This is a genomic window from Corynebacterium epidermidicanis (assembly GCF_001021025.1).
Lineage (GTDB): Bacteria > Actinomycetota > Actinomycetes > Mycobacteriales > Mycobacteriaceae > Corynebacterium > Corynebacterium epidermidicanis.
Window position 1 is genome coordinate 402210 of the sequence record NZ_CP011541.1, and the last position, 115343, is coordinate 517552.

The following is a 115343-nucleotide window of genomic DNA, read 5'->3' on the forward strand; positions in this document are numbered from 1 at the left end:
TGTCCGCAGCGTTGTTTTCGATGGTGTGCATCAACTCGGCTTGCCACTCGCGGACCAGTTGTGCGGCAGCTTCGGAGATTTCCGGGCTGGCGGCTGCCAAGTCTGGGCTCAGCGTTGCCCTTAAGTCGGGGGCCATCGAGCCGAGATGGGACCAGGACCGTGCCGCCGCGGTTTGGGCGGAATCGACCACAACGGCGTGCAAACCAGTCTCGATTTCGGCTTTGACCTCTCGCACTGGGGCCGGCTTGCCGGTGAAGAAACTACCGACGCGATCGATCGCCGTGGAATACCACTTCTCGACCGTTCGAAAGGCATCGGAGGTACCTACAAAATCCTGCCAGCGTTGCAGCACTTCGTTGCGCAAGAGATTTCCATCGCTCGTAGCAGCGATGACCTGCTCGCGAGCCCGGTCATAGTTCGCGTCGAACGCGGTGGACAGCTGCAGCCCAAACTCTTCCTCGCCTTCGCGGACGTCCGCGAGGGCGTTCACCCGGGTCTGCACGCTACCGAGCGCTCCGAGCACGGTCTTGGCAGCCATAGCGCGCCGGGCTGCGGAATCCGCAGCCAATGCCGCCAGGTGTTCGCGGATGGGGAGGACGAGGTCTTGGGGCAGTTGGCCGTCGATATGCCCGGCGTCTGGCACAGTGAAAAGGTTGACGTCAGTGAGACCCGCCTCTCGCATCATGCGGCGTAAGTCCTCGGGCACGGTGGTCATCGCATCCGTATCGACGCGGTTCAAGATGACCACAACTTCGATGTCCCGGCTGGCTGCGTCGTTGAGGAAATTCCACACCAATTGATCGGCGTAGCGCGCCGGGGTGGTGACGAACACCCAGAGGTCAGCTGCCGCAAGGAGCTGCGAGGCTAGGGCCCGGTTGCGGTCGTCGATGGAGTCGAAGTCGGGGGCGTCGAGAAGTGCGAGCCCAGGTGGGAGTGCGTCGCAGGCGACTGTGCGTAGGGATGTCGCTTGCGGGTTAGCGCCAGCTTCGCCTTGTTCGCGGGCAAGGCCAGGTAGCACCCGATCCGAGTTGAACCAGGCGGAATCCTCGGGATGAGCCACCAACACCGGTTGTCGGGTGGTGGGGCGGATGACGCCCGGCTGGGTCACTTTTTGGCCGACTATTGCATTGACCAGGGTGGATTTACCACTGCCCGTAGATCCGCCGACGACGGCCAGCAGCGGCGCGTCGATATTTTCGAGGCGGGGGAGGATGTAATCCTCCAGCTGGGAAGCCAGTGCTAGTGCCTCCGCGCGGGCGTTGTCGTGCGCTGCAAAGGTCGCATTGTCTAGGGCCACGCGCAGGGCGTGCACGGATGCTAAGGAAGAAGTCACGAACTCCATTGTTGCAGCTATCGCGATCGACCGAGGGATCTATGATGAATTCCTATGAAGGATCCCACGCGTATTCCGCAGCTCACCGCAGAAATCGAACGCCTGTGGAGTGCGTTGCCCAATCATTGCCTTGGGGATCTCATTGGGCTCATCGGGTACGAGCACCTTGGTGAAGAGGAGCTCCCAGCCAGACTCACCGAACTGCGCCGACAGTTCCCTGCCCGGGTGTCTGAATGCGAAGGCCCATGCGTGGTACGAACCGACTCGCATGACATCGCCATCCACGGCTCCACCGCGATCCTCCGGGAAGTCGGCCCCCGCCCCGGCCGTCCAAGTATTTGGGAGCTGTCCGAAGTTGGCGCGGCTCAGGTCTCCTGGCCGTTGCGCCTTATCGACGCCACCGGCTCCGCTCACACCTATGGCATTGTTCGCTCGATCACCCCTCTCAACCCGGAAGTGCCGACGAAACTTGACACGGCCGACCGGGGATTTCGGATCTTTGTCGCAGAGCTTTCCGACGGCACGCGCCTATTGATCAGCAAGAAACTATTTGCCTACGTGCAACAACGCCGGGAGCTTGATGTTAAGGAGTGGTCTTGGCGCAAGCTGGAGGGCCTGACACGCGGCCAGCAATTGCGCATGATCACCACCGGAGGCGAAGTGGAGGAACTGGGGACGGTGGACCGAGTGTGGGTCGTTGGCTAGCTGGTGCTCGCGCGCCGCGCCGCACTGATGAACCACCAGTTACTCAGGGCCATGGTCCGGCTCAAGCATTGGGGCTGTCCTGGCAGCCTTGGTCTTGACGTACTGACGGTAATCGAAGTATCCCGCGACCACTGCCGACCCGATTCCGACTAGGTAAAAGACCGTCCCTACTAGAAAGCTGACAATACTCAAGAGGAAGCTGCCTCCGGAGGCTTGAGCCCACCTTTTCCCGGGGAGAGTGTCAGCCATTGTGGAGGCCACGCCTAACTGCACGATCGCTGCCATGAGCCCGAGAAACTCGGGCCCCCACATGTACCACCCTTCCAAATCCCATTGACTCACCCGGCTAAGAGTCCACATATTTAGGGCGAATAGAGCAACTTGGATGACGGCGAAAATCGGCGCCCAGGAGTAAGTCAACGACTTTGGGAGCCGGTCCATAACCGCAGCGAGCAGCAAACACGCGCAAAAGATTGGTATTCCCACCATGGCTAGCAGTCCGGTGACATTAATGACTGGGTCTCCGGGGCCTGCAGTAAACCCCACGAATACCCAGCTGGCGGCACCTACCACGGTGATGAGAGCGCCAGTAACAACTGGCCAGCGCAGAGTAGCTTTGACTGGTAGCCGGATTTCGTTGATGGCCAGCGCCAAGGACACGATGGCAACGATGCCCCAGAGGACCACCATGCGGGTTTTCCACGGCAAGGGAAAAGATGCCGTTAGGGAGCACAGTAGGGCGACACAAGCGCATGCATAACTGATATTCCGGCTCATGTCCTCAAGCCTAGGGGAGTGGGGCAGGGTGGCGTCGGAAAAGCGGGTCCGGCCAGGTATTTTGTTGCTGGTCGGGGGCGTGTTATTCTTTACCGGTTGTCTATGAGTTTTCATGGGCACGTTTGACCGCGTGCGCTCGGGACGGAAATCCGGCGCACATTTTACGATTCAACCAGGTCAGGAGACCCAAGTGATTCAGCAAGAATCGCGTCTGAAGGTTGCCGACAACACCGGTGCACGTGAAATCCTGTGCATCCGCGTTCTCGGTGGCTCTACTCGACGCTTTGCTGGCATTGGCGACGTCATCGTCGCTACTGTCAAGGAAGCTACCCCAGGTGGCAATGTTAAGAAGGGTGACATCGTTAAGGCTGTCATCGTTCGCGCTAAGAAGGAAACCCGTCGTGCAGACGGTTCCTACATCGCTTTTGATGAGAACGCTGCCGTTATCATCAAGAACGACAACGAACCACGTGGCACCCGTATTTTCGGCCCAGTTGCCCGTGAGCTTCGTGACAAGAAGTTCATGAAGATCGTTTCTCTCGCACCGGAGGTGATCTAACTTATGAAGATTCATAAGGGCGATACTGTTCTCGTCATCTCCGGCCCAGACAAGGGCGCTAAGGGCAAGGTCATCCAGGCTTTCCCTAAGACCAACAAGGTCATCGTTGAGGGTGTGCACCGCATCAAGAAGCACGTCGCTAACTCTGCTCCAGAGCGCGGCGCTGAGTCCGGCGGAATCGTTACCCAGGAAGCTCCGATCCACGTTTCTAACGTTATGGTTTTGGATTCCGACGGCAACCCGACCCGCGTTGGCTACCGCGTAGACGAGAACGGCAAGCGTGTCCGTATTTCTCGTAAGAACGGGAAGGACATCTAAAATGAGCGAAAACTACACCCCACGTCTCAAGACGCGTTACCGCGAAGAGATCCGCACCAAGCTTAACGACGAGTTCTCCTACGACAACGTTATGCAGATCCCAGGCTTGACCAAGATCGTGGTCAACATGGGCGTCGGCGACGCTGCTCGTGACTCCAAGCTGATCAACGGCGCACTCGAAGACCTCACCCTGATCACCGGTCAGAAGCCAGAGCTTCGTCGTGCGAAGAAGTCCATCGCAAACTTCAAGCTCCGTGAAGGCATGCCGATCGGCGCTCGCGTTACCCTGCGTGGCGACCGCATGTGGGAATTCCTTGACCGTCTCCTGACTGTCGCCCTCCCACGTATTCGTGACTTCCGCGGCCTGTCTGACCAGCAGTTCGACGGACACGGCAACTACACCTTCGGCCTGACCGAGCAGACCATGTTCTACGAAATCGATGTCGACAAGGTCGATCGTCCTCGTGGTATGGACATCACCCTGGTCACCACGGCTACCAACAATGAGGAAGGCCGCGCGCTGCTGCGCGAGCTGGGCTTCCCATTCAAGAAGGCTGGCGACTCCGAGCAGTAAATCGCTCTTGCTATTGTGAAACCCGTCACCCCGCTGGGGTGGCGGGTTTTGCTTGTGTCTAAGGGTGCTGGCTTGGTGGCTAGGTTTCGGTGGTGTCGCGGCAGGTTAGTGGGGCAGGTCGGCGTGTCGCCGGCCGTGCGGGTTTGCTGCATAAGTGCTATGTCGTCGCTTCGGCGTAGTCCGACTACGTAGAGCAGCGTTTTTTAATGAATATAATCCCATAGCGGTAGTCCGACTACACCGAAGTGACGACATCGAGCGGGTTTCGGCTGCCAGACAACAGTAAATACTGGCTTCAGGCCCACAACACTGCGGAAAACACGCATCAGAGACACACTTTTCTATACTTAACCCTTGGTTTCGGGGGTGTCGCGGCAGGTTAGTGGGGCTGGTTTATTTGGAGCTAGTTTATTTCGGGCTGCACACCGGCTAGGTCGTACTTCCGTAGTAGTACTCCTACGCAGCAGCTTAGATTTCGGCGATTTTTCGATCTTCTAGGTAGTCGCACTACCTTGGGGGTACTGACTAGCACATGTGAAGTCATCCTGTCCCTGCGAGTCCGGCGCTCGCGCACACACTTGCATCCGATAGCGTGGGTTTCATCAAGAGGCGTTGCAGAGCTTTGGTGCTGAAACTCCGTAAGAAATGCTGGTGCAATGCCAACAATGTCCTGGAAGACTAGAGGGAAAGGGAGCACCTTGTTTGGTTTGCTGCTGGTCTCAGTGATCCCGTGCCTGCAATTGGTGCTCGTCAGCGTGGCGATGCGTCGTCGCCCCAAACATACAGTGCGCCTCTTTCCAGACGATGATATTGAGGCCATCGCCTCGCTCGCCGGCGACGCGAAGCGTTTGGTGCTCGCGGATGTTGTGTACTTTGTGGATCAGGGATTCGTTCGGCCCAGTGGTGACATGCTGTACGTAACCCGTCTTAGGCCCAAGAGCGCTACTTCTTTGCAACGCTCCATTCTGGGCGCATTAAGTCGAGGCAGTCTTGATCTCGGTGAAACTCCGGCGCGCGTGAGGCAGCAGCGGCGAGACGAGCTAATCGAACTTGACCCGATCCACCGGCGCCTAGGCCGTCTTGCAGTTGGACTTATTGGGCTCTCGGTGATCACAGGTTTCGCAGGCGCAGCGATGGCGGAACAAATCTTGTTGTTGCCGGTCAGCATTGTCAGTTCCGGGATACTCGGTCTTGTTGTGCTGCAGCGGACTCGTGGCGGAACAAGTAGCCAGGCTTTCGACGTCGATAAGCCTGCGACCTCCCGGGCCCACCTCGCTGCATTGAACGGGGAGGCTGACCCATTGGTGATGCGAGCGAGCTGGGAATTGCTTGCGGGAGTAAGACTCGACACGTCTGAAAGTTCGACCACTGTCGAATCGTATGCGTAACAAAGGTCTCTCGCCGTGCGAGGACATCTCAGGCAGGTCACCTAGCGAATCGAGTAGCGCTCTAAGTTTCGACTGGGTTCGTCATCGCTGAATAAACTGAGCGCAACATTCCGATGCGGGTCTCGATGTCGGCATCTTTGGGTACTTGGATTTTGATGCCATGATAGACGGCCGCACCTGCTGTAGCCGCGCAGAATTCGGCTACTTTGTCCGGCGTCATCCAGCTTGAGGGCTCATCCGTGCTGAGTGGTAGATGGGCATCTGCCCAGGCGGGGCCGTATTGGGTGGCCGCCGGCCCGGCACCGGAGCACATAATGCCACCCAGCAGCCCGGCTTCCTTCAGCTGTTTTACCTGCTTTGCCGGCTTGTCGACGTCGTGGGATTCCACTACGCTGCGTCCCCAATTGATCGTGATCGGGGTGTTGGTGTCGGCGCAGGCGGTGATTTCCTCATCGAGGGTGAGGAATTCCTTTTCCCCAGGTCCGACTCCATCGTATGCATCGCAGTGCTCGATGATGAGCGCGATACCGTAACTATCTGCAACCGGGACGAGCTCAGCCAGCGATTCGCGCAAGGCATCAACGCGGGCAGTTCGGCTCGGGGCCGAATGTACCGCCACGCGGGAGATTGTCTCTTCACCAGTTACGTCGTTGAGCTGGGCCGTATTTCTTAAGACCTGGGTGATGAAGGCTATTCCTGCGGCCCGGCCAGCCGAATCGGTGGATCCAATTCCGAAATCTGGATTGTGCGCCAGCGTCTTCATGGTGCCGGGGATCGCGGTGACAACTCCTCCGCGAAAGCGGCCAGACAGTTGCCCAGCGAGCCGACGCCAGTCCGGATCATCCGCAGATGCGGTCCCAAGCCACGGAACTTCGATGCCGGTGACAAATCCCGATTGTGAGAGTGCGGTATAGAACTTTTCGCTTTCAGCCTGTGTCGTTGGCATCGCGGCATAGGCGCCCACGATGCATTCAGAAAACCTGGTCATACCACTCAAGCTTAGTTAACGAGAAGTCAAAATCCCTGGTGTGTGGCCTGAAGAACAACCATCCGCAGGCGCGCTGGATCACAGACAGCGAATGCGGAATCGCTCGCGCTCAAGCGCCGGAGCTCGTTGGCGCCCGGACCCCGCAAACTCCACTGGGGGTAAACGTCATTCAACGCTCCAAATGTGACCCGGGACAAACTATGGTGTGTTCCAAGACACATTCAAGAGCGTGGAAGGAATCCCAATGACCTACACAGTTCCGCATTTCGTGGGCGGCCAAAAGATCTCCGGTGGCGAGCGTACGTCGGAGGTGCTGAACCCGTCGACAGGCAAGGTGCAGGGCGCAGTTCCGCTAGCGAGCGCGCAGGAAGTTGACGAGGCAATCGCCAATGCTGCTGAGGCGCAGCTCGGCTGGGCCAAGACCAACCCGCAGAAGCGCATCCGCGTCATCATGAAGTGGATTCAGTTGATCAACGAGAACATCGACGACATCGCCACCACTCTTTCCTTGGAGCATGGCAAGACGTTTGAGGATGCCAAGGGCGACATCATCCGTGGTATCGACGTCCTCGAGTTCTCGCTTGGCGCACCGCACCTGCTCAAGGGTGAATACACCACCTCGGCAGGCACCGGCATTGATGTGTACTCCATGCGTCAGCCGCTCGGCGTGGTCGCCGGTATCACCCCGTTCAACTTCCCGGCGATGATCCCGCTGTGGAAGGCTGGCCCTGCGCTGGCCTGTGGTAACGCGTTCGTGCTCAAGCCATCCGAGCGTGACCCATCGGTGCCTGTACGTCTTGCTGAGCTGTTCATCGAAGCTGGCGGACCTGCAGGTGTGTTCAACGTGGTGCATGGCGACAAGACCGCGGTGGATGCGATTCTCGACTCTGACACCATCCAGGCAGTAGGCTTCGTGGGTTCCACCCCGATCGCGCAGTACATCTACGAGCGTTGTGCGGCCACCGGTAAGCGCGCCCAGTGCTTCGGCGGCGCCAAGAACCACGCGCTGATCCTCCCCGATGCGGACATGGATCAGGTCGTAGACGCCCTCATCGGTGCAGCGTATGGCTCGGCAGGCGAGCGCTGCATGGCCATCTCTGTCGCAGTCCCAGTGGGGGAGGAGACCGCGAACGAGCTGCGCAAGAAGCTCGAAGAGCGCATTCCAGAGCTCAAGGTTGGCCACTCCCTCGATCCACAGGCTTCGTACGGTCCGGTCGTCGCAAAGTCCGCCCTGGAACGCATTCACAGCCTGATCGGTGAAGGTGAGCAGGCAGGTGCGGAGCTGGTCATCGACGGCCGTAGCGCAGGTGCTACCGATGAAGAGTTTAACGGTGAGTCGTTGAAGGACGGCTTCTTCATCGCCCCAACTCTCTTCGACCACGTCACGCCAGAGATGTCCATCTACACTGAGGAAATCTTCGGCCCAGTACTTACCATCGTGCGCGCCGAGACTTTCGAAGATGCAATCAAGCTCCCTACTGAGCATGCGTACGGCAATGGTGTCGCGATCTTCACCCGCAACGGCGGTGCAGCGCGTGAGTTCGCCGAGCGCGTCCAGGTGGGCATGGTGGGCATCAATGTGCCAATCCCAGTGCCAATCGCCTACCACACCTTCGGTGGCTGGAAGGCCTCCGGCTTTGGTGACCTCAACCAGCACGGCCCGGATTCCTTCCGCTTCTACACCAAGACCAAGACCGTAACCTCGCGCTGGCCGTCTGGTGATGCCACCGGCGCTGACTTCGCAATGCCACAGATGGACTAAGGAGAAGACGAACATGAGCACGATCGCATTTATTGGCCTCGGCAACATGGGCGGCCACATGGCGCACAACCTCGTCAAGAATGGGCACACCGTGCAGGGTTTCGACGTTGTCGCGGAGGCAAAGCAGCGGGCCACGGAAAACGGGGTTGATGTCCGGGAATCTGCAGCCGAAGCGGCCAAGGGCGCAGATATTGTGATCACGATGCTGCCGAACGGCGGGCTGGTCAATCAAGTGGTACAGGAAATTCTTGACACTGACTCCGGTGAAAAGCTTTTCATCGACTCGTCCACCATCGCAGTAGAGGAGGCCCGTGACATCGCGGAACTCCTCCGCAGCCGAGGGCACCGATTCATCGATGCCCCGGTGTCCGGTGGCATGGTAGGTGCGGAAGCTGGCACCCTCGCCTTCATGGTCGGCGCAGCCGAGGAGGATTTCGCCTCGGCTCAACCACTCTTTGAGGCGATGGGCAAGACCGCTACCCACTGCGGTGAAGTTGGCGCGGGCCAGGCCGCCAAGGTCTGCAACAACATGATCCTCGGCGTACAGCAGATTGCAGTTTCGGAAGCCTTGGTACTCGGCGAGAAGCTAGGTCTTAGCCACCAGGCATTCTTCGACGTGGTATCCAACTCCACCGGTGCCTGTTGGGCCCTGACCTCCAACTGCCCAGTGCCGGGACCAGTGCCGACCTCCCCGGCGAACAACGATTTCCGGCCAGGATTCGCCTCGGCTCTGATGTCTAAAGATCTCAACCTGGCAGCCCAGGCCCTCCAAGCTACCGGGACCAAGGCTGAGTTTGGCCAAGCAGCCTGCGACTTCTACCAAAAGACCGTCGACGATGGCTTTGGCGATAAGGATTGCTCCTTCGTCATCGAGCGCATCCGCGAAGCGAGCAACTAAGGAGATCTAGTCCAGTTAGTTGTCGGGGGTGGGACGGCCGTCGATAATGCGCTGGACTAGGCCACCGTAATAGGTGGTCAATTCTTCTTGGCTGTAGTGCTCAAACTCGGTGTCTCCCACGCGGCGCATCAGTGAGAGACCAGTGAGCAGCGCCATTGCCGCCTGCGCCCGCAGTTCGGGGGCGGGATAGGGCAGTGGAGCTTCTTGCTCGATTCGGGTCGCAAGCACGTTCAGGATGTCACGTTTGATGCGGGCGCCGATTGCGTTCAGGGATCGTTCGGAGCCATCGGTGATCGTCATCGTGCGGATGATCGAGTAAGACGCGGTCGTCGGCGCGGTAAGCGTTTCCGTGGCCGCCGTTATGCCCAGTTGCTCGAAGGGCCCTTTGAACAGGCTTTGGGCGCTGACGGTGAAGTCGACGGTCTGCTCAAAAAGGTTCTCCTTACTCTGAAAATGCTTGATGATCAGCGGCGCGCTCACCCCCGCCGCCTCCGCGATGTCTTTCAGAGACACCTGTGCGAAACTGCGTTCGCTAAACAGCGTGCGAGAGCAATCCAAGATGCGCTGCTTGGAGTCCTTGGGCGGGTTTGCCGCTTGTCGACGCACCGTCGAAGAGTGCCGTTGTTCCATAACTGAATTACTCCTCATTGTTCATTTCCTCTACAAGCTTAAGGAGTTCCTGCCGTGGTAGTTCCCATGATCGGCATTTTCCTTTCCCTCGTGGTCCTCATTGTGTTGGCATACCGCGGTCATTCGGTGGTGATTGCGGCTCCGATCGCTGCGTTGCTCGCTACCTTGCTTTCCGGGGCTCCGCTGCTTGCTACCTACACCCAGATCTTCATGCCCGCGCTGGGGAAGTTCATCACCAACTTCTTCCCGCTGTTCTTAACCGGAGCGGTGTTTGGCCGCCTCATGACGGTTTCCGGGCTTGCACATGACCTGGCGGTGGGGATCTCTAAACTCTTCGGCCCGAAGCGCGCGCTCTTATCGACGGTGTTGGCGACGGCACTGCTGACCTACGGTGGGGTCAGCGCATGGGTGGTCGCCTTCACGATCGTGCCGATTGCCACAGCTCTTTTCCAAGAAGCGGAAATCCCGAAGCGCCTGATGCCGGCTGCGATTGCGTTCGGCACGATCACCTTCGCGATCGCCGCTTTGCCTGGCAGTCCGCAGGTGCACAACGTGATTCCGACCAAGTATTTTGGTACTACCTCCTATGCCGCTCCGCTCATCGGTCTATCCGGCACAGCATTGATGCTGGTCCTGGGCATGCTTTGGCTCGAGTACCGAGTCCGGGCTCTGCATCGCGCCGGGGAGCGTTACATGCCTCTGGACGGGGTACACGCCGATGCTACGGCAGCGCTGTCGGCGTTGGAGGAAGAGGAAGGCGGACACTCCGAAGTGCCGGCGCACCGGACAGCTGGAAATACTGCTGTACGCGGGTTACTCGGCCTGTTACCCATTGTCGTCGTGGTAGTGATGAACTACTCGTTTATTTATTTAATCTCCAAGCGCCTCGACTTTTCCTACCTCGCGGAAGAAAAGTTCGGCAAGGTCTCCCTGGATTCTGTCGTCGGTACGTGGTCGGTGACCGTCGCCCTCGCGACCGCCATCCTGGTGATCTTCGCCATGCGACCGGGCATGTTCGGTGCATTTGTACAGGCGCTTTCCGACGGCGCGAAGACTGCCATCCTCCCGGTGTTCACCACCGCCAGCGAGGTGGGTTACGGTGCAGTGATCGCCTCGTTGGCCGCTTTCACAATGATCCGCAACGGTGTCTTCTCGATCTCTGACAACGCGCTGGTAGTGGCGGTAGTGTCCACTGGTGTTATTTCAGGTATCACGGGATCTTCTGCGGGCGGGTTGTCGATGACCTTGCAGACCTTCGGCTCCGATCTCGCCCGCATGGCGACCGAACAGGGAATTTCTTTGGAAGCCATGCACCGGATCACCGCGATGGCCTCGGTATCCTTTGACTCCTTGCCACACAACGGGGCAGTGCTGACGATGCTGTTGGTGTGTGGGATGACGCATAAGCAGTCGTACAAGGATGTGGCAGTGTGTACGGTTGTTGTGCCGATAATCGTGGTGTCCATACTGCTCGCTGCGGTGAGCATCGTTTAGGTCTGCCTAGGTAATTGCTAGAGTGCCCGGCCAGTTAGTTTCTGGTCGGGCACTTTTGAGTTTTCGCAGCGCGCTAGGCGGCGTTTGCTAGGCGGCGTTTGCTAGGTGGCTGGCTCTAGGCAGCGATGAAGAGGAACGTGAAGACCACGTTGAGGATCGTGGCGACGATCATCGGCACCGCAGTGCGTTTGACCAGGCGAATGGGGTTAACGTTGATCGCGCCAGAGACGATCAGCACCGCGGCGTTAACCGGGGAAACCTGACGCATCAGGTTGGAAGTGCCCCAGATGGCGTTGAGCATTTGCACTGGCTGGATTCCAGTTTCGGCGGCGAGCTTGGGCACCACTTCCGCGAAGGCGAAGTAAGGGGCAGTGCCGGAACCCGTCAACGTTGCCATGATCGCGGTGGCTGCCACGAAGATCAGCACGACGATAACGGCCGCACCGGACGACCCTTCGGTGGCGCGGATGAGCATGTCGATGATCCCCAGCTGTGTGATGCCTTCGATCAGGACGGCGGCGGCGACCAGCAAGGCCACCACGCCTGCTGCGCCTTCGCCCATGCCGGTGAAGAAGGATTTGGTGGAATCAATCGTCTTCACGACATCCCGGTGGCGGATCACTTCGATGATCAGGGTAATCAGCATGGATGCCACAGTTACTGGTAGGATCTCGGCCTCGAATGGAATGACATGCAAGTTCTTCAAAATCGCCGACAGCACGATGAGTAGGAGAGGAAGTAGCGGAAGAATGGCATAGAATCCGGGCAGTCCTTTGGCTCGCTGCAGTGCTTCTTCGACGCTGGCGTGCGTTTCAATAACCGCGCTGTCTCCGGCGGTAGCGACTGACCGGGCGGCATCAACTTTGTCGCAGTGGTGCTGCCACCACATATGGACGAACGCGGTGATAACCAAGGTGGGCACCGTGGCACGGGCAACGTGGCCAAAGACGAATTCGGAAATAGGCAATCCGGTGAGCTTCGCACCTTGGATGAGGCCAGCTTCTAGTGGCGTCGGGATGATTGTCGAGGAGGTCACCACTATAGCGCCTACTGTCAAAGGTGTGAGGCCAGCGGCGATAAGCGCGGGAAGCAGTGTCGCAATCAGCAGCAGGGACAGCGCGGAGGCGGAAGGGACCACCAGGGACAACAGACTACCGATCAGGTATCCGATGGGAACCATCCAATAGGAGCCTTCGAAGTGCTGCAAAGGCTTGGACAGGACGACCACTGCTTTGGCATCGGCACCGATGTGGCGCATGTAGGCAACGAAACCGAACAGCACCATGATCGCCATGCCGATGCCGGAGAAGCGGGACTTGAACAGGGCTTCCACCACGAGAAGTTCGTCGTAGAAGCTATTGCCGGAAGGGGTAATTTTGACTGACGGCTGCGCTTTGCCGAGCATCGCGGCCACCATGAGGAGGATGACACCGACGAAGAAAATCGACGCCGCAGCATTAACTTTCTTCACGATCAGATAAATAACCGCGGCCACAGCAAGGCCGGCTATCAATAAGTACAGCATCGCTAAGGTGCTCACTTTCTCTACTGGGGTCAGCAAAGTAGCGCCACAAACACTCAGCCCATCGATGCGCCACTTGGCTACGACGTATTCAATTGCTGCTATCTATTTTCGCATGCGAATGCACTTATTGAATAGGGGTATGCGGGATAAGTGGGTAACATCACCGCCACCTTGCTTATCGACGGCCGTTGGTCTTAAGAAGCCGTGCAGTGGCCTGCGTTGCCGGAGGTAGCCACCCTGGCCGAACGGGCGTCGATAAGCAATCTAAGAGGTACTTGGCAAAAGTGGGCAATTGCGGTAGGGTAGCCCGTTGGACTTGAATGACTCGAGTGCCACAAGTACATATTCCACCTACTTTGTTGTAGGCCCCCCGCCCAATGCGTCCAGTGAAATTTCAAGGCAGCGAGCTTCCTGACTATTTAGCTAGGTGAGCGGCAGTGGCCGGTTGTTAACTGATAACGCCGGGTGGGTAAGGGAACCGCAACGAGAAAGGCTCAAGGTCACAGTAATATGACCATGACTGATCCAATTGCAGACATGTTGTCTCGCGTGCGCAATGCAAACCATGCGTACCATGACTCCGTGTCTATGCCATCTTCCAAGTTGAAGGTGAACATCGCTACGATCCTCAAGCAAGAGGGCTACATCGCTGATTTCTCTGTTTCGGAGGAAAAAGTTGGTAAGACCCTGAAGCTGGATCTGAAGTACGGCCCGTCTCGCGAGCGCTCCATCTCTGGTGTTCGTCGCGTTTCTAAGCCAGGCTTGCGCGTATACGCAAAGTCCACCAACCTGCCAGAGGTTCTGGGTGGCCTGGGCGTGGCTATTATTTCCACGTCCCAGGGTCTCCTGACCGATCGCCAGGCTACCGAGAAGGGTGTAGGCGGAGAAGTTCTCGCCTACGTCTGGTAAGGGAGGATTTGTAAAATGTCGCGTATTGGTAAGAACCCTATCGCTATCCCATCCGGTGTTGACGTTAAGCTCGACGGCCAGCACGTAGAGGTCAAGGGCCCTAAGGGTACCCTGTCTCTCGACGTTCCAGCTCCGATCAACGTCGCCGTTGAGGGCAACGAGATCCTCGTTACCCGTCCAGACGATCACCGCAAGAACCGCGCCCTGCACGGCCTGTCCCGCTCTTTGGTGAACAACCTCGTTGAGGGTGTTACCAAGGGCTACACCATCAAGATGGAAATCTTCGGTGTCGGCTACCGTGTCCAGCTCAAGGGCACTGCTCTCGAGTTCTCCCTGGGCTACTCTCACCCAGTTCTGATCGAAGCTCCAGAAGGCATCAAGTTTGCTGTTGATGGCAACACCAAGCTTTCGATCGAGGGTATTGACAAGCAAAAGGTCGGACAGATCGCTGCTATCATCCGTCGTCTGCGTAAGGATGATCCTTACAAGGGCAAGGGCATCCGCTACGAGGGTGAGCAGGTCCGTCGCAAGGTCGGAAAGACGGGTAAGTAATGAGCAACGAGAACACTTCAAACAAGCGCCTGCCAGTAGGCAAGGACATCTCCACTCGCCGTCGCGAGGCTCGTGCACGTCGCCACTTCCGCATCCGCAAGAACCTGCGGGGTACTGCCGAGATGCCACGTCTCGTCGTACACCGTACCTCTCGCCACATGCACGTTCAGATCATCGACGACCTCGCAGGTCACACGCTTGCTGCAGCTTCCACCATGGAAGAAGCAGTACGCGCACTCGATGGTGATAAGAAGGCACGTGGTGCCCAGGTTGGCAAGCTCATTGCTGAGCGCGCCAAGGCTGCTGGTATTGAAGCTGTGGTCTTTGACCGCGGTGGCTACCAGTACCACGGTCGCGTCGCCGCTCTGGCTGACGCCGCACGTGAAGGTGGTCTGAAGTTCTAATGATCACCGCAACCATGAACATCAACGGAAGGATCGCGTAATGCCGGGACGTGAACGGCGTAACGGCGGACGCTCCGCCGACGAGAACAACAACAACGAGCGCAACGAGCGCCGCGGTCGCGGCCGTGATCGTGACGATCGCCGCAACCAGCAGCAGGACGAGCGCTCCCAGTACATTGAGCGCGTTGTAACCATCAACCGCGTGTCCAAGGTCGTGAAGGGTGGTCGTCGCTTCAGCTTCACCGCTCTCGTCATCGTTGGCGACGGCCAGGGCATGGTCGGCGTTGGCTACGGCAAGGCCAAGGAAGTTCCAGCAGCAATCCAGAAGGGTGCAGAAGAGGCTCGCAAGAACTTCTTCCGCGTCCCAATGGTTGGCGGAACCATCACCCACCCAGTCCAGGGTGAAGCTGCGGCCGGCATCGTGATGCTGCGCCCTGCAGCTCCAGGTACCGGTGTTATCGCCGGTGGCGCTGCGCGTCCAGTTCTGGAATGTGCAGGCGTTCAGGACGTTCTGTCCAAGTCCCTGGGCTCCGACAATGCTATCAACGTCGTCCACGCAACCGTGGCTGGCTTGAAGCAGCTGGTTCGTCCTGAAGAGGTCGCTGCCCGTCGTGGCAAGACCGTCGAAGAGGTCACTCCAGCACGTATCCTGCGCGCTCGCGCAGCACAGGAGGCTTAAACCATGGCCCTGAAGATCACTCAAACCAAGGGCACCGTTGGTGCTAAGCAGAACCAGAAGGAATCGCTGCGTTCCCTCGGCCTGAAGCGCATCCACCACAGCGTCGTGCGCGAAGACACTCCAGTGACTCGCGGCATGATCAACGTGGTGCGCCACATGGTCGTCGTCGAAGAAGTAGCGGGGGAGTAAACAATGAGCGAACCAATCAAGCTCCACGACCTGCGCCCGGCTCCGGGCTCAAACAAGGCTAAGACCCGCGTTGGTCGCGGTGAAGCATCCAAGGGTAAGACCGCTGGTCGCGGTACCAAGGGTACCAAGGCTCGCAAGCAGGTTTCTGCTGCATTCGAAGGTGGCCAAATGCCACTTCACATGCGTCTGCCTAAGCTCAAGGGCTTCAAGAACCCTAACCGCGTGGTTTTCCAAGTGGTTAATGTTGCTGACCTTGAGAAGCACTTCGCCCAGGGTGGCGACGTCACCGTCGCAGACCTCGTTGCAGCTGGCCTCGTTCGCAAGAACCAGCCAGTAAAGGTGCTCGGTAACGGCGACATCAGCGTCAAGCTGAACGTCACCGCAACCAAGTTCTCCGGCTCTGCCAAGGAGAAGATCGAGGCCGCTGGCGGCACGGTCACCGAGGCTTAAACCTTTTAAGTCTTAAGCGTTAAGGGCTCTCCCGATTGGGAAGGGCCCTTTTTGCATGCCTGCGCGCATGTTTTTCGACGTGTATGATCGTCTTGTCGCTCGCATGAATCCTAATAGTTTGGCAATTAAATGATGAAAAATTACTAATTTGATACCCCCTTTTGGGTGGGCAACATTCGAAAATTGGATTTTCCTGTGGACAGGCGGGGGGTGTCCCTATGTTTTTGTCAAGTGTGAGGTTGTCGCTGACGAATACAGATGTGGGGGTAGCTTTTAGGCGTGCTTAGGAACCGGCCAGCGTGTGCTGGTCGGTTTTCGTCTTTAGACATTAAGCGGCGACTGGGCGTGGTGGGATTTCTCGGAAGAACTCTTTGTTTTTCAGCATTGCGTAGATGACGTTGCATCTGCGTCGTGCCAGGCAGATAACTGCCGCGTTGTGGCGTTTACCTTCGGCGCGTTTACGTTCGTAGTACTGTCGTGACGGTTCGTGGCTGCGGATAGCGGCAAATGCGGAGTAGAACAAAGCGTTTTTCAGCCGCTTATTGCCTGATCGTGCTGGGAATTCGCCTCTGATTGATGATCCTGATCGTCGTGTCACTGGTGCGATGCCTGCGTAAGCGGCCAGGTGGCCAGCACTGTCGAAGTCTTTAGCCGTCACCGATCGCCAGGAGGATCTGTGCTGCGGTCTTGATGCCGACTCCGGGCATGCTCATCAAGACCTCACAAAGAGGGAAATCATCAAGCATTCTCTCAACCTGTTCAGTAATGGTGTCGCGCTGCTCTTTTAACGCCTTGATGTTTGCAGCTAGTTGGGGAATGACGAGCTCGGCGGCATCGCTTCCAGGCACAATAACTGTTTGCGCTTTCAGTGCTGCAAAAATCTCGTCTACCAGTGGGGTGGGGTCTTTTCGTGTGTGCTTGATCATCCAGTTCAGCACTCGTTGATACCCGGCTCGTTTCAGCCCCTGGGGCCCCTTGTAATGGATCAGCATGTCCAGGATTGGGGTGCGAGTTAGGGTGCTGCCAGCAAAAACTCGTTCCAGGCTTGGGCAGATCTGGGTGAGGATGCTACGTAGTCGGTTGACGGTGCGGGTGCAGTCGCGGGCGATGTCGTCATCGAAGCCGGAGAGCATTTTCAATGCTGACAGAACTTCGTTGTTTCGGTCGACGGCACGCAGCGTGTGAGGCATTGTTCGGGCGGTATCAGCGATTATGAAGGCGTCGCGTTTGTCTGTTTTCGCACGGCCTGGATAGAGATCTGCAGCTTTGCGCATGGCTAGGCCTGGTAGGTATCCGACTTCGCATCCGCAGGCACGGGCTACAGCAATCGGTAGTGCGCCGATGGTATTGGGTTGATCGACGACCACAAGAACAGAGCCACGCTCTTGAAGCTGATGGAAAACGCTTGCTAGATCGGACTCGAGTTGAGGCAATGGTTTGTCGAAGACCTTGTTGCCGTCGCGGTCGAGAGCGCAGGCGTGGTGTTCAGACTTACCTACGTCTAGGCCGAGGAATATGTCGATGGAGTGTTCCTGCGACATGGTGAGCTCCTAGAAAACGAGTTGAATATGTCGTTGTTCCAGTCGCTGGCGTCATGACATTCGTTGCGAGCACCCACGTTACAAAGAGACCTGGATATATAGATTCCGGCCGTGTCCCTATCAGCTGTCATCGAACGTCCTGGCACCCGGTGGCAACACCCCCCGGATCATGGAAACTACAGGGCAAGTAAGCCATACCGGGACCAGCGACTATCCCCATTATCGGGGATACTCACAAGGTAACGGGGGGAGTTAGTCTCTAGCTAGTTTCCAGTTCTGACCAGTTTGTAACAATTTGATCAAAGAGGAGCCGCTAGATGCGTCTTTCCCATCTCAAAAAGGTAACAGTTGCCACGGGCATGGCGGCTGTGATGGTGCTCGGAGGGGTGCAGCCGGTGCAGGCTGCGTCTAATACCTACTACCCGGCCGATGACACGTGTGAGATTCGCTTTACGAATCGGGATAATATTCTGGGCGAAAACTATGCATTTGTATGGGATGGGGTGCGAGCAGCGCTCAATCGGATTTCTGACAAGAAATCTTTTGTGAGTGACGTCAAAAGGTATCGAGAACTCTCAATCAAATACAACGAACTTAGTAAGCAATATCAGGGGAAAATCCCTGAAGAACTTTCTTCGTCCTTGTTGGCGGAAACGATTGAGATAAACGGCCGATTGGTAGCTGCTTTCGAGGCAGCCGGGTATAACCAAGAAGGCGCTAGGGTGATCGCACTTTCGACCGTTACGCTGTACGGTCGCTATCAAGCCATGCTGCAAGCAGGTGTCGAGCTCGATGCGCCTGCCCGTCTGGATGAAACTGAAATTTATCCCGATCCAATCGTGGCGAAATTTGCGGAGTCCCGTTTTCCGCGGCAGGAACTCGAGGACTACCTTGCTAAGGAAGGGGTTGACCCAGGGCAGGTTATTGACGACTACTTGTCCGATATACGTTCCAGGGTTGTTTCCGAGAACCCAGCGATCCAGGCTGAGTGGGAAGCAGCAGTCCGTACTTTCTATGGCGCTGATCGCGGCTCGGCTTTCGAAATTGACGTCTTTAGGGCTTGCCTAAATCGGCAATCCCTAACGGTCGATACTTCCAAGATGGACCCCTCCGAATACCTGCCTGGATTCGACTTGGCTCCGATCGGCGCATCCCGCCCAACCGTAACGTCGAAGCCATCAACGACTCCGAGTGTTTCTACTTCGACCTCTCGGCCTGTTGTGTCTACTTCGGAGGTGCCAAAGCCTACTTCTGCGACGCAATCTCCGTCTGCAACTTCAACCGAAACTGCGAAGCCTACGGCTACTGCTACGCCTACCAAGACGGCGGAGCCAACAGTTAAACCTGGCGAAACTCCGAAGAAGAAGTCCAACGCCGGCGCGATTGTGGGGGCCCTGGTTGGTGTCCTCGGTCTGTTCGGACTTTTTGGCGCTATCGCTATGCAGTTCAAGCACCTGCTCCCACCGGCGATCGCTCGTTTTCTTCCCTAACTACCCGAGACTCTCAGAAAGAAAAGTGAAATGCCTCCAATTCCAAATCTTCAAGACCTCGCTAAGCAGCTGCCCGCAATCGCGGCAGCCCTGGCCACCATCATCGGTCTCATCACTGGCCTAGCAACTCAGGCTCCGCAGCTTTCGAGCGGCAGCGATAAGCCGGGTGTTGTGAACACTGGAACGGTAACCGGAAAGCCAGTTCCTGGACGAACCGCATCTTGGTTTGATTTTAGCGGGTGCTGCGGCGGTGAAGGAACCCGGGGAACCGGAAAGCTGAATGGCAAAATTTACGCCAATTCTATCGCTGTGCATGGCCGGGGAGAGCGCGACAAGGTTGATACCAATCAGCAGTACAAGACGTTGACTGCAACGGTTGGCATGGCTGATGCAACGAAGTCGAAGTATCCCAATGCGACTTTCTCCGTCATAGTTACAGCTGACGGCAAGACTGTGTTCAAGGATGATGCGGTGGTCGGACAGTTGCTCAATGTGAAGGCCGATGTTAATTATGCGAAAAAGGTAGAAATTCAAATCGATCTTTTGTCGAAGACTGGCGATCAATTGTTTATCGATAAAAACACGCTCTTTGTGGGAACTCCAACATTCCATAGCTAGAAACTCGGTCGAAGGGCCTTCACTATTTCGTTTTTCGGAAAGTGGAGGCCTTTCGCGTATCGGCTGCGAAATCTTCGCTAAGCAAGAATGAAGAATACCCCAAATTTGTTGAAATAGGGTGGTGACCTAGCCGTACCAGTGGACAAGAGGTGGGGGCGCTATTTTCAAAAGTAGTTTTATGCAGCTTCGATGAAATGACGATACTTTCTCTATTGGAATGACTTTTGAAATGTCCCCAATTTCAAATCTGAAGGCCTCGCTAAGCAGCTGCCAGCTATCGTGGCAGCCTTGGTGGCCACCTCCGGTCTCATCACTGGCCGAGCAACTCAGACTCCGTAATTGTCTAGTAACACTTGATCTTCGAGCGCTGCAAAGCTGGTTGATACGGATTCGCAACCCCCACATGTTGCTCCGACATTGCTCGTAAACTTCAAAAGTGCTTGGACAAATTCATATACCCATAATGTACAGGCTGTCCTAGGCTGGAATACTTATCCAAACTCCTATGTTTCCAATTGCTACGGTCGAGTGAACTACGTTGACGTATAAGGATGCGTACGCCATTGGTTGCAAAAATTTTGACGCGACTCTCGGGTTCGATCCAAACTATTCAAAGGGTTACTACTTTGCTTGACGCTGCCATGGAAACATATGTTGACGGCAAAGTAGCTGAAAGAACCGGCGTTCGTCGCGAAGACGTTCTGAAATATCATATTGCAATCCCGGCAGAGTCTAAGACCATTTCGTTCCGGTTGAATTTCTATCGAGATGATCATTCCTGAGTCTCCGATGATTTGGTTTCGACATTGGCACGCCAAAACTGAGCTAATGCTAGAACGCTTCAGATGCCCGTTCGATACCTTTCGAGCGGGCATTTCGGTTCCCAACCAAACACTTATCCACACCCTCCGCAACGAATACTGGTTATCCACAGGCCCATTCGGCCCGCCCGTCGAAAAGCGGTGACGTTTTGATATGACTAGAGCGCAATATCAGCGACCTAGATCAGGAGAAACAATGTTTAAGGTGAAGGAACGGATCCGTAAGTTGCTCGCGCAGGCGGCTGACCAGGAGGGCACGCCCGAGGGGGAGGTGTTCTATCGGAAGGCGTTCGAGCTGATGGCTCGGTATGGGCTCGAGCAGTCGGATGTGCCGAGCGACCCGCATTCAAAACGGACCACATCTGCGGAATATCACTTTGATGGTTCGTACACCGATTTGCAGGCGCGCCTGCTATTGACCATCGCAAATGCGCTCCACTGCGTGGGTGTTCAGGACGTAGTTCATAGATCAACTCGGGTCAGCGCCGTCAAAGTGTTCGGTTTGACTAGCCATCTCGAGCGGGTGGATATGCTGTACTCGATACTCAACCTCAATATGATCGCTGGCGCCTATGGCATCGTCGGTCGGAAGGGCATTAGACGCGCACGTAGGTCATATATGCTCGGGTTTTGTCTCGCGGTAGGGCAGCGACTTGCTGACGCCGAGCGAAAGGTTGCCTCCGAACATCAGCCACGAACGCTGGCGCTTATCGACGACCGAACGAAAGCAAAAGAGGCGCTGGATGCATACCTCTCGGAGCAAGGCATGAGGGTGTTTACGCGAAAGTCTCGCTCCGAACTAGATCCCGCCGCCTACGGCGCAGGAGCAGCAGCGGGAGCGCGAAGCGACATCGGGCAGGCCCGAGTTTCGTCGCGTCGTGCGATAGCGGGCTAAGTATTCAGATCCACGTCTTCATACGAGCTGAATGGATCCGTGATCCAGGCCAACGCGCGATGTCGTTCGAGGCAAATTGATGCTGCGATCTCATCCAGGGAGCCGTGGCTAATGTGATGCCAACGCAGACAGCGGATCCATTCGTGCAAGTCGCAGATCTCATCTGGGTCGCGCAACTGCGCTTCCTCCGGGATCGTTCGCACGGTCTCGTAAATTTCCTGGGGATTGACGCTTTCCAAGTCGGTGGGCTCCCCGGGGCTGGCCTCTAAGCACCAAGCGAGGGTATCGGCAGCGATGATGCTCCATTGATATTGAGTAGCTTCGTCTTGGATGTCGTCGTATCTAGCTGCCTCGTAAGCCTCAACGAATTCGGACTCCTGCTCTTCAAAAGACAATTCGTATCCAGCAAATTCACGGGCCAGTGCTTCGAAAGGCATTGGCTCGCCCTGTATTAGAGTGCCGGCGGCTTTGGATAGTACAGCTAAAGAAGCAATGCGATTCCGGACATCTTCTGGCGTTTGCGAAAAGATCTCTTCTGCAGCCCGCACGGGAGGAAGGGTGTCGGCTATGGTCAGTCCATCTTCGGCAAGTGATGCGCGAATCTCTCGTGCACGGATAGCTGCAGAGGGATGACGAGGAACAGCTGGCCCGTTTTCATTGAGGAGGTCTATGCCGTGGGCGTTGTAAACAGAATCGTAGCCCTGAATGAAGAAAATCGAATTGGAGGACTGCGACCAATCAGTAAACTCAGTCAGATCCGTCGGAGAGTAAGTATCGGGGCGCTCGAAAACATACTGATTTAAAGTGTGATTAATATGATCGATGGTGTCAAAGGTTTGTGCTGTCATCGTGCCGAATCGAGCCATGCCCAATTGGTCCACGTATCCAGCGAAGTCGTAAAGATGTTGTTGGATTTCCTCTATGGCTTCAGCTGATTCGGCGGTGGCAAAACCGCGGTGTGAAACTTCGTCTCCCTTAGGAGAGGCATCTCGGACCGTGCTGTAGGCGTTTACAAAGATCGACATAGCCTCGAGGATAGTTTTCCTTTACAGCCCGCGCTTGGCCAGCAATTGTTCGGAGCCAAACGCCCCGGGTAACCTAAATTGCCGAACCTAAGAATTTTCAACCGGGCTAATAGCTGGTAAAGTTGTCGTGTTGAATGTCTGCCGTGTGCCTAAGGGCGCACTAACACTAAATAGAAAACTTCTCTCCCGCGTATGACCTGCGCAAACTTGGGGAGAGCCAGGAGGATATGTGTCCGCCCTTATCTCAGCTTTTAAGGACGTAGATCTTCGTAAGAAGATCTTGTTCACCATCGCGATGATCATTTTGTACCGGATCGGTGCGCAAATTCCGTCGCCTGGTGTGGATTACGCTGCGATCGCCGGCCGTTTGCGCCAGTTGACCGACGGCACGAACAACGTGTACTCGCTCATCAACCTTTTCTCGGGTGGGGCGCTGCTACAGCTGTCGATCTTCGCCATCGGCATCATGCCTTACATCACGGCGTCGATTATTGTCCAGCTCCTCACTGTGGTTATTCCACACTTCGAAGAACTGAAGAAGGAAGGCCAATCAGGGCAAACCAAGATGACGCAGTACACGCGTTATCTGACCGTCGCCCTGGCTCTCCTGCAGTCTTCTGGCATCGTTGCTCTCGCGGACCGGCAGCAGTTGCTCGGGCAGGGAATTGAGGTGCTCAAGGCAGACCGAAATATCTTTGACCTCATCGTCTTGGTTATTACCATGACCGCAGGTGCTGTACTGGTTATGTGGATCGGCGAGCTGATGACCGACCGTGGTATCGGTAACGGCATGTCGCTGCTGATTTTTGCCGGCATCGCAACCCGCTTGCCTGCCGACGGCGTCCGTATCTTCCAATCCTCCGGTGGTATGGTCTTCGCGCTCGTCATGGTCGCGGTCGTCATTCTGGTTATCGGCGTGGTGTTCATTGAGCAAGGGCAGCGGCGTATTCCGGTGCAGTACGCAAAGCGTATGGTGGGCCGTCGTCAGTACGGTGGTACCTCCACCTACCTGCCGTTGAAGGTGAACCAAGCTGGCGTTATCCCTGTGATTTTCGCATCCTCCTTGATGTACGTGCCGGTCCTGATCACTCAGATCATCAACTCCGGTTCGGCAACTGTGCCGGATAACTGGTGGCAGCGCAATGTGATTCACTACCTGCAGACGCCGTCGACCTGGCAGTACATCGTCGCATACTTTGTCCTCATCATCTTCTTCTCCTACTTCTACGTTTCGGTGCAATACGACCCGAATGAGCAAGCAGACAACATGAAGAAGTACGGTGGATTTATCCCGGGTATCCGCCCGGGCCGTCCGACCGCAGAATACTTGGGCTACGTGATGAACCGCCTACTGTTCGTAGGTGCCCTCTACCTGGGTATCATCGCGGTGTTGCCAAACATCATGATGGACATGGGCGTGAACTCCGGTGCAGCTAACGCCACCCCATTCGGTGGCACTGCCATCCTGATTCTCGTGTCGGTCGCACTGACCACTGTGAAGCAGATCGAAAGCCAGCTTCTCCAAAGCAACTACGAAGGATTCCTGAAATGAGACTCGTACTCCTAGGCCCTCCCGGTGCCGGCAAAGGCACCCAAGCAGCCATTCTTTCCGAGAAGCTAGGCATTCCGCACATTTCTACCGGCGACCTGTTCCGCGCCAACATCGGCGAGGGAACCCCTCTGGGCGTTGAAGCGAAGTCCTACATCGATGCCGGGAAGCTCGTCCCCACCGACGTCACCGCTCGCATGGTTGAGGACCGCCTCAACCAAGAGGACGCAGCTAACGGCTTCCTGCTTGATGGATTTCCACGCACCGTGGAACAAGCTGACATCCTTGAAGACCTGCTCGCAAAGCATGGCACGCAGCTCGACGGCGTCGTCAACTTTAAGGTTTCTGAAGATGTCGTAGTAGAGCGCATGCTCGCCCGCGGTCGGGCAGACGACAACGAAGACACCATCCGCACCCGCCTTGGCGTCTACCGCGACGAAACCGCACCACTGATCGATCACTACGGCGACAAGATCATCACGATCGAAGCCGAGGGCACTGTTGAAGACATCAACGCCCGCACGATGGAAGCCATCGGAAAGTAAATAGACTCAAGCGAAGAAGCCGGTTGCGACAACACAGCAACCGGCTTTTCCAATCACAACCACACCGAGGACAGCACATGGGCTTCCGCAAGAAGAACAAACAGATCGCCGCCAAAACCCCAGGGGAACTAGACGCGATGCAAGCCGCCGGCGAAATCGTCGGACGCACCCTCCAAGCCGTCAAAGCAGCCGCCAAGCCAGGAGTGTCCACCCTGGAGCTCGACCAGGTGGCCGAAGCGACGATCCGTGATGCCGGGGCAATCCCCACCTTCCTAGGTTACAACGGCTTCACCGGCTCGATTTGTGCCTCTGTGAACGAAGTGATCGTCCACGGCATCCCCAATGCCGCCACGATTCTAAAAGAAGGGGACCTCGTCTCCATCGACTGCGGCGCCACGTTTGATGGGTGGGTTGGCGACAGCGCATGGTCGTTTGGCATCGGAGAGCTGGCGACGGACGTCGACAAGCTCAACCGTGCCACCGAATGGGTCCTGATGGAAGGGCTCAAGGCGATGATTCCGGGGAACAAGCTCACGGACGTGTCCTACGCGCTCGAACAAGCGACCTGGGCTGCCGAGGACAAGTTTGATGTTGAACTGCACATCGTCGATGGCTACGGTGGCCACGGGATCGGGCGAACCATGCACGAAGATCCGTACCTCGCTAATGAAGGCCGCCCAGGCCGAGGCCCAATCATTCAGGAAGGTTCCGTACTGGCAATCGAGCCGATGCTCACCCTCGGCACCGAAGATAGCCGGGTGCTTGACGACGACTGGACGGTAGTCACGCTAGACGGTTCGTGGTCTGCGCACTGGGAACACACCGTGGCTGCGACCGCGCAGGGGCCACGGATTCTCACGCCTCGCTTTTAGTCACTTCTGTAACTATTCTGCTAGCTCTTAACCTAAAACGTTTCACTTAGTTAGACGTTTGGTCATTCAAAGGAATATACTGCTAAACCATGAGTAAGCACCGTAAGCCATCTCCTATCAAGCGTCGCGCCGCAATCGCCGCTACGACCGCAGCGACCGCTTCCGCGGTCATGGCGCAACCAGCTATGGCTGCACCAGTTCTACCGACTATCCCAACGTCCTCTGACCTGCAGGTAGGTTCTTCGGAGTTCGCCGCGAACGCCGCTTGGAACCTACGCAACGGTGTTTATGGATCGTCCGAGACATTGCCAGCAGCGCAACGCGAAGTGGTGCGTGGCGCAGTTGACCAACAGCTCAACCTTTACTTCCCTGGACTGACCCTCTCGCGTACCCCAGTGGCTCCCGAGGCTCCAGCTCCGGCGACAGTAGTTGAAGCACCAGCACCTGCTCCGGCACCGGCCCCAGCTCCTGAGTTCGATCGTGGTTCTTGCCCACCTCAGGCCCGCGCCTGCCTCGATAAAGCTGGTAACCGCTCTTGGCTGCAGCGCAATGGCCAGGTAACTTACGGGCCAGTCGCCGTCTCCCACGGTGCACCTTCACCACAAACAGCAACTCCAACCGGAACGTTTTACGTAACCCGTAAGGTCAAGGACGAGATCTCTTACGAGTTCAACAATGCGCCAATGCCTAATTCGGTGTACTTCACCAACAACGGTATTGCGTTCCATGCTGGTCGAATCGATTGGCTCTCCCATGGCTGTGTCCACCTCACCTACGAAGATTCTGCAGCATACTTCAATGATTTGCAGGTGGGCGACATGGTGTACGTCTACTAATAACTAGCTTCAAGTGATCCGTCGGAGTTGACACTCCGGCGGATTTTGCTATTGCGCCACACTGTCTTGCTTTTTGGGCCTGGTGACATGTACTCTGATCGATTGGTGTATGTACTAGTGCACGCACCCGCTCCTGTGCAAACTGCAGAAGTGAAAAACAACCTGGCATTTTTTACTTGGAATGCCGAGGAAAGCAGAGGATATGGCTAAAGAAGGCGCAATTGAGGTCGAAGGCAAAGTAGTAGAGCCTTTGCCAAATGCAGCGTTCCGTGTCGAGTTGGATAACGGACACAAAGTACTTGCTCACATCTCGGGCAAGATGCGTCAACACTACATTCGCATCCTTCCCGAGGATCGTGTCGTAGTGGAACTTTCTCCATACGATTTGACTCGCGGTCGCATCGTCTACCGCTACAAGTAAATAACTATCAGCCTGCACATTCCAGGTACGCGTAGAAAGCGCGACTTCGTGGGAGGCCAAAAGGTCGTCGACAAGCGAGCTTGCGTACTTCTCATACCTTCGGCAACGGTGGCCGAAGCCTCGTGATTGCGTAGCCCACCGTCCGGCAACCGACCGGGCAAAGCGCTATGAGACGGGGATGAATGTGGAGAAAACCACCGCAACAACCGGAAAGGCACGTACCAACATGGCACGTCTAGCTGGTGTTGACCTCCCTCGCAACAAGCGCATGGAAGTCGCACTTACCTACATCTACGGCATCGGCCCAGCCCGTGCTGCCAAGCTGCTCGAAGAGACTGGCATCTCTCCTGATCTGCGCACCGATAACCTCACCGACGAGAACATTGCAGCTCTTCGTGACGTTATTGAAGCCACCTGGAAGGTTGAGGGTGACCTCCGCCGCCAGGTAGCAGCCGACATTCGTCGCAAGATTGAAATCGGCTCCTACCAGGGTCTGCGCCACCGTCGTGGCCTCCCAGTTCGTGGTCAGCGCACCAAGACCAACGCTCGTACGCGTAAGGGTCCTAAGAAGACGATCGCCGGAAAGAAGAAGTAAACCATGCCTCCTAAAGTACGCTCTGGCGCGCGCCGCACTGGCCGTCGCGTCGTAAAGAAGAATGTGGCGCAAGGCGCTGCATACATCAAGTCCACCTTCAACAACACCATCGTGTCCATCACGGACCCTAACGGTGCTGTTATCTCTTGGGCATCCTCCGGCCACGTCGGCTTCAAGGGTTCCCGTAAGTCCACCCCATTCGCTGCACAGATGGCTGCTGAGTCTGCCGCTCGTAAGGCAATGGAGCACGGCATGAAGAAGGTTGACGTCTACGTCAAGGGCCCAGGCTCTGGCCGCGAGACTGCAATCCGTTCCCTGTCCACCGCGGGTCTTGAGGTCGGTTCCATCACCGACGTCACCCCACAGCCACACAATGGCTGCCGTCCGCCTAAGCGCCGTCGCGTTTAATCAGGGAAAGGAAGAGTAACAAACTATGGCTCGTTATACCGGCCCTGTAACCCGTAAGTCCCGCCGCCTCCGTGTCGACCTCGTCGGCGGAGATATGGCATTTGAGCGCCGCCCGTACCCTCCGGGACAGGCTGGTCGTGCTCGCATCAAGGAGTCTGAGTACCTCCTCCAGCTGCAGGAGAAGCAGAAGGCTCGCTTCACCTACGGCGTCATGGAGAAGCAGTTCCGTCGCTACTACGCTGAGGCTAACCGTCGCCCAGGCAAGACCGGTGACAACCTCATGGTCCTGCTGGAAGGTCGTCTCGACAACGTTGTCTACCGCGCTGGCCTCGCACGCACCCGTCGTCAGGCTCGCCAGCTTGTTTCCCACGGTCACTTCACCGTGAACGGCAAGAAGATTAACGTTCCTTCTTTCCAGGTTTCTCAATACGACATCATTGATGTTCGTGAGAAGTCTCGCAAGATGATCTGGTTCGAAGAGGCTCAGGACAACCTCGTCGACGCAGTCGTGCCAGCATGGCTGCAGGTCGTTCCGTCCACCCTGCGCATTCTCGTGCACCAGCTGCCAGAGCGCGCTCAGATCGACGTTCCTATCCAGGAACAGCTCATCGTCGAGTTTTACTCGAAGTAATCACGCAACGCTTGGCGGCACTACTATCGGTGCTGCGAAGCACTGTGTATCGCAATCGGTTTATAAATTTTTGCTTGCCTATCGACGTCAAATAGCGGGCGTCACCAAGGAGAGTTCTACCCATGCTCATTTCTCAGCGTCCCACGCTTACCGAAGAATACGTAGACGAAGCACGCTCCCGGTTCATCATCGAACCACTGGAGCCAGGCTTTGGATACACCCTCGGTAACTCGCTGCGCCGCACCTTGCTGTCTTCCATCCCGGGGGCGGCAGTGACCAGCGTAAAGATTGACGGTGTGCTCCATGAGTTCACCACGATCAACGGTGTGAAGGAAGACGTCTCTGACATCATCCTCAACATCAAGGGCATTGTGCTGTCTTCTGACTCCGATGAGCCAGTAGTCATGTACCTCAGCAAGACCGGCGAAGGGGAGGTCACCGCTGGTGACATCCAGCCTCCAGCTGGTGTGGAGATCCACAACCCGGATCTGCACATTGCTTCCCTGAATGAGCAGGGTCGTCTCGAAATCGAAATGGTCGTGGAGCGTGGCCGTGGCTACGTCCCAGCTACCCTGAATGCCGGTGGCGGCGAGATCGGTCGCATCCCAGTCGACCAGATCTACTCCCCAGTACTGAAGGTGTCCTACAAGGTGGAAGCTACTCGTGTTGAGCAGCGCACCGACTTCGACAAGCTGATCATCGATGTAGAGACCAAGAACTCTATTACCGCACGTGACGCCCTCGCATCTGCAGGCAAGACCCTAGTTGAACTGTTCGGGCTCGCTCGCGAGCTAAACACGGCCGCCGAAGGCATCGAGATCGGACCATCTCCACAGGAGACCGAGCACATCGCTGCCTACGGAATGGCAATTGAGGACCTGAACTTCTCCGTTCGCTCCTACAACTGCCTGAAGCGCCAGGAGATCCACACCGTTGGTGAGCTCGCAGAGTGCACCGAAGCGGACCTGCTGGACATCCGCAACTTTGGTCAAAAGTCCATCAACGAAGTCAAGATCAAGCTCGCGGGCTTGGGCTTGACCTTGAAGGACGCCCCAGAGGACTTCGATCCAACCCAGATCGAAGGCTACGACGCTGAAACCGGCGAGTTCATCGATTTCGACGCCGACGATACCGAGTAATTGACGAGCTAGCGCTCAACCCACCTGTACACGAGGAGTACATACAATGCCTACCCCAAAGAAGGGCGCCCGTCTCGGCGGTTCGGCTTCGCACCAGACCAAGATTCTGTCTAACCTGGCTGCTCAGCTGTTCGAGCACGGCGCAATCAAGACCACCGACGCTAAGGCAAAGCTGCTGCGCCCATACGCAGAGAAGCTCATCACCAAGGCTAAGGCTGGCACCGTTGCTGATCGACGCAACGTGCTGAAGCTCGTCCCTAACAAGGACGTAGTCAACTACCTATTCAACGAGTTGGCTCCAAAGTTCGAGAGCCGTGACGGCGGCTACACCCGCATCGTCAAGCTCGAGAACCGCAAGGGAGACAACGCTCCAATGTCCCAGATCTCTCTGGTACTCGAGGAGACCGTCTCCGCTGAGGCAACCCGCGCAACCCGCGCTGCTGCTTCCAAGAAAGCTGAAGAAGCTCCAGCTGCTGAGGTCGAAGAAGCTCCTGAGGTAGAGGCTGACACTGCTACTGATGCAGCTGCTGAAGCCGAAGCTACTGAGGATTCCGCAGAGGCTACCGAAAAGTAGTTGATCGTCCGGTATGTGACATACCGACTGCTAGAACCCGGCTCCACTTTTAGGTGGAGCCGGGTTCTGCGTTCCTCATGCAATTGTGCTTGTGTTGTGGATTAGCTAGAGAATGGTGTGTGCCGGCATCATGATACTCCCAGCTCAAGGACACTAAATTCAGGTTGCGTTCCTGTTCTAGATTAAAAATCGCCCTCCGACACGTTCTCTACCGCGTTTTGCTCTCGTTCTGGGCCGATGTAGAAAAGATTGCGATGTAGGAGTGAAGGTTTGTGGCGCTGCAATCATGCGAGACGCACAAGTTGCCTCAACAATTGCGGCGGCATCCTGCCAGTTCTGCGACTGGATTACCGCTTGCGTTACGTCCCGCGATCGCCTCACGAGCAGGTGTCACCGCTTGGGATACGGCGCGCTTAGATGTGTCTCCGTTTTGCCCCAGGCCACAGGAACTGGTCGACCATCTCGCTTGTGGTGGCGCTTTTCTAACTGGACGCGCGCGTGTTGCTTTAGGGAGCCTAGTTTTCGGATTGTTCTTCCTTGCGCTTCCTGGGGCTTTGTGGTTCTTCCTGTTCTCCCGGTTCGTCTGGGGCTTCCTGGGGCTGCACAGGTGCTAGTCAGTACTTCCGAAGTAGGAGTACTACCTACGCGGGCGTTTTTTGGTCAAAAATCAGTGATCTGGGTAGGAGTACTACCGCGGAGGTACTGACTAGCACTTGTGCAGCAAACCCGCACCGCACGGCCGGAGGCAACACCCCAACCAGACTCTCTTCTTTGCTCAACTCCGATTCTGTTCGGATGGCCCCTCCAGGCGGTTTGGTATCTGCCCGCAGTTTTGCGCGATCTGAAAGCGATCGGATGTTTCGTTGTCTGCGGATGCTGGGTTCTGGTGAAGTCCATCAAGATCACAGTCTGTGGTTGGCCAGCAGGTGGAGGATATGCGGATCGAAGGAGAAGCGAGGTCAGGCACCCGAGTTTGTGGTGACGGGGGTTCAGGCACTCTACAGTTGTCTACTCTTCGGCTGCCATCCGGGAATGACCAAGATCAAGGAAATTGTCGAAAAGCTGGCCCCAAACGAGGTAACTTTGACGTTTCGATGCTGATGAAGCTCGTTAAGGTTTGCTGGTAGCTTACGGTTTCTCAGATAGGCGATATGTCACCAATCTCAGGTTTGTGATCCGATAACAACCTGAAGGTGTGATTAAAGCGGCAGTCCAGGAGGGGCATGGGAAGCTAAATGCGAACCTCTTAGCTAAAAGATGCATCCACATTGCTTATAACGATCTGATAAAACGGCACTAAGGCATTTATCTGACTGAGACAAAAACCCTGAAATACAGGGTCGAAATCTCATTGAATGAGAATCAACAATTATGTAAGAGTGAGCTTTTTTCTGGCTGTCACCTCAACTGGGGGTAGTTGGATCAATGGTGTCAAGCAAGACACCTCCTCTAGCTAACAGAAAAGCCCAACAGCCATGAAGAAGATCATCACCGCAGCCGCCGCTCTCGCCCTCACTTTTGGTGCCGCAATCAACGAAGCTCCAAATGCAAATGCTTTTCCATGGAACGCCCCAGCAGAAAATCTCGCTGCTGCTGAGGCTGACATCTTCAACCAAATCAACGCGATTCGTGTTCAACACGGACTCGCTCCAGTGGTTTGGAGCGACGGACACGCAAACACCTCCCGCTCTTGGGCGCAGAGCAGCGCGCAGCGCGATCAGCTTGCTCACGACCCAATGGCACTCCAGGTTTCTGACATGGAAAATGTTGCAGTCATGTACGGCAACCCACGCGATGCGGTTCCAGCTTGGATGAACTCCCCAGCACACCGTGACAACATCCTCAACCCTTACGCAAAGACCCTGGGTATTGGCGTGGCTAAGAACCATGCCACCGGTGGATACTTCATCACCATGCGTGGTAGCTACTAAGCCCTGTCGCTGATCCTCAATCGGCCGACGTTCTAGCTGGAGGGCAATGATCCGCCGGTTGGGGTGAGGGTTTGTTCGTTTAGAAAACCAAAGATTGCAAACGGCGAGACTCTATTGATTAGAGTCTCGCCGTTTCGCGTTAACATGAAAAACATCATGACTAACGAAAACATGCGCATCAAAATGGTGCTTGACTACGATGGCACCGATTTTCACGGGTGGGCGCGCCAAGTTCCCAATCAAAGCATCGAAGAAGCACCAAATAAACCGGGCCAAGCGCACCAGGAACTACGCACTGTCCAAGGCGTTTTGGAGGACAAACTGTCCTTGATTCTGCGCAGCCAGATCCAACTGACTGTCGCCGGGCGTACCGACGCCGGAGTGCATGCATCTGGGCAGGTGGCGCATTTCGACGTCGATAAGCAAGCACTGGCGCAGCGCAGCATTGACGGTGACCCAAGGAAGTTGGTGCGTCGGCTAGCCCGGCTGCTGCCGGAAGATATCCGGGTCCGGGAAGTTGAGGAGGCTCCGGAGACATTTGACGCGCGGTTTTCGGCGTTGCGCAGGCACTATGTGTATCGGGTGACTACCGCGTCTGCAGGGGCCTTACCGGTGCGTAGTCGAGATACCGCTAACTGGCCCAAACGGGTGGACTTGGCAAAAATGCAAGCAGCGGCCGACGCACTGGTCGGGCTGCATGACTTTGCTGCCTTTTGTAAAGCCAAGCCGAACGCGACCACGATTAGGCAGCTGGAAGAATTTCGCTGGGTAGATGCTTCGACGGCGCATGAACCCGAACTGTTCGAAGCGCATGTCACAGCTGATGCGTTTTGTTGGTCGATGGTTCGCTCGCTCGTCGGTACGTGTTTGGCGGTGGGTGAGGGACGTAGGGATGAGAGTTTTGCGTCGCGGTTGCTGGGTGAGACGCAGCGTTCGCCTGAAGTTCCAGTCGCGCCTGCTAAAGGACTGACGTTAGTGGGGGTGGACTATCCAAGGGAGGATGAGCTTGCCGAACGTGCTGCGCTTACACGTGACCTTCGGACGCTGAGCTAGCTCGGAAAATCCCACGCTAACATGCGTGGCACGCCCGCATAGTACAGCTACTGGCCTATGCTAATTGAGGCATAATGCCCTGATCGACGGGCGAAACAAATGAAAGTGGTGCGAAGTAATGGGGATGGCCAGTGCGGCAGCAATCGCAATCGCAGTATTCATGCTGCCTGGCTTTATTCTCAACTGGGTTTCCGGAGCGCGGGGCCCGTGGGCGATCGCCGCATCCGTACCATCGTCTTTTGGGGTATTTGGCCTCGCCGCCTGGTTGCTGGGCCTTACTGACTACCGCTTTGAAGTCAAGACGGTGGCGGTAATCTGGGCGGCCATCGTCGTGCTGGCGATTATTTGGCGTGCGGGGGTCATAGTTTTTCGACGTCGTCGCCTTGCCAAAGCACGATCCGACATCGACTCGGAGGCACCCGTCGACGGCGAAGCGAGCCTCGCGGAACCGGCTAGCTACAAGACGGATTGGCGCGTCGGAACGTTGCTCGATCCGCGTTGGATTCTTCCTGGTGTCGGCGCAATGCTTGGTGCGTACCTGTTCCTGCGATGCAGCCTTGGGTACTTGAGCGTGTCTACCAGGGGAATGGACAACATCTTCCAAGGGTGGGATGTGCACTGGCATGCCAGCGTCATGCGATGGATCATGGACGCAGGTATCGCCTCCCCAACACGCATGGGCGAGCTGCAAAACACCGAGACCCAAGCCAAGATGTACTACCCCTCGGCATGGCACGCTGGTGGGGCGCTGTTTCGGGAGATCGCAGGGATTTCACCAATCGCAGCAACGAACCTCACCGCGCTGGTGCTGCCTGCGATTTGTTTGCCGCTGACCGTAGCTGCGATCGCGTGGCGGTTGGTCAATAATCGTGGTCTGACTGCACAGATCGCAGCTGGACTTGCACCACTTATCGTTCCAGGTTTCCCGGTGCTGTTTTGGATCGGCCATTTTGTGGGTGCTTGGCCATATTTGGCCGCGATGTCCGTGTCCGGAATCGTCCTGGGGCTGTTCATGTCCGTGCCCTATTCACCGATCCGGATCTTTGCAGCGGCTTTGGCCTTCATGGGCTTGGTGCAAATTCACCCAGCCGCGGCCACCGTTCCGGTGCTGGGCTTGGCGCTGTGGTGGCTGCTGTACCTGCTATGGCGGCCAGCTAGGAGGCCTGCGACCTGGAAGGGACACATCGGCTACCGGCTCCGCGATGTAGCGCTCTTGGCGATCCCTGGAATCATGGGCGCGCTCACTCTGCTCCCACAAATTCTGCTCGGTGCCGAACAGACTGAAGAGGTTAAGGAATTCTCCGCCCTCGAGGATTTGAGCCGAACCGAAACCTGGATGAACTCGATTTTCATGCGCACGCGCCACACCAGCGTGTTCCAGCTCGATATGACGCCGTGGGTGTGGCTCGCGTTGGCCGGTGCGATTGCGTTGCTGGTGTGGCGTCGCAACCTTTGGGCCCCGGCTTTCTGGGGCTTGAGCGTGTGGATCACCGCTAACTCACTGCAGCCTTTCGGCGACGGCTGGGGCGATACCCTCGGCATGATCGGTGCTCTGCACTACAACACAGCCCACCGTCTCATCATGCCGTGCGCAATGTTCATCGTTGCAGGAGCCGCGGTTGCGCTTGCTGTTGCTATTCGACTTGTCACAGGTGGGCCGATCAAGAAGTTTGCGAAACCGGCGTCGATAAGCGCGGTGGTTTTGGCCCTGATCGGTGGTGGCGTGGTTGAGGCCGCGGCCACGGAGCACATTGGCCCGGGAGCACAGTGGACGATCAATGCGGCTCGTGATGAACGCATCGTTAATCATCGGGATTTGAGGGCGTTCGATTGGCTCAAAACTCAGCCACGCGCCATGGACGGAGTGATCTTCTCTAATCCAGACGAGGGCTCGGGTTGGATGTATGCCTACAACGGTCTGCCGGCGTTCTACAAGCATTATCTGTGGCCGAATGCGCCAGCGGGCTCTGAAACGAACTTATTGTTCTTCCACACCATGCGACTGGGTGCGGGCAATTTCGATGTTCCGGATGAAGCAAACCGGGTCGATATCGCCGCTAAGGAGCTCGGCGTCACCTACATTTACATTTCGCCGCCGAAGTTCTGGCCATTCCAATGGGATCGCCCGGACCTTGAATTTGGGCTCATGGAAACCCCGGGTCTCACCACCGTTTACCGCGATAAAGAAATCGGTATCTACGCCGTCAACGCAGCATTTAGCGACGAAGAATTGCTAGCAATCCGGGCGAATTCGCCATCACCAGACCCATTGCCACGTCTGAAGACGAAGGGCGAGCTCGGATTGGCGGAAACTTTTGACGAGATTGATCAGCCAGTCATTCACCGGCCGACCATCCCGAACCGCGGGCGAGATTCCCACTTCGAGTGGCTGTCCAAAAACAAGCCAGATCAATGGCCCGGCGGGGACAAGCTCGCCCAGGTGCCATCGCCAGCCGACGTCGAAGCCGGTGGCGATGGGGAAGTAGTCGCGCCGTAGCTTGTGGCGGTTGCTTTGCGACGCGCGTTGCTTTCCTGCCCGCGTTGCTTTCCTGCCCTCGTCGCGTGCGGAGCGAAGCAGGCGCGGAGCCATTAAGATAAACGTGTGTGATTGAAAGCGCGGGTTCGGGGGAGCCTGCGCGTGCTAGCTGACATTTTCCAATTCGGGGGACATCGTGGAAACAGTGCTGCTGCCCACAACAAAAGCCCAGATCACCGGGCATAGGTTTTTGATGCGACGTGTCGAGCACGGTGTGGTGCTGGGCGACATCCGCATGATTTCGGACCCATTGGGTGCACGCAGGCGGGCTACGCTGTTCGGACTTCTTGCCGTTGTCATCATCGGCATCGGCTCCGGAGCTATGGCGATGTTTCGACCGGCCATCGACCCAGGAGATGCTCCAATAATCGCGGCCGAATCGGGCGCACTATACGTGCAGATTAAAGGGAAAGAAGGTCCGACTGCGCATCCCGTCGCAAATATGGCTTCTGCCCGGTTGATCGCGGGTGCCCCGGAAAACCCAGCTCGGGCCTCCGATCAGCTTCTCGCGGAGATCCCTCGTGGGGTGCCGGTGGGAATCAAGGAGGCGCCTGGAATCATCGCCCCAGCGCCTCATCCGCTGCTGCATTGGGGTGTGTGCCACCACGGGAAGACGACGATGGTCCGTGCAGACACTGAGCCCATCCCGCTACTTGCCGACGGTGACGGAATCATTGCCGAGGCCAATGGCCATCAGTGGCTGGTCACGCGAAACGGACGTACCATGTTGCCCCCTCCAGATGAGCCGTTGGGTCGTTCACTTCGGCGCCGGCTGCACATCGATCCAAAGCACCCGGTGTGGCGGCCCGACGCCGAAGTGCTCTCTGCGGCGTTTGAACACCCTCCTTTTCATGTGCCGGAAGGCGCGTTACGCGTGTATGACGCGGAAGGGGACTATTGGCTGGAACGCCCAGACGGGATTACACATCTCACCCCAACCCAATACGACATCCTTCGAGACTCCGGTGCCACCACTCACCACATTGCCCGCAAGGAACTAACAAGCTTTCCGACGAGCAACGCACCCATACATTTGCCCACCACCGAACTTCGCTGGATTGATTTCTCGACTGTGTGCGTCACCTCGGCGGAAGGGACGGTGGCAACGATGCCAACAGAGCTGACTGGCGGGGTCGCGCTATCTGGGAAGTCGGCTGCCACCATCTTTTCTGGCCTGCCAGCAGGAAGCGTAGGAGTAGACACCGGATATGGCTACGGAATCGTGTCGGAGTATGGGGTTTTTCACCGGGTAAGCACCCCGAAAGATGCCGCGGCCTTGGGGATAGAAGGCTCGCCGTCGGCACCCTGGCGCATCCTGAGGTTGCTCCCCGAGGGAAGCGAGCTCAGCCGAGCTCAGGCACTCAAGCCACTGTACTAGGTATCGAAATGCACCTTATCGACGCAGCGTTCGCGCGACGCTTAGCAGCACACTGCCTAACACCCCACCAGCCAAAAGGGTAGCGAGCACAACCTGTGCCCGGTGCTCGCTTAGCCGCGAGGAAGGTCCCGGGACTTTCAGAGCAACTGGATGATTGCGGGCTGAATCTGCAGGCAGATAAGCTACCGCCCACAGTGGATCTACCGCGCCGGTACCTGGCGAGGCGGCCGCTCGGATCCTCTCGCGCACTTGTGCCGGCGACTCATCTGGGTAGCGCTGCTTGATTAGGGCCGCAACCCCGGCAACGAAGGGAGCTGCAAAGCTCGTACCGGTGAAACTGGTTGGTCCCTGCGAACCAGAAACTCCGGTGGCTAGCCCCGTTGACCGCGGATCGAGGGCGAGATCGACCGTGCCCGGGGCCGAGATTGGTGCGCTGGGCGGTGCGACTGAATATTCAGCAAGTTCATGCGTTGATTTGCTCGCCGACACAGCTAAGACCGTCGGCGAATGAGCCGGAAACACTATCGAGTCAGCGTCGCAAGAATTCCCAGTATTGCCCGCTGCTGCCACCACGACCGCACCAGCATCCTCGGCGCGTGCCAACGCCGCGGCGAGACTGGAGGTATTCAGCGACCCCGCGGCTTGCCGAGGCACGCAGGACACCACGGAAATATTGATCACGTCCGCGCGCAGTTCGACCGCCCGGTTGATCGCCGCTACGAGGGTAGCCAATGAGTTGGCATCCCGGTCGTTTCTTCGCGACAACGCCGAAGTCTGGCGAATTGAAACCACCTGAGCATCCGGTGCCACTCCTACGACCGTGTCCGGGCCCGGGCGCGCCGCGATCACACCCGCGACGATCGTGCCGTGAGCATCGCAATCTCGGTGGGCGCTAGCCTTATCGACGAAATCCCCGCCATCCTCGACCCCACCTAACCGCGGATGGTTCGAAACGCCAGTATCGATTACCGCGACGCGAATTCCGGCACCGGTTGCAAATTGATGCACTGCCTCGAGCTGCTGAGGTTGATCGAGGTGCGGGACAGGTTGCTCAGAGGCAGGTACAACTGAGGGACAGTTGTCCGCAACCTCCTGGGCAGGTGCGGCAGTTGGCGAGAGCCCAATTAGGAGACCAATCCATGCAATCGATCCGAGTCTGCCGCGCATCAGCCCAGTCCCCGAATCCAGGCGAATAGGCCAATGAGGTGGACGCCAATTGGCAGGGCAGCAGCAATGGCGAGAGTCTCTAGTTTTTCCAACCAACTAATTGTTGTCGCGGGCAGGGTACGCACTCGCCCTGCCCACAACGGAGCAGAGATGCCAACAAAAAGCGAAAGGATCACAACTGACAATGCGATGTCACTGGCAGGTCGAAGCCACACGGAAAGTACTGCACCTGCCAAACCCGCTAACGCCCACAGCCATAATCCCCACATCGCCCGCGGACTGCGATGACGTACCGCATGTAACAGTACGCAAAAGGTACTGGTGAGGCAGAAAGCTGAGCTGAAACCGCCACCTGAACTGCCTAGAAAAACTAGTGCACTCCCCGCGGTCAGGCCGAGTCCGAACAAGAGGGCGTCGAGAAGCGTACTGGCGCGTTGTGCCTTGCTGGCGGCGTCGTGGATGGGATGGTCGGACACTTTGAGGTCCTGGCCGGCTGAGGGCAGTTGTGGCACGGTAAGGCCGGAAAGTTGAATGCTCAGTGGGGCTGACCAAGTCAGCAGCAGTAACGACGTTACGACGATGCTTGCGGCTACGGCGATGAATGAGTGGAATGCAAAGAGCATGAGGCAGCTGACGGTGGTGACGAAGGTGCTCGTCAAGAGGATGGTTCCGGTGACGATGGGAATGTCGGCAAGTAGCAGGCAAACGACCACCAAAATCCCGGCGGTGGTCAGGGCAGCTAGCGCGGCCCAGGCTACTTGGGGGCCGGGATGGAGTGGCCGATGTTGCACTATTAAGGCGAATGTTCCGACTAGGCAAAAGGCCCATGCGAGGACTGCGATCACACTTGAGCTTGCTTGGTCGGGAAGTCCCCCGGCGATGACCGGTGGCAACAACTTCAACCAAAGGCACAGCGCGCAAAATGTCAGGGAGAGCAGCAGGAGGAGGAGGGGAGACGAGAGAGTCGGTAACCGTGAAGTCCACGCAAGAGCGCCGAGCCCGAGCGCAGAGATGAGGAAAGCGGAGGCTGCCAATCCCGTGGAGTTGAAAGTAGCGGGGATATCGAGGAGAGATTCTGCGGCGTCTTTCAAGATTGGGGCGGGCAGTTCCCGATGTGGGGACAAGACCACAACGCTGCCCGGAGGAATGCCCAGTTGTGTGAGGGGAACGCACGGATCCAGCTCGCGACCGGCGGCGGTGCGAAACTCCCAGGGGAGGGTGATGGTCGGAGCGCCGATGAGATCCAGAATGTCGTCCAAACACTCGGCGAGTGTTGAGTACGCGGGCAAGGAAAGATCAGTAGACGGCAACACCTCGGTGGGGCGAGCTGATAGCTGCATTGATTGCACGGGCGTGCTGGGGGATGCCGAACCAGAAGTGACATGAGGTGAACCGAGTTCGCTGAGGTCGATTCGAATAGTGAGCGCTAAAGTGTGTGACGATTTTGGCATGTGTTCCCCCGTAATTGCTGACGACTAACCGGCAATGCGTAGTCGAATGAATTCCCCACCCCCGTGGCGATAGTCACAATCTTGGCTTAAACTAAGCGCGGTGTCTACCGGAGAAGTGACAGCTCTCCGGTCGGCGAAGTGAAGAAACATGTTGTTAGCAGCAGGTTTTTGGGGGATTTTTCAAAATCGTTAGCAGCTACAGGGGTTGGTGCTGCAAATGGGCGTCGTATTTTGGGCAACTCGGGGGAGGATCTCAGAGATAGCGACGGCGCCTAGGTGCGCCGAGACCCCCTGGAGCTAGGGATACTTTGGGGGAAAGTATGTCGGAATCAAGGCTGGCTGATAACAGCCGAGCGGTAGAACCTGTGGCAAGACTGCAGGTCGGGGAAGGTGCCACCGGCGATGCGGCCGACCCGCCTGCGCGGAGCGCGGACAGTCGGGCGGAAATGAATCCGGAGACTTACTTTTCGGAGTTCATTCAACCTCGGGTGTCCATCGGGGAACGCGAGCCGGCCCCGCCGTTGCCAGCGGGGAGCATTGTGTGTGACAAAGTACCGCCGATGATGCGGCCGCAACCGCTGCCGCTCATCAGAATCATCATGCCCTTGGTGATGGTGCTCATGGTCGGCGGAATGCTTGCGCTGATGCTCACCAGCGGCGATGGTCAAGCCAGCCCGATGATGCTCATGTTTCCGGTTATGTTGGTGGTTTCGATGATGACCATGTTCGGTGGCGGGCAAACCGACGACACGGACGAAATCCGGCGGGCCTATCTACGCCACCTCGGGGCGGTGCGGGAAAAGGCCTTAACTGCAGGAAAACAACAGCGCGCCCATGAACTGCATAAACATCCCGATCCCCGGCATTTGTGGTCGGTGGTTGGGGCTCGTCGCATGTGGGAACGCGCAGCGGTGGACCCGGATGCGCTGGAGGTCCGCATCGGAGTAGGGACCACAGCGCTCTACACACCAGTCTCCGTGACGGATTCCGGGCCACCCGAAGACCTCGACCCGGTTTGTGCCGTGACATTGCGCCATACCGTGCGATCAGTCGGTGCGGTAGCGCACATGCCAGTGGCGGTGCAGCTTCAGGCCTTTCGGTTTGTGGGGCTCGCGGGTCCGTTCGCGATGGCCCTAGGCAGGAGTTTGGTTTTGCAGCTGGCGTACCACCATGGTCCGGAGACAGTGGGAATCAAAGTCATCGGAGATGGCTGCGAGTGGACAAAATGGCTGCCGCACACCCGCGACCCCGATAGCGCAGCTTTTCGCATCCTGGTGCTTTCGGACGTGCCGACCACCGGGATCGAAGACTACCTGGACGACCCGCACTGGCAATGCATCATCGACATCGAAGCCCGGATGCATACCGAGCTGGGGATGCGCGCGCTGGCCGAGGGGCTAATGCTCACCGCAGGCGAGCAGCTCACGGTCCACACAGAAGGAGGCTTGGAGGACATCGGCGTGCCCGACCTCGTGGATGTTGGAAATGCGCTGCAGTGCGCGCGGGCCATGAGCGCTTATCGACGCCCAGACGGCGCCCAATCCCAACGAATGGACTTCCTCGGGCTGCTTGGGCTTCCGGATTTGCAGGCAGTTCCGCCTGAACAGCTATGGTCTTATCGTCGAGGTACGCGGGATCGGCTGCGGGTGCCGATTGGCGTGAATGCGTTGGGCCAGCCCCAAATGCTGGACATCAAGGAGTCAGCGCATGGCGGCGTCGGCCCCCATGGTTTGTGTATCGGGGCTACCGGTTCTGGTAAGTCCGAGCTTCTAAAAACCTTTGTCTTGGCACTTGCGCTCACCCACTCGCCGGAGGAGCTTAATTTCGTACTGGTCGATTTCAAGGGTGGTGCGACGTTTTTGGGGTTGGAGGATCTGCCACACACCTCTGCGGTGATCACGAACCTGGCCGAGGAAGCATCCCTAGTGGAGCGCATGCATGATGCGATTAGTGGCGAGATGAATCGTCGCCAAGAATTGCTGCGCAGCGCAGGCAACTTTGCCAACGTGACGGAATACTCGGCGGCTCGTGCAAGTACGAATCCGGAGCTGCCACCGTTGCCCGCGTTGGTCATTGTGCTGGACGAATTTTCAGAACTGTTGGGTCAACACCCTGATTTTGCGGACTTGTTCGTGGCGGTTGGGCGCCTGGGGCGGTCTTTGCAGATGCACTTGTTGCTGGCCAGCCAAAGACTCGAAGAAGGCCGACTTCGGGGATTGGACTCGCACTTGTCCTATCGGATCGGTTTGAAGACGTTTTCGGCAGCGGAGTCGCGTCAGGTGCTGGGAGTAACGGATGCGTATCAACTGCCCGCTCAGCCCGGTGCCGGTTATATCAAGTCCGATCATGATGATGTGACGCGCTTTCAAGGCTCCTACGTTTCTGGCGCGCTCCCGGTAGTTGCAGGCGGGCACATTCCATCGGCGAAGGTGGAACTCTTTCGTGGTTGGGATGCTTTGGCGCCGGAAGCTCAAACGTACTACCGAGATCATGATAGCCACACCGTGTTGAGTGCGTCGGTTCAACTGATTGTCGCAGCTGGTCGGCATAGCCGGATGACTGCGCACCAACTGTGGTTGCCACCGCTGCCTGATTCAGTCCCGCTAGCTGGTGTTGCCGATCAAGTGGGGCTGTTGCAAGCGGCGGTGGGAGTTATTGACCGGCCATTTCTACAGCGCCAGGACCCTTTCATTTTGAATTTTTCCGGCGCTGGTGGACATTGCGCATTATGTGGTGGCCCGCAGACCGGGAAGACCACGGCGTTGCGGTCGGTGGTGTTGGGGCTGGCTGCGACCCACTCCACTGAGCAGGTGAGATTCTATGTTCTTGATCTTTCCGGAACTGCCTTAGCCGGACTTAGCGCAGTACCGCATGTCGCGGGTGTTGCTCATAAATCCGAGCCGGAAAAGGTGCGTCGGATCGTCGATGAAGTGCTCGGGTTAATTGCCGAGCCAGAGGAAAGAGATACCTTCCTCGTCGTCGATGGCTGGCAGGTGGTCACCTCCGAGTTCGAGGATCTCGCCGATGACTTCGCGACGATTGCCGCCGAAGGCCTTGCCGCCAAGGTCCACCTGTTGCTTGCAACACCACGATGGACGGTTGTGCGACCGGCGATCAGAGACCTCATCGGTACCCGCATTGAGTTGCGACTCGGCGAACCGATGGATTCGCTCATTGACCGAAAGAAGCAGCAAAAACTTCCCGCCGCGCCGGGCCGTGGATTAACCCCAGAAGGTGAACACATGCTCATGGCACACTCCACGAACCAGGACGTGGGGCATGTAGTTTTGGCTAGCCGCAGCAACGGTTGGCAGCCAGTGCCCAAGCTCAAGCTGCTCCCAACCCGGATCGCGCGTGCTGAACTCGCTGCCGTTCCAGGACTCAATTTCGCAATCGGAGGCAGGCAGCTATCAACCCTGGCCTGGGACCCAACTACCAGCAGCAATTTCCTGTGCGTGGGATCTCAGGGCAGCGGGAAATCCACCCTTTTGTCCACCCTTGGCGCAGCGATTTGCGAGCTGGATCAGGCCGAGGCCCGGCTAGTGGTCGTCGATACGCGCCGGGCCCACCTGGCCGAATTCGCGCCGGACATGGTCGCTGCCTACGCTGCTACCCCCAGCGACATCACCGCGACAATCGCGAGTACGGTGACTACGCTTCGTGACAGGCTACCCGGCCCGGAAATCACCCCGGAACAGCTCAAACAGCGGTCCTGGTGGCAGGGGCCAGAGCTCTACGTGCTTATCGACGACGCCGACTTGCTACCCGACGGCGCCTTGCAGCCTCTCAAAGATCTATTGCCTCACGCCCGGGATATTGGCTTGCATGTTGTGTTGGCACGGAAAGCCGGCGGAATTAACCGGGCAATGTTTGATCCGTTCATGGCGGCGCTGCGGGATAGTTCGCCGTCTGTGCTGCTCATGGATGCTGATCGGGAGGAAGGCAAGATCTTCGGCATCAAACCGACACCGCTGCCGCCGGGGCGCGGGGTGTGGCAAGTACGTGGCGAGGTGGTCGGTACCTGCCACGTTGCCGTCGCCAGCGAAGAAGAGGAGCGGTGATGGAGAAGATTACGATCACCGTGCTGGATACCGCCACGGTTTTTGATGGCCCTGAGCACATCTATCGGTACGACCTACCCGGTAGCGGGATCGTTTCGGGGTGGGCGCTGACTGCGGTAAGCGATCAGATCAAGACCATCGCTGGGGATCATTGGCCAGATATTGAGGTGGTGATCTCCGGGGAAGACCCCGCGGTAGAGATGCTGACGCGAACGCTACTGAACAAGGGACTGGCGGCCTATCCCGCGGAAGCGATCGCGCAGGCGGAAGCACCGGTAGAGATCACTCGGCCGACGAAAGGAAGAAATAGGACCAGAAGCTGGCGACCTTCCCTGTTTCATGCGGCTATTGCCGTGGTGATTATCAGCGTGATCGGAGTGAGTTGGTGGGGGTTGGAAGCGGAGTCGACCCCGCAGCAAAAGGCAACGAGTATGCCACAATCGCATGATGGCTTAGATAGCTCGCAGAAGTCTTTATCGGCAGTACCGGCGAAACCAGCGGAAAACCATGGCGCTGCTGGAGCTGCTGGGGCTGCTGGCAAAATTGTCGAGCATGATCGGATACGGGTTCAACTGCCGTCAGATTTCACCATGGCGCCTCGAGAAGACGGCAAATTGGTGGCGGTGGGGCGTGATCCGAACTTGCGGATCCTCATTGCGGTAGATCCGATCTATGGTGTGTCGCCGGAGGCGGTGCGACGTGAAGTGGAACTGATGGTTTCTCGGGATCCTGCCCTTTCTCCGTTGGCCAGCGAGAACTTGCGGGGTCAGACACAAACGATCGACTATCACGAAGACCCAGGAGATGGGTCGAACGTGCGCTGGGTCAGCTGGGTGGAGCAAGAACACCAGTTTTCCGTCGGTTGCCATTCTCGCTTCGAAATTACGGTGCCACACCGCGCGACCTGCCGAATGGCAGTGGATAGCGTTGGGCTCAAAAACTAATTTTGAGTTTGAGGGATCGTTTTGGGCGTGAGGAAAGTCTAAACATAATGAGGGGCAAAAATTCATCATTGAATGGCCGCTCATTTTCCAGTGCAGGATTGGCTCGGGTGTGTTGCATGCAGGGGTGGGGGAGCGATGCCGCTGCCAACCGCAGTCCTAGCCGTCCAATGCTTAACACTTACTTATTCGTTCGAGGAGGGGCGAACTTTCATGACTCAACTTTTCCGCACAGAAGCCGACGTGATGCTGGCAACCGCCGGCCAAGTAGACAACACGAACAACGAAGTCCAGGGGGAACTGACTCGCCTGCGCGGCATTGTCGACGGCGTACGAGACACCTGGGCTGGTAGTGCCCAGGTTTCCTTCGACAACTTGATGAACCGCTGGAACACCTCCGCGCGTGAGCTTCAAGAAGCACTGAACTCGATCAGCGACAACATTCGCAGCAACGCTAAATGTCAAGACAGGGTGTAATATGGGGTTATGGGTTGGGCGATCTACTGCAGAATCTCGAAAGACCAAAAAGGTGAAGGTCACGGCGTCGACAGGCAGGAAAACGACTGTCGAAAATTCGCGTCCCTACATAACCTCGAAGTTGTCGACGTCTACACCGACAACGACATTTCCGCGTTTTCAGGCGCCACCCGCCCCGCATATGAGCAGATGATGCAAGCCGCGAAAGACGGTCAACTCGAGGGCATAATATGCTGGCACATTGATCGCCTTTACCGACGCTCCGTCGACCTTGAAAACCTCGTGGAGATCGTCGAAACAACCGGCGTTGAAGTAAGAACCGTCAAGGCCGGAGACCTCGACCTCAACACAGCCACAGGCCGCATGATGGCCCGCATGGTCGCAACGATCGCCAACTACGAAGTAGACCACATGACCGAACGGCTCAAGGCGTCGGAGGAACAACGAGCCATGCAAGGCAAGTGGCGAGGTGGTTACGTCCCCCACGGGTACCGAAACATCAAAGGGGAGGGGCGCCTCGAGATCAACGAGAATGAAGCGCAATGGCTCCGCAGGGCCACGGATCTACTGCTCGAAGGCCACTCGCTCCGCTCCGTCGTGAAGTCCCTGAACGCTGAAGGATCACTGACAAACCACGGCAACCAATGGCGAAGCGTCACACTACGCAACGCCCTGCTCAACCCAACAATCGCCGGATTCTCCACCCATAAGAAGAAGATCGTCGGCAAGGCTCAATGGCCCGCGATCCTCGAGGAAAACAAGTGGCACCAAATCCGCGCCCTGCTCACAGATCCAGCACGTCGAACACAACAGGGCACGGACCGAAAATGGCAAGGCGCCGGGGTCTACAGGTGCGGAAAATGCGGGGGAAAACTCTACTCAATGGGCGCCTACGGCGGCAAACGATCCTACATGTGCCGCGAATGTGGAGGCGTTCACAGATCACAACAGCCACTCGATGCCCTCGTTGACCGCGTGGTTATTGGCTATTTGTCGAAGCCGGAGAATCAAATCACGCTGGCGTCTAAAGCGGATCCGAAAGGGCCCGATCTCCCAAAGTTGAAGAACGAGCGCCTGCAGCTACTCTCTCGCAAGACGTCATTGGGGGAATTGTTTGGCGCCGGGGTTATCGACCGTTCACAACTCGTGGCAGGCACCCGCGAAGTCGAGGATGCACTCAAGAAACTTGACCGGAAGATCAGCGACATTTCAGCCACGCACCCCGGACTCGCGCTCGTGCTCAACTCCGATGACGTAGCAGCGGCGTGGGGTGGGCTGTCTGCCGATAATCGCGCCGAAGTGATCGACATGCTCATGACGGTGACGGTCATGCCCGGTAAGCGCGGCCCAAAATTTGACCCCGAACTAATCAAGATCGAATGGAAGTAAATCATGTACGAAAACATGTCAGACGATGAACTCATGGAACACTTCAAAGCATTTTCAAAGCAGCAACCAGAGCCGACTAGTCTGCCGAAAAGTAAATGGCTGGCGCGTCGAAAACGATCGCTCCGGCGTTTCAGTGATCCGACGACTATCCAGATTGTTTGCAGTCACAAGAGCGGCACACTTTCCAATAAACGGCCGGCAACACTTGGTGAAGCGATTATAGAAATGGACACCAGCCGCGCCTCGCATATCGCCCTTGACTGGAACCCCGTCCGGGGCAACATGAACAACCGCATGAACCGCAAAGGCCATTACAACCCGGTAGCCATTGATGAGGCCGTGCCGCCCCCGTCTCCGGAGGAATTACGCCGCAGGGGAATCGATGAGGATCACTTAGAATATCACGATGCGGAAGGGCTTGAGCGCCTCGGAACTAAGGGCATGTCCAGGGTACGCCGAAATGCGATTACTAATTACTACGCTGACCAGCTAATTTGTCCACGATGCACTATGCATGTAAGCCGCAATGATGAAGTGCTCAAACAGATCTTGAGGGGCATTGCAGATGCCGGTATGACGAAACTGGATATCCAATACATCGATTTCTACGCTAAGATGCTATAATGACCACAGAATAGCCCTGGACGGTAGCAGGGCCCCAACTAGATTGGGTGAACGTCTACCGCGTACCAGGTGGCACAAAAGGCCCCTTAGATTTTCATGTCTAAGGGGTTTTATATGTCGCAACAGCCAGAACAGTTTGGCGACTACATTAAGCGCGTCCTAGCAGACGCCCCGCCACTCACCGAAGAAAAACGTGAGTACATCACCCGCATCTTCCAAACCGCGAAAAGCGGTGATGTCAAGTGACCAACCTGCCTATCAACAACTCCGAAATGTGCATGTGGGCTGTTGAGCTCGCTAGTCAAGGTTTCGAGGTATTCCCACTCCACCCACGCGGCACAATCGGCCACGACGGGGAGCCGAAGGAAAAAACCCCAATCTATTTCGGTGGCCACAACAACGCATCCTCAAGCTGTGACTTGGCACAGGAAATCTGGACAGATCACCCCAACGCCAACATCGGGATCCGCGTCCCCGAAGGGCACTGCGTTATTGACATTGACCCGCGGCACGGCGGTTTCGAGACGTTCAGCCAAATACTCGGAGACAACCCATTTCCCGAAACCCTCACCACTCTCACAGGCTCCGAAGGCCTGCACCTGTGGTTTAATCTCCCCGATGATCGCTCAACCCGCGGAAACAACGCGGCGCCCGGCATCGACATTAAGACCCGAACTGGCTATGTCGTTGCTCCTGGCTCCTGGCATCCGAACGGCAACCGTTACCAGTGGGAGCGGTTCATGGAAGTTGCAATGCTTCCTGACTACCTTGAGGATCTTGTCTATAAGCCACGGCGCCCACGCGGGCACTTCCGCCGGGAAACCTCATGGACATGGGGCGACCGCAACGCTGACGGCCTCATCCGCTGCGTAGCCGAAGCACCCGACGGCAACCGGAACAACATCCTATTTTGGGCTGCCTGCGTAGCCTACGAGGACGGGCTCCGGATCCTTTACCAGCTCGAGGACGCCGCGCTAAGCGCGGGTCTCGAGTTGTACGAGATCGAGCGCACAATTAACAGCGCCGCCCGAAAGATCATGGGTGCGCAATGGAACCACTAATCAAACCACACAAGCCGGCTAAATACGTCGACCCCGAAGCACCGGAACTCCCCGCCTTCCACATCCTCACCCGCGAAGAAATCGACGCCATCCCCGACCTCGAGCCACTCATCAAGGGGGTTATCGACCAGGGGACCGTCGCCATGCTCGCGGCACAACCAGCGGCCGGTAAAACATTCCTCGCGCTCGACTGGGCGTGCTGCTACGCCACAGGCAAACGCTGGCAAGGCCACGACACCGAGGCAACCGGCAACGTCCTATACATCGCAGCGGAAGGCGCCCGCGGTATTAAGCAACGCCTCAACGCATGGGAGCAAGCATGGAAAACCACCGTGCCCGCTGCCGCGTTCCACCTCATCGACAAACCCGTCAACCTCGGATCCATTCTCCAGGTGGAGCGACTCATCGGCCAGATCGAAGCAGGGGAGTATGGGCTCGTAGTAGTCGACACCGTAGCCCGCTGCTCCCTCGGCCTCGAGGAAAACAGCGCAACCGACATGGGCAAAGTAGTCGACTCCCTCTATAGGATCCGCGAAGCGATGGGAGATCACGGCACAGTGCTCGCAGTCCACCACACCGGCAAAAGCGGCGAAGTACGCGGATCCTCCGCGCTACTCGGAGGTGTGGACCAACTCATGAAACTCGAGCGCAGCGGCGGCGGGCTCATATTGCAGGACGAAAAGCGGAAGGACGGGCGCGGACTCGCACCAATTGGGCTACGCCTGTCGGAATCCCACGGTTCCATGATCATCGAAAGTGACGCCCCGGAGTTCAGGGAAGCTGACCACACACTACTGATCGAGATGGCCGCGATCCGCAACGCGCTACCGCTGACCCTGCCACAGCTCAAGGCAGCGGTCGACATGCACGACCGCGACGTCTACCGTCAATTGTCCTACTGGATCGACCAAGGGCGTGTGACCAGCACCAATGAGAAGAACCCCCGATACAACTTGGTTGAAGAACAGGGGTTCATCTGATGGAGGGCATAGTACGACCGTCTTGCCACTCGGCTCTGCGTCGCAAGGCCCTACGGCCGCTAGCGAGCGCTCGAGCAAGAGCCTATCATACGCCACCAAATCCTACCTACTTTAAGGGGTAAAACATGCAACGCATAGAAGCAGCAATACCACTACCAGAAGTAGCGGTAAAACGATCGAAGCGCAAAGGCCCACACGTCCGAATCAGGATCGACAAAACCTGGTACCGACTCACCACGGCCGAAGCCTACACACTGGCAAACCGCCTCGTCGACGCCGCCGAAGAAGTCCAACACCGAAACGCCACAAAACTCGGGAAAGAATCATGCTAGCCAACCCATGCCTATCCTGCGGCCAACCCACCCGCCACGGCTCCCGCTGCAACCAGTGCGCGAAGCAAGTAGCACGGATCAAAGACCGTGGCCGAAAGAAAACCAAGGCCACCACAGCGGCGGAGCGTGGCTATGACACGCGCTGGCGCCGACTATCAGAAAAGGCCCGAAAGCTCCAGCCGTTCTGCACAGACTGCGGAACCAGCGAAGATCTCCAATGTGACCACACACCCGAAGCGTGGGAACGTCACAACCGTGGGCTACCGATCCGGCTACAGGACATTGATGTTGTGTGTGGCCCCTGTAATCGACGCCGTGGCGCAGCTCGAGGCAAAGACGTTAAACGGCGATCTAAGGAGTTGAAACCCAACCAATGATCGAGAGCGTGGCTAGGGCGGGAAAGGCTGCGAAACGGGCAGCTAGGCAGTGGGGGGAGGCCCCTACGAGGGTTCATGAGCTACACCCCCCGCGGCCCGGCTCCCTGTCCGTATTAATTGGTAGTTTATGATGATTGGTAAGTGTAAATGATGGGTGGTGACCAATGAGTTTGAAGCGGGGTCCAAAGGGGCCGCGTGTGTTGGAGCCGTTGCCGTGGAAGTCGCGGGCGAAGGTGGGGACGGTGGAGCATTTTCGTTTGTTCTGCCATCGGTTCCTTAAGGTGCCGAAGGGTGTGGGTGCGTTGTCTCCGTTCCGGCCGCGTCCGTGGCAGTTGGAGGCGGTGCGTCCGTTTTTTGAGGGTGAGGCGAAAACGAATTTGCTGTGTATCCCGCGTGGTAATGGCAAGTCTGGTTTGATTGCTGCGGTGTCTCTCTATCGTCTTTTTTACGGTGGTGAGGGGTCGGCGGGGTTGGTTGTGGCGCAGAACGACACGAGGGCGCGGGCTCTCGTTAAGACGATGGCGCGCATGGTTGAGCTGAATGAGGATCTGGCTTGTCGGTGTGAGATCTATAAGGACAAGATCACGTACCCGTTTACGGATTCTCATGTTTTGGCGGTGGCGTCGGAGCAGTCGGCGGTGGAGGGTGAGGATCTGACTACGGCGATTGTGGATGAGATTGGTTTTGTGGAGCGGGATGTTTTTGAGGCTGCGTTGTTGTCGTTGAAGCGTCCGGGGTCGAAGTTGTTTGGTATTGGTACTCCGTCGAAGCCGCGGATGCGTGACAGGTCGCCGTTTTGGGATCTGGTTGTTGCTGCTCGTGGTGGTGATCCGTCGGTGTCGTTGGTGGAGTATGGGGCGCCGGATAATGCCGCTAGTGATGATTGGGATGCGATCATTGCTGCTAATCCTGCATATGGTGATTTTTTGGATGCGGAGACGGTGCGGGCGCAGGCGCCGCCGAAGACGTCGGAGGCGGAGTGGCGTCGTGCTCGCATGGGGGTTTGGATTACTCAAAGTGGTGAGTCGTTCATGCCGGCGGATGCGTGGCGTCGGCAGGCCCGGCCGGGTGTGCAAATTCCGCGTGGCACGAAGGTTGTGTTGGCGTTGGATGGGTCGCAGCGGTGGGATGCCACGGTGCTGATGATGGCGTCGGTGTCTGCGAAGCCTCATCTTGAGGTTGCGGGGTGGTGGTTTGGTGATCATGACCCGGATTATGAGGTGTCTCATGCGGAGGTGGAGGCCCGTGTCTTGGAGCTGGCACGGCAGTACAAGGTGGTTGAGGTGACGGGGGATCCGTTTTTGTGGATGCGGACGTTGCAGGTGCTTGAGGATGCGGGGCTGCGTGTGACGAAGTTTTCGCAGTCGGCGGGGCGTATGTCGCCTTCCTTGGCGGAGTTTAAGGCCGCTGCGCTGGATGGGAACTTGACCCATGCGGAGGATCAGCGGTTGAACAAGCACATGCTTGCGGCGCAGATTAAGGAATCTGGTACGGGCATGAAGTTGGATAAGGCAAGTAAGACCCAGCACATTGATGGGGCTGTGGCGTCGGTGATGGCGTACAGTCGCGCGTTTTGGTTGGGGAGTAAGCGTTTCAAAAAGAAAGTTAGGAGTTTTAAGCGATGAGGGTGTCGACGGAAAGTTTGGTGGCGCGCTTAGATCATGCGCAGCCGGTGATTGCGCGGCGCGATATGTATTACCGCGGGCGGCAGCCGTTGCGGTTCATGAAGTCCACTGTGGATCCACAGATTGCTGGTTTCACGGCGAACTTGTGCAAGGTGGCTGTGGGTGCTGTGGGGGAGCGGTTGAACGTCACTGGTATTTTGGCGTCGGTTGATGGGCGTGATGTGTCGGAGCGGGCGTGGAAGTTGTGGGCGGATGCGGATATGCCGATGCTGGTTCAGGCCGCGCTTGTGGATGCGTTGGCGGTGGGTTCGGCGTTCCTTGTGGTGTGGGCGGATGAGTTTGGGCGTCCGTCGATCAGTGTGGAGACGGCGGAGCATGTGGTAGTTGAGCGTGACCCGATCACGAATGGTGTGGTGGGTGCGTTGAAGCGGTGGGTGGTGCGTGATCATAACAATGTTGAGCTTGCCACTCATTTTGTGAAGTATTTGCCGAAGGAGATTGTGCATCTGGAGCAGTCGGCTACCGATGGCAAGCTGCGTTTCGTCCGGTCGATTCCGAATCCTCTTGGGGTGGTGCCGGTGGTTGAGCTGCTCAATATTGAGCGGGTAGGTGATCAGGCGGGCTCGAGTGTGGTGGATGATTTGGCGCCGCTGGTGGATGCGTTGAACAAGCTGATTGTGGACATGTTGGTGACGTCGGAGGCGGTGGCTCGTCCTAAGCGGTGGGTGACGGGTGTGGAGCTTGAGGATCCGGAATCGGTGTTTTTGCCGGATGCTGGTTTTGAGGCGGATGCGCCGGTGGAGGTTGTTGACGTCGACGCGGTGGCCGATGAGGTGTCGGCGGAGTCTCCGTTTAAGGACTCGGATGATCTGTGGGTGGCGGAGCAGGCGGACGCGAAGTTTGGTCAACTGCAGGGCGCGGATCTCGCTGGCTATGAAACCGGCGTGAATCTGATCGTGCAGCAGATCATGGCGATCAGTGGCCTGCCGGGGCACCTCGTGGGTGTCACAACGAGTAACCCGGCGACGGCCGAAGCATTGCGGGCGTCGGAGGTTGCGCTGACGTCGCGGGCGCAGTCCAGGATCCGCGTTTTTGATAAGCCGCTGGAGTGGGCGGTACGGCTCATGGTGGCCATTGATGCTGGTGTGTCCCCGGATCGTGTGGAGGCATCTGTCCAGTGGGCAGACCCTTCCACGCGCTCAATTGCGCAGGAAGCAGACGCGGCGGTGAAACTCGTGCAGCAAGAAGTGATCAGTACCGATGAAGCCCGCGCTCGTGTGGGTGAAGAAAAGATTGGAGCGTAAAGAAATGGAAAATCAAGAGGTTAAGAATGAAGTCCCGCATGGTGATGATCGCTACGCAGTTAGTAATGGTCATGATGACCCCAACTCGAATTTGGGCGTTGAACCCAATGGGATGACGGCGTCGGAAGTGAACCGTGGTGAAGATCGAGATGGTTCCAACCGGGGTGATGAGCACCCCACAAAGGATGCCGCGGAACACGACTCCCCGGATATGTTCCCGCGTAAGGTTGTCGAGGATTTGCGTAAGGAAGCGGCGAAATACCGTGAACGTGCGAAGCGAACCGATACCCTCGAGCAGCAGTTGCACCTGGCGCTCGTGAAGCTGGATGGGCGCCTCGCAGATCCGGCGGATCTACCGTTTCACGCGGAACACCTCGAGGATCCTGAACAGCTCTCGGCGGCAATCACAGCCCTGGTTGAGAAGAACCCACGGATGAAGGCGATGCGCCCGATAGGGGATGCGGGGCAAGGTAACCGTGGTGGAGCTAAGCCGGCTGAATTTGACCTGATCAAGGCGATTAGGGGCTACTAGTATTTACGACACTGTGACGTTATGTTATGGTGGGTGCGGGTTAGACGCCCTGGCGGTGTTGGCCTTCATCGCATAGCTCCCCGGCGGAGTCAGCGAAAATTAACCATTTTCTCTTGACTCCGGAAGGGGAGTTTTCTCATGGCCACTAATACCACTTCTAACCACGGCACTCTGATTAAGGATCAGGTGTCCACGATGCTCGTTCAGCCGCTCGAAGCGGCGTCCATCGTGCTTGCATCCGGCCCGACGATCTTCCCCAGCTCCGAACCGGTGCGCGTTCCGAGGCTCGATTCCTCCGGTGATGTCACTTGGGTGGGTGAAGGCGAGCTGATCCCGGACAATTACACGGCGGGTTTCTCGGAGATTCCGCTGATGCCGAAGGAACGTAAGTCGTTGAAGGTGATTTGCCGGTTCACTAACGAGCTGATCCGTATGGCTGCGATTGGTGTGTCTCCGATCATGCAGCAGCGCATCGTCACTGATGTGAAGAACAAGCTTGATGATGCCCTGCTCGTTGGTGACGGTTCCGACAACACGATCACTGGCATTTTCAACCAGCCGGGCACCCAGAAGGGCGCGCTTGACTTGTCGAAGCCGGACAGCCTGCTCGACGCCCTGGCGCTAACGACGGCGAAGGAAGTAACCCCTAACCGCTGGTTCATCAACGCCGGTGATTTCTTCACCTTGCGGAAGGTCAAGGACGGCAACGGCCGGTACATCCTCACCGAGGACATCACTTCGGATACCACCTACAAGCTGTTTGGTATCCCGGTCACGGTGTCGAACAAGGTGCCAGCGGGTAAGGCCGCGCTGCTCGACATGAAGCAGGTCGCGGTTGTGCGTGACGTCGATCCGGCGATAACGATCCTGAATGAGCGCTACGCGGAGTATGACGAGGTTGGTATCCGTGTTGTGACCCGTTATGACCTTGGTCTGCTCAATCCGAAGGGTGTTGTGATTCTTGAGGCGGCGGGCGCCTAGTGTCCCGGTTGCAGGGGGAGTCGGTGCGCGTGGTCACGGGTGTTCAGCGAAACCAATACGGGAAAGTGATCGGTACTACCGGCGTCGATTTCCTAGCCGTGGTCGTACCTGAGTCCACCGACACGTTGAAGGGTGATGGTGGTGGCCTCGTGGCTGTTGTCGCTACCCGTGCCCGCCTGCTCGTGCCACATGGTTGGTCGGTGCCGGCTGGTGTGAAGCCTGGCGCGGAGATTGAAGTCCGTGGCGCCACCTGGTACGTGGACGGTGAAGTGTCCAAGCATGTTTCCCCGTTCGGCACCCGCGTGGGTGGGGTGGAGGTCAAACTTTCTAAGAGTATGGCTGGAGGTGTGCCGTTGTGACGCCGGATGAGTTGATCAAGTTTACGGGGGCTACGGGCCCGAACGTGCAGGCGCAAGCACAGCAGGCGTTGAGTATGGCGGAGGCGTTCGTGGATGCGTATTGTCGCGGGCGTCATAAGCGTGGGGGCGTATTGCGTCCTGGAGTGGATGCTGTGATCACTGCTGTGGCCGCTCGGATCCTTGCTAATCCGGAGCAGATTCAACAGCGGGAGCAGGTTGGCCCGTACTCGTTTTATCGGGACGCTGGTTTCCAGGGGTTTAACCTCGTGGAGCTCGCGGTGCTGAACCGCTATCGGAAACGGGCTAAGTAGCTGGTGGTGGAGTCTGTTCCCCGTAGGCGCGAAGCGACGTTTACGGCTCACTGGATTCCCAAGATCTTGGGAATCTGTTCCCCCTAGGCGCGAAGCGACGTTGCTTCCCATCTCCGGGAAGCTTTCGGGAAAACCCTGTTCCCCGTGGGCGCGAAGCGGCGTTCTATACGGTCAAAAATGACCGGGTACAAGACTCCTTGTTCCCCGTAGGCGCGAAGCGACGTTCGATGACGTAAGCCAGGCTGACGTCACCGATCCCTGTTCCCCGTGGGCGCGAAGCGGCGTTGGATTTCTCGGAAATTTCCGATAAACCCTCCGACCCATTCCCCGTAGGTGTGAAGCGACGTACTAGGTGGGGAATAGATCGACCCCGGCGGAGCTATAGGGGGTGATCTACGCCGGGGCCTCGCCACCCCTCGGGGGATGGGTGACTGAATTGGATTATGACATGCTCATGCGGAGCTCGCTACCTGACGCTGAAGCTTAGCCTGTCTTTAGGTTGACCGACGATGGTTTCCGCTTCCTCGAAAATGTGTGACACGGTGGTTCCTGTGAGCTTTGCGACGTTCTGGAGATCATCTACTGTCACGGTGTTGGGGAAGTCGCTCGTGCTGGCGGGGAAGTGGCATACCAGTTGTATGAGGACTTGATCTGTGATCGCTTCGGCCAATGTGATGGCGTCGTTGTTGTCTGTCATTGTTTTCTTCCTTCTGGTAGGTGGTGGTTGCTGTGGTGGCCATAAGGAACACAAGTGTGCCCCTCGCTGGATAGCCTGCCCAGCGTGCCTGCCCTTTTGACCGCCAACCGTTGCTATCCCACGGGTTGTAGCCCCGTCACGTCGTTAGCGTGAGGGGCTCAACCTATGACCTTTAGCTGGCTGATCAGGCGGGCTATTGGTGGAAGATGGGCGTTGCATCTTCTCCTTACGAGCTGGCTCGTTAAACGCCGATTGCTGGTTATCCCGTCGGGCTAATCTCGTAACGACGGCCCCGGTAAAGGGTGTGCTCGCTATGCCTGATCTGGTAGTGTGTGAGGCATGACGCGGGCGGAGGTTGTGCTCCGTTTCGTCTAGGCCCCATGTTGGTGTTACCGCACCTCGTGGGGCCATTTTCTATTTACACCCCAACTTTTACTCTCGCTAACGCTAAAAACTTCGACAGCATGGAGGCGGACAACTCGACTGCCTTCAACAACATCGGTGGCCAGGGCCTGGCGCTCTAACCCTCAATTCAGATAAGGACAATCACCATGAACCAAATGATCAAGTACTCCTTCGGCGAGATCGAGACTGCAGCCATGGACATCAACGCGACCTCTGGCCGCATCAACTCGCTGCTCGACGCACTCAAAACCCAAATCCAGCCCATGGTCGCAACGTGGGAAGGCACCTCGGCTACGGCTTATCAGGAAGCGCAGCAGAAGTGGGACCGTTCCGCTGCTGAACTCAACACCATCTTGGCTACTATTGCCTCGACGGTGCGCGAAGGAAACGACCGCATGTCGGAGGTCAACCGAATGGCCGCAGCTAGCTGGGGATAACCCAAAAATCCTTACCCGCTAAAAGCCAACTAACGAGCTCATCGCGTGGCCCAGGCCCGCCAGTGCTCACGGCTTCGAGCTTTTCGACGAGGTGGAAGACGTCGAGAAGCATTGGCCGTGACCATTGCGTAAACCTGGTGCCACGCGATTTTTGTTTTGGACGCGTAGTGCATTAGGGTAGGTGAGTCTATGTGTGCTTTTTAAGTATCAACTCGGGTCCCCACCGGCCGCCGAGAGGGTTGCAAAACACATGGGTTGGCTGGCAGTCCTAGACAGACTTATAAGGAGTCATTTTGTCTACTTTTCACCCAAAGAGCGGTGACGTAACTCGTAAGTGGTACGTCATCGACGCCACTGACGTGGTGCTGGGTCGTCTCGCAGTAACCGCTGCGGACCTCCTGCGTGGCAAGCGTAAGCCTTACTTTGCTCCAAACGTTGACTGTGGTGACTACGTCATCATCATCAACGCGGACAAGGTGCACATCTCTTCCAACAAGCGTGACCGCGAATTCCGCTACCGTCACTCCGGCTACCCAGGTGGCCTGAAGACCATGACCCTTGGTCGCTCCATGGAACTGCACCCAGAGCGCGTCGTCTTCGAAGCAATCGAAGGCATGATGCCGCACAACAAGCTGACCCGTGCTTCTGTGAAGAAGCTGCGCGTTTTCGCCGGCTCCGAGCACCCATACGCTGCTCAGAAGCCTGAAACCTTCGAAATCAAGCAGGTGGCCCAGTAATGACTGAAGCAAACATCAACGAAACCCAGGCTGCTGACGCTGCAGACATCGCTGCTGCAACCGCTGCAACCGAGGAGTTCACCAACACCATCGGCGACGCCATCAATGTTGAAACCGCGTCTGAGGACGCTGTCGCAGCTCCAGTGATCACCGAAGGCCCAATCCAGACCGTTGGTCGCCGTAAGCGCGCCATCGTTCGTGTTCGCATGGTTGCTGGCTCCGGCCAGATCACCTGCAACGGCCGCACCCTCGAGGATTACTTCCCGAACAAGCTGCACCAGCAGCTGATCAAGGCTCCACTGGTTCTCATCGACCGTGAAGGCCAGTTCGACATCCAGGCTAACCTGGTTGGCGGCGGCCCTACCGGCCAGGCTGGTGCACTTCGCCTCGCGATCGCTCGCGCGTTGAACGCATACAACCCAGCTGACCGTGCAGCCCTGAAGAAGGCTGGCTTCCTCACTCGTGACGCTCGTGCCGTCGAGCGCAAGAAGGCCGGTCTCCACAAGGCACGTCGCGCACCTCAGTACTCCAAGCGTTAATCGCTTCGCGTACGAGGCGCGTATCGCCTTTTGCCAAAACCGCTCTGGCCACTCCTTTTTGGGGTGGGCAGAGCGGTTTTGTTGTTGTTTGAAGAGGATGTAGATGATTTCGAACCGCGCGCAGGTGAGCGGGTGTGCGGAGTAAGTCGTTCGAAGATTCAGGAGCAGTGCTGTAGCAGTGTTGATGCAGTGCTGTGCCAGTGTCGATGGGGGAAGAAAGACATTGCGCGTTGTGTTATCCAACTTGACCACACCGTAGCGTCTGAAATTGGCTAAGTTGTGGCGCCCCGGTGTGGTCAAGTTGGCTGCGAATTCTGTCAGGGCTTTCAGCTTCATTTGTGGTGAACGCCTCAGCTAATAATCGTGGTTAAGTAAAGAAAAGTGTGTCTCCGATACGTGTTTTCCGCAGTGTTGTGGGCCTGAAGCCAGTATTTATTGTTGTCTGGGTGCGTTAGCTCGCTCGATGTCGTCACTTCGGTGTAGTCGGACTACCGCTGTGGGATTTTATTCATTAAAAAAACGCTGTTCTACGTAGTCGGACTACGCCGAAGCGACGACATAGCACTTGTGCAGCACACCCGCACCGCTGGCGACACGCCGACGAAACACACTTTTCTTTACTTAACCCAATAATCGTGAGGTGTGCATGGCGACAGCGATGACGCAGCCGGACCTCAAGCTTTGCTTTTGATCGCGAGTGTCGACAGTACCAGGAAACGGTCCTTACGATTTCTTAATCACTCTTAGGCAATAGTGAAAATGAATTTGGTGAGGATTACTACAGCCTGAACTGTGGTGCATTCCACTGCGTGAATTCCAGCTTGATTTCACACACGGAGTATTTGACGAATCCAACTCCGAAAGTAGTTCTGAACTGCCGGTTACCGTTTTTGTGAGCGATCGTAGCTTTCTGAGGCTGGAGCGAATGTGGCAGGATCTCCGGCAATCTGATTCATTCAATGGAAACTGTTTTTCATACGATAGCAAGTTTGTTATTCTTAGATAATACTCAATAACTTAACCGCTTCCTTAGTTTAAGCGTAGTTATCGATGTTCGTTTGATGGCACTGCTAATAGTGTCAGCTATTGAAAGACTCCAATGATCCAACTCCATACTGCCGGTGGCAACCACCGGGCAACGGCGGGGAAGAGTAGCGCGTTTTCACGTATATTCGCGTTCGTCGCCGCCATTGCCCTGGTTTTCCCGGGCGTGGTAGCAGTCCAATCGCACAAACCTGTGCAGGCTGCGGCCGCATATGATTACCGCGCATTTTCAACATGGTCGTACGACAGTAACAGCATCTACGTCCGCAACATCAACAATCCCAACGAGATTTACGAGGGATTCTGCTTCAACCACGATGCTGAGCAGACCTCTCGATTCCTTGAACATCCGGATTGGTACGCAGGCCAGGAAGATCGTTTCGACTACCGCCGTCTCGACATCGTCAATGGCGCTACCCTGAACTCGTACATGTCGGATAAGTCGCTGCTAAAAGTTACGGACAATGATCCGGCTAAGCTAGCGCAGCTCTACGAACGATTCCAAAAGGTCTTGTACTACGCCCAGTACCTGCCTTCTTCTGATGGCTCCCGCCAGATTCCGGATGCGCCGTTGATGTACAACGGCTACAAGGTATCGGATTTGATTTGGGCGATGACTAACTCGGCTAATGGTCGTCAAGAAAACCCACCGATGTGGGCGGTCCTTGATGAGCTATTCCAGAAGCCAGTTCCTCCGGGCAACTTCCAACTCTTCTTCTTCGAAGCCAAGTACTGGTCCAATGACGGCCAGGGCGTGCAAAACGTTATTAGCGGGCAGTTTGTGCCGAACACGCCTGTGCCAAACGAGAATCCATCTATGGGAACTGTTGTCAAGGACAACTTCACCTCGTCGACCGGCGCGCCCGCCGTTGATGCTTTCGGAAAAGTAGTTAATGACTCGCTGACTCCGCGGGTAAATGAAACTTTGGTCAATCGCCCGATCACCTCGGCTCAAGCGCAAAACGTTATTTCTGACGTTGTTGCTCTGAACAACTTCAACAAGAACCAGTCCTACGATCTCTACACCTGGTTGGTCGATAAGGAGACCGGCGCGATTGCGGGTGGCGTGAAGAAATCCGAAATCCAAGCCAATTCGCAAGAGCTTATCGACGGCCAAGTCACTGTCGACCTCGTCCTGGACCGTGACTGGGTGCAGCAACAACTTGATGCAGCCGTCGCACAGCAGGCTCCCATTTCCAAGCATTATGTGGTCTTCGAGGCGGCTTACGCAGCTGGAACATCGGTGACCACCGATTCGAATGGGATTCCTACCTCTCCAAGCTATGCGGAGCACAAGGAACTCGGTTCCCTTGACCAAACTGTGTGGTTGACCTTCTACGGCGGACCGACCATTCATACGAATGCGTGGTCTGAGCAGGATAGCAAGACTGTCTACATTAAAGACGGCAAGGCCGTAGTATTCGATGAGATTAGTTTTGCCAACCTGAATGATGGGTCTTACACGTTTGAGACCAGCGCCTTCATTAATGGAAAAAACAACCTTCCAAAACGCTAGTCGATTTTCGAATTGATGCGACTGGCAAGGTAGTCGGCGGTGCTGGCGGAGATGCTCAGGTAACTTCGCCGACTGGAGTAGAACCGAAGCAGTATTCGGGGACATTCAAGGTGCGATATGAAATCGACGCATCGGAACTCAATGCTGGCGAGAGCAACCGCATCACGATGACCGAGGTGTTGTACCAGGCAGACGTTTCCGGGAATCCGGTGGGGCGGCCAATTGCTTCACACGAAGACAAGGACAGCACTGCCCAAACTGTGATCGTCGCCCCAACTCTCGGGATCGGGACGACTGCAGGATTTGATAAAACTGAAGGTCCAAAGCTGAAGAATCTCGCTGTGGATGACGTCAACCCACAGACGATTTTCGACACGATTCGTCTTGACAATTTCCAGGATGATCAAACCGAGTATGTCGCATTCGCGGAGCTCGTTGAGTACGGCACGAACAATGTCATTGCACGTGGCAGCCAGGAATTCAAGGGTATCGACGGCGACTACTTCGTCGACGTACTTATCGAGTTGTCGGCAGATTTCATCAAGAATGTGGAGCCAAACGTTTCCAATGCTTTCACCGTGTTGGAGTACGTTTACAAGAAATCGGATCTTCCTGGTGGGGTGGTTACGAGCACGAAGCCGGTTCAGTCGGTAACCCCAATTGCGACTCACATCGACCCATACAGCGCTGAACAGACTGTGGGATTGGTCCGACAGGCAGATAACGCGGTACTGGGAACCACCGCGACCGCTGGTGGCAACAAGACGATCACTGCGGGCGAAACTGCCACGATCACCGATGTAGTCAAGTACAAAGGGCTGATCCCGAACACCTGGTACAAGCTCACGGCCGAGCTGATGGATAAGTCCGATCTCAGCAAGCCAGTGCAGACCAAGACTGTCATTTTCCAAGCTACTGAGGCCGATGGCGAGCAAAGTGTCACTTTCGATGAAGTGACGGCACAGGTTGGTCATGACTACGTTGTATTTGAAACGCTAAGCATCTCCGCCACCAACGCAAATAACGAGCTTGTGAAGAATTCCGCTGGTAACCCAGCGACCGAATATGTTGTCGGCTACCACCGTGATGCAGCTGATGCTGGACAGACAGTCACAGTGGAAGCGCCAGGGGCATTCCCGGTAACGATCTCGAAAGTTGATATCGCAGGTAATGAACTCCCCGGAGCGAACATCCAAATTCGTCAGGGAGACAAAGTAGTCGAGGAGTGGGAATCCACCACGACCGCACGCGTCATCTCCTTGCCTGAAGGTGATTATGTCTTCCATGAAGTAGCCGCGCCTAACGGTTATGTGGCCGTCACCGACATCAATTTCCATGTCGATGCAAAAGGTCAGGTGAGTGTCGATGGTGTTGCGCAAGGGGCAACTCTGAAGGTCACCGACGAGGCATCGAACATCACGACGACCGCAACCGACAAAGCCGATGGCGATAAGGTACTGCCTTCGACTGGTGGCATCATCGTCGACGAGGTGGCCTTTACCGGATTAACCGTGGGGGAGAAGTACATCGTGTCCGGCAAGCTCATGCTCAAGGACGACTCCGCAACAGGCGCGGAAACTGGAATCACGGCCTGGGGTAGCTTCATTGCGGCGGAAGCAAATCCGAAGGTAAAGCTGGAATTTGTAGTTCCGGGAACTTTTGCAGGTGAAGAACTCGTTGTTTTTGAACGGGCATGGGATGCCAACGGCAACCTCGAAAATGCATCAGGCACCCAGCCACAAGACTTCACTCAGGGTGAAGGAACCGCGCCTACTCCACCAAGTGACGCCAAAGTAATCACTCACGAGGACATCAATTCTGCGTCCCAGACCGTTTCAGTAATGCCTACCCTGACTCCTGGTACTCAGGAAATCACCATTTCCAAGGTTGATATTGCGGGTGCTGAGGTCGAGGGTGCCAGCATTACCGTAACTGGTCCGAACGGGTTTAAAGAGGCGTGGACGTCGACAAGCACGCCGCACGTCTTGACCCTGGAGCCAGGCGAATATGTCTTCCACGAAGTCAGCGCTCCGAAAGGTCTCGTTGAAGTTTCTGACATCGTATTTGTTGTGAATACGGATGGGACAGTTGTTGCAACTAAATACAACAACAATCCGATCGTCGATGGAGATCTCGCAAATATTGTGGATTCCAACGGGGCGAAGCTAACGATCACTGATAAGCCGGCCGTGGAGATCTCCAAGATCAATATCGCAGGCGACGAGCTAGTCGGAGCTCAGATCACCGTTAGCGGGCCGAACGGATTTGAAGAGACGTGGACGTCGACAAGCACGCCGCACCTAATCAAGCTGGCCGAAGGTGACTACGTCTTCCATGAAATAGCAGCTCCAACGGGCTATTTGGCAGTCACGGACATTAAGTTCCACGTTGATGCCCGTGGGCAGGTTACCTTGACGGATGTCAATGGAAATACCGTGACGGCTGAAGGTCACAAGCTAATCGTTACCGATCAAGCCGAAGCGGGTTTGCAGACCCCGTCGCCTTCTGCGACTCCTTCGCCTTCGCCAATCGAGACACCTTCACCGAAACCGGCTCCTTCTGCAGCTCAGACGCCGTCGCCTTCGCCGACCCTGTCGCCTTCGCCGACCCTGTCGCCTTCGCCGACCCCGTCGCCTTCTGCGAATCCAGAATCGCCGAAGCTGGCAACCTCGGCGGTGGACAAGCTCGACAAGGACAAGGTTGTTGAGCCAAGCGGCACCGTGATTGACACAGTTGATTACAGTGGCCTGACCGTGAACAAGACCTACACTATCGTCGGTGAATTGATGGACAAGAATACTGGTCTGGGTACCGGCATTAAGCAATCCAAGACGTTCACGACGACTACCGCGAATGGTTCGATCGACCTAGAATTCACGATCCCTGCTGGGCATGAAGGTCAAATCTTGGTTGCCTTCGAAACCCTGCTGGAAGGTTCCGTGACTCTCGCTGATTCGGGTATCAAGGACGGCGTTACTGAAAAGCCTTCTTTGGCATCGCACCGTGACATCAATGACTTCAAGCAGACGGTTTATGTCTCGCAGAAGTTTGGCACGACTGCAGAGCTATCCGAGGGAAACACTGTGGTAGACACCATTAAGTATGTTGGTCTACCAGTCGGAACTCAGGTGGTGTTCCTTGGAACGCTGGTTGATGAAAACGGTAAGGAAGTAGCTAAGGCTGCAACTTCCGTTGTAGCTCCAGCTGAAGCTCGAGTGACCTTCACCTTGAGCGACGCTCAGCTCGAAACATACGCTGGTCAAAAACTGGTGGTGTTTGAGGAAGGTTATGTAGTTGTTCCAACCAAGACTCCCGGTTCGGAAACTCTGCAGGTACAGGATGAGAATGGGAATCGGGTCGATCTGAATGTCATCAAGATCGGTGAGCATAAGGACCTGAAGTCCGTACCACAGACCGTGGTCATCCCGACTACGTCAGTAGTTCCTGCTACGACGCCATCGACCCCGCCTCTGTCTTCAGTGACCGAAGTACCGGGATCCTCAATCGACGGCAACTGGTGGATTGCTATCCCAGTCCTGATCGGTGCTGGATTACTCTCGTCGGCTGGTTCTTCCGACGTTCACGTAAGCAGTGACAAGCCGAACATGGCACCGGTACCAACTCCGTCTCCGACCCCTACCACTGCGGTAGGTGCGCCAACGACGTCTGCACCTGCAATGCCTACCCCTGCAGTTAGTGGCGTAGCCAACGCAGCCCCACAGCAAGACAAGCCTGAAAACAAAGTTGTCGGCATTGCAAAGGGGAAGAACAAGAGTGGCGTTCTCGCCAATACGGGCGCTTCCGTATTGGGGATCGCGCTGATCGCAGCCATAACCTTGCTCCTCGGCGCAGCTTTGGTCAAGCGACGCAAGGAAAGTTAGGTAGCGCAAGGAAAGCTAGGTAGCGCCTAGTGCCGTGAAAACACAAGCACCCGGTTCAGTCATCTCCTGCAAGGAGGTTGCTGAACTGGGTGCTTTGTATTGGGCTACTAGTGCTTACCCTCGGCGAATTCTTCCACGATCTTGGCGTTAAACGCGTCCAGGTCAGCGGGAGTGCGTGAGGAGACCAAACCACGATCAACATGGACTTCCTCGTCAACCCAGTTGGCGCCCGCGTTCACCAGATCGGTCTTGATCGATGGGTAAGACGTAAGTGTCCGGCCACGCAACACATCGGCATCAGTCAGGATCGAGCCACCGTGGCAAATGACGCCAGTTGGCTTCGCAGCAGCAAAGATCTCCGCCACGAACGCCACCGCGTGCTTATCCGTTCGAATGGTGTCGGTGTTGTTCACTCCACCAGGGAGGAGTAGCGCGTCGAAATCGGCAGCGACAGCTTTCGCGGTCTCTAGGTCGACAGCAACCGTGGTGCCGTTCTTGCCCTCAATCTCTCCAGATTCAGTGGAAATCACTACGACTTCAGCGCCAGCCGTTTTCACCGCTTCAATTGGCCTGGTGAGCTCGGAATCCTCGAAGCCATTAGTAACCAGCACGGCAATCTTCTTACCTAGGAGCTTGGACATAGTAGTTATCCTCCGTATTCAGTCGAGCCTATTGGTACAAGGACCAGGTTAACGGAAAACCTATATCCGAGCATTGGCTGTGACTTAACCGGGAATAGCTGCAAGATCAACTGAGTGATGGTGGAGTCAACGAGGAGCTTTATCCGGGCACACTGCATAATGGAACGTATGACTCGACTATTTGGTACCGATGGTGTGCGTGGCCTCGCTAATGAGACCTTGACTGTTAACCTTGCTCTTCGGCTCGGGCAGGCTGCAGCGGAAGTTCTTACTCGGGAGAATCGCTCGTCGAAAAGGCGTCCGATCGCGGTGGTTGGCCGTGACCCGCGTGTTTCCGGTGAGATGCTGGCGGCGGCGCTGTCCGCAGGTATGGCGTCCCGCGGTGTCGACGTGCTGCGCGTGGGAGTGCTGCCCACCCCTGCTGTAGCCTTCCTCACGGACGATTATGGTGCGGACATGGGCGTGATGGTCTCTGCCAGCCACAACCCGATGCCAGACAACGGCATCAAGTTCTTCGCAGCCGGCGGGCACAAGCTTGCCGACGAAGTTGAGGATGAGATTGAGCGTGTCCTGAACGAAAATATCGAAACTGGGCCGACTGGACATGGCGTTGGCCGCGTCTTGGAAGAATCGCCAGACGCACGGGAACGCTACCTTAATCACCTGCGTGATGCTGTCCCGGCAAATCTCAACGGGATCAAAGTGGTAGTGGACTGCGCGAATGGTGCTGCATCCGATGTGGCACCAATGGCTTACCAGGCTGCGGGGGCTGAAGTCATCGCGATCCACAATTCGCCGAATTCGTACAACATCAACGAAAACTGCGGCTCCACCCATATTGAAGAAATTCAGAAGGCAGTGGTAGAGCATGGGGCAGACCTCGGACTTTCCCACGATGGTGATGCCGATCGTTGTTTAGCAGTGGATGCACACGGCAACGTGGTTGACGGTGACCAAATCATGGCTATCCTGGCAATCGCTATGAAAGACAACGGCGAGCTGCGCAAGCACACCCTTGTTGCTACCGTCATGTCGAACCTGGGTCTCATGCTCGCAATGAAAGACGCTGGAATCGAGGTAAAGACCACCAAGGTGGGCGATCGATACGTCTTGGAAGAGCTTAACGCAGGGAATTACTCGCTTGGCGGGGAACAATCCGGGCATATCGTGCTGCCTGATTTCGGTACCACCGGCGACGGCACCCTTACCGGCCTCGCATTGATGGCTCGTATGGCAAACACTGGATTGTCGCTTGGTTCGCTAGCTGAAGCGATGACTGTCCTGCCGCAGAAGCTGATCAACGTGCCCGTCACCGACAAGACCATTGTGATGTCCAGCCCAAAGGTCTTAGAAGCGATCGAGATCGCGGAAACGGAGCTAGGCGAGACCGGTCGTGTCTTGTTGCGCGCTTCCGGCACTGAAGAGGTCTTCCGCGTGATGGTCGAGGCCGCTGACGCAGACACCGCCGTTCGCATTGCCGGCCGCCTGGCAGCAGTAGTAGCAGAGGTCTAACCGCGCTTTTCAAAAAATTCGCCCGTTTTGGGAACGATTCACCCCCTTCAAGAAGTCCAATTAAGTAGGGACACTTTTTCTTGAAGGGGGATTTTTCATGTTCGACATCGATCTTGACGTCGTCGCAGCGACCACAGCGCTGACAGCGCTTATCGACGACACCAGCGCCGAACTCACCAGGCACCAACAAACCGTACCAACATATCCCGTGGCTGCGGCTGGGAAGGGATTCGCGGCTCATGGTGAAGCCCTGGCGAAGGCTTACGCTGCAACTCACGACATGTTGGGGCAGCGGATCAGCGCTGCTTTGGCCACGTCCGAAGCTGCCCGCGTAGAAGTCAGACGCTTCGCCTCGGAAGATGACGGCTTTGCCGAAAACATTGGGGGTGGCTACTAATGCCTCGTATGGGTGGGCCAAAGGCGAGGAAGCCGTCGGGGGCGTCGAAAAGCGGGCAGGATAGCAAAGGATCCATCGTTGAGCTGTTGAAAGAAACCATTGCGGATTTGTCTGCGGCTGCAGCTGGGTTTTGGTCTGGACCCGCGATTACCCCGGCCAAGGTTGAAGAAGCGATGCGCACGACCGACGGGATGGACCCGCAGGCAGGTCAAACCGCCCTCTCCGATGCGACTCAAGCGAGCGCGAAGAAGGTGAAGGGACGAGGGGTGCTCTCCATCGTCTTTGGGCTCATCGTCTCCTTTGCTAGCGGGCTCATCGCCGATGAAGTTCGCTCGCGGGTGTGGGATTGGATCACTAAGGACGAGGAAGCTGAGCAGCTTAAAGCTGACCAGGAGCAGTGTTCGCAAGGGTGTACACAAGCGGAGGACACCGCCAACGCAGCTGCGAACGAACTGGTTGCAGCCACTGCCGCACATATCCGGGCCATCACCTCAGCCTTATCGACGATTGAACCGGCCGAACATCCCGATGCCTTCGCAAGCATAGTTGCTGCTGGGGATGCAGCCATTGCACAGTGCTCAGCTGCGCTCATTGGGCTTTCGCAAGACCGGGATCGCTGTATTGCCAGCACGTACAACGAGATGTTGGCGCGGATTGGTCAGGTATGCGAAACACCGATTCCCGCGCTGCCCGCGGCTTGTGACGAGGTTAAAAAGTGCGAAGCGGTTCCAGCTGCAAAGGAGGCAAAGCCGGGGGAAGAGTTGGAATGCGTCGAAAAGCAGGTTGCTTCGAGTGGTCCGGCCAGCGCACCTGTGGAGTGTCCCCAGACTCAGCCGGCGGCGACTGCTGCACCAGCGCCGGCCCCTGCACCCGCGCTCCAGGATTGTCCGAAGCCAGCGCCACAGACTCAGCCTGCCCAAGCTCCGGTAGGTATACCAGCAACTCAAGAAGTGCAGAACCGGCCAGCACCAGTGGACTGCCCGGAGCCTCAGCCGGAGGCACAGCGGGAGCCCAAGGCCGAGACTCGCCCAGAGCCAGTTGCCCAGGTGCGCATAGTGAATCCGATTGTGGAGTGCCCTGAAGAAGCAAGCCCTGTGCCACCAGCGAAGCAAGAGGTGTCCTGCCCACCGACTCAGCCTGCAGCGACTGGGGAAATCAAGGTGGTTGAGCAACCAGCTCCAGCTGAACCATGCAATTGTGACGATGAAAAACCAGACTCTGTGGATCAGCCATCTGGGGAAACTGAAGAGGTATGCACTGAAGAAACTAGCACCGAGACCTGTGGTTTGGGAACGGTCCTCGTTGCTGGGTTAGCGCTGGTAGCGATAGGTGCACTGATCGATTTCGCGCTCGATCACTTCCTGTCTGAGGCAACGCCGGAGCCAGCTGCAGAACCGGTGCCTACACCGGAACCGGCGCCAGCTGCAGTGCCTGAACCGCAACCTGCTGCTCATCAACCGCCGCCGCCACCAATAACGGACCCAGCGCAGGAACCACCTCCTCCGCCTAAGAAGGTGGTGCCTCCGCCTGTCACTACGGAACCACCTTCACCGCCTAAACAATTCGATTCAGCCTCGGTGGTAGGTGGTACGCCAGCTCCCGCTGAGGTCTTTCCGGCCGCGGGGGAGGCAGTTCCTGCGGAACCAGAACTGGTGGGAGCTGGATCAAGCATGGGATCGTCTGCACATATTCACAAGGCCGGAGCGTGGTAACTGATGAAGAATACTGATTTTGATGAAATCTTGGCTGATTTCCGACGCCGAGCTATCGAAAGAATCGCCGAGTTTGAGCGCAGCTTGGAGCAGTCGCAATCGCAAGTGAAGAAAGCTGTCGCAGGGGTCCACGGCCAAAATGTTCCACACCAGAGACCTGAAAGCCGCACCGAAAACCTCGCCGTCGTACCAAGGACAACGGCGAATGCTGCTCGGCGGACCAACCCTTCGCAGCCTCGGGCTGAACTGGGTTTGCCAAGGAAGGGGTGGGGACGTGGCGCTGGTCAGCCTGCGACTGCGGTGCGGAGTGTACTGCAGCGCGGAAACTGACCAGGTTACGGGCGCAGTGTGGCTATTTGCTCACCTTGATTGAGGTGCCGTTACCAGCATTGGAATCAGCGAGTTTGAGAGCAATCCCAGTTGAGTCGTAGCTAAGAACTTTCTTCGCTACGGCAGTGGGATCGGAGAAGGCTGAATATTTGTTTTCGTTTGCCACGCGGTGCAGCAAGAAGCCGGTGAGCAGCCCGCGGGCGATCTCTTGCTTGGCCGACTGTGGCATGCCAAGCCCCGCAGCAACGCGGAGAGGAGAAAACTCAGCGAATCCGCGTTGAGTGCCGTCTTCGATCTCGCGGTAAGTTACTGCGCCACCCCAGTTTCCAGCTACCCGAAGCGGGTTGCCTGCCTCGATGAAATCAGGAGAAGAAGGTCCGATGATTAGGCCTGGGGCCGAAACGTGAGCAGCCGCGCTCACTGAGGAAGGGGACGTTTCGGCAGGGTAGAGAGCAGCCACGGCGCGCAGACGCTCGCGACCTGCAGCGGCCAAGATGGCGGCGCCGGCACCCATCCCGTGGCCGGCGAGACCAATTTTGCCGGGTGCAACAGTAACGTGACCGGCCCCAAGTTTGACGCCAGTGAGAATCTGCAATGCAGTCTCCAAGTCAGAGGCCAAGCCCTTGTGATTCGGCAGTGGACCGACCTCGGTGGCCGGAGCCGCCACGACGATGCCCCAGCTCGCCAGGTGGCGAAGTGTGGCATGGTAACGCTTGATGTCAGTCATCCAGTCGTGTCCAAAAGCGACAGCTGGCAGGCCATTGCCTTCCGCAGGCGTGTAAAGGCGCCCCGGTAGGCCCGCGTATTCCAGATCGCCCACCAAAACTCGGTGAGGACCACGCTTGGACAGGTTGCTCATTAGTTTGTTCAGGTTCTCAGCCACATCACAAGGATAGTGCAAAGCTTAAGGAGTCGTCGCAAAAGTTGCTGCTTATCGACGCTCACCTGCCCTCAACACGGGTGGGGACCAGGAGGGCGTCGATAAGCTTTTTGCTGGCTATCAGAGGTAGATAGTTAGATACATGGGTAAGGGTCGCTAATCGGGGGCCGATACCTCTAAGATTGTCGCTATGTGTGGAATCGTGGGATACGTAGGCGGACAGCAGGGTCTTAACATCGCAGTTGAGGCATTGCGCCGCATGGAATATCGAGGCTACGACTCGTCAGGAGTTGCGGTTGTCGATGGTGCTGGCTCTATTAACATCGTCAAGCGTGCTGGAAAGCTAGCCAACCTGGAAGACAAAATCGCGGAAGTCGGTGCGGAGAGCCTCGCTGGCTCGACCGCAATTGGACATACGCGTTGGGCCACGCATGGTCGCCCAACGGATCAAAATGCGCACCCGCACCTGTCTTTCGACGGCAAAGCTGCAATTGTCCATAACGGCATCATCGAAAACTTTGCTCCGTTGCGCGAACAGCTGATCAAAGACGGCGTGGAGCTGAAGTCCGAAACTGACTCGGAAGTTGCAGCTCACCTGTTGGCCCAGGCCTACAACGAGGGCGAAACTGCCGGCGACTTCCGCGCTTCGGCGTTGAAGGTTCTTGGCGGTCTGGAAGGTGCGTTCACGCTTTTGTTCACGCACGCTGATCACCCAGGCACCGTTATCGCTGCGCGTCGTTCGACTCCGTTGATCGTCGGTATCGGCGAAGGCGAGATGTTCCTGGGTTCGGACGTTGCAGCGTTCATTGAGCACACCAAGCAAGCTGTTGAACTCGGACAAGACAGCGTTGTCATCATTACCGCTGATGATTTCGAAATCCTGAACTTCGATGGCACTCCTGGTGAAGGCAAAGAATTCACCATTGACTGGGATCTCGCTGCTGCCGAAAAGGGCGGCTACGACTCCTTCATGATGAAGGAAATCCACGAGCAGCCGGACGCTGTTCGTGACACCCTCGTGGGGCACTTTATCGACGGGCGCATCGTGCTGGACGAAGCCAACATCTCGGAAGCAGAGCTCAAGGCTGTCAATAAGGTCTTCGTGGTTGCCTGTGGTTCGGCGTACCACTCCGGGTTGCTGGCAAAGTACGCCATTGAGCACTGGGTGCGTATTCCAGTGGAAATTGAAGTGGCCTCGGAGTTCCGTTACCGCGACCCAGTACTTGACGCGAACACCCTCGTCGTCGCTGTTTCGCAATCCGGTGAAACTGCGGACACCCTGGAGGCCGTGCGCCACGCTAAGACCCAAGGTGCGAAGGTCCTGGCAGTGTGCAACACCAACGGCTCCCAGATTCCGCGTGAATCCGATGCTGTGCTCTACACCCACGCTGGCCCAGAAATTGGCGTCGCCTCCACCAAGGCGTTCTTGGCGCAGGTAGCTGCCAACTATATCGTCGGTCTCGCACTCGCGCAGGCCAAGGGCACCAAGTACCCAGATGAAATCCGCGAGATCTGGACCGCACTGGAAGAGATTCCGGCGAAGATCGCAGAGGTGTTGAGCTGTGAAGAACAGGTCACCGAGATTGCCCGCACCCTCGGTGCGATCAAGACCATGCTGTTCCTCGGTCGTGGCGTCGGATTCCCAGTTGCCCTTGAAGGTGCGCTGAAGCTCAAGGAGCTGGCTTACATCCATGCGGAAGGCTTCGCGGCGGGCGAGCTCAAGCACGGTCCGATCGCTCTGATTGAAGATGACCTGCCGGTTGTCGTCGTCGTGCCGTCGCCACGCGGTGTGAAGGTGCTGCACTCTAAGATCGTCTCCAACATTCAGGAGATCCGCGCCCGCGGTGCCAAGACCATCGTGATTGCCGAGGAAGGCGACGACGCTGTCGAGCCTTTCGCAAACTGGCTGATCCGCATCCCGAAGTCATCGACGATCATGCAGCCACTGCTGGCAACGGTGCCTTTGCAGTACTTGTCGGCCGAGATTGCTCGTCAGTGTGGCAACGACGATATTGACAAGCCACGTAACTTGGCGAAATCGGTGACTGTGGAATAGTCGCTGTCCATCTTCGCTGAAGTGCCCCAATGCCGACGAGTCGGTGTTGGGGCACTTGGCGTTCGTGCCCGGCGTAAGGCTACCTGGATTTAAATCCGAGTAATATTCATTTGGCGGATGGTGGGGATTCGTGCGTAGCCAGCGGTTTTGGACTTTTGATGCTCTGATTGACGCGAATAATTTTAGAATTTCTTAATAACTTTCTAAGGATAGGTTAAGTTGGTCACTGTTCTAAATAAATCTGAAAAAAGGGGCACCCAATGTTTAATTCCATGAAGAAGCGCGTTCTGGCCACAGCCGTCGCTATCGCAACCGTTAGTACTGGAGTAGCGGTCGCACCAGCTCAGGCTGCGGAACCATTCCCGATCGCTCACTCCACTGCACACGAAAGCAACCCACTTTTCGGTCTGCTGCCACCGCACTTGCGTAACGACGAAGGCATTCGCCAGATCCTCGCCATCCTTGGCGTCGCTGGTGGACTTGCTGGCGTCATTGCCTTGATCGCGACTTTCGCAAAGGGTGGCGGAAGCAGCATGACATCGTCGGGCTCGAGCATGAACCCAGGTAAGAACACCACGCCTGCTGCGACGACCACGCCTGCTGCGACGACCACGCCTGCTGCGACGACCACGCCGCGTCCTTCGTCTTCGGTTCCGACGACGGCTCCGACTGTGTCTTTGCCTGAAGGCACGATTCCGGCCACCACCACGCCGACGACGAGCACTCCAGTGACCACCACGCCGACGACGAGCACTCCAGTGACCACCACGCCGACTATGACCACTCCAGCGACCACCATGCCTGCTGCCACCACCACTCCTGCCCCTTCGATCGTTTTGACGCAGAAGGAACAGCAGCTTTGGGCTGCGATAAACCAGGAGCGTGTAGCTCGCGGGCTTAAGCCATTGACGCTTGATGCTAACGTGACCAGTATCGCTCGCACCGATGCGCAGAAGAATGTCGATACCACTACCATCAACAAGACCACCCAGAACTTTGGTGCTCTCTACGCTGGTCACCCGCTGTCTATGCCGTTTTCTGACTTCCTCACCCAAAAAGTGCCTTCTACGTTCACTGGTTTTACAAACGCATCCTTGACGAAGATCGGCGTCGGAATCGTCGAGAAGGATGGCATGGACTGGATTGTGGCGTACTCCGCTTTCTAAGTTTTAGACTTAACCACGTTTCTTAGGGCGAGTCGGTCGGTACATTTGAGGATATGAATTCTCCTGCATATCAGCCGATTTACACCCCTTCGCAGATTCGTGATGCCGAAGCGCCGTTGATTGCATTGCTTGGAAACAAGCTCATGCGATCAGCGGCGTTTGCTGTTGCTCGCGAAGCAAAGCTACTCATCCGCAAGCTGGATCGTTCGCCTTATGGCGCGCGGGTTTTGGTGCTGGCAGGAAAAGGTAATAACGCTGGCGACGCCCTATTTGCTGCCGCTGAATTGGAGAAGTCTGGCGCACGCATTTATGTCTGGCAGGTCGCTGAGCGCACCCATGCGGCGGGGCTGAGTGCTCTGAAGTGGCCTCGCTTTGTCTCGGAGTGCCCGGATGGGATTGACTTAGTTCTAGATGGAATCGTGGGGATCGGCGCGAAAGGCGGCCTCGAGGGCGAAGCAGCTCGGGCTGTTGCCGCAGTCGCTGGAATTCCGGCGCTCGCTGTCGATGTGCCGAGCGGCGTGGGGCCTATGAGTGGTCGGGCCACGGGGGCGTCGATAAGCGCCCAGGTCACGGTGACTTTTGGTGGGCTGAAGCCGGTGCATGTGCGCGGGTTTGAGCACTGCGGGGAGGTGAAGTTGTATGGGCTGGGTATCGAGGACAACTTGGGTACGCCGTGGGGTTACCACGTGCGCCGGGTGGATCATTGGCCATATCCCGGCCCGGAGGACGATAAATATAGCACCGGTGTCGTGGGTATCCACGCTGGTAGTGAGGAGTATCCGGGGGCTGCGGTATTAGCGACGCTGGGGGCGGTGCGGGCGACGTCGGCCATGGTTCGCTACGCGGGGCCCAGCCACGCGGACGTCGTACGAGCGCTGCCGGAGGTGGTGGCAACCCAAACCCCTGCGGAAGCCGGGCGGGTGCAGGCGTGGGTGTACGGCCCGGGTGCTGGGGTGGATCGTGCTGCGATGCTCGACATGCTCGCTCGCCCCGAGCCCCTGCTTATCGACGCCGATGGCATCACCGCTCTCGCTGCCTCCGAAACTGGGATCAATGCCCTCTGTGATCGGGAAGCGTTCACCGTGCTCACCCCACATCGAGGCGAATTCGAACGGCTTACTACTGCTCAGACGGCACAACAACTTGCCCACGAGCTTGGAGTTTGTGTCTTGCTTAAAGGTCGCGTCACGGAGGTGGCCTATGGCGACGAACTGTATCTCATCGAAGCGGGTTCATCGTGGGCAGCCACACCAGGATCCGGTGATGTCCTCTCCGGCATCATCGGGGCGGCTATCGCAGCTGAACCTACCGCGCGGATGGTGGCGAATGCTGTGCGCATGCATGCTAACGCTGCTGCACTCTGCGGAGGCCCGGTGCCAGCGGGTGACATTGCTCGGGCACTGACGCAAGTGATTCGACCCTAGAGTGGCACAATAGTGTGCATGAGTCAGCTTCGGTCCATCATTAATTTAGACGCCATTGCGCATAACACTCGTGTAGTGAAAGCGGAAGCTGGTGGGGCGAAGTTGATGTGCGTAGTGAAAGCGGACGGTTACAACCACGGCATGCGACATGTCGCTGAGGTGATGGCGGCCAACGGTGCTGACCAATTCGGTGTGGCCACGCTTGAGGAAGCGGTGCTTCTTCGTGACGCTGGCATCATGCAGCCTATCCTGTTCTGGTTGTGGACCCCTACCATCGATCTGTCTCCGGCATTTGACCGAGGCTTGGACATTGGGGTGGCGGGTTTGGAGCACGTTCGCGCTGTGGTTGCTGCTGGCCAGCCTGCCCGGGTCACCGTTGGCGTAGACACTGGCCTCAACCGTTCTGGAATTGATGAGGAAGACTGGGCACGCGCATTCACTCTGTTAGCTATGCAGCCACAGATCACGGTGACGGGCCTTTTTAGTCACCTGTCTAGCGCTGATGAGCTCGGCTCCACTGCAACTGACGAACAGGTGGCCACGTTTAAGCGGGCATTGGCCATCGCGCGCGCCTGCGGACTGGACCCGCGCTGTAATCACTTGGCGAACTCGCCCGGCCTGCTCATGCACGACGACTTCGGCCTAGAAATGGTCCGTCCAGGACTCGCGTGCTACGGGTATTCGCCGTTGCCGACCTCCTCCTACGGCTCTGAGCTGCGCCCTGCCATGACCTGGGAAGCCGATGTGGTGACGGTCAAGCGTATTCGCGCCGGAGAGGGGGCGTCCTACAACCTGACGTGGCATGCGCCTTCCGATGGCTATACGGCGATTGTCCCAGTAGGTTACGCCGACGGCTTGCCCCGTGAAGTCCAGGGTTCTTTCGCTGTGACGATCAACGGTCGTCGATATCCGCAGGTAGGACGCGTTTGTATGGACCAAATCGTGGTGTGGTTGGGGGCAACCACCGATGTTGAACCTGGTGATACCGCCCTCTTGTTTGGCCCCGGTGATCGCGGCGAAATGACCGCCACCGAGGTTGCCGACGCAGCCGGTACCATCAACTACGAAATCTTGTGCACCCCGCGCGGGCGCACCGAGCGCGTGTACGTGGGAGGTTAGTAGTGGAATCTGTACGCTGCGAAACTATGGAGGATACCCAGGCCTGGGGGTTTAAGCTGGGGCAATCCTTGCGCGCCGGGGATGTCGTCATCCTCGACGGGCCACTTGGCGCTGGCAAAACCACCCTCACGCAGGGTATTGCTCGTGGCCTCGGGGTGAAAGGCCGCGTGACGTCCCCGACCTTTGTGATCGCCCGAGAGCACCGCTCGCTTAACGACGGCCCCTCCCTCGTACATGTGGATGCCTACCGGCTGCTAGATTCCGGAGTGGATCCACTCGGCGCATTGGACTCCCTGGACCTGGATACTGACCTGCTCGACTCCGTGGTTGTTGCAGAATGGGGCGGCGGCCTCGTAGAGCAGATTGCAGATCGCTACCTTTTTGTGCAGCTCGACCGTGAGACCGCGGTGGCTGAAGATCCGGAGTCAGAGGCGCGGATTATCTCTTGGGAGTGGCGGGGTTAGCGTTTGCAAAGCTAATGGAATTGCGGTGAGAAAATTCCTCTCGAACAATTCCAGAATCCGAAAAATAGGGGCGTTTTTTCATTGGACGCCAAAATGGCTGGTAGTTTCGAAATATGAGTTACGGTATACTTTGGATTTTCATTGCAACTGGGTCGTAGATGTATGATTTGAACGGTTTTCGGATGCAAATCGGGTCGCTAAGAGTTTGGACTCCGTCAGTGTTGATGAAAAACGTATTGCATTTTTGGATTGTGTTCGCCGTGAAAATTTTAGAAAACAGAGAATCAATCAAATCTTGAGAATTCCTTTCTTGATCCTGCTGCATAACGGAGGAATCTTCAAAACTAACGGTTGCCGGTTTAACCTTCAAGTTTGCATCATCGATTATGCACAAAATTTCTATGGTTTCATTGTTTGAAGGATTGGTGATGGGGGAAAGTAAGATGGTAAATATATCTTTTGCGACATGCCATATATATTTAGTTTCTAGTCGGTTAAGAAAACTGATTAGGCTTGGAGATGCTTCGGCGTTAAATTTGCTTGATTTGACGCAAACCGGCGGGGCCGATTTGATGGAGACACCGATTTCTTTAAAAATATGATTGAGTTCTTATGATTTGGGAAAATCAGAATTTTCCTTCGAATTATATTTCACCAAAAAGGGGGATTGGTTGAAATCTAGAAATTCCGGATTGTTGATCGGGAATACCAACGAATTATCTTGGCCAAAGAAAATCGTGGTATGGGAGGTAATCCCTAAAAGCTCAATCATGGTTGAATGGAGCCGAAATTGTTCTTGAGCTTGCAGGCGCAAATTAGAATGAGGAATGTTCACTCCTTTAAAAGTCGCAATAATTGCAGCGGAGGATTAGTGTGTATGACATTTTCCTCCAGGAAAGCTTGTCACTACAAGATCGTTGCTGTCGGAAACGATTGATGAGGGGTCTATTGTCATAGCTATTGTGCCGCGCACCTTATCGACAAGGTAAACTTGGGCTGAATAGCAAGTCGAATTGCGTTCTTGGCTGTTTTTCCAATAGTCTGCGTCAGTGAATGCCTTGGTCATACTCATATCTGCAAGGTCCATCCAGCCGATGCCTTCAATAGCGGCTAGGGTTTGCCACTCTTTCATGTGTCGGCGTTTGATGTGCCGAAAACCGCTGGTTTGACCGTCTCGTGGCCCGCACTTAAGGTCAATTTTGTGTCCTCGATGAACCCCATAGTTGCCGGTCCAGGACTTAATAACCTTATCTTCCGAAGTAGTAAAACCGCATGCAGCCCAAGGGGGAATGCTTTCGGTTCGAGAGATCGAGGCGAAAGTGCCGATGTTTGGGGAGTCGTTTGGCGACCACACCGGATTCCGCGACCATGTTAGGTTAGCGATATCAGCTTCTGCAACAAAACGACGCTGCAAAGACTGGATTAGCAGATTATTTAGTTGTTTCCCGCCAAACATTGAAGTCCCTGCTGCGTCGAGCTCATTCTCAAGCACCAGGACTTGATGTTCAAAATCTTGAACCGGCCCACCGAATTCATCGTTATAGGCATCGGAAACTGGGTAACCGAATCGGCCCCGTTCGTATCCAGATATAGACCAAGCTTCGAGGATGAGATCAAGAATTGTGTGTGCACCGTAGCTTGGGTGCCAGTAGATCATGCCGAGTGCGAAGCGGTTGTAGCGGCCTACTCCGTCTGGGGTGCCTTCTTCGTCGGTGGCTGGGTAGCCGAGTGGGCCACGTTCTTCACCGGTTTCTACCCATTTTTCCAGGATCTTGCCTTCGATAGACACCACACCGGATAGGGAGCCGTAGATGCGGCCGCGTTGGAAGTATTGTTTGCGTCCTACTCCGTCGCCGGTGCCGATTTCATCGGATGTGGGGTAGCCAAGGCGGCCTAGTTCCCACCCGTTACGCGCCCACACTATGGAATTGTGGGTGGTGACGGACCAGGCTCCGGTGTCGGGGTGCCAGTAGATGAAGCCGTTGTCGAATTCGGTGCGTTTACCCACTCCGTCAGGGTTGGTTAACTCGTTGGACTTGGGTAGGCCGAGGAAGGAGACGGGGGTTTGTCCGGCCCAGGTTACAGCCATGGATTCGTATTTCGCGCGGATGGCACCGCAGACCTGGAAGCTGGAGGGCCAGTAGGTGCGGCAGTTATCTGCTGCAAAGGTCCGGATGATGGGTGGTTGGCCTGGTGCGGTGATGCCTTGTTCGCGGGCTTCTTGAACCTCGGCTTGGTCGGCTTCGTGTTTGGTGACGCCTGTGGGCAGTGGGATGCGGTCAGACCGCATCTTGCCTGGGTTGATCACAGGTTGTGGGGCGCCGAGATCGGCGGGAAGTGTGCGTTCTAGTTCGTGGTTGTCCACAGTGTTTTTGTTCATGCCGGGTTCGTTGAAGTCTCAGTCTGAGGTGTCTACCTGGCGGTAGTGGTCTGGTTCGTAGGGCGGGATGAAGGACGCATCGCCCGTCACCGCGGTTGCTTGAGCCCTAGCCTGTGCCGGCGCGGTTTGCGCGTGAGCAGTTACAGGTAGGAACAGGCAGGTCGCTGCCACGGTTAAGGTAGCTCCGAGTTTTTTTTTAAGGTACGCATCATGGCAGGTATCCTCCACGGTTTTATAGGCTCTTGCTCAGAATCTTAAGCGAAACCTGTCTGCGTGTCTTGGTAACTAGCCAACCCACTACGATGGAACCCGTGCTTGTACTCGCAATTGATTCTGCCACCCCTACTGTCGTCGCAGGCGTCGTTGATTCCGACACCGACGAAGTGTTGGGGGAGACCATTCTCGAAAACTGCCGTGACCACAACGAACAGCTGGTTCCGGCCACGCAAGCCGCGTTGAACAAGGCTGGCAAGACGTTTCAGGACATCCACGCTATCGTCGTCGGCACCGGTCCGGGGCCGTTCACCGGCTTGCGGGTAGGTATGGCAACTGCCGCGGCCTTCGGGGATGCCTTGGGGATTCCGGTCCATGGTGTGTGTTCCCTGGACGCTATCGCCGTGCAGATTCCGGCGGAACAGAAGGTTGTGGCCATTGACGCGCGGCGTCGAGAAGCATACTGGGCGCGGTATGAGGGGGAGCGGGTCGGCGAGCCGCAGGTTACTCCGTATGACCAAGTGCCGCGGGTCGGCGAGATGAACGCGCCTGCGAACCTCGCGGAACACTTTCCCGAGGCCACCCATGATTTGTACCCGACTCCGCTGGCATTGGTGCAGGTTGCCTCGTTGGGCGAACAGCCAGGACCGCTGCAGCCCTTGTACTTGCGGCGGCCGGACGCGAAGGAGCCTAAGCCAAAGCCGAAGAGCCCAGCGATCCCGGACGTGCAGCTGTGAACTGGGAGGTAAGGCGCCTCGTAATTAATGACGCAGCGCGGTGTGCTGAGCTTGAGCAGCAACTTTTTGCTGGGGACGACCCGTGGCCAGCAGCGGCGTTTGAGCAGGAGTTCGCGCAGCCGAACAACTTCTACCTCGGCGTAGAAATTGACGGAAATCTTGTGGGTTATGCCGGGCTGAGCTTGCTGGGGTCGCTTAAGGAGCCGGAATTTGAGATCCATACCATCGGCGTCGACCCGGCCCACCAGCGCAAAGGAATCGCGGGTGAGCTCATGGATCAGCTCATGCACGCAGCTGACCAGTATCAAGGGCCGGTTTTCCTTGAAGTGCGTACGGATAATGAACCGGCGATCGCCATGTATGAAAAGTATGGCTTCGAGCGGATGGGTTTGCGCAAGAACTATTATCAGCCCTCAGGGGCCGATGCTTACACGATGAAACGGGAGCCTAAGAAATGATCATCCTCGGAATTGAATCCTCCTGCGATGAAACAGGTGTCGGAATCGTGCGCCTGGACCCTGACACTGGCGACGTAGAGATCCTCGCTGATCAGGTTGCTTCCTCAATGGAACAGCACGCCCGCTTCGGCGGCGTCGTGCCGGAAATTGCCTCCCGGGCGCATTTGGAAGCTATGCAGCCGGTGATGCGTGCTGCATTGAAGGAGGCTGGCATTGAGAAGCCGGACGTGGTCGCCGCAACCGTAGGGCCTGGTCTTGCAGGTGCGTTGCTGGTCGGGGCGTCGGCGGCGAAGGCCTATGCCGCGGCCTGGAGCGTGCCGTTTTATGGCATCAACCACTTGGGTGGGCACGTGGCGGTCGCAAATCTAGAAGGGGAGAAGCTGCCGCACTCGGTCGCGTTGTTGGTCTCTGGCGGGCACACGCAGCTGCTGGAGGTTGATTCCGTGGGCGCCCCGATGCGTGAGCTTGGCGCCACGCTGGATGACGCCGCTGGTGAAGCCTACGACAAGGTCGCCCGACTCCTCGGGCTGGGCTACCCGGGTGGCCCTGTCATCGATCGACTCGCCAAGCAGGGCGAGGCGAATATCGACTTCCCCCGCGCCCTGCGTGGCTCCCTAGACTTCTCCTTTTCTGGCCTGAAGACCGCAGTTGCCCGCTACGTTGAGGCTGCCGAGCGTGAGGGTCGCCAGATCGTAGTCGAGGACGTCTGCGCGTCCTTCCAGGAGGCAGTGTGCGATGCGCTGACCAAGAAGGCCGTGCGCGCTTGCCAGGAAGTGGGTGCCTCCGTGCTGCTGCTCGGCGGCGGGGTGGCGGCGAACTCCCGGTTGCGCGAGCTTGCTTCTCGACGCTGTGCCTCAGCTGGAATCGAACTGCGAGTACCTCGCTTTAAGCTCTGTACTGATAACGGTGTGATGATCGCAGCGCTCGGCGCGCAGCGAGTCTTCGAGGGCCATGAGCCATCCGGGTTGTCGATTGGTTGTGATCCTTCGCTTGAGGTGGAAGTGCCGCAGGTGTACGCGTAGCGGTGGCTAGAAAGCTTCACCCAGCGGAATGGTGAGAGGGCAGGTACGCTAACAAACACGTCTGTGTTTACAGCCAGCTGCCTACACAAGGGAAGATAAAATGACCATCGGATACCTCGTTAATCCTGATCTCACCAGCCGTAAGATCGAGTTCGAGTTGGAGCATGCTGCCCAATTCTTGGGCCGCGTTGATAACGAGCGCGTCTCGGTAGCCTTCCAGGAAGACGGCAAGACCCTTGCTGCGCTCTACTCCTCGGATGCGAAAAGCGAAGGTGCGGAGCCTAACCCGGTCGCTTCGATGGCGAAGAATGAAGCAGCTACCGGAAATTCTGCGTTCTTTACTGACCCGACCTCTGCGATCTGTGGCCCAGTTATCTTCGTGGGTGCCGAAGGCGCCGACATCACCGATGCCGACATCGAGCGTGTGGAAGATGGCATTCGGGCTGCTCGAAACTACAAAGAGGACGAGCCGGAGGACTACAGCTTGTGGCGCGGTGCGGTTTTGAACCTGAATCGCTAACTACTGGGCGTCGATAAGTTTGCCGGTCCTTGCGGGGGTCGGCTTTTTAAGCACCTGCTGTCGTTGCGCGCTAGCACTCGCAAGGGTAGAGTGCTAGCAGGTTGTCAAACACAGTTGTTCACCCGCGACGACGGCTGTGCAGGTATCGCAACCGGCACATCAAACTCATCAAGGAGCGTTAATCGTGGCAAACATCAAGCCGCTCGAAGACAAGATTCTGGTCCAGATCAACGAAGCTGAGACCACCACCGCGTCTGGCCTGGTCATTCCAGACTCCGCAAAGGAGAAGCCACAGGAGGCAACTGTCATCGCCGTCGGCGCTGGCCGTTTCGACGAAGATGGCGAGCGTATCCCAATGGACGTCAAGGTTGGCGACGTTGTGATCTTCTCCAAGTACGGCGGAACCGAAATCAAGTACCAGGGCGAGGAGTACCTCATCCTGTCTCAGCGCGACGTGCTCGCTGTCATCGAAAAGTAGGCCGTAGATGCCTAAACTTATTGCATTCGACGAGGAGGCCCGCAAGGGCATCCAAGCCGGTGTGGACCAGCTCGCTGACGCCGTCAAGGTTACGCTCGGCCCACGCGGCCGCAACGTGGTGCTCGATAAGCTATTCGGCGGACCAACCGTCACCAACGACGGCGTGACCATCGCCCGTGAGATCGACCTGGACGAGCCGTTTGAAAACCTCGGCGCGCAGCTAGTGAAGTCCGTGGCTGTTAAGACCAACGACATCGCTGGCGACGGCACCACCACCGCAACGCTGCTGGCTCAGGCCATGATCCAAGAAGGTCTGCGCAATGTGGCGGCGGGAGCAAACCCAATCGAACTGAACCGCGGCATCGCCGCAGGCGCCGAGAAGGTTGTCGAACTTCTGCTGGAGCGCGCAACTGAGGTTTCTTCTTCCGCGGAGATCGCCAACGTCGCGACTGTCTCTTCCCGCGATGCAGAGGTCGGCGAGATGGTCGCCGGCGCGATGGAGAAGGTCGGTAAAGACGGTGTAGTAACCGTCGAGGAATCCCAGTCTATCGAGACTGTCCTCGATGTCACCGAGGGCGTGTCCTTTGAAAAGGGCTTCCTGTCGCCATACTTCATCACCGACGTTGACTCCCAGCAGGCCGTGCTTGACGACGCCCTGGTGCTCCTCGTCCGCAACAAGATCACCTCACTGCCGGACTTCCTGCCGATCTTGGAAAAGATTGTCGAGTCGGGCAAGCAGGTTCTCATCATTGCTGAAGATATTGAGGGCGAGCCACTGCAGATGCTGGTGGTTAACTCCATCCGCAAGACCTTGAAGGTCGTTGCAGTGAAGTCTCCATACTTCGGCGATCGTCGCAAGGCGTTCATGGATGACCTTGCGGTGGTAACTGCAGCCACCGTCATCGACCCTGAGGTTGGCATCAACCTCAACGAGGCGGACATGACTGTCTTCGGTGCTGCGCGCCGCATCACCGTAACTAAGGATCAGACGGTCATCGTTGATGGCGCCGGCACGCCCGAGGCTGTCGAGGCACGTCGCGAGCAGATCCGCCGTGAAATTGAGTCCACGGACTCCACCTGGGACAAGGAAAAGGCTGAAGAGCGCCTGGCCAAGATCTCCGGTGGCATCGCTGTGATCAAGGTCGGCGCTGCCACCGAGACCGAGGTCAACGAGCGCAAGCTCCGCGTCGAAGATGCCATCAACGCCGCGCGCGCTGCAGCACAGGAAGGCATCATCGCTGGTGGTGGCTCCGTGCTGGTTCAGATCGCCGCTGAGCTGCGTGAGTACGCTGAACAGTTCGAGGGCGATGCCAAGGTAGGCGTGCTCGCACTGTCTCGTGCACTAGTGAAGCCTGCGTTCTGGATTGCAAATAATGCTGGCCTGGATGGGGCAGTGGTTGTTTCCAAGATTGCCGAGATGGGTAATGGCGAAGGATTCAACGCTGCGACTCTCGAGTACGGCAACCTGCTTGAGCAGGGCATCATCGACCCAGTGAAGGTGACCCACTCTGCCGTGGTTAATGCGACCTCGGTAGCTCGCATGGTGCTGACCACCGAGGCATCGGTTGTGGAGAAGCCTGCCGAGCCGGAGCAGAATACTGCTCATGGCCACGGGCATCATCACCACTAGTTAAGAAAAGCGCTCCGGAGCCCGCTTATGTTTGATGCATAAGCGGGCTCCGTGCGTGATTCATCTAGCTGTTAAACCTAGTTTGGCAATGGGCGAACTTGTCGATATTGGAAACCTGATGATCGCCAGTGATCAGCTCTCCGTCCTTTAGCGCGAGAAGCTCCTCCCTCGTGGCATGAACTGAGCGAGTTCTGGTGTCTGCACTGGGCGCAACTGCGTAAATGTGGAATTCACCGATATTCTGCGTGAAAATTGGGAGGCTATCGGTGGCGTTCGGATCGATGGAGTAGGACATTTCAAATGGCGAGGCGTGTGGAGAATCGAGTGGAATCAGCTTTGCGAAGCGCTGAGACGGTGAGGTAGCGGTAAATCTAACATCCATCAAAGGGGCATCACACGGATTTATCAAGACAGCCACCCTGTCGTTACTCACCTTTTTGATTGCTACTTGTCCGATCCATTTGGTTTGGACATCGTTTCCACAGCCAAAAAGGAACATGGTTGTAAAACAGGTAGCAACCATCAAAGATATTTTGCGTCGCACCTATTCTCCTACTATCCCGAAGTAGTTTTTGTGATGTCGAGCCACAACAGCTCCCCAGTAAGTATGCGCGACTTCTATGCACGTTGGGGTGGCCCATGCTTTGTCAACAGTTTCATTTATGCATACAGTGCCCATGTGTGCATAAAACACTGTGTCACACTCTCGCATTCGCTCACGCCTCACTGGTGCGAAGACTGAGTCTTGTGTTTCTGTTGGGTATTGATTTCTAACCCGGATGTAGCACATGTCATGTCGAGCACAGGCGCCTCGGAAGTTTACTGATACGCCCAGTATGTTCCATGCGTCAGGCGAACTTGTGCAGAAGTCATCAAGCCCATATGTATTTCGATATTCATAGTCGTCTGGAATCGTCACCCCGCCGACATTGGGGTTGTTGGGAAATGGTAGTGAGTCTGCAGTGACGTATGGTCGTATGGTGGGGGAGTTGGGGATGGGTTCTTCGGTGATGAAGATGTCGGGGATTAAGTTGCTTATGTCTTTTCCATTGACATTTCTACTTCCTAGTGCGCTAATTTCGTGAAATAGATCGAAATCGCCGTGTTCGAATCTTTGGTGTCCGTCACCCGATGGTAGAGGTTGGGAGTCTTCGATTGGGTAGCCCCACTTTGAGCGTTCCCAGCCGTGTTTGCCCCACATCGTTGCGACCAGGGGATTGAGCCAGTGTGCGCCGTGGTTGGGGTGCCAGTAGATCATGCCGAGTGCGAAGCGGTTGTAGCGGCCTACTCCGTCCGGGGTGCCTTCTTCGTCGGTGGCTGGGTAGCCGAGTGGGCCTTTTTCTTCACCGGTTTCTACCCATTTTTCCAGGATTTTTCCTTCGATAGACACCACGCCGGATAGGGAGCCGTAGATGCGGCCGCGTTGGAAGTATTGTTTGCGTCCTACTCCGTCGCCGGTGCCGATTTCATCGGATGTGGGGTAGCCGAGGCGTCCTAGTTCCCACCCGTTACGCGCCCACACTATGGAGTTGTGGGTGGTGACTGACCAGGCTCCGGTGTCGGGGTGCCAGTAGATGAAGCCGTTATCGAATTCGGTGCGTTTGCCCACTCCGTCGGGGTTGGTCAGTTCGTTGGACTTGGGCAGGCCGAGGAATGAAACGGGGGTTTGTCCGGCCCAGGTGATGGCCATGGATTCGTATTTCGCGCGGATGGCACCGCAGACTTGGAAGCTGGAGGGCCAGTAGGTGCGGCAGTTATCGGCTGCGAAGGTGCGGATGATGGGTGGTTGGCCTGGTGCGGTGATGCCTTGTTCGCGGGCTTCTTGGATCTCGGCCTGGTCTGCTTCTTCTTTGGTGACCCCTTCGGGCAGTGGGATGCGGTCGGAGCGCATCTTGCCTGGGGTGATCACAGGTTGCGGGTCGCCGAGATCGGCGGGAAGTGTGCGTTCCAACTCATGGTTGTCGATGGTGTTTTTGTTCATGCCGGGTTCGTTGAAGTCCCAGTCTGAGGTATCAACCTGACGGTAGTGGTCTGGTTCGTACGGCGGGATGAACGATTCTGTGGCTACCTGCTGGTTGCTAGCCGGTGGTGTGAGTTCGATTTCTTGGGCTGTGGCAATAACGGGGGTGAATACGCTAGTGGCGATCACGGTTAATACTGCCCCGAGTTTTTTTAGGTTCAGCTTCATGGCCTATGCGTTCCTTAGAAGGGCGAAGGTTATCGGTGCTGTCAAAGGTGTTACTGGCACCTGTCAAGAAGCTTAAGGTATTAGCCGGAAATTGTCTCGGGGAAAGTTGTGACTAAGCAAAAGCTGGATTTTGTCCGGGGGGCCGAGCCAAAATCCAGCCTTAGCGTTCAGTGAAAACGGAACTAAACCACCATGCGGCGGTTGCGGTTGCCGCGACGAGGGCGAAGGAGGAGGTCGCGCTCGGATTCGCTGAGGCCACCCCAAATGCCATACGGCTCAGCAACTTCGAGGGCGTGGGCGCGGCATTGCAGCATTACCGGGCATTCGCGGCAGATCGCCTTGGCGCGGCTCTCGCGTTGAGCTCGCGCACGACCGCGCTCGCCGTCTGGATGAAAGAAGACGGCAGAATCTTCGCCTCGGCATGCGCCGTGGAGCTGCCAATCCCAAAAGTCAGCGTTCGGGCCGGGAAGCTGGCTTGGCTGTGGCACGGGGTTCCTCCTCGAGTTCGGTCATACAAGCGAGATTTAGTGTTGAGGATGTTGGTTAACATTGGGTTGCGCATTCGTTGCCATTGTGTGGACTAATTGCGAAGGTTTGCTATTTTCCTCGAGTCGACCTGCGGGAACTGACGTAGATTAACGATTGATGAACTTTTGTCGTTGTAGGAATGTCGGAAGGTTGGACGTCGAAAAGGCCAGGTAAAAGGTAACGATTCGGTCACGGGAGCGCAGTTGATTAGGAAACTCAATCGCTTATGAGTCACAATTGTTCTTTGTTTGTGGGTGCAGTTCTGCAGACTAAGATGGGAAAGAAGGTGCTTCGGTAAGAGAAAAATGCCGAAGCTATTGAAAGGTGAGTCGTGAACGATTCTGAGCGCGAACTAGCGGAGCTGGTTCCCCAGGCTGCCGATGGTGATCGGCGCGCGCTGCAGCGAATCATCACGCTGATTCACCAACCGGTCCTACGTTATTGTCGCGCACGGGTCAGCGGTGGCCGGCATCCGACCCCGGACGATGTCACCCAAGAAGTATTGCTGGCGGTGGCGACGTCGATTAGCAACTATGTTGACCGGGGTCGGCCATTCATGGCGTTCGTCTACGGCATTGCCTCCAACAAGGTCGCTGATGCGCATCGCAGCTTTGCCCGGGATCTTTCTAATCCCACCGATGATGTTCCTGATTCTGCGCTCTTGCATGAGAATCCGGAAGAGTTTGCGCTGGTCAGCGATGGAAGTAACAGAGTCATCAAACTTCTCGATTCATTAGGTGAGAAGGCCCGCGAAATCGTTACGCTTCGTGTTTTCGTGGGGCTTTCGGCGGAAGAAACCGCCGAAATTGTTGGTAGTACTCCAGGGGCTGTCCGAGTCGCGCAACACCGCGCACTCGCGGCACTTCGGAAGCAAGTGAATGGGCAGGAAATAGCATGACCGATCGTCGTGATCGAAACGGCACCAGCGGGCAGTTCGACGAGCTGTTCGGCGCTGACGCCTTTCTCGATGATCTTTCCCGCGGGGTTGACCCCACCGGCGGGAAGGATCCCCTGGCGCAGCTAATGCTCGAACTGCATCAACAGGTCAACGCTCCGATGCCTCCGGCACCAAGCCTCGATGACCTGCTGCCCGCCGAAGCTACCGCTCCAACCACCGCGCCTGCCGACGACCTCGCGGCTCGTCGCGCGAAGAAGCGTCGCCTCGTTAACCCGTGGGTCTCCGGCCTCGTTGGCGCAGCAGCTGCCACCCTCGTCATTGCCGGTGGCGGAGGTGCGATCTACAACGCCAACCCAAGCTCGCCGCTGTGGGGAGCCAAGATTGCCATGTTTGGAGAGCACGCTGCCGTCGTCGATCTCGCCAGCGCACTGCAAGAAGTAGACCAGCGCCACGCGGATGGCGACATCGAGGGCGCCATGCAGCTCCTCGACCGGGCTCGTGCACTCGCCGACGCCGTGAACGCCCGGGATCGCGCATCCACCCAGCGGGCGATCGCTGAGCTGGAGGCACGCACAGTACAGGTGCCAACGACCATCACCGAGACTGCTGCTCCATCCACCACGACCAGCATCGTCACATCTGAGCCGAACCGGGCGCCACAACAGAACCCTGAGCCAACCGCAGTCACTGTCGTGCAGACAAAGGTCACTACCGAAACGGTAACCGTCACGGTAGAAAAGCAGCCGGTAGCAACACAAACTCCGACAGCTACCCCAGAGCCGACCACGATGGTCACCATCGCGCCGTCGCCAAGCCCAGTGGCGCAAACACAGGAAACCAGCAACTAGTCGGCTTCGAGGTTCGTTAGCGAGCTTCGATGCCGTCCAGGTAGCCCAGGCAGTAGTCCCACGGCACATAGCGGTTGGGATCCGGATCAGCCGACGGTTCGTGCACCGGGCTCACATGGTTGGACAACAGCGAAAGCATGTTATCCCGCATAATTCCCCAGGTGTAAAAGTGGTTTTCGGCGCAGTCTTCGCAGAAGAAGAAGATTCCGTCGATACCGCGGTGCTTCAGATGGCGTTCAAACTTCTCCAGCAACGTGAGGTCGTGAAGGATCTGGGCGCGCTCATCGACTGACAGCGGCGGGAACTCCTCTTCAGGCTCCAAAAACGACGCGGGATCATTAGGATCGTCCGCGAAGGGGTCCTCAGGCATCATTCCATCGAAGTTCACCCCACAAACTCTATTGTGAGTTGGCGCAAAAGGCCAACCCTGGACCGCCCTTCCACACAAACCCTTTCGGACCACCAGGTTAATCGTTTATGCTGGCAGATTATCCAAGCAGGCACAAAAGCATTAATCTAGAACCCATAGTGTTTTCCCGCCGCGAGGAACCTAAAACAACATAGTAGGAGGATGGAGTTCATGACTGAAAACCGCGTGTCCACTGGTGGCGACGACCCAAACAAGGTCGCCCTGGTAGGACTGACGTTCGATGACGTACTGCTCATTCCAGAAGAGTCCAACGTCATCCCGAGCGAGGTAGACACCTCCAGTCAGTTGACGCGTGAGATCCGCCTGAAGACTCCAGTGCTCTCCGCCGCAATGGACACCGTCACCGAGGCACGCATGGCCATTGCCATGGCTCGCCAAGGAGGCATGGGCGTGCTGCACCGCAACCTCTCAATCGAAGACCAAGCGCAGCAGGTGGAAATCGTTAAGCGTTCCGAATCCGGCATGGTCACCAACCCCATCACCTGTTCCCCAGACATGACCATCGGCGAGGTAGACGCGCTGTGCGCCCGCTACCGCATCTCCGGCCTGCCAGTGGTAGACAACGACGGCAAGCTCGTAGGCATTTGCACCAACCGCGACATGCGCTTCGAACACGATATGCAGCGCAAAGTCGCCGAAGTCATGACCCACATGCCACTCGTCGTCGCCGAGGAAGGCGTGTCCAAGGAAGACGCCCTTAACCTCCTTTCCACCAACAAGGTGGAGAAGCTTCCGATCGTCGATAAGCAGGGCAAGCTCGTCGGCCTGATCACGGTTAAAGACTTCGTAAAGACCGAAATGTACCCAGATTCCTCCAAGGATGCCTCCGGTCGGCTGCTCGTCGGCGCTGGCATCGGCACCGGGGAAGACAGCTGGAACCGCGCGGGCGCGCTTGTCGACGCCGGAGTGGACGTCCTCATCGTGGACACCGCACACGCACACAACCGTGGCGTCCTTGACATGGTTTCCCGCGTAAAGCAGGGCTTCGGTGATCGCGTCCAGATCATCGGCGGCAACCTCGCTACGCGCGGCGCTGCTCAGGCAATGATCGACGCTGGCGCAGACGCCATCAAGGTCGGTATCGGCCCAGGCTCCATCTGCACCACCCGAGTCGTCGCCGGTGTTGGTGCTCCGCAGATCACCGCCATCATGGAAGCTGCGGCTGCCGCAAAGAAGGCCGGAATCCCAATTATCGCCGATGGTGGCATGCAGTTCTCGGGTGACATCGCTAAGGCGCTGGCAGCCGGCGCTTCCACCGTCATGCTCGGCTCCATGCTCGCTGGTACCGCGGAAGCACCAGGTGAAATCACCGTCGTTAACGGCAAGCAGTACAAGATGTACCGTGGCATGGGTTCACTTGGCGCGATGCAAGGCCGTGGGCTCACCGGCGAGAAGCGCTCCTACTCCAAGGACCGTTACTTCCAGGCCGATGTTAAGAGCGAAGAAAAGCTGGTTCCGGAAGGCATCGAAGGTCGCGTGCCTTTCCGCGGCTCCATCGACTCCATCCTGCACCAACTGGTAGGTGGCCTGCGCGCGGCTATGGGCTACACCGGCTCCGCGACGGTGGAAGAGCTGCAGAATGCACGCTTCGTCCAGATCACCGCTGCGGGCCTGCGGGAATCCCACCCACACGACATTCAGATGACCGTCGAAGCTCCAAACTACTACCAGCGCTAGAAGGTAACTTTTCATGCGAGACATCGTCGAAATCGGCATCGGCCGCGAGGCCCGTCGCACCTACGGCTTGAATGACATCTCAATCATCCCTTCGCGCCGTACCCGCTCCTCCAAGGACGTGGACACCACCTGGAATATCGATGCCTACACCTTCGACATCCCATTCATGTCCCACCCCACGGACGCGCTTGCTACGCCGGAGTTCATCATCGAGATGGGCAAGCAAGGTGGCCTCGGCGTGATCAACGCCGAAGGCCTGTGGGGCCGGCACGCCGACCTCGAAGCAGCAATCGGCAAGGTGCTGGACGTAGCACGCGAAGAACTGCTCTCCACGGACATCTTGAGCTCACGGGCAATTGCGCTCCTGCAGGAGCTGCACTCAGCGCCTCTCGACGTCGATCTGCTCTCCGAGCGCATCGCAGAAGTCCGCGCCTCCGGCGCCACCGTAGCTGTTCGGGTCTCGCCCCAGCGCGCCCGGGAGCTGGCACCAGTGGTGATCAAAGCCGGCGCCGAACTGCTCATCATCCAGGGCACACTGATCTCGGCTGAATATGTGCAAGCCGACGGCGAGCCACTGAACCTGAAAGAGTTCATCGGCAACCTCGACGTTCCTGTCATCGCAGGTGGCGTAGCGGATTACACCACCGCAATGCACCTCATGCGCGCCGGCGCAGCCGGAGTGATCGTCGGTGGAGGCAACAACACCAACGAGTACGCACTCGGTATCGAAACCCCCATGGCAACTGCCATTGCCGACGCTGCTGCTGCGCGACGCGAATACCTCGATGAAACCGGTGGCCGCTACGTGCACATCATTGCCGACGGCGAAATCGAAACTTCCGGCGACGTGGTCAAAGCCATCGCCTGCGGCGCCGATGCAGTCGTGCTGGGCGCCCCACTTGCCCAAGCAGCCGAAGCCGCAGGCAAGGGATTCTACTGGCCAGCTGTCGCGGCACACCCACGCTTCCCACGTGGAGTTGTCTCGGCAGAAAACCTAGAAGACCAGCCACTTCCTTCCCTGGAAGTCGTGCTGCATGGACCTTCCACCGACGCGTTCGGGCACCTCAACTTCGTTGGTGGGCTGCGACGCGCCTTGGCCAAGTGCGGCTACACGGACCTGAAGAGCTTCCAAAAAGTCGCGCTATCTTTGCGTAGTTTCTAGGCGAGGAAGCGTTGGAAAAGCGCACTAGCCTGGGTGGCCGTGGCCGTTCGGGGTAGTGCGCTTTTTCTTACCTTGGGCGTGGTTTTGGTCGGTCGGTGGGGGCTGCTGGGCGTGGGAGGCTGCAAACCTGCTAGGTGGCACTCCTGCGCAGAACCGCAACTTTTGCCAGATTTTGGCCTTTCTAGGTAGGAGTACTACTTCAGAGGTACTGAATTGCACTTCTGAAGCTCTGGCTGAGCTGCCGTCAACTCGCGAGTCCTGCGAGCGACCAGCCAATTCCTGCCAGCGCCATTCCGCGAGTCGCCAGGGCCGGCGGTGGAAAAGGATCGCCATGAATAATTCATTAGTTTCTAGGCACAACCAGGAGTAAAACAATCCTGGTGACTGTTAAGTCCCCGAAAAGGGTTGAAGAGCGCCACCCATGGTGGAAGGTTATGTGCTTAACCGGGCTCGATTATTACTCCACGCTGGGCTACGCGCCCGGAATCGCATTAGCTGCCGCTGGTGCTCTCGCGCCTCTAGCAACGCTGATCCTGGTGGCCGTGACAATGCTTGGCGCTGTGCCAGTGTACCGGCGCATCGCCCGCGAATCTCCGAATGGCCAAGGCTCCATTACCGTTCTCAATCGCTTTATCCCAGGGTGGAAGGGTAAGTTTGCGGTCTTGATTCTGCTGGGCTTCGCCGCCACTGACTTCATGGTCACCATGACGTTGTCAGCAGCAGACGCTTCCGCCCACGTCTTGCGCACCACGGAATCCCCCTGGACGATGCCATTGACTTTGTTCATGCTGGCCGGATTGGCTGCAGTGTTCTACCGGGGTTTTAACGAAGCTATTCGCATTGCTGTCGTGCTGGTAACCACCTATTTGGCGCTCAATGCCGTGGTCATTGGCCGGGGATTGTATGAGGTGGCTCAGCACCCGCAGGCCATCACTGCCTGGCAACAACAATTGTTCACGCAGTACCCTAATCCTTGGGCAATGGCGCTGATAGTCGTGGTGATTTTCCCTAAGCTTGCGCTGGGCATGTCCGGCTTTGAAACTGGTGTGGCCGTGATTCCGCAGATCGAAACCAAATCCGGCAAGGCCGGCCAAATCAAAGCCGACCGTACGTTGCTGTTGGTTGCTGCGAGCATTATGAGCATCTACTTGATGTCGTCGTCGGTGGTTACCACCTTGCTCATCCCGGCCGAAGACGCCCAGCCCGGCGGGCCTGCCGACGGCCGAGCCCTGGCATACATTTCGCATATGTACCTGGGCCAGGGATTCTCAACGGTCTATGACCTGGTGACCGTGGCGATCCTGTGGTTCGCTGGCGCCTCGGCGATGGCTGGGATCTTGAACTTGATTCCTCGCTGGCTACCTCGCTACGGTATGGCCCCTAGCTGGGTGGCTCGGAACCGTCCGATGGTGGTTATGGTGGCGGCGATTGCTTTCTTCATCACGATTGTGTTCCGGGCGAGCGTCGAAAAGCAGGCAGGCGCCTATGCGACTGGCGTGTTGGTCCTGCTGACTTCGGGTGCAGTGGCGGTGACGCTGTCGGCGCGTTGGGACGCGAAACACCACGGCGGTGCGAAATGGAAGTTCTTGCTGTACGGGCTGATCGCGGCGGTGTTTGTGTACACGATGATCGCGAACATGATTGAGCGGCCGGAGGGTTTGCACGTGGCGATGTGGTTCATCGTGGGCATCGTCGTGTCTTCGCTGGTCTCGCGCGCACACCGAGCCTTTGAGCTGCGTAGCTCTACGATTCGCTATGACAAGCAAGCCAACAACATGATCAGAGCCGGGGCATGCGGGCAGCGGATGGCGATCGTGGCACACGCGGCAGGTGACTGGAGTAGTGAAGATTACGAATACAAAGAGCACCGAATTCGCACTCGAAACCTTATCCCGGATTCCCAGCCGATCATCTTCCTGGAAGTCAAGTTGCGAGATGTCTCGGAGTTTTCGGCTCCCATTGAGGTCCATGGTGTGTCTGTCGGGGAGGTCAGCGTGCTACGCACCCAGGCAGCTTCCATTCCGAATGCGATCGCGGCCATCGCAGCGGACATTTTTGACCACAATCCAGTGGCAATTGACCTGTACTTTGAATGGTCGCCCGGGTCGCCGTATCGGGACATGGTGCGATTCCTGTTCGTCGGGCGTGGGCAAAATGCGGCGCTCGTGCATGAGATCTTGCGACGGAAGTATCCCGAAGGGAAATCGCGTCCGCACGTGCACGTCGGCTAGACTCTTAAGGCGTGACTTCACCGAACCATCGCCCTGTACTTGTCGTGGACTTCGGCGCCCAATATGCGCAGCTCATCGCGCGTCGCGTCCGCGAAGCTCGGATCTACTCCGAGGTAATTCCGCACACCGCAACGGTGGAAGAAATCCAAGCTAAGAACCCGGCAGCACTGATCCTGTCCGGTGGACCTTCCTCCGTGTATGAAGAAGGCGCACCGAAGATCGATGCGGCAATTTTCGATCTTGATTTGCCGGTATTCGGCATTTGCTACGGGTTCCAGACCATGACGCACGCCATGGGTGGCACCGTCGCGAACACCGGCAACCGCGAATACGGCCGCACCGATATGGATGTGGTCGGCGGTGTTTTGCACTCCGGTTTGGAAGCTACCCACAAGGTATGGATGTCGCATGGAGACGCCGTGCACGAGGCCCCAGCCGGATTCACCGTTACTGCGACCTCCGCGGGCGCCCCAGTGGCGGCCTTCGAGTGCGTCGAAAAGCGCATGGCTGGTGTGCAGTACCACCCAGAGGTGCTGCATTCTCCGCACGGACAGGAAGTGCTGGTGCGCTTCCTTACGGAGATCGCAGGTCTGGAGCAGGATTGGACCGCCGCCAACATTGCCGACGAGCTGGTGGAAAAGATTCAGCAGCAAGTCGGACCGGAAGGGCGCGCCATCTGTGGCCTGTCCGGTGGCGTTGACTCCGCGGTGGCGGCAGCGCTCGTGCAGCGCGCCATTGGCGACCGCCTGACCTGCGTTTTCGTGGATCACGGCCTATTGCGTGCCGGAGAGCGCGAACAAGTGGAAAAGGACTTCGTCGCAGCTACCGGTGCCCGCCTGGTGACCGTCGACGAGCGAGCAGCGTTCCTGGCCAAGCTGGCCGGTGTGACCGAGCCGGAAGCAAAGCGCAAGGCCATCGGCGCAGAGTTCATTCGTTCTTTCGAGCGCGCCGTGGCGTCTGTGCTTGAGGGGCAGGATGTCGGCTACCTGGTTCAGGGCACGCTGTACCCAGATGTTGTCGAGTCCGGCGGAGGCGCTGGCACCGCAAACATCAAATCCCACCACAACGTCGGTGGCCTGCCTGACGACGTCGAATTTGAACTGGTAGAGCCATTGCGTCTGCTGTTCAAGGATGAGGTTCGCGCGGTCGGCCGGGAGCTTGGCCTGCCGGAGGAAATCGTCAACCGTCAGCCGTTCCCAGGCCCAGGCCTCGGCATCCGCATCATCGGCGAAGTCACCGAGGAACGCCTCGAGACCCTGCGCGCAGCCGACCTCATCGCCCGCACCGAGCTGACCGCCGCTGGCCTCGACAACGAGATCTGGCAGTGCCCAGTCGTGCTGCTTGCCGACGTCCGTTCCGTCGGCGTCCAAGGCGACGGCCGCACCTACGGCCACCCAATCGTGCTGCGCCCAGTGTCCTCTGAAGACGCCATGACCGCCGACTGGACCCGCCTGCCTTACGACGTCCTGGAAAAAATCTCCACCCGCATCACCAACGAGGTGCCGGATGTCAACCGCGTCGTGCTGGACTGCACCTCCAAGCCACCGGGAACCATCGAGTGGGAATAAGCCTCTCTTTAGGCTGACTGCACCTAGCGATTCAATTTGCTAGGTGCAGTTTTGTTTTTTGTGAGGCTGCAGGTGGGCTGAGGCGGGTTGGTGGTGGGCTGAGGCGGGTTGCGGCGGGCTCGTGGTGGGCTGAGGCGGGCTGCTCAGAGGAAGCAGCCCAGCGGGCTGAGGCGGGCTGAGGCGGGCTGAGGCGGGCTGAGGCGGGCTGCAGTAGTGCTAGCGCGTCCCTTCGACGTAGTCTGACGACGCAGACTGGCGGAAAAAGGCGAATAAAATTCGATCGAGGTAGTCCGACTACCATGAACCGACGCGGTAGCAGGTCTGAAGCAAAAATGCGGCGCGCTCAACAGTCGGCCCGGAGACGGACGGAGAACCAACCCCACATGCATGGGCAAACGTAGACTTAGATGCATGTCAAATATCTTCATCACCGGTGCTAGCTCAGGGATCGGCTTCGAGACCGCCAAGGCGCTCGCGCTTCGTGGCCACACAGTTTTCGCAGCTGCTCGCAGGTTGGACAAGCTGGAAAAGCTTCGGGATTTCCAAATCGTTCCAGTTGAGCTGGACGTCACTAGCACGGAGTCCATCGAAAAGGCCGTCCAAACAGTTCAGGAGCAGGCGGGACGCATCGACGTACTTATCAACAATGCGGGGTTCGGATTCTACGGTGCCCTCGAAGATGTCGATATCGCAGACGCGCGTCAGCAATTCGATGTCAATGTCTTTGGACTCATGGAATTGACCAAGGTTGTTCTGCCGATCATGCGCACACAGGGGAGCGGGCGCATCATCAATACCTCATCCATGGGCGGCCGAATGGTGGCTTACTTCGGCGGTTGGTATCACGCCTCGAAGTACGCCGTCGAGGCACTTAGCGACGCCCTTCGTATGGAAACCGCAGGCCACAACATTGATGTCGTGCTAATCGAACCTGGCGCGATCAAGACCCCATGGGGAGCAATCGCTGCCGACAACCTGGAAAAGGCATCCGGCGCCGGCGCCTATGCGAAGGAGGCCAAGCGGGCGTCGGCAAGCATGCGGAAGATGTACGAAGGGTCGATGATTTCCGATCCCGCGGTAGTGGTGAAAGCGATGGTTCAGGCGGTCGAGGCCAAGCGGCCAAAGGCGCGCTACCTCATTGGGTTTGGGGCGAAACCGCTGGTCTTTGCGCATGCCGTGCTGCCGAACAAGCTTTTCGACGCCATCATGCGACGGGCGGTGTAGCAAAACATCGTGGATTCCAAGGACAACTCCGCCATTGACGCAGCTCGTCTGTACTACTTGCTGGACCTGTCGCAATCGGAGGTCGCGAAGGAGCTCGGTGTTTCGCGGCCGACGGTGTCTAAGTTGCTAACGTACGCACGCGAGAAGGGCTTCGTGCGCATAGAAATTGACGATCCCCGCGAGTCAGGTTCCGATCTCGCTTCCCAGCTGAAGCAACAGTTTGGGCTCGATGAAGTGGTGGTCGCGCCGGGGCGTGCCCGCGACGCCGCCGATGTCAACGCTGCCATCGGCCGACTGGGTGCCCAAACCTTGCAGAGCTTGCTTGACGACGGCACCGTGCTGGGAGTCAGTTGGGGCAGGACAATGTATTCAATTGCCCGGCATCTTGAATTCCAAAATTTGCGGAATGTGGAAGTCGTGCAGTTGAAGGGTGGGATGTCACATTCTGGGAAAGCTACGCATGACTTCGAGACGATCGACCTGTTCTGCCGGGCGCTGAACGCTCATGCCTCGTTGTTGCCGTTGCCTGCGGTTTTCCAGAATCGTGAAGTGAAGTCTCTGGTTGAAGCAGAGCCACACATCCGTTCGGTGATGGATCGAGGTGCGCACGCAGATGTAGTCGTGTTTACCGTGGGGGCGGCTACTCCAGATTCCGTGCTTTTCCAGCTTGGCTACTTTTCCGAGGAGGACAAAGCCAAAATATTGACAAATGCCGTTGGTGACATTTGTTCACGTTGGGTGGATTTGCGGGGAAATATTTGCTGCCCCGATGTGGACTCTCGGACGGTAGGGATTTCACTTGAAGGACTAAAGAGCCGTCCGGTTCGTCTTCTTGTGGCGGGAGGATTGGAAAAGGCCGAGGCTATCGAAGTGGCGCTGCGTAATGGTTACGCCTCCCATCTTGTGATTGATGCCATTACAGGCGAGAAAGTACTTCAGATTAGTTCCCAAATGGGGGCACATTTGTAATTTAGGGTATTGACATATGTTCCACTCGGTGTGAATCTAAATGTGTCTTAACACATCGAGTGGAAGGTTCTGTGATGCAGGACGCAAAACTAATTGACCATACCCTTCTTGTCGCGACGGCACGTAAGGCTGACATCGACACCCTGGTTGCCGAAGCAAAAGAGTTCGGCTTCGCCTCGGTGTGCGTCAATCCGGTGTGGGTGGCGCGCTGCGCAGCAGGCTTGGCTGGCACTGACGTAAAAGTCTGCACCGTCATCGGATTCCCGCTTGGGGCGAACACCACTGCCACAAAAGCTCGGGAAGCTGAGGAAGCCGTAGCCAATGGTGCAGGTGAAGTTGACATGGTAATCAACATTGGTGCTGCTCTCGACGGCAACTGGGATGCAGTTGAGGCGGACATCCGGGCGGTTGTCAAGGCCGTCCCCGCAGAGACCGTGGTCAAGGTCATCGTGGAAACGTGCTACTTGGATGACCCGCAAATCGTGGAAGCCTCCATGCGAGCGGTGGCAGCTGGCGCAGACTTTGTGAAAACCTCCACGGGATTTGGCACCGCAGGGGCAACTGAACATCATGTCAAGCTCATGCGGGAAACCGTCGGACCTCAGGTGGGCGTTAAAGCATCCGGTGGTATCCGTACCCGCGAAGACTTTGAGAAAATGAAGGCAGCGGGCGCAAACCGGATCGGAGCTTCCAAGGGCGTGGAGATCATCACCGGCGGTGCACAATGACCACGCTGATCAAGGACCGAACCATCCAGCAGCAGGATGGCTATTTGGATAAGATCCCGTGGTTCCAATTCATCCTAATCTCCATCTGCTTCCCCATGTGGGGCGCGGCTGCTTCGCTGAACGACATTCTGATCACGCAGTTTAAGTCGATCTTTACGCTTTCGGATTTCGCCTCCGCATTCGTACAATCGGCGTTTTATGGTGGCTATTTCTTGATCGCAATTCCGGCATCCCGCGTGATCAAGAAATACAGCTACAAACTCTCAATCTTGATCGGGCTGTCGCTCTACATCGTCGGCTGCACGCTGTTCTTCCCAGCGTCGCACATGGCAACCTATTCTGTCTTCCTCGTGGCGCTATTCGCCATCGCGGTTGGATTGTCTTTCCTTGAGACTTCCTGCAACACCTATTCCACGATGCTTGGCCCACAGTCCAGCTCGACGCTGCGGCTCAACATCTCCCAGACCTTCTATCCGCTCGGATCAATCTTCGGAATTTTGTTGGGCAAATACCTCGTATTCACCGAAGGTGATGCCCTACATGAACAAATGGCCGCGATGAGCGCGGATGAGCAAACCGCCTTCGCACAAGAGATGTTGCAGCGAACCCTGATGCCTTACCAGTTCATCATCATGGTGCTGGTGGTCCTACTGATCATCGTGGCGCTGACACAAATGCCTAGCTGCAAGCCATTGCGCGATGCCACGCACGAGGCTACCGCATCCATTGGCGAAACGCTGACCTACCTGGCCGGTAACGTGCGTTTCCGCCGTGGCATTCTCACGCAATTCCTGTACGTCGGTATGCAGACTGCAGTGTGGTCTTTCACGATTCGCCTGGCGCTCAATCTGGATACGTCACTCAATGAACGCTCGGCTTCGACGTTCATGATCTTCGCCTTCATCGCCTTCTTCCTGGGCAAGTTCCTCGCGAATATCTTCATGTCCAAGATTGATCCGAATCTCGTGCTCATCGGGTACTCGGTCTTGGGCTGCCTGTCCTTGCTCTACGTGATGTTTGTGCCAAATATTTCCGCGGTATATGCCGCCATCATTGCCTCGGGCTTGTTTGGGCCCTGCTGGGCCACCATCTACTCCCGGACATTGGATGCCATCGAGGACAAACGCCACACCGAAACTGGCGGTGCCGTCATCGTGATGTCGATTATCGGTGGTGCGGTGGTACCGCTCATTCAAGGCTTGGTTTCTGACAAAACCGGTTCCATGCAGCTCGCTTTCGGGGTGTCCCTCGTGTGCTTCGCTGCAGTCTTGATTCATTTCATTCGCCTATACAAGGAGGCATAGCAATGTATAAGGTTCCACTGCACAGAGGCACGTACTCCGCGGAGACCACCCTGCTGAGCTCATCCGAATTTACCGTCACCGCCTGGACCTATAGCTCCGGAGTCGAAGCAGTGCGGATCCGCAACAGCCGTGGTTTTGTAGAGGTCTTGCCCTTCATGGGGCAGATAATCTGGGAGGCCAACTTTGACGGCACCTCGTTGACCATGAAGAACATGTTCACCGAGCCAAAGCCTGCCGACGTCATCGTGGACACCTACGGCTGTTTCGCTTTCCACTCTGGATTGCTCAGCGCTGGGTGCCCCGCTCCCGACGACTCACATCCACTCCATGGAGAGTTTCCCTGCGCGCCTTTCGACGAGGCCTGGCTGGAAATTACCGAAAACAGTGTAGCGATCTCGGGTTCCTACACCTACGTGCAGGGCTTCGGTCATCACTACGAGGCAGTGCCAGTGGTGCGTTTAGGTGCCGGGGAAGCCCAGTTCGATATCGACCTTGCGGTAACGAATAAGAGCAAGTACCAGCCGATGCCACTGCAGTACATGTGTCATATGAACTATGCCTACGTCGATAATGCCCGGTTTGGCGGCAACGTGCCGGACGATGCCTTTAAGCTGCGGGAGTCAGTGCCAGCGCACGTGCAGCCGACCCCGGAGTGGACGACCTTCAACAAGCAGATTCTGGGCAAGCCTTATGTCGAATTGTCTGAGCCGGAGAAATATGATCCGGAGATCGTGTGGTTTGCCGAAGATTTGGCGCAATACGGTGAAACAATCGAGGTAACGATGGGCGACTTTGTTACTTCCTTCGATTCGGCTGAGTTTCCCGTCGCTACCCGTTGGGTGCTGCACAATCCCGATCAGCAAGTGGCAGCATTTGTGCTACCTGGCACGTGCCGTCCGGAAGGATTCAAAGCGGCGCAGCGGGCAGGAACACTTGTCCAGTTGGCTGCTGGCCAGACGCGTGAGTTCCATGTTCGTACCGGCTTGAGGAGCGAAAAATGATCGCAGTTGTTGGGTCAAATATGGTTGACCTCATCACCTATATCAATCGAATGCCTGGACCTGGTGAAACGATTGAGGCCCCAGATTTTCGGATGGGGTGTGGTGGCAAAGGCGCGAATCAGGCAGTGGCTGCTGCGCGCAATGGCGCCGAGGTATTAATGGTTACGCGCGTTGGCAATGATGCGTTTGCCGCTAATACCAGGGCGAACTTTGTGGCGAATGGGATCTCCACCAAGTATGTCCTCGAGACCGAGGCAACGAGTGGCGTCGCCCCCATTTTCGTCGACGAAAGCTCCCAAAATTCGATTCTTATCGTGCAAGGTGCGAACGCACGACTCTCTCCGGAGGATGTCGCAGCAGCTCGTGCGGACCTCGCACAGTGCTCACTAATTGTCATGCAGCTGGAGATTCCGCTGCCAACGGTGTACTACACCATTCGGTTGGCCAAGGAACTCGGGGTGCCGGTTCTGCTCAACCCCGCACCGGCGCAGCCTGGACTCAAGCTTTCGGAGATTGCGGATTGCACCTATTTCATGCCGAACGAGTCTGAGCTAGCCCTCATCACAGGTATGCCGGTGACCACTCTGGATGAGGTCAGGGCAGCCGCGGAATTTCTCCGTCGTAAAGGCATTTCCAACGTGATCGTTACCCTCGGTGATCGTGGCGTGCTGTGCCTAAACGATGATGGCGAAACCTTCACTCCACCGTTCCCCGTCGCCGCGGTGGACACAACCGGTGCTGGCGACGCTTTCATCGGATGTTTTTCCCACGCGATTGATGCAGGCCTTGAACTGCCGGTTGCTTTGCGACGAGCGGCGTTCTACGCAGCGGATTCCGTAACCAAGCGCGGCACACAGTATTCCTACGCCGAGGCGAAGGACTTGCAGTTCCCAGCCTGAGTCACTGGATAAAACTAAGTGCACCCGGTTTGGCTCCCATCGCTTGATGGGTAGCGCGCACCGGGTGCACTTTTGGACCAGCACTATTGGTTGTGGATGGTGACATTTCCAATGCCGTGGTCAACAACCAAGGTGAGTAGTTTGCCGTCGGCGTCTGGGTGATAGGTGCCGTCCACACAGTTGGTGTTGCCGACCCCGGTGTCGCATTCCAGCTTCACTGGGGACGTGGTGGGTAGATAGATGTCGACGTTGCCCACACCGGTGTCTACCTTTACTTTTCGTTCCGTGCTGAGCGGTGCCAGCTCGGAGAAGTCGAGTTCGACGTTGCCGACACCGAAGTCGTAAGAGTCTTTGAGCTCCATCTCGGTCGTGACAATCTCATTTTGGATACCCGGAGTGGTAAGCGGTTGGTCATCCTTTGCAATAAACACCGCAGTGCCTGTCGCCGAGGCGACCATGATGACGGCTGCGGTGGCGCCACCGATGCCGATGATCCACTTCCACACGGATGACTTCGGTTTTTCCGGTTCCGGAGCTGGCCCTGGATCGGGAAGATGCCAAGCAAATGGCGCTACGCCAAGCGGATCCCAATCTGGTGGGGTTTGGCGAACGTACGGGTGCGGAAATCCATCGACCGGCTTCAACGAGGAAAAGTCTGGTCCTGGGTCACCGGGGATGTCGCTAAGCAAGCCCGCTGGTGGGACCGGGGTGCGCTGGTGCAGGAAGTACCAGACGACGCATGCTGCGAGCGTGGTTACTAGGGAGGAGCTGCCGATGAAATTGGCGGTGTCGCTAAAGGTGGTGGACCAAAAGATCACGGTGCCGACGATAAGCCACCAGCCGAGTTCGCGTTCCTTCTTGAATTGTTTGCCTTCGGGCTTGCTCACCGCTTCCAACGGTGAAATCGGCAAGGAATAACGCGGCATGATAAGCCAGGCCAGGAAATACGTGGCGATGCCACCACCGAAGATGCCGAAAATGACGAAGAGTACGCGGAAAATCGTCGGGTCAAGCTGGTAGCGGACACCGAGCCCCTCGCACACACCGGCGACGTGGCCGTCCCCGCCTTGGTCCTTGGGGATTCGAGGAGGGCGGGTGGCCCACATCTGACGGAAGGTTTCCTGGAAATCGGTGGAAGTGGTGTTTGTGCTCATACTTTGATTGTGGAAGATTTGGAATGAGAAAGCATCAGGGATTCACCTGATTTCCCACCTCAACGTAAAAATCAGGGTTAGCTCAGGGCTTGCCCTGATGTCGTAGCCGGGGCGCACGTGTCACTATTGATCTCATGAGTTCAACCGCCCTGTATCCGGTATTTTACCGGCCGAAGAAATCCCGGGTAGTCGGGGGAGTCGCGGCCGGGCTAGCTGTGCAGCTGAAAACTAATCCGCTGTTCGTCCGGTTGGCATTGTTGTTCTCGGCATTCTTTGGGGGTGCTGGACTGTGGTTTTACATGCTTCTGTGGATTTTCACCAAGCCGGCTAACCCGATCCAGGATGAGGAAGCTGTTAAGACGCTTGAGATGGCGACCGCGCAGGCGTCGGCAAGCAAGAAGCTGCCGCAGTTTTCACGGGCCGCGAACCTGAGCTTGGTGGCGCTGGGGATTGTGGGGGCGTTTTTGAGTATTGCGCTCGTGACGGGTTTCCGCGGTGCAAACTTGCTGTCGGTGGTGGTTGTCGGGGTAGGTGCGCTGCTGCTATGGCGGGTCTATGACCAGGGTATTGACGCGCTCACAGCGCCACGGAGCATCGTGGGAATCGTCGCTGGAACGGTTTTGGTGCTGTCCGGAATCATGTTTATCACGGTCAATTGGACGTCGCCGGCGATGTTCGGAGCTACGCTCGCCGCGGTACTTCTGACGCTCGCCGGTGCTGCCTTGCTGGCGGTGCCACTGGTGGTGCGGATGTGGCAACGGATCAATGAAGAGCGGGAAGAAAAGGCCGTGGCTGCCGAACGCGCCGACATTGCCTCCCGGCTGCATGATTCGGTGTTGCAGACCTTGGCGCTCATCCAGAAGCGAGCGGAGGACCCAGCCGAAGTAGCCAGGCTCGCGCGCGGACAGGAACGCGAGCTGCGCCAGTGGCTATTCGGGACCCAAGACAACATGTCCGGCGGGGCAGCCACCGTGTTTAAGGCCATTGAGCTGGCGTGCGGGGAAGTCGAAGACATGTTTAGCGTTCGTATCGCCCCGGTGCTGGTCGGCTCGGACTGCGCACTCAATGACATATCCCAGGCCGGAATCCTGGCTGCGCGCGAAGCCATGGTCAATGCTGCTAAGCACTCCGGCCAAACCACCGTTGATGTGTATGCGGAGGCATTTGGCGACACGTTGGATATCTTCGTTCGTGACCGTGGCGTGGGCTTCGACCCAGCTAAGGTGGACCCCTCACGACATGGGCTGACCGACTCCATCCGCGCCCGCGTCGAGCGTGCTGGCGGGACCGTCTCCATCAAGACCGCGCCGGGCGAAGGCGTGGAAGTCCACTTGAGCCTCCCACTAGACTCGGAAGCATGATCCGCGTCTTTCTGGTCGATGACCACTCCGTTTTCCGCTCCGGTGTCCGTGCCGAAATCTCCAACGCCGTCACGATCGTGGGCGAGGCCGGCACCGTGGCAGACGCCATCGCCGGCATCAACGCGACTGCGCCAGACGTGGTGCTTCTCGACGTCCACATGCCCGACGGCGGAGGGCAGGCAGTGATCCGTGGCGTCACTGCCGAGACCCGCTTCCTCGCGCTGTCCGTGTCCGACGCAGCGGAAGACGTTATTTCGGTGATTCGAGCTGGTGCGCGCGGATATGTAACCAAGACGATCTCCGGTACCGAACTGGTGTCAGCAGTGCATCGGGTAGCGGAAGGGGACGCGGTGTTTTCGCCACGCTTGGCGGGCTTCGTCCTCGATGCCTTCGCGCGCCCGGACGCCACTGCGGGAGCCGGGGTAGTGGACGACACCCCCGCAGCCCCGGCCGACCCAGCTATCGACGCCCTTACGCGTCGCGAACTTGAAGTGCTCCGGCTGCTCGCGCGTGGATACACCTACAAAGAGATCGCTTCCGAGCTATTCATCTCGGTAAAAACGGTGGAGACACACTCATCCAATATCCTGCGGAAAACCCAGCAATCAAACCGGCATGCCCTCACCCGGTGGGCGCACCGCTTTGACTTGGATTAGCCCCCATTAGCGGCTTACGCGGAGATCAGGCCTACTGTCAGGTTGACTGCAGTAGCGAGGATGAACACCCCAAACCCGTAGGCCAATAGACAATGGCGCAGGATAATAGCACGAAGTTGTGGCGAAGAAACAGAGGTATCCGACACTTGATAAGTCATGCCCAGGTTGTAGCTGAAATACAGGAAATCGCTAAATTGGGGTGACTCAGGTGAATTGAAATCAATGCCACCATCGCGCTGGTAGTAGGCGTGCGCATAACGAACCGCATACATGAAATGCACACACGCCCACGAAAGCGAAACCGCCAGGATGGTGAGCCCAGAATCGAGCAACGGCAACTGCTGTTTCCCCAGCTGTAGGACCACGATGCATACCACGCTGGCAGCTACTGTGGCTAAAACGACTAGCTCGTCAATAAGCGGAGAGTAGTCTTCCTGGCTTACGTGGCGCTGTGTGCCTCGAGCGTCTAATGGCCAGGTGGCTGCCCAGCCACTAATGACAAAACTGCCGGTGGTAACTGTGATGGCCAGCAATATGGCGATGGGGATGCTCATAAAACTGCCCAAGGTGGCTGCGACCGCGCCCAAGGCAAATGCATAGAGCATGCGGTTCCAGCCGGAGTGGATGCGTTTCATTGTTTGTATCCTAAAGCACCTTGGTGGGTTTTGGTTTGGGCTTGGCTTTGGGCTTCGGCTTTGGCTTTGGGCTTGGCTTTGGCTTGAGGGGGGCTGCAAACCTTCTATGTCGTCCCTTCGCGGTAGTCGGACTACCTAAAACGGCTAAAAACGCCAAAATTTGGGGCATCTGTGTAGTCCGACTACCGCGAAGGGACGATGTAGCGCTTCTGAAGCCCTGCTGGGCTGTAAGCACTCAGCTCGCCAAGCTGTAGCCATCGAGTTTCAACCATCAAGCTGCCGACAGTCAGGCTGCTATGTTGAGTCGTGGATAGGAGCCATTTCAATCGTCGCAGCTAACCGCCCCCAGGAAACCCCTGCTAGTCGGCCGGGTTGACCATGTTGGGGGAGTGCGGTTTACTATTTTTATGACGGGAACGAGTGTTCGAAAATCTGTGGAGGTTGATCTTGCTGCACTGAGCAGGCAAGATCGCGTCGCAGCGCTTCGGGCACGAATGTCGCGCATTGGTGCCGGGGTAGATCCGGAGCCGGTTCCGGAGGAAACGTTAGCGGTCCCTAGTGCGATTTCCGATCTCCTTATCGGTGGTGGCCTGCCAAAACGTGCAGTCACACAGCTGGGCGATTCCTCGATATTGGCGGTTGAGTTGATGGCGCAGGTAACCAAAAATGGTGGCTATGTGGCGGTTATTGGGTGGCCGGAGCTGTTGCTAGCTGCGGTTGTGGAAGCCGGTGGGAAATTAGCACACGTGATCAGTGTTCCGGATCCTGGGGTGGAGCCCTTAAATACGGTTGCAGTGCTATGTGAAGGGATGGATATGGTGCTGTACCGCAGTGCGGAGGTAGTGGAGCTTTCTCCGGCACGTGCGCGGCCGTTGCTCGCCAAGTTGCGCAGTGGTCGGGCGGCGTTAGTCTTGGTGAACGCTGCGGTAGCTTCTCCGGCGGTGCGAATAGAGGCGCACGTGTGTGCCTTTCATGGGATTGGTCCGGGCACGGGACGGATTCGCGGTCTGGACCTTGCGGTGAATGTGTGGCAGAAAAGTGGCCGGCCGGGCAGTGGGGTGCTGTCGGTGGGCAAGTGTGCGACGGTAGCTGAGACACCTCGGCTAAGGGTGGTGTAGCTGATGCGGATGATGGCATTGTGGTTTCCGGATTGGCCCATTCATGCGGTGGCTCTAGCTGGGGGCCTGGGCCCCGGCCATCAGACCGGCCACCACCTGGGCCCCGGCCATCAGACCGGCCACCACCTGGGCCAACGCCCGGGCCAGCGCGACGAAGAGCTGGCACTAGTGAGCAATCACCGCGTGTGGGCGTGTTCGGCAGCTGCTCGGAGGCGGGGCGTGCGAAGGGGGATGAAGGCGAGGGCGGCGCAGGCGCTTAGTGCGTCGTTAAGGCTGGTGGAGCGGGATAATGACCGGGACGCCCGCGCTTTCGAGCTGGTGGTTGAGGGGCTGGATAGTGTGGTGGCGAGCGTTGAGGTGCTGCGCCCTGGTTTGGCGGTGGTTGATGCGGGTGCGGCGGCGCGGTTTCATGGTGGGGAGGAACGGGCTGCCCAGCTTTTGTTGGATGCGGCTGCGTTGCGGGGTGTCGATTGTTTGGTGGGAGTGGCTGGCAGTATCGAGACGGCCGTGTTGGCGGCGCGGCAAGGGCAGGTGGTAGCGCCGGGAGCGGATCGGGACTTTTTGTCGGGTTTACCCACGCAGGTTTTGCTTGCGGAGGAGTCGCTGGCCTGTGGTCGGGACACCGTTGCAGCGTTGTGTGAGCTGGGGTTGTCAACGTTGGGTGAGGTGGCGAGGTTGCCGAAGGGGAGCGTCGTTACGCGTTTTGGGCAAGCTGGACAGCGGATTCACCACATTGCCAGCGGTGATCTGGTGCGGAAAGTTGCCCCTGCGTGGGAGGGGGAACCCCTTGATGTGCGGGGAACTCCGCCAGACCCTATTAATCGAGTGGATGCCGCTGCCTTTTATGCCCGCGGTCTGGCGGCTGCACTGCATGAAAAGCTGCGCGCAGCCGGCGTGGTGTGTCAACGGCTTAAGGTGACCGCGGTAGTGAATGTCGCTGGTAACGAGCAGCAATTGAGTCGCACGTGGCGTACGCACGAGCCCTTGAGTGAAGCGGCCACCGCCGATCGGGTGCGTTTGAAGCGTCCTGGGTTTTGTTCCGCTTCTTATACGGGGGTCAGCTCGCTGACCCGGGTGTGATTATACATATCGATGATCTCTGCAGGGCTCTTATATCCGAGGGCTTCGTGGAGGCGCTCGTGGTTCCACCAGTGGACCCAGTTCAACGTCGCAAACTCGACCTCGGTCAGTGAGAACCAGGGCTGGGAATAGATCAGCTCGGCTTTGTACAGGCCGTTGACAGCCTCGGCTAGCGCGTTATCGTAGGAATCACCCACGCTCCCGGTGGAGGGCTTGATCCCGTAGTCAGCGAGTTTCTCGTTGTAGGCAACACTCGTGTATTGCGAGCCATGATCGGAATGATGCGTCAGATCCACCAGAGTATCTTTCGCTCCCTGAATGGCCTGCTCGAGTGCCTCTAGTGGTAGCGCCTCGGTTTTCATCGAAGAACGCGTCGCCCAACCCACAATCTTGCGGCTATACACATCAGTAACGAACGCTGTATACACGAAGCCGGATAGGGTTCGTACATACGTGATATCAGCAACCCACAGCTGGTTGGGCCTACTGGCCTTGAACTGCCGATTGACCAGATCCGGACGAGAATCTACTTCCTGAACGGGCCGGGTTGTGATTGGGGCGCGTCCCCGGCGAACACCCTCAATTCCACCGATTCTCATGAGCCGAGCCACCTGGTCACGGCCAACATCCCAACCAGCACGCCGCACTGCATGCCACATCTTCCGCACCCCGTAGACGCTGTAATTCTTGGTGTGGATCTTCTTGAGCTCATCGATCAGGATCCTGTCTCGTATGCTTCTGGCGCTCGCTGGCCTGCTCTTCGCCAGCCGGTAGCCACGAGAGGTGATAAACCCTCCCTCCAGACTCACGCCCAATACCCGGCAAATCGGCTCGACCCCGAAACGATCCCTATACTCATCAATATAAGCAATCATTATCGGGCCGGACGGTCGAGCTCCGCTGCGAAAAAAGCCGAAGCAGTCTTCAAAATCTCATTCGCCCGCCGCAACTCCGCAACCTCGCGTTTGAGCCGTTTAATCTCCTCATGCTCTTCACGCGTAAGCCCCTGCCGTTCACCCGCGTTCACTAAATGCTGCTCGTACCAGCGGCGCAGCGATTCATTCGCGATCCCTAGCTTCGGTGCGATCTCATTGACCGCCTGCCACTGAGAACACGAGCCATCATCGGCTAAACGATCGATCAGCATCCGCACCGCGCGATCCTTGAACTCCTGTGAATACCTCTTGGCCATGTTCCAATCCTCTCAAAAGTGAGTAGGAACAAAACCCAGGACGCTTCACGTTGGCAGTTGGATGGTTGGCTCACGGCGCGTGGGGTGACCGAGGATGCCGAGCTTGGCGACGGCATCGTGGAGCTCATTCTTACGCCTCTGGGAGTAAGCGCCCCAGAAGAACGTTCGTTGTGGGGCGGGGCTAACGAGCGACTGGAAGAAGTGCGTCGTGTTGCAAGTCGCGTGCAGTCGATGCTGGGGGTCGAGGCGGTATGTCAGCCGATTGCCGCGGGTGGCGAAAGCCCGGTGGAGCGAGTGGAGCTGGTAGCTTTCGGTGAGCAACGGGATCCTGCCCAGCCGGCGGATGGCTCTTGGCCAGGCGCAATACCCGGGCCATTGCCTGCGCGGGCTCGACACCCGGCGGCGGTGGTGCACCTACTATCTGCCGAGGGTAACGCAGTGTATGTCACTGCTGATGCAGTGTTGAGCGCCCCACCAGCAGCGATTTCTTGGGGATCGTATCGGGCCAGCGTGATTGGCTGGGCTGGGCCATGGCCAGTGGCGGGGCGCTGGTGGGAAGGCGATGCGGACTCAGCCTGCGCCCGACTCCAGGTGGTATCTGATGTCGGGCCGAGGGCGTTCTTACTGTTGTGGATAGCTGGGCGCTGGCGTGTGGAAGCTACCTATGATTAGCGAGCCGCAATGTCCACGACGAGGCGTTTTGGGTTCTCCAGGTATGTGACTGAGTAGGGGGCATCTTTTGCGTTGATGCCGATGACAAACTGAGACCGGCCCTCAAAAGTCCCGCCGGACACTACTTCGGCGACTGGGCCACCTGCGCCTTTAATGGGGTCGAGCTGTTGTTGAATGCCCAGCTCAAAGGGATAAGTGGTGCCGTCGATGTTGATATTGAGGAAGGATTGCCCGGCAACATTAAGCGGTTGTCCACTGGCCTGTTGGGTGGCGGTGTCGGTGTAGTTAGTGAACCAACCGGGGTTTCCATCGCCTTCTAAATCAAACACCACGCGATCAAAATCTTCATGGTGGCCCACCCGCATGCTGGTAGGGACAAGCTTGCCCGATGGGCTAGGCGTTTGGGTTTTGTTGCCCGGTGCCGTTTGCCCTAATGGCTGGGGGGAACTGTCCTGGTCTGTGGTGAGGGCTTGCTTTTGAATCGTAGAACTTGAGGTAGTTACCACGCTCGAAGTAGCGGTCGCCGGGGAGTTTTCCTCGGGGCCGCACGCACTAAGGAGTGCCACGCTAGCAACCGCGGCGGCGCAAACAACGAGATTGCGTGTGAAAGGAGTGGTTATTGTGGCGTTCATATACTCAAGGGTAGTGGGCACCGAGCGGTAGTTAAACAAAATAGGTATTTCGTGAGCCAATCGTTGTAAACGTACACTTGACGGCATGACTCCTAGGAAGATTGCGTTGTGTTCCGATGTGCAGGCGGAGCCACTGCCGGGCACTGCCAAAACTGGCGAGCTGTTCGTCGCTCTCGAGCATCCTTATGGCTGGGGACACGACATTCTCGACGGGCACGCCTTCGGAGACGACCTCACCGCGGAGCTCAAAAAGTACACGGCGAGCCACAAGGTGCAATTACAGCTGATCCGCCGGCCCGGCAGGGAAGGCCAGCGGGTGGAACAACCGACTGTCTTGATCGCCGACGTCTTTGGCGAGGTACGACGCCTGGCCATCCCAGAACCCGCCGCGCTGTTGGATATTGATCCGCACGTGGCAGTGGGTACCAAGGTTGATCATCCGGTGCTGCTGGTCTGTACTCACGGTAAACGTGATCGTTGCTGCGCCATTAAAGGGCGGCCACTAGCGGCTGCGTTAGCCGCGGGGTTCCCGGGGGGACTAATTTGGGAATCCTCCCACACGAAGGGGCACCGCTTCGCGCCGTCGATAATTGCACTGCCGTGGGGCTATTCTTTCGGGCATCTTAATGAGCACGCTGCCAAAGACCTGGTGCTGCACTTGCAGCGGGGCGAACTATTCCTGCCGGGCAACCGAGGGCGCTCCTGTTGGGACGCGCGAGGCCAGGTCGCCGAACTCGCAGTTGCGGCCCGCAATCCCGGTACACAGGCGGGGGAGCTGCGCATCGCGGAGGTCGAGGAAAACACGGCCGTGGTTGAGGGCGGCACGGGACAACGATGGCTCGTGGAACTTGAGCCCCAGCTTGTCGACGGCGTGGTGTCCTCCTGCGGTGATGCGCCGAAACAGGGGAAAAGTTGGTCTGCGATTTCCGTCACAGAGCTTTCGTAGTGGCCTACACTAGTAAGACATGGCGAAACTACTTACTCCGGATACGAAGAAAATTGGTCAGCCCGAGCAGGGGATTCAACAAGATTTCCCGGATAAGTTTCCTGAAGCATTAGCTGGGGGAACCCCCGTTGAGCTTAAGACAGATCTGGAAAACCTGTTGGGGAAGGACGCTGTCCATTCGCGTGCCCTCGATCTGGTGCGGTTTGCTTCTGATGCCGGCCCTTACCGGCTATTCCCGCAGGTAGTTGTGTCGCCACGCAGTGTGGAGGACATGGCTAGCTTGCTGGCCTACTGCGCCGCGAATGGTCGCCACCTGACCTACCGTTCGGGTGGTTCCTCCCTAAACGGGCAGTGCCAAGGCGACGACATCTTGGTCGATACCAAGACGCATTTTCGGGGTATTCAAGTCGAGGGAGAACGCGTGCGGGTGCGTCCGGGCGAGACGCTCGCCGGGTTGAACGCGGTTCTCGCGCGGCATGGGCGTCGATTTGCGCCGGACCCCGCGTCTGCGGTGGTGGCCACCATTGGCGGTATTTTGTCCAACAATTCGGGTGGCATGCGGTGCACCGTTGACCAAGACTCGTATCACTCGATCGTGGATGCCACCTTGGTGCTGCCGAGCGGGACGGTCGTCGATACGGCGGACCCGGACGCAGATGCCCGGCTGGCCGCCGACGAACCAGAGTTGGTCAAGGAGCTGCTCGCGATCCGCGAGGAGATTGTCGCGGATGAGGAATTGGTGGCGCACCTGCGTCGAAAATTCTCGATCCGCAATACCAATGGCTTGCGTCTGGATGCGTTTTTGGACGGAGATACTCCGGTGGAAATCCTGCGTCGGCTGCTCGTTGGTGCGGAGGGAACGTTGGGATTCATTGCTGAGGCGGTACTCGATACGCAGCCGTTGCCGCAGGTCAAGGCGGTCACGTGGGTCATGCTGCCGACGCTCGCGGCCGCCGCTGAGTACGTGCCAAAACTCATGGATGCCGGGGCAGCCGCGTGTGAGCTGCTGGTGAGCCCAGTGCTTCGGGAGTCCGTCGGCCACTTTGATGGCGCAGATGCCGGATGGGCAGAGCTTGACGACGACGCCTCGGCCATCCTGCTCGAGGTCGCTGGCCTGGATGAAGATGATCTGCAGCAGAAAATCGCCGCGGCTGAAGCCGTTCTCGCGGAGGCGCCCCTGACCAGCCCACTGCGGTTCATGCGGGATGCCACCGAAATTGACTTGGCGTGGCAAATTCGTGGTGGCCTGTTTGCGTTGCTGGGCAAGCAGCGCCAAGAAGGGACCGCGTTGATCACTGAAGACGTGTGCTTCCCGCCGGCGCTGGTGGGCGAGGCTGCGAAAGACCTCATGAAGTTGCTCGCCAAGTATGACTATCCGGAATCGGTGATGGGGCATGCGGCCTTCGGCAACCTGCATTTCTTCATGACACCGGCGTTCGGGCGCCAGGAGGAAATCGACCAGTACGACGCGTTCATTAACGAGCTGGTCGAGCTGGTTATCGACAAGTACTCCGGCTCGCTGAAAGCCGAGCACGGCACGGGCATGAACATGGCCCCGTTCCTCTTGCGCGAATGGGGCGAGAAGGCATACCAGCTCATGTGGCGAGTCAAGGAAGCTCTTGACCCGCAAGGAATCCTCGCACCCGACGTCAAACTGACCCGACAGCAGGACATCCACCTGCAAAACTTCAAGTCTTTCCCACGCATCGAGGAAGTGGCCACCCACTGTGTCGAGTGCGGCTTCTGTGAACCGGTGTGCCCTTCGCGCAACGCCACCGTCACTCCGCGCCAGCGCATCGTGCTGCGCCGCGAAATGGCCCGCCAGCCTGCAGGATCTGCGCTGCTCAACGCGCTTTACGACGACTACGGCTACGACGCAATCGACATGTGCGCAGCCGATGGAACCTGCTCTATCTCGTGTCCGATCAGCATCGATACCGGTGTCATGATGAAGCAATTCCGGGCCGCGCAACAAACCGAGCAGACTAACGACGTTGCTCTCAAGCTCGCCAAGAATTGGGCAGCGGTGGAAAAGGCAGCCCGTGGTGGTCTCACCGCTGCGGGAGCAGTCCAGAAGGTACTAGGGCCATCGCTGGGTTCCTCGGTGCTGGGGGCACTGACCGGCGTGGTGCGTTCGGTGGTGTCGGAGGATCTGGTGCCTTCTGCCCAAGATGGTCTACCGCCGGCAGCGTCCGCACTGCCGAAAACTGTGCGTGCCGGTGCAGCCGCGATTTATTTCCCGGCCTGCATTAACCGCATGTTCGGTCGCTCGGGGGAAGGGCCGTCGTTGCCCGAAACCCTTGTCGCGGTCTCCGCGCGTGCGGGTAAGCCTCTCCATATCCCGGGTGGCGTGTCCGGAACCTGTTGTGGCACGCCGTTTAGCTCCAAGGGCTTCCGCGACGCCAAGCACTACATGTCGGTGAAACTTCTGGAAGACTTGTGGCTTTGGTCCGAAGCTGGAACCTTGCCGATCGTGGTCGATGCATCGTCCTGTACGCACGGCATGATCGAAAACGTGCCGGGCGAGTTGACTGAAGAACAGCTATCCCGCTGGCAGCAGATTCAGATCATGGATGCGGTGCAGTGGGCGGAAACGCTGCTGCCGTCGCTCAGCGTAACGCAGCCAGCAGGCCGGGTGGCCGTCCACCCGAACTGTTCCCTGCAACACATGGATCTAGTTGGTCCACTCATGCAGGTCGCTTCGTTTGCTGCGGAGGACGCTTTTGTACCGTTGGGTGCCACCTGCTGTGGCACCGCAGGCGATCGTGGTCTTCTGCATCCGGAGCTGCTGGAATCGGCAACCGCGGATGAGCGGGTGGGACTGGCCCGGGCAGCGCAAGACGGGCCGGTTGATGCGTTCGTTTCCGCCAACCGCACCTGCGAAATGGGCTTGGAACAATCCACGGGCCATGCCTACGAACACGTGGCGTATCTGTTGGATGAAGCAACGCGTTAGTGAGCCGGATGCCACGCGGCTAGCTTTTCCAGCAGGATGCGGTCGGAGTCCTGCTTGGCGGCGCGGTTGCCTTCGACCGTGCCGCCGAACGTCTTCTCCCATGATCTACCCATCGAGGTGATGTCATCGGAGAAGAGGTGACCGGCGTCAGGATAAACGTGCGCTTCGAGCCGGGGGTTGCGTTTTGCTATGCCGCGAGCGGCCACGTCACCCTGCCACATGGCGTCCTGGTCACCTGCGAAAACCAAGCCTTGACCTTGGAAATTCTCGATGGGGATGCGTGCCTCGTCAGTGTTTTGGGCACGTTGCGCCCTCGACTCGTAGACCTCTCGATAGCGCATTGGAAGACTGAGCATCATGTCAAAGAACATCTTCACTGAAGCCTTAGGATCGAAAATCCTTAAACGCTAAGTAAGGAAGCGGCTGGCCGCCCTGGCTGAATGATGGGTGTTCCTCCCGGCCGAAAGCTAAACCCTGAAAGGTGTACTCCGTTGGGGTGAACAGAACAATGTTGTCGATTTTCGCCCCGTGGGTGGCCAAATTAGCGGTGAGCTCTGCGCCTTTCGATGAGCCCACGACGGTGACAGGACCCTCAGAAACGCGGGTGGTGACCTCATCAAAGAACTCCAGCGGGACGTCGGCAAGGGTGTTTTTCTGGTTTGGTTGGCCGAAGAAGAAAAGCGCAAGAACTTCGTAGCCTGCCTCCCATAGCTGGCGGGCGCGGGCATAGTCAGGGGAGCCTTCGGAACCTCCGAATACGACCACTGTGCCGGCGTGCTTCTTCTCCACCGGCTGGAAATGAAAGCCGCTGAGGTAGGTGCCTTCGATGTGCGTGATGCGATCAGTGGTGGGGTAGGAGCTCGCTTCTTGGGGCCTACCCTCCGGAAGAGCGTAACGATGCACGTTGTACGCCCGCACTCCGATCACAGCAGAAACAATGATCACGAAAGCCAGGAGGATTTTGAGTATCTTCTTCATGAAAACCCACTTTGCGAGGTTGACGCGACGCGAATGCAACTAGCTCTAGTTAAACCCCAACCTCAGCGACAGCAACTCGACTGATTTCCAGGCCACCCAGCAGGGATTTCCTTTTGGTGGATTTTTCATTCTGGCCTCGCCTACAAGACCCTTCCTATAATGAGGCAGATGAAGCCAGAGTTTCCGTTCCCAGAGGCGATGCCCGAGCTTGCTCATCCGGCAGTCGGCGAGGCCACGCCGAGTCCCGAGCTGCTGGTCCTCAATGAATCACTTGCTCAGGAACTTGGCCTGGACCCCGAGTGGCTGCGCTCTGATGAGGGAATTGCGTTCCTGCTCGGGCAACGTGGCGGGTATGCGCTGGCATACGCGGGGCACCAGTTCGGCCAATACAGCCCATTGCTTGGCGACGGCCGTGCCTTACTACTCGGATCCTATGGAGGTTTCGAGCTGCAAAGCAAAGGGATCGGCCGAACGCCCTTTTCTCGTGGTGGCGATGGGCGTGGCCCCTTGGACGCAATGTTGCGCGAGTATCTCATTTCGGAGTACATGCACGCGGTGGGTATTTCCACCACGCGAGCCCTCGCAGTTTTGAGCACGGGAAGAAAAATCCAGCGACGGATGGTGGTGCCGGCCGGGGTAGTGGTTCGCGTGGCACGATCTCATCTGCGGGTGGGCACTTTTGAACTAGTGAGTCGATCGGGCACTCCTGAGATGCTTTCCCGGTTGGAAGAATATGCTTGGGGGATTTTCCCAGGAGGACGGGACGGTGTTGCTGCGCGGCAATGCAAAACCGTGGCGGAGTGGATGGGGGTCGGATTTGTTCATGGCGTGATGAATACCGACAACTGCTCGATATCTGGCGAGACCATTGACTATGGGCCATGCGCATTCCTCGATACACATGACCCCGCGGCGTGCTTTTCCTCGATTGACACCCAAAAGAGGTACG

110 protein-coding genes and 1 pseudogene (2 of these 111 cut by a window edge) are annotated in these 115343 nt (G+C 57.3%); 87 read left to right on the forward strand and 24 right to left on the reverse strand.

Features of this window, described 5'->3' with window-relative positions:
- Positions 1-1333 carry the 5' portion of an ABC transporter gene (locus CEPID_RS01920; RefSeq protein ID WP_407921604.1) on the reverse strand. 353 nt of this gene lie to the left of the window's left edge, so only the first 1333 of its 1686 coding nucleotides appear in the window; it begins with the start codon at positions 1331-1333; its stop codon lies off the left edge, out of view.
- Between the two features lie 54 nt (positions 1334-1387).
- Here CEPID_RS01920 and CEPID_RS01925 point away from each other — a divergent pair, with 54 nt between their 5' ends.
- Positions 1388-2038: a hypothetical protein gene (locus CEPID_RS01925; RefSeq protein ID WP_047239529.1), complete on the forward strand. Its 651-nt coding sequence runs from the start codon at positions 1388-1390 to the stop codon at positions 2036-2038.
- Positions 2039-2077: 39 nt separating this feature from the next.
- Here the strand turns inward: CEPID_RS01925 and CEPID_RS01930 are convergent, their stop codons facing one another.
- Positions 2078-2815, reverse strand: coding sequence for a hypothetical protein (locus CEPID_RS01930; RefSeq protein ID WP_144413416.1), 738 nt, complete (start codon positions 2813-2815; stop codon positions 2078-2080).
- A gap of 190 nt (positions 2816-3005) precedes the next feature.
- Here CEPID_RS01930 and rplN point away from each other — a divergent pair, with 190 nt between their 5' ends.
- From rplN to CEPID_RS12360, 4 genes are all read left to right on the forward strand, one after another.
- Positions 3006-3374 carry a 50S ribosomal protein L14 gene (rplN, locus tag CEPID_RS01935; protein ID WP_047239531.1) on the forward strand — a complete coding sequence of 123 codons (369 nt, stop codon included), beginning with the start codon at positions 3006-3008 and terminating at the stop codon, positions 3372-3374.
- A gap of 3 nt (positions 3375-3377) precedes the next feature.
- The gene (rplX, locus tag CEPID_RS01940; RefSeq protein WP_047239532.1) at positions 3378-3692 is read left to right on the forward strand and encodes a 50S ribosomal protein L24; all 315 of its coding nucleotides are present in this window, start codon (positions 3378-3380) and stop codon (positions 3690-3692) included.
- A gap of 1 nt (position 3693) precedes the next feature.
- The gene (gene rplE, locus CEPID_RS01945; RefSeq protein WP_047239533.1) at positions 3694-4266 is read left to right on the forward strand and encodes a 50S ribosomal protein L5; all 573 of its coding nucleotides are present in this window, start codon (positions 3694-3696) and stop codon (positions 4264-4266) included.
- A gap of 665 nt (positions 4267-4931) precedes the next feature.
- Complete coding sequence (locus CEPID_RS12360; RefSeq protein WP_144413417.1) at positions 4932-5654, forward strand: DUF2207 domain-containing protein; 723 nt, start codon at positions 4932-4934, stop codon at positions 5652-5654.
- 61 nt (positions 5655-5715) lie between these two features.
- Here CEPID_RS12360 and CEPID_RS01955 read toward each other — a convergent pair whose 3' ends face one another.
- Entirely contained in the window at positions 5716-6642 is a 927-nt protein-coding gene (locus CEPID_RS01955) for a DUF4862 family protein (RefSeq protein WP_047239535.1), read from the reverse strand.
- 244 nt (positions 6643-6886) lie between these two features.
- Between CEPID_RS01955 and CEPID_RS01960 the strand changes: the two genes are divergently transcribed.
- Both CEPID_RS01960 and mmsB read left to right on the forward strand, forming a co-directional pair.
- A complete protein-coding gene (locus CEPID_RS01960) occupies positions 6887-8404 on the forward strand; it encodes a CoA-acylating methylmalonate-semialdehyde dehydrogenase (protein ID WP_047239536.1) in 1518 nt (505 codons plus the stop codon).
- A gap of 13 nt (positions 8405-8417) precedes the next feature.
- Positions 8418-9302: a 3-hydroxyisobutyrate dehydrogenase gene (mmsB, locus tag CEPID_RS01965; RefSeq protein WP_047239537.1), complete on the forward strand. Its 885-nt coding sequence runs from the start codon at positions 8418-8420 to the stop codon at positions 9300-9302.
- A gap of 15 nt (positions 9303-9317) precedes the next feature.
- Here mmsB and CEPID_RS01970 read toward each other — a convergent pair whose 3' ends face one another.
- The gene (locus CEPID_RS01970) at positions 9318-9932 is read right to left on the reverse strand and encodes a TetR/AcrR family transcriptional regulator (protein ID WP_047239538.1); all 615 of its coding nucleotides are present in this window, start codon (positions 9930-9932) and stop codon (positions 9318-9320) included.
- A 54-nt stretch (positions 9933-9986) separates the two neighbouring features.
- Between CEPID_RS01970 and CEPID_RS01975 the strand changes: the two genes are divergently transcribed.
- The gene (locus CEPID_RS01975; protein ID WP_047239539.1) at positions 9987-11426 is read left to right on the forward strand and encodes a GntP family permease; all 1440 of its coding nucleotides are present in this window, start codon (positions 9987-9989) and stop codon (positions 11424-11426) included.
- A gap of 115 nt (positions 11427-11541) precedes the next feature.
- Here CEPID_RS01975 and dcuC read toward each other — a convergent pair whose 3' ends face one another.
- Positions 11542-12951: a C4-dicarboxylate transporter DcuC gene (gene dcuC, locus CEPID_RS01980; RefSeq protein WP_047239540.1), complete on the reverse strand. Its 1410-nt coding sequence runs from the start codon at positions 12949-12951 to the stop codon at positions 11542-11544.
- Between the two features lie 510 nt (positions 12952-13461).
- On the opposite strand from dcuC, the gene rpsH reads away from it, so the two are divergent.
- From rpsH to rplO, 6 genes are read left to right on the forward strand one after another with little or no spacing between them, the layout of a single operon-like run.
- Positions 13462-13860: a 30S ribosomal protein S8 gene (gene rpsH, locus CEPID_RS01985; RefSeq protein WP_047239541.1), complete on the forward strand. Its 399-nt coding sequence runs from the start codon at positions 13462-13464 to the stop codon at positions 13858-13860.
- 15 nt (positions 13861-13875) lie between these two features.
- On the forward strand, positions 13876-14412 hold the full coding sequence (gene rplF, locus CEPID_RS01990) for a 50S ribosomal protein L6 (protein ID WP_047239542.1): 537 nt from the start codon (positions 13876-13878) through the stop codon (positions 14410-14412).
- Positions 14412-14816, forward strand: coding sequence for a 50S ribosomal protein L18 (gene rplR / locus CEPID_RS01995; protein WP_047239543.1), 405 nt, complete (start codon positions 14412-14414; stop codon positions 14814-14816). The genes rplF and rplR overlap by 1 nt, the downstream gene beginning before the upstream one ends.
- A gap of 40 nt (positions 14817-14856) precedes the next feature.
- Entirely contained in the window at positions 14857-15495 is a 639-nt protein-coding gene (gene rpsE / locus CEPID_RS02000; protein WP_047239544.1) for a 30S ribosomal protein S5, read from the forward strand.
- A 3-nt stretch (positions 15496-15498) separates the two neighbouring features.
- A complete protein-coding gene (gene rpmD / locus CEPID_RS02005; RefSeq protein WP_047239545.1) occupies positions 15499-15684 on the forward strand; it encodes a 50S ribosomal protein L30 in 186 nt (61 codons plus the stop codon).
- A 3-nt stretch (positions 15685-15687) separates the two neighbouring features.
- Positions 15688-16134: a 50S ribosomal protein L15 gene (rplO, locus tag CEPID_RS02010; protein ID WP_047239546.1), complete on the forward strand. Its 447-nt coding sequence runs from the start codon at positions 15688-15690 to the stop codon at positions 16132-16134.
- 328 nt (positions 16135-16462) lie between these two features.
- Here rplO and CEPID_RS02015 read toward each other — a convergent pair.
- A pseudogene (locus tag CEPID_RS02015) lies at positions 16463-17675 on the reverse strand (IS110 family RNA-guided transposase).
- Between the two features lie 317 nt (positions 17676-17992).
- Between CEPID_RS02015 and CEPID_RS02020 the strand changes: the two are divergent.
- The 3 genes from CEPID_RS02020 to CEPID_RS02030 all read left to right on the forward strand — a co-directional run bounded on the left by CEPID_RS02020 (position 17993) and on the right by CEPID_RS02030 (position 21499).
- The gene (locus CEPID_RS02020) at positions 17993-19165 is read left to right on the forward strand and encodes a hypothetical protein (protein WP_047239547.1); all 1173 of its coding nucleotides are present in this window, start codon (positions 17993-17995) and stop codon (positions 19163-19165) included.
- 30 nt (positions 19166-19195) lie between these two features.
- Positions 19196-19783, forward strand: a complete 588-nt coding sequence (locus CEPID_RS02025; protein ID WP_047239548.1) for an NPCBM/NEW2 domain-containing protein — start codon at positions 19196-19198, stop codon at positions 19781-19783.
- A 1017-nt stretch (positions 19784-20800) separates the two neighbouring features.
- A complete protein-coding gene (locus CEPID_RS02030) occupies positions 20801-21499 on the forward strand; it encodes a DUF2786 domain-containing protein (RefSeq protein ID WP_047239549.1) in 699 nt (232 codons plus the stop codon).
- On the opposite strand, the gene CEPID_RS02035 is transcribed toward CEPID_RS02030, so the two are convergent.
- Positions 21496-22524 (reverse strand): DUF4272 domain-containing protein, encoded by a 1029-nt coding sequence (locus CEPID_RS02035; RefSeq protein ID WP_047239550.1) that lies wholly within the window; start codon positions 22522-22524, stop codon positions 21496-21498. The genes CEPID_RS02030 and CEPID_RS02035 overlap by 4 nt on opposite strands.
- A gap of 229 nt (positions 22525-22753) precedes the next feature.
- Here CEPID_RS02035 and secY point away from each other — a divergent pair, with 229 nt between their 5' ends.
- The 14 genes from secY (at position 22754) to eccB (ending at position 36992) form a co-directional block, all read left to right on the forward strand.
- Positions 22754-24076, forward strand: coding sequence for a preprotein translocase subunit SecY (secY, locus tag CEPID_RS02040; RefSeq protein WP_047239551.1), 1323 nt, complete (start codon positions 22754-22756; stop codon positions 24074-24076).
- Positions 24073-24618, forward strand: coding sequence for an adenylate kinase (locus CEPID_RS02045; protein WP_047239552.1), 546 nt, complete (start codon positions 24073-24075; stop codon positions 24616-24618). Before secY ends, CEPID_RS02045 begins: the two co-directional genes overlap by 4 nt.
- Positions 24619-24695: 77 nt before the next feature.
- Positions 24696-25490, forward strand: a complete 795-nt coding sequence (gene map, locus CEPID_RS02050; RefSeq protein ID WP_047239553.1) for a type I methionyl aminopeptidase — start codon at positions 24696-24698, stop codon at positions 25488-25490.
- Between the two features lie 89 nt (positions 25491-25579).
- Complete coding sequence (locus CEPID_RS02055) at positions 25580-26326, forward strand: L,D-transpeptidase (protein WP_047239554.1); 747 nt, start codon at positions 25580-25582, stop codon at positions 26324-26326.
- Between the two features lie 202 nt (positions 26327-26528).
- Positions 26529-26747: a translation initiation factor IF-1 gene (infA, locus tag CEPID_RS02060; RefSeq protein WP_047239555.1), complete on the forward strand. Its 219-nt coding sequence runs from the start codon at positions 26529-26531 to the stop codon at positions 26745-26747.
- Positions 26748-26973: 226 nt separating this feature from the next.
- On the forward strand, positions 26974-27342 hold the full coding sequence (gene rpsM / locus CEPID_RS02065; protein ID WP_047241270.1) for a 30S ribosomal protein S13: 369 nt from the start codon (positions 26974-26976) through the stop codon (positions 27340-27342).
- A 3-nt stretch (positions 27343-27345) separates the two neighbouring features.
- Positions 27346-27750, forward strand: coding sequence for a 30S ribosomal protein S11 (gene rpsK, locus CEPID_RS02070; RefSeq protein ID WP_047239556.1), 405 nt, complete (start codon positions 27346-27348; stop codon positions 27748-27750).
- A gap of 25 nt (positions 27751-27775) precedes the next feature.
- Entirely contained in the window at positions 27776-28381 is a 606-nt protein-coding gene (rpsD, locus tag CEPID_RS02075) for a 30S ribosomal protein S4 (protein WP_047239557.1), read from the forward strand.
- A gap of 122 nt (positions 28382-28503) precedes the next feature.
- Positions 28504-29520: a DNA-directed RNA polymerase subunit alpha gene (locus CEPID_RS02080; RefSeq protein WP_047239558.1), complete on the forward strand. Its 1017-nt coding sequence runs from the start codon at positions 28504-28506 to the stop codon at positions 29518-29520.
- A gap of 46 nt (positions 29521-29566) precedes the next feature.
- On the forward strand, positions 29567-30094 hold the full coding sequence (rplQ, locus tag CEPID_RS02085) for a 50S ribosomal protein L17 (RefSeq protein WP_047239559.1): 528 nt from the start codon (positions 29567-29569) through the stop codon (positions 30092-30094).
- A gap of 1475 nt (positions 30095-31569) precedes the next feature.
- The gene (locus CEPID_RS02090; protein WP_047239560.1) at positions 31570-32025 is read left to right on the forward strand and encodes a CAP domain-containing protein; all 456 of its coding nucleotides are present in this window, start codon (positions 31570-31572) and stop codon (positions 32023-32025) included.
- Positions 32026-32181: 156 nt separating this feature from the next.
- Positions 32182-33078 (forward strand): tRNA pseudouridine(38-40) synthase TruA, encoded by an 897-nt coding sequence (gene truA / locus CEPID_RS02095; protein ID WP_047241271.1) that lies wholly within the window; start codon positions 32182-32184, stop codon positions 33076-33078.
- Between the two features lie 124 nt (positions 33079-33202).
- Positions 33203-35575: a DUF6541 family protein gene (locus CEPID_RS02100; protein WP_144413418.1), complete on the forward strand. Its 2373-nt coding sequence runs from the start codon at positions 33203-33205 to the stop codon at positions 35573-35575.
- A 232-nt stretch (positions 35576-35807) separates the two neighbouring features.
- Positions 35808-36992 carry a type VII secretion protein EccB gene (gene eccB / locus CEPID_RS02105; protein WP_047239561.1) on the forward strand — a complete coding sequence of 395 codons (1185 nt, stop codon included), beginning with the start codon at positions 35808-35810 and terminating at the stop codon, positions 36990-36992.
- A gap of 15 nt (positions 36993-37007) precedes the next feature.
- Here the strand turns inward: eccB and mycP are convergent, their stop codons facing one another.
- Together mycP and eccD are read right to left on the reverse strand one after the other, a co-directional pair.
- Positions 37008-38159: a type VII secretion-associated serine protease mycosin gene (mycP, locus tag CEPID_RS02110; protein WP_047239562.1), complete on the reverse strand. Its 1152-nt coding sequence runs from the start codon at positions 38157-38159 to the stop codon at positions 37008-37010.
- Positions 38159-39610: a type VII secretion integral membrane protein EccD gene (gene eccD / locus CEPID_RS02115; protein ID WP_047239563.1), complete on the reverse strand. Its 1452-nt coding sequence runs from the start codon at positions 39608-39610 to the stop codon at positions 38159-38161. The genes mycP and eccD overlap by 1 nt, the downstream gene beginning before the upstream one ends.
- A 446-nt stretch (positions 39611-40056) precedes the next feature.
- Between eccD and eccCa the strand changes: the two genes are divergently transcribed.
- The 15 genes from eccCa to CEPID_RS02190 all read left to right on the forward strand — a co-directional run bounded on the left by eccCa (position 40057) and on the right by CEPID_RS02190 (position 54964).
- Positions 40057-43671: a type VII secretion protein EccCa gene (gene eccCa, locus CEPID_RS02120; protein WP_047241273.1), complete on the forward strand. Its 3615-nt coding sequence runs from the start codon at positions 40057-40059 to the stop codon at positions 43669-43671.
- Positions 43671-44615: a type VII secretion-associated protein gene (locus tag CEPID_RS02125; RefSeq protein WP_047239564.1), complete on the forward strand. Its 945-nt coding sequence runs from the start codon at positions 43671-43673 to the stop codon at positions 44613-44615. The genes eccCa and CEPID_RS02125 overlap by 1 nt, the downstream gene beginning before the upstream one ends.
- Positions 44616-44825: 210 nt before the next feature.
- A complete protein-coding gene (locus CEPID_RS02130; protein WP_047239565.1) occupies positions 44826-45089 on the forward strand; it encodes a WXG100 family type VII secretion target in 264 nt (87 codons plus the stop codon).
- 9 nt (positions 45090-45098) lie between these two features.
- On the forward strand, positions 45099-46478 hold the full coding sequence (locus CEPID_RS02135) for a recombinase family protein (protein WP_047239566.1): 1380 nt from the start codon (positions 45099-45101) through the stop codon (positions 46476-46478).
- A gap of 3 nt (positions 46479-46481) precedes the next feature.
- Positions 46482-47102, forward strand: a complete 621-nt coding sequence (locus CEPID_RS02140; protein ID WP_047239567.1) for a hypothetical protein — start codon at positions 46482-46484, stop codon at positions 47100-47102.
- Positions 47103-47216: 114 nt separating this feature from the next.
- Positions 47217-47348: a hypothetical protein gene (locus CEPID_RS13630; protein ID WP_269081248.1), complete on the forward strand. Its 132-nt coding sequence runs from the start codon at positions 47217-47219 to the stop codon at positions 47346-47348.
- Complete coding sequence (locus CEPID_RS02145) at positions 47345-48163, forward strand: bifunctional DNA primase/polymerase (RefSeq protein WP_052843290.1); 819 nt, start codon at positions 47345-47347, stop codon at positions 48161-48163. The genes CEPID_RS13630 and CEPID_RS02145 overlap by 4 nt, the downstream gene beginning before the upstream one ends.
- The gene (locus CEPID_RS02150) at positions 48151-49143 is read left to right on the forward strand and encodes an AAA family ATPase (RefSeq protein ID WP_047239568.1); all 993 of its coding nucleotides are present in this window, start codon (positions 48151-48153) and stop codon (positions 49141-49143) included. The genes CEPID_RS02145 and CEPID_RS02150 overlap by 13 nt, the downstream gene beginning before the upstream one ends.
- Positions 49144-49268: 125 nt before the next feature.
- The gene (locus tag CEPID_RS02155) at positions 49269-49475 is read left to right on the forward strand and encodes a hypothetical protein (RefSeq protein ID WP_047239569.1); all 207 of its coding nucleotides are present in this window, start codon (positions 49269-49271) and stop codon (positions 49473-49475) included.
- Positions 49476-50016: 541 nt separating this feature from the next.
- Positions 50017-51477, forward strand: coding sequence for a terminase TerL endonuclease subunit (locus CEPID_RS02165; protein ID WP_052843292.1), 1461 nt, complete (start codon positions 50017-50019; stop codon positions 51475-51477).
- Positions 51474-52781, forward strand: a complete 1308-nt coding sequence (locus CEPID_RS02170) for a phage portal protein (protein ID WP_047239571.1) — start codon at positions 51474-51476, stop codon at positions 52779-52781. Before CEPID_RS02165 ends, CEPID_RS02170 begins: the two co-directional genes overlap by 4 nt.
- A 4-nt stretch (positions 52782-52785) precedes the next feature.
- Positions 52786-53313 (forward strand): hypothetical protein, encoded by a 528-nt coding sequence (locus CEPID_RS13065; protein ID WP_144413419.1) that lies wholly within the window; start codon positions 52786-52788, stop codon positions 53311-53313.
- A 138-nt stretch (positions 53314-53451) separates the two neighbouring features.
- Positions 53452-54294, forward strand: coding sequence for a phage major capsid protein (locus CEPID_RS02180; RefSeq protein WP_047239572.1), 843 nt, complete (start codon positions 53452-53454; stop codon positions 54292-54294).
- Complete coding sequence (locus CEPID_RS02185) at positions 54294-54653, forward strand: hypothetical protein (protein ID WP_047239573.1); 360 nt, start codon at positions 54294-54296, stop codon at positions 54651-54653. Before CEPID_RS02180 ends, CEPID_RS02185 begins: the two co-directional genes overlap by 1 nt.
- Positions 54650-54964: a hypothetical protein gene (locus CEPID_RS02190; RefSeq protein WP_047239574.1), complete on the forward strand. Its 315-nt coding sequence runs from the start codon at positions 54650-54652 to the stop codon at positions 54962-54964. The genes CEPID_RS02185 and CEPID_RS02190 overlap by 4 nt, the downstream gene beginning before the upstream one ends.
- Before the next feature lie 466 nt (positions 54965-55430).
- Here CEPID_RS02190 and CEPID_RS02195 read toward each other — a convergent pair whose 3' ends face one another.
- Positions 55431-55661 (reverse strand): hypothetical protein, encoded by a 231-nt coding sequence (locus CEPID_RS02195; protein WP_047239575.1) that lies wholly within the window; start codon positions 55659-55661, stop codon positions 55431-55433.
- A gap of 380 nt (positions 55662-56041) precedes the next feature.
- On the opposite strand from CEPID_RS02195, the gene CEPID_RS13275 reads away from it, so the two are divergent.
- The 6 genes from CEPID_RS13275 to CEPID_RS13280 all read left to right on the forward strand — a co-directional run bounded on the left by CEPID_RS13275 (position 56042) and on the right by CEPID_RS13280 (position 64220).
- Positions 56042-56185: a hypothetical protein gene (locus CEPID_RS13275; protein WP_158408009.1), complete on the forward strand. Its 144-nt coding sequence runs from the start codon at positions 56042-56044 to the stop codon at positions 56183-56185.
- A 27-nt stretch (positions 56186-56212) separates the two neighbouring features.
- Positions 56213-56503, forward strand: a complete 291-nt coding sequence (locus CEPID_RS02200) for a WXG100 family type VII secretion target (protein WP_047239576.1) — start codon at positions 56213-56215, stop codon at positions 56501-56503.
- 293 nt (positions 56504-56796) lie between these two features.
- Positions 56797-57240, forward strand: coding sequence for a 50S ribosomal protein L13 (gene rplM, locus CEPID_RS02205; RefSeq protein ID WP_047239577.1), 444 nt, complete (start codon positions 56797-56799; stop codon positions 57238-57240).
- Positions 57240-57779 carry a 30S ribosomal protein S9 gene (rpsI, locus tag CEPID_RS02210; RefSeq protein ID WP_047239578.1) on the forward strand — a complete coding sequence of 180 codons (540 nt, stop codon included), beginning with the start codon at positions 57240-57242 and terminating at the stop codon, positions 57777-57779. Before rplM ends, rpsI begins: the two co-directional genes overlap by 1 nt.
- A gap of 1099 nt (positions 57780-58878) precedes the next feature.
- The gene (locus CEPID_RS02215; protein WP_047239579.1) at positions 58879-60339 is read left to right on the forward strand and encodes a VaFE repeat-containing surface-anchored protein; all 1461 of its coding nucleotides are present in this window, start codon (positions 58879-58881) and stop codon (positions 60337-60339) included.
- A gap of 11 nt (positions 60340-60350) precedes the next feature.
- On the forward strand, positions 60351-64220 hold the full coding sequence (locus tag CEPID_RS13280; RefSeq protein ID WP_236684310.1) for a VaFE repeat-containing surface-anchored protein: 3870 nt from the start codon (positions 60351-60353) through the stop codon (positions 64218-64220).
- 107 nt (positions 64221-64327) lie between these two features.
- Here the strand turns inward: CEPID_RS13280 and CEPID_RS02225 are convergent, their stop codons facing one another.
- Complete coding sequence (locus tag CEPID_RS02225) at positions 64328-64861, reverse strand: type 1 glutamine amidotransferase domain-containing protein (protein WP_047239581.1); 534 nt, start codon at positions 64859-64861, stop codon at positions 64328-64330.
- A gap of 168 nt (positions 64862-65029) precedes the next feature.
- Here CEPID_RS02225 and glmM point away from each other — a divergent pair, with 168 nt between their 5' ends.
- From glmM to CEPID_RS02245, 4 genes are all read left to right on the forward strand, one after another.
- On the forward strand, positions 65030-66373 hold the full coding sequence (glmM, locus tag CEPID_RS02230; protein ID WP_047239582.1) for a phosphoglucosamine mutase: 1344 nt from the start codon (positions 65030-65032) through the stop codon (positions 66371-66373).
- Between the two features lie 97 nt (positions 66374-66470).
- Positions 66471-66770, forward strand: coding sequence for a hypothetical protein (locus CEPID_RS02235; RefSeq protein ID WP_052843294.1), 300 nt, complete (start codon positions 66471-66473; stop codon positions 66768-66770).
- Positions 66770-68482 carry a hypothetical protein gene (locus CEPID_RS02240; protein WP_144413420.1) on the forward strand — a complete coding sequence of 571 codons (1713 nt, stop codon included), beginning with the start codon at positions 66770-66772 and terminating at the stop codon, positions 68480-68482. Before CEPID_RS02235 ends, CEPID_RS02240 begins: the two co-directional genes overlap by 1 nt.
- A gap of 3 nt (positions 68483-68485) precedes the next feature.
- Positions 68486-68812 carry a hypothetical protein gene (locus CEPID_RS02245; RefSeq protein ID WP_047239584.1) on the forward strand — a complete coding sequence of 109 codons (327 nt, stop codon included), beginning with the start codon at positions 68486-68488 and terminating at the stop codon, positions 68810-68812.
- A gap of 22 nt (positions 68813-68834) precedes the next feature.
- On the opposite strand, the gene CEPID_RS02250 is transcribed toward CEPID_RS02245, so the two are convergent.
- Positions 68835-69695 (reverse strand): poly(ethylene terephthalate) hydrolase family protein, encoded by an 861-nt coding sequence (locus CEPID_RS02250; protein WP_047239585.1) that lies wholly within the window; start codon positions 69693-69695, stop codon positions 68835-68837.
- Positions 69696-69882: 187 nt separating this feature from the next.
- On the opposite strand from CEPID_RS02250, the gene glmS reads away from it, so the two are divergent.
- From glmS to tsaE, 5 genes are all read left to right on the forward strand, one after another.
- Positions 69883-71748: a glutamine--fructose-6-phosphate transaminase (isomerizing) gene (gene glmS, locus CEPID_RS02255; protein ID WP_083984335.1), complete on the forward strand. Its 1866-nt coding sequence runs from the start codon at positions 69883-69885 to the stop codon at positions 71746-71748.
- A 260-nt stretch (positions 71749-72008) separates the two neighbouring features.
- Complete coding sequence (locus CEPID_RS13285; protein ID WP_052843296.1) at positions 72009-72914, forward strand: spore germination YkwD domain-containing protein; 906 nt, start codon at positions 72009-72011, stop codon at positions 72912-72914.
- A gap of 53 nt (positions 72915-72967) precedes the next feature.
- Positions 72968-74338: a bifunctional ADP-dependent NAD(P)H-hydrate dehydratase/NAD(P)H-hydrate epimerase gene (locus CEPID_RS02265; protein ID WP_047239586.1), complete on the forward strand. Its 1371-nt coding sequence runs from the start codon at positions 72968-72970 to the stop codon at positions 74336-74338.
- Between the two features lie 18 nt (positions 74339-74356).
- Positions 74357-75457 (forward strand): alanine racemase, encoded by a 1101-nt coding sequence (alr, locus tag CEPID_RS02270; protein WP_047239587.1) that lies wholly within the window; start codon positions 74357-74359, stop codon positions 75455-75457.
- Between the two features lie 26 nt (positions 75458-75483).
- The gene (gene tsaE, locus CEPID_RS02275; protein WP_047241280.1) at positions 75484-75921 is read left to right on the forward strand and encodes a tRNA (adenosine(37)-N6)-threonylcarbamoyltransferase complex ATPase subunit type 1 TsaE; all 438 of its coding nucleotides are present in this window, start codon (positions 75484-75486) and stop codon (positions 75919-75921) included.
- Positions 75922-76789: 868 nt separating this feature from the next.
- Here tsaE and CEPID_RS12370 read toward each other — a convergent pair.
- Together CEPID_RS12370 and CEPID_RS13290 are read right to left on the reverse strand one after the other, a co-directional pair.
- Positions 76790-78301 carry an LGFP repeat-containing protein gene (locus tag CEPID_RS12370; RefSeq protein ID WP_052843299.1) on the reverse strand — a complete coding sequence of 504 codons (1512 nt, stop codon included), beginning with the start codon at positions 78299-78301 and terminating at the stop codon, positions 76790-76792.
- Positions 78302-78319: 18 nt separating this feature from the next.
- Entirely contained in the window at positions 78320-78472 is a 153-nt protein-coding gene (locus CEPID_RS13290) for a hypothetical protein (RefSeq protein ID WP_158408010.1), read from the reverse strand.
- A 140-nt stretch (positions 78473-78612) separates the two neighbouring features.
- On the opposite strand from CEPID_RS13290, the gene tsaB reads away from it, so the two are divergent.
- From tsaB to groL, 6 genes are all read left to right on the forward strand, one after another.
- Positions 78613-79251 (forward strand): tRNA (adenosine(37)-N6)-threonylcarbamoyltransferase complex dimerization subunit type 1 TsaB, encoded by a 639-nt coding sequence (tsaB, locus tag CEPID_RS02295; protein ID WP_047239590.1) that lies wholly within the window; start codon positions 78613-78615, stop codon positions 79249-79251.
- Positions 79248-79709, forward strand: a complete 462-nt coding sequence (gene rimI, locus CEPID_RS02300; protein WP_047239591.1) for a ribosomal protein S18-alanine N-acetyltransferase — start codon at positions 79248-79250, stop codon at positions 79707-79709. Before tsaB ends, rimI begins: the two co-directional genes overlap by 4 nt.
- On the forward strand, positions 79706-80731 hold the full coding sequence (gene tsaD, locus CEPID_RS02305; protein WP_047239592.1) for a tRNA (adenosine(37)-N6)-threonylcarbamoyltransferase complex transferase subunit TsaD: 1026 nt from the start codon (positions 79706-79708) through the stop codon (positions 80729-80731). Before rimI ends, tsaD begins: the two co-directional genes overlap by 4 nt.
- A 100-nt stretch (positions 80732-80831) precedes the next feature.
- On the forward strand, positions 80832-81251 hold the full coding sequence (locus tag CEPID_RS02310; protein WP_047239593.1) for a hypothetical protein: 420 nt from the start codon (positions 80832-80834) through the stop codon (positions 81249-81251).
- A gap of 184 nt (positions 81252-81435) precedes the next feature.
- Positions 81436-81729, forward strand: coding sequence for a co-chaperone GroES (groES, locus tag CEPID_RS02315; RefSeq protein WP_047239594.1), 294 nt, complete (start codon positions 81436-81438; stop codon positions 81727-81729).
- Positions 81730-81736: 7 nt separating this feature from the next.
- The gene (groL, locus tag CEPID_RS02320) at positions 81737-83359 is read left to right on the forward strand and encodes a chaperonin GroEL (protein ID WP_047239595.1); all 1623 of its coding nucleotides are present in this window, start codon (positions 81737-81739) and stop codon (positions 83357-83359) included.
- 64 nt (positions 83360-83423) lie between these two features.
- Here the strand turns inward: groL and CEPID_RS02325 are convergent, their stop codons facing one another.
- The 3 genes from CEPID_RS02325 to CEPID_RS02335 form a co-directional block, all read right to left on the reverse strand.
- On the reverse strand, positions 83424-83903 hold the full coding sequence (locus CEPID_RS02325) for a hypothetical protein (RefSeq protein ID WP_047239596.1): 480 nt from the start codon (positions 83901-83903) through the stop codon (positions 83424-83426).
- Entirely contained in the window at positions 83904-85547 is a 1644-nt protein-coding gene (locus CEPID_RS12375; protein WP_052843301.1) for a hypothetical protein, read from the reverse strand.
- A gap of 182 nt (positions 85548-85729) precedes the next feature.
- On the reverse strand, positions 85730-86035 hold the full coding sequence (locus tag CEPID_RS02335; RefSeq protein ID WP_047239597.1) for a WhiB family transcriptional regulator: 306 nt from the start codon (positions 86033-86035) through the stop codon (positions 85730-85732).
- Positions 86036-86406: 371 nt separating this feature from the next.
- Here CEPID_RS02335 and CEPID_RS02340 point away from each other — a divergent pair, with 371 nt between their 5' ends.
- Positions 86407-86973 (forward strand): sigma-70 family RNA polymerase sigma factor, encoded by a 567-nt coding sequence (locus CEPID_RS02340; protein WP_047239598.1) that lies wholly within the window; start codon positions 86407-86409, stop codon positions 86971-86973.
- Positions 86970-87821 (forward strand): hypothetical protein, encoded by an 852-nt coding sequence (locus CEPID_RS02345; RefSeq protein WP_047239599.1) that lies wholly within the window; start codon positions 86970-86972, stop codon positions 87819-87821. The genes CEPID_RS02340 and CEPID_RS02345 overlap by 4 nt, the downstream gene beginning before the upstream one ends.
- A 16-nt stretch (positions 87822-87837) precedes the next feature.
- Here CEPID_RS02345 and CEPID_RS02350 read toward each other — a convergent pair whose 3' ends face one another.
- On the reverse strand, positions 87838-88209 hold the full coding sequence (locus CEPID_RS02350) for a DUF5319 domain-containing protein (RefSeq protein WP_047239600.1): 372 nt from the start codon (positions 88207-88209) through the stop codon (positions 87838-87840).
- A 192-nt stretch (positions 88210-88401) separates the two neighbouring features.
- Here CEPID_RS02350 and guaB point away from each other — a divergent pair, with 192 nt between their 5' ends.
- The 10 genes from guaB to rbsK all read left to right on the forward strand — a co-directional run bounded on the left by guaB (position 88402) and on the right by rbsK (position 101014).
- Positions 88402-89928, forward strand: a complete 1527-nt coding sequence (gene guaB, locus CEPID_RS02355) for an IMP dehydrogenase (protein ID WP_047241282.1) — start codon at positions 88402-88404, stop codon at positions 89926-89928.
- A 13-nt stretch (positions 89929-89941) separates the two neighbouring features.
- Positions 89942-91090, forward strand: a complete 1149-nt coding sequence (locus CEPID_RS02360) for a GuaB3 family IMP dehydrogenase-related protein (protein ID WP_047239601.1) — start codon at positions 89942-89944, stop codon at positions 91088-91090.
- Positions 91091-91524: 434 nt separating this feature from the next.
- Complete coding sequence (locus CEPID_RS02365) at positions 91525-93321, forward strand: amino acid permease (RefSeq protein ID WP_047239602.1); 1797 nt, start codon at positions 91525-91527, stop codon at positions 93319-93321.
- A gap of 11 nt (positions 93322-93332) precedes the next feature.
- Positions 93333-94889: a glutamine-hydrolyzing GMP synthase gene (gene guaA / locus CEPID_RS02370; protein WP_083984337.1), complete on the forward strand. Its 1557-nt coding sequence runs from the start codon at positions 93333-93335 to the stop codon at positions 94887-94889.
- Between the two features lie 411 nt (positions 94890-95300).
- Positions 95301-96113 (forward strand): oxidoreductase, encoded by an 813-nt coding sequence (locus tag CEPID_RS02375; protein ID WP_047239604.1) that lies wholly within the window; start codon positions 95301-95303, stop codon positions 96111-96113.
- 9 nt (positions 96114-96122) lie between these two features.
- Positions 96123-97082 carry a sugar-binding transcriptional regulator gene (locus CEPID_RS02380; RefSeq protein ID WP_052843303.1) on the forward strand — a complete coding sequence of 320 codons (960 nt, stop codon included), beginning with the start codon at positions 96123-96125 and terminating at the stop codon, positions 97080-97082.
- Positions 97083-97156: 74 nt separating this feature from the next.
- Positions 97157-97810, forward strand: a complete 654-nt coding sequence (gene deoC / locus CEPID_RS02385) for a deoxyribose-phosphate aldolase (RefSeq protein ID WP_047239606.1) — start codon at positions 97157-97159, stop codon at positions 97808-97810.
- The gene (fucP, locus tag CEPID_RS02390; RefSeq protein ID WP_047239607.1) at positions 97807-99114 is read left to right on the forward strand and encodes an L-fucose:H+ symporter permease; all 1308 of its coding nucleotides are present in this window, start codon (positions 97807-97809) and stop codon (positions 99112-99114) included. Before deoC ends, fucP begins: the two co-directional genes overlap by 4 nt.
- Before the next feature lie 2 nt (positions 99115-99116).
- Positions 99117-100115 (forward strand): aldose 1-epimerase family protein, encoded by a 999-nt coding sequence (locus tag CEPID_RS02395; protein ID WP_047239608.1) that lies wholly within the window; start codon positions 99117-99119, stop codon positions 100113-100115.
- Complete coding sequence (rbsK, locus tag CEPID_RS02400) at positions 100112-101014, forward strand: ribokinase (protein WP_047239609.1); 903 nt, start codon at positions 100112-100114, stop codon at positions 101012-101014. Before CEPID_RS02395 ends, rbsK begins: the two co-directional genes overlap by 4 nt.
- A gap of 83 nt (positions 101015-101097) precedes the next feature.
- Here the strand turns inward: rbsK and CEPID_RS02405 are convergent, their stop codons facing one another.
- The gene (locus CEPID_RS02405; RefSeq protein WP_047239610.1) at positions 101098-102168 is read right to left on the reverse strand and encodes a PspC domain-containing protein; all 1071 of its coding nucleotides are present in this window, start codon (positions 102166-102168) and stop codon (positions 101098-101100) included.
- 134 nt (positions 102169-102302) lie between these two features.
- On the opposite strand from CEPID_RS02405, the gene CEPID_RS02410 reads away from it, so the two are divergent.
- Positions 102303-103529: an ATP-binding protein gene (locus CEPID_RS02410; RefSeq protein ID WP_047239611.1), complete on the forward strand. Its 1227-nt coding sequence runs from the start codon at positions 102303-102305 to the stop codon at positions 103527-103529.
- Positions 103529-104185, forward strand: coding sequence for a LuxR C-terminal-related transcriptional regulator (locus CEPID_RS02415; RefSeq protein ID WP_201775217.1), 657 nt, complete (start codon positions 103529-103531; stop codon positions 104183-104185). The genes CEPID_RS02410 and CEPID_RS02415 overlap by 1 nt, the downstream gene beginning before the upstream one ends.
- 14 nt (positions 104186-104199) lie before the next feature.
- On the opposite strand, the gene CEPID_RS02420 is transcribed toward CEPID_RS02415, so the two are convergent.
- Positions 104200-104820 (reverse strand): DUF1345 domain-containing protein, encoded by a 621-nt coding sequence (locus tag CEPID_RS02420; RefSeq protein WP_052843306.1) that lies wholly within the window; start codon positions 104818-104820, stop codon positions 104200-104202.
- 407 nt (positions 104821-105227) lie between these two features.
- Between CEPID_RS02420 and CEPID_RS02425 the strand changes: the two genes are divergently transcribed.
- Positions 105228-105938 carry a hypothetical protein gene (locus CEPID_RS02425; protein WP_047239613.1) on the forward strand — a complete coding sequence of 237 codons (711 nt, stop codon included), beginning with the start codon at positions 105228-105230 and terminating at the stop codon, positions 105936-105938.
- 48 nt (positions 105939-105986) lie between these two features.
- Complete coding sequence (locus tag CEPID_RS02430) at positions 105987-107018, forward strand: Y-family DNA polymerase (RefSeq protein ID WP_158408011.1); 1032 nt, start codon at positions 105987-105989, stop codon at positions 107016-107018.
- Here the strand turns inward: CEPID_RS02430 and CEPID_RS02435 are convergent.
- A protein-coding gene (locus CEPID_RS02435) for an IS3 family transposase (protein ID WP_144413386.1) occupies positions 106985-108210 on the reverse strand; the annotation gives its coding sequence in 2 pieces (ribosomal slippage) (positions 106985-107931 and positions 107931-108210; 1227 coding nt in all). The genes CEPID_RS02430 and CEPID_RS02435 overlap by 34 nt on opposite strands.
- Before the next feature lie 18 nt (positions 108211-108228).
- Between CEPID_RS02435 and CEPID_RS02445 the strand changes: the two genes are divergently transcribed.
- Complete coding sequence (locus CEPID_RS02445) at positions 108229-108882, forward strand: hypothetical protein (protein ID WP_144413423.1); 654 nt, start codon at positions 108229-108231, stop codon at positions 108880-108882.
- Here CEPID_RS02445 and CEPID_RS02450 read toward each other — a convergent pair.
- Entirely contained in the window at positions 108879-109247 is a 369-nt protein-coding gene (locus CEPID_RS02450) for an AMIN-like domain-containing (lipo)protein (protein ID WP_201775208.1), read from the reverse strand. The genes CEPID_RS02445 and CEPID_RS02450 overlap by 4 nt on opposite strands.
- Before the next feature lie 352 nt (positions 109248-109599).
- Here CEPID_RS02450 and CEPID_RS02455 point away from each other — a divergent pair, with 352 nt between their 5' ends.
- Positions 109600-110460 (forward strand): sucrase ferredoxin, encoded by an 861-nt coding sequence (locus CEPID_RS02455; RefSeq protein ID WP_047239614.1) that lies wholly within the window; start codon positions 109600-109602, stop codon positions 110458-110460.
- A 19-nt stretch (positions 110461-110479) separates the two neighbouring features.
- Entirely contained in the window at positions 110480-113416 is a 2937-nt protein-coding gene (locus CEPID_RS02460; protein ID WP_047239615.1) for an FAD-binding and (Fe-S)-binding domain-containing protein, read from the forward strand.
- Here the strand turns inward: CEPID_RS02460 and CEPID_RS12380 are convergent.
- Together CEPID_RS12380 and CEPID_RS12385 are read right to left on the reverse strand one after the other, a co-directional pair.
- Positions 113413-113775 (reverse strand): acyl-CoA thioester hydrolase/BAAT C-terminal domain-containing protein, encoded by a 363-nt coding sequence (locus tag CEPID_RS12380; protein WP_158408012.1) that lies wholly within the window; start codon positions 113773-113775, stop codon positions 113413-113415. The two genes, CEPID_RS02460 and CEPID_RS12380, sit on opposite strands and share 4 nt — an antisense overlap.
- Before the next feature lie 25 nt (positions 113776-113800).
- Positions 113801-114394: a dienelactone hydrolase family protein gene (locus tag CEPID_RS12385; protein ID WP_052843315.1), complete on the reverse strand. Its 594-nt coding sequence runs from the start codon at positions 114392-114394 to the stop codon at positions 113801-113803.
- A gap of 159 nt (positions 114395-114553) precedes the next feature.
- Between CEPID_RS12385 and CEPID_RS02470 the strand changes: the two genes are divergently transcribed.
- A protein-coding gene (locus CEPID_RS02470) for a protein adenylyltransferase SelO family protein (RefSeq protein ID WP_236684277.1) crosses the window boundary here: on the forward strand, positions 114554-115343 show its 5' portion. The gene runs 362 nt beyond the window's last position; 790 of the gene's 1152 nt are visible here — the first part of the coding sequence; the start codon lies at positions 114554-114556; the stop codon falls past the right edge of the window.

Excerpts from the sequence above, each read along its gene's own strand:
- CEPID_RS02420 (WP_052843306.1), bottom strand. The coding sequence starts at position 104,820 with ATGAAACGCATCCACTCCGGCTGGAACCGCATGCTCTATGCATTTGCC.
- CEPID_RS02405 (WP_047239610.1), bottom strand. The coding sequence starts at position 102,168 with ATGAGCACAAACACCACTTCCACCGATTTCCAGGAAACCTTCCGTCAG.
- CEPID_RS02025 (WP_047239548.1), top strand. The coding sequence starts at position 19,196 with ATGCCTCCAATTCCAAATCTTCAAGACCTCGCTAAGCAGCTGCCCGCA.
- CEPID_RS02225 (WP_047239581.1), bottom strand. The coding sequence starts at position 64,861 with ATGTCCAAGCTCCTAGGTAAGAAGATTGCCGTGCTGGTTACTAATGGC.
- CEPID_RS02245 (WP_047239584.1), top strand. The coding sequence starts at position 68,486 with ATGAAGAATACTGATTTTGATGAAATCTTGGCTGATTTCCGACGCCGA.
- CEPID_RS02345 (WP_047239599.1), top strand. The coding sequence starts at position 86,970 with ATGACCGATCGTCGTGATCGAAACGGCACCAGCGGGCAGTTCGACGAG.
- eccCa (WP_047241273.1), top strand. The coding sequence starts at position 40,057 with ATGAATCCGGAGACTTACTTTTCGGAGTTCATTCAACCTCGGGTGTCC.
- CEPID_RS02195 (WP_047239575.1), bottom strand. The coding sequence starts at position 55,661 with ATGACAGACAACAACGACGCCATCACATTGGCCGAAGCGATCACAGAT.
- glmS (WP_083984335.1), top strand. The coding sequence starts at position 69,883 with ATGTGTGGAATCGTGGGATACGTAGGCGGACAGCAGGGTCTTAACATC.
- CEPID_RS01930 (WP_144413416.1), bottom strand. The coding sequence starts at position 2,815 with ATGAGCCGGAATATCAGTTATGCATGCGCTTGTGTCGCCCTACTGTGC.
- CEPID_RS13275 (WP_158408009.1), top strand. The coding sequence starts at position 56,042 with ATGTTGGTGTTACCGCACCTCGTGGGGCCATTTTCTATTTACACCCCA.
- CEPID_RS02080 (WP_047239558.1), top strand. The coding sequence starts at position 28,504 with ATGCTCATTTCTCAGCGTCCCACGCTTACCGAAGAATACGTAGACGAA.
- CEPID_RS13065 (WP_144413419.1), top strand. The coding sequence starts at position 52,786 with ATGGAAAATCAAGAGGTTAAGAATGAAGTCCCGCATGGTGATGATCGC.
- truA (WP_047241271.1), top strand. The coding sequence starts at position 32,182 with ATGACTAACGAAAACATGCGCATCAAAATGGTGCTTGACTACGATGGC.
- rpsD (WP_047239557.1), top strand. The coding sequence starts at position 27,776 with ATGGCTCGTTATACCGGCCCTGTAACCCGTAAGTCCCGCCGCCTCCGT.
- CEPID_RS13630 (WP_269081248.1), top strand. The coding sequence starts at position 47,217 with ATGTCGCAACAGCCAGAACAGTTTGGCGACTACATTAAGCGCGTCCTA.
- CEPID_RS02450 (WP_201775208.1), bottom strand. The coding sequence starts at position 109,247 with ATGCGGGTGGGCCACCATGAAGATTTTGATCGCGTGGTGTTTGATTTA.
- CEPID_RS02360 (WP_047239601.1), top strand. The coding sequence starts at position 89,942 with ATGCGAGACATCGTCGAAATCGGCATCGGCCGCGAGGCCCGTCGCACC.
- CEPID_RS01970 (WP_047239538.1), bottom strand. The coding sequence starts at position 9,932 with ATGGAACAACGGCACTCTTCGACGGTGCGTCGACAAGCGGCAAACCCG.
- CEPID_RS01925 (WP_047239529.1), top strand. The coding sequence starts at position 1,388 with ATGAAGGATCCCACGCGTATTCCGCAGCTCACCGCAGAAATCGAACGC.
- rplO (WP_047239546.1), top strand. The coding sequence starts at position 15,688 with ATGAGCGAACCAATCAAGCTCCACGACCTGCGCCCGGCTCCGGGCTCA.
- CEPID_RS02030 (WP_047239549.1), top strand. The coding sequence starts at position 20,801 with ATGTTTAAGGTGAAGGAACGGATCCGTAAGTTGCTCGCGCAGGCGGCT.
- CEPID_RS02100 (WP_144413418.1), top strand. The coding sequence starts at position 33,203 with ATGGCCAGTGCGGCAGCAATCGCAATCGCAGTATTCATGCTGCCTGGC.
- CEPID_RS02180 (WP_047239572.1), top strand. The coding sequence starts at position 53,452 with ATGGCCACTAATACCACTTCTAACCACGGCACTCTGATTAAGGATCAG.
- rpmD (WP_047239545.1), top strand. The coding sequence starts at position 15,499 with ATGGCCCTGAAGATCACTCAAACCAAGGGCACCGTTGGTGCTAAGCAG.
- CEPID_RS02215 (WP_047239579.1), top strand. The coding sequence starts at position 58,879 with ATGATCCAACTCCATACTGCCGGTGGCAACCACCGGGCAACGGCGGGG.
- CEPID_RS12385 (WP_052843315.1), bottom strand. The coding sequence starts at position 114,394 with ATGAAGAAGATACTCAAAATCCTCCTGGCTTTCGTGATCATTGTTTCT.
- dcuC (WP_047239540.1), bottom strand. The coding sequence starts at position 12,951 with ATGCTGTACTTATTGATAGCCGGCCTTGCTGTGGCCGCGGTTATTTAT.
- CEPID_RS12360 (WP_144413417.1), top strand. The coding sequence starts at position 4,932 with ATGTCCTGGAAGACTAGAGGGAAAGGGAGCACCTTGTTTGGTTTGCTG.
- rpsM (WP_047241270.1), top strand. The coding sequence starts at position 26,974 with ATGGCACGTCTAGCTGGTGTTGACCTCCCTCGCAACAAGCGCATGGAA.
- CEPID_RS02365 (WP_047239602.1), top strand. The coding sequence starts at position 91,525 with ATGTGCTTAACCGGGCTCGATTATTACTCCACGCTGGGCTACGCGCCC.
- CEPID_RS02425 (WP_047239613.1), top strand. The coding sequence starts at position 105,228 with ATGACGGGAACGAGTGTTCGAAAATCTGTGGAGGTTGATCTTGCTGCA.
- CEPID_RS02140 (WP_047239567.1), top strand. The coding sequence starts at position 46,482 with ATGTACGAAAACATGTCAGACGATGAACTCATGGAACACTTCAAAGCA.
- rpsE (WP_047239544.1), top strand. The coding sequence starts at position 14,857 with ATGCCGGGACGTGAACGGCGTAACGGCGGACGCTCCGCCGACGAGAAC.
- CEPID_RS02310 (WP_047239593.1), top strand. The coding sequence starts at position 80,832 with ATGACCATCGGATACCTCGTTAATCCTGATCTCACCAGCCGTAAGATC.
- CEPID_RS12380 (WP_158408012.1), bottom strand. The coding sequence starts at position 113,775 with ATGATGCTCAGTCTTCCAATGCGCTATCGAGAGGTCTACGAGTCGAGG.
- mycP (WP_047239562.1), bottom strand. The coding sequence starts at position 38,159 with ATGCGCGGCAGACTCGGATCGATTGCATGGATTGGTCTCCTAATTGGG.
- CEPID_RS02150 (WP_047239568.1), top strand. The coding sequence starts at position 48,151 with ATGGAACCACTAATCAAACCACACAAGCCGGCTAAATACGTCGACCCC.
- infA (WP_047239555.1), top strand. The coding sequence starts at position 26,529 with ATGGCTAAAGAAGGCGCAATTGAGGTCGAAGGCAAAGTAGTAGAGCCT.
- alr (WP_047239587.1), top strand. The coding sequence starts at position 74,357 with ATGAGTCAGCTTCGGTCCATCATTAATTTAGACGCCATTGCGCATAAC.
- CEPID_RS02130 (WP_047239565.1), top strand. The coding sequence starts at position 44,826 with ATGACTCAACTTTTCCGCACAGAAGCCGACGTGATGCTGGCAACCGCC.
- rpsI (WP_047239578.1), top strand. The coding sequence starts at position 57,240 with ATGACTGAAGCAAACATCAACGAAACCCAGGCTGCTGACGCTGCAGAC.
- CEPID_RS02165 (WP_052843292.1), top strand. The coding sequence starts at position 50,017 with ATGAGTTTGAAGCGGGGTCCAAAGGGGCCGCGTGTGTTGGAGCCGTTG.
- rplE (WP_047239533.1), top strand. The coding sequence starts at position 3,694 with ATGAGCGAAAACTACACCCCACGTCTCAAGACGCGTTACCGCGAAGAG.
- CEPID_RS02155 (WP_047239569.1), top strand. The coding sequence starts at position 49,269 with ATGCAACGCATAGAAGCAGCAATACCACTACCAGAAGTAGCGGTAAAA.
- CEPID_RS02045 (WP_047239552.1), top strand. The coding sequence starts at position 24,073 with ATGAGACTCGTACTCCTAGGCCCTCCCGGTGCCGGCAAAGGCACCCAA.
- CEPID_RS02035 (WP_047239550.1), bottom strand. The coding sequence starts at position 22,524 with ATGTCGATCTTTGTAAACGCCTACAGCACGGTCCGAGATGCCTCTCCT.
- rplR (WP_047239543.1), top strand. The coding sequence starts at position 14,412 with ATGAGCAACGAGAACACTTCAAACAAGCGCCTGCCAGTAGGCAAGGAC.
- deoC (WP_047239606.1), top strand. The coding sequence starts at position 97,157 with ATGCAGGACGCAAAACTAATTGACCATACCCTTCTTGTCGCGACGGCA.
- CEPID_RS02455 (WP_047239614.1), top strand. The coding sequence starts at position 109,600 with ATGACTCCTAGGAAGATTGCGTTGTGTTCCGATGTGCAGGCGGAGCCA.
- CEPID_RS13285 (WP_052843296.1), top strand. The coding sequence starts at position 72,009 with ATGTTTAATTCCATGAAGAAGCGCGTTCTGGCCACAGCCGTCGCTATC.
- CEPID_RS02410 (WP_047239611.1), top strand. The coding sequence starts at position 102,303 with ATGAGTTCAACCGCCCTGTATCCGGTATTTTACCGGCCGAAGAAATCC.
- CEPID_RS02235 (WP_052843294.1), top strand. The coding sequence starts at position 66,471 with ATGTTCGACATCGATCTTGACGTCGTCGCAGCGACCACAGCGCTGACA.
- map (WP_047239553.1), top strand. The coding sequence starts at position 24,696 with ATGGGCTTCCGCAAGAAGAACAAACAGATCGCCGCCAAAACCCCAGGG.
- rbsK (WP_047239609.1), top strand. The coding sequence starts at position 100,112 with ATGATCGCAGTTGTTGGGTCAAATATGGTTGACCTCATCACCTATATC.
- tsaE (WP_047241280.1), top strand. The coding sequence starts at position 75,484 with ATGGAGGATACCCAGGCCTGGGGGTTTAAGCTGGGGCAATCCTTGCGC.
- CEPID_RS02020 (WP_047239547.1), top strand. The coding sequence starts at position 17,993 with ATGCGTCTTTCCCATCTCAAAAAGGTAACAGTTGCCACGGGCATGGCG.
- CEPID_RS02460 (WP_047239615.1), top strand. The coding sequence starts at position 110,480 with ATGGCGAAACTACTTACTCCGGATACGAAGAAAATTGGTCAGCCCGAG.
- rplF (WP_047239542.1), top strand. The coding sequence starts at position 13,876 with ATGTCGCGTATTGGTAAGAACCCTATCGCTATCCCATCCGGTGTTGAC.
- CEPID_RS02265 (WP_047239586.1), top strand. The coding sequence starts at position 72,968 with ATGAATTCTCCTGCATATCAGCCGATTTACACCCCTTCGCAGATTCGT.
- fucP (WP_047239607.1), top strand. The coding sequence starts at position 97,807 with ATGACCACGCTGATCAAGGACCGAACCATCCAGCAGCAGGATGGCTAT.
- rplQ (WP_047239559.1), top strand. The coding sequence starts at position 29,567 with ATGCCTACCCCAAAGAAGGGCGCCCGTCTCGGCGGTTCGGCTTCGCAC.
- CEPID_RS12375 (WP_052843301.1), bottom strand. The coding sequence starts at position 85,547 with ATGAAGCTGAACCTAAAAAAACTCGGGGCAGTATTAACCGTGATCGCC.
- rpsK (WP_047239556.1), top strand. The coding sequence starts at position 27,346 with ATGCCTCCTAAAGTACGCTCTGGCGCGCGCCGCACTGGCCGTCGCGTC.
- glmM (WP_047239582.1), top strand. The coding sequence starts at position 65,030 with ATGACTCGACTATTTGGTACCGATGGTGTGCGTGGCCTCGCTAATGAG.
- guaB (WP_047241282.1), top strand. The coding sequence starts at position 88,402 with ATGACTGAAAACCGCGTGTCCACTGGTGGCGACGACCCAAACAAGGTC.
- CEPID_RS02090 (WP_047239560.1), top strand. The coding sequence starts at position 31,570 with ATGAAGAAGATCATCACCGCAGCCGCCGCTCTCGCCCTCACTTTTGGT.
- CEPID_RS02125 (WP_047239564.1), top strand. The coding sequence starts at position 43,671 with ATGGAGAAGATTACGATCACCGTGCTGGATACCGCCACGGTTTTTGAT.
- CEPID_RS01960 (WP_047239536.1), top strand. The coding sequence starts at position 6,887 with ATGACCTACACAGTTCCGCATTTCGTGGGCGGCCAAAAGATCTCCGGT.
- CEPID_RS02200 (WP_047239576.1), top strand. The coding sequence starts at position 56,213 with ATGAACCAAATGATCAAGTACTCCTTCGGCGAGATCGAGACTGCAGCC.
- CEPID_RS02055 (WP_047239554.1), top strand. The coding sequence starts at position 25,580 with ATGAGTAAGCACCGTAAGCCATCTCCTATCAAGCGTCGCGCCGCAATC.
- rpsH (WP_047239541.1), top strand. The coding sequence starts at position 13,462 with ATGACCATGACTGATCCAATTGCAGACATGTTGTCTCGCGTGCGCAAT.
- CEPID_RS02375 (WP_047239604.1), top strand. The coding sequence starts at position 95,301 with ATGTCAAATATCTTCATCACCGGTGCTAGCTCAGGGATCGGCTTCGAG.
- eccB (WP_047239561.1), top strand. The coding sequence starts at position 35,808 with ATGCGACGTGTCGAGCACGGTGTGGTGCTGGGCGACATCCGCATGATT.
- groL (WP_047239595.1), top strand. The coding sequence starts at position 81,737 with ATGCCTAAACTTATTGCATTCGACGAGGAGGCCCGCAAGGGCATCCAA.
- CEPID_RS02240 (WP_144413420.1), top strand. The coding sequence starts at position 66,770 with ATGCCTCGTATGGGTGGGCCAAAGGCGAGGAAGCCGTCGGGGGCGTCG.
- CEPID_RS02135 (WP_047239566.1), top strand. The coding sequence starts at position 45,099 with ATGGGTTGGGCGATCTACTGCAGAATCTCGAAAGACCAAAAAGGTGAA.
- rplX (WP_047239532.1), top strand. The coding sequence starts at position 3,378 with ATGAAGATTCATAAGGGCGATACTGTTCTCGTCATCTCCGGCCCAGAC.
- CEPID_RS02170 (WP_047239571.1), top strand. The coding sequence starts at position 51,474 with ATGAGGGTGTCGACGGAAAGTTTGGTGGCGCGCTTAGATCATGCGCAG.
- mmsB (WP_047239537.1), top strand. The coding sequence starts at position 8,418 with ATGAGCACGATCGCATTTATTGGCCTCGGCAACATGGGCGGCCACATG.
- CEPID_RS01955 (WP_047239535.1), bottom strand. The coding sequence starts at position 6,642 with ATGACCAGGTTTTCTGAATGCATCGTGGGCGCCTATGCCGCGATGCCA.
- CEPID_RS12370 (WP_052843299.1), bottom strand. The coding sequence starts at position 78,301 with ATGAACAAAAACACTGTGGACAACCACGAACTAGAACGCACACTTCCC.
- CEPID_RS02395 (WP_047239608.1), top strand. The coding sequence starts at position 99,117 with ATGTATAAGGTTCCACTGCACAGAGGCACGTACTCCGCGGAGACCACC.
- tsaD (WP_047239592.1), top strand. The coding sequence starts at position 79,706 with ATGATCATCCTCGGAATTGAATCCTCCTGCGATGAAACAGGTGTCGGA.
- eccD (WP_047239563.1), bottom strand. The coding sequence starts at position 39,610 with ATGCCAAAATCGTCACACACTTTAGCGCTCACTATTCGAATCGACCTC.